The organism is Verrucomicrobiia bacterium (assembly GCA_035577545.1).
GTDB lineage: Bacteria > Verrucomicrobiota > Verrucomicrobiia > Palsa-1439 > Palsa-1439 > Palsa-1439.
In genome coordinates this window covers 1-96,913 of record DATLVI010000026.1, presented here as the reverse complement: position 1 = coordinate 96,913, position 96,913 = coordinate 1, and the positions used below count along the sequence as shown (strand labels likewise).

The 96,913-nt window shown below is 57.5% G+C and carries 84 protein-coding genes, 3 tRNA genes, 2 rRNA genes and 1 riboswitch; of the genes, 38 read left to right on the top strand and 51 right to left on the bottom strand.

Annotation, left to right across the window (positions count from 1 at the left end; genetic code table 11):
• The 6 genes from VNL17_09270 to VNL17_09245 form a co-directional block, all read right to left on the bottom strand.
• Positions 1-2,651 (bottom strand): 23S ribosomal RNA (locus VNL17_09270); the annotation flags it as partial.
• Positions 2,652-2,793: 142 nt separating this feature from the next.
• Positions 2,794-2,870: transfer RNA gene (locus tag VNL17_09265), tRNA-Ile, on the bottom strand.
• A 22-nt stretch (positions 2,871-2,892) separates the two neighbouring features.
• Positions 2,893-2,968, bottom strand: a tRNA-Ala gene (locus VNL17_09260).
• A gap of 189 nt (positions 2,969-3,157) precedes the next feature.
• Positions 3,158-4,708: ribosomal RNA gene (locus tag VNL17_09255) — 16S ribosomal RNA — on the bottom strand.
• A gap of 684 nt (positions 4,709-5,392) precedes the next feature.
• Positions 5,393-5,593: a cold-shock protein gene (locus VNL17_09250; GenBank protein ID HXI84262.1), complete on the bottom strand. Its 201-nt coding sequence runs from the start codon at positions 5,591-5,593 to the stop codon at positions 5,393-5,395.
• Between the two features lie 244 nt (positions 5,594-5,837).
• Positions 5,838-5,927: transfer RNA gene (locus VNL17_09245), tRNA-Ser, on the bottom strand.
• 537 nt (positions 5,928-6,464) lie between these two features.
• On the opposite strand from VNL17_09245, the gene VNL17_09240 reads away from it, so the two are divergent.
• The 3 genes from VNL17_09240 to VNL17_09230 are packed head-to-tail and all read left to right on the top strand — an operon-like array spanning position 6,465 to position 9,492.
• The gene (locus VNL17_09240; protein HXI84261.1) at positions 6,465-7,499 is read left to right on the top strand and encodes a hypothetical protein; all 1,035 of its coding nucleotides are present in this window, start codon (positions 6,465-6,467) and stop codon (positions 7,497-7,499) included.
• Between the two features lie 16 nt (positions 7,500-7,515).
• On the top strand, positions 7,516-8,424 hold the full coding sequence (locus tag VNL17_09235; protein ID HXI84260.1) for a M28 family peptidase: 909 nt from the start codon (positions 7,516-7,518) through the stop codon (positions 8,422-8,424).
• A gap of 33 nt (positions 8,425-8,457) precedes the next feature.
• Positions 8,458-9,492 carry an aldose epimerase family protein gene (locus tag VNL17_09230; GenBank protein ID HXI84259.1) on the top strand — a complete coding sequence of 345 codons (1,035 nt, stop codon included), beginning with the start codon at positions 8,458-8,460 and terminating at the stop codon, positions 9,490-9,492.
• Here the strand turns inward: VNL17_09230 and VNL17_09225 are convergent.
• The gene (locus VNL17_09225; GenBank protein HXI84258.1) at positions 9,471-10,184 is read right to left on the bottom strand and encodes a ubiquinone/menaquinone biosynthesis methyltransferase; all 714 of its coding nucleotides are present in this window, start codon (positions 10,182-10,184) and stop codon (positions 9,471-9,473) included. The genes VNL17_09230 and VNL17_09225 overlap by 22 nt on opposite strands.
• Positions 10,185-10,213: 29 nt before the next feature.
• Here VNL17_09225 and VNL17_09220 point away from each other — a divergent pair, with 29 nt between their 5' ends.
• Entirely contained in the window at positions 10,214-10,525 is a 312-nt protein-coding gene (locus VNL17_09220; protein HXI84257.1) for a tetratricopeptide repeat protein, read from the top strand.
• Between the two features lie 32 nt (positions 10,526-10,557).
• Here VNL17_09220 and VNL17_09215 read toward each other — a convergent pair whose 3' ends face one another.
• The 9 genes from VNL17_09215 to VNL17_09175 form a co-directional block, all read right to left on the bottom strand.
• Positions 10,558-10,983: a hypothetical protein gene (locus VNL17_09215; GenBank protein HXI84256.1), complete on the bottom strand. Its 426-nt coding sequence runs from the start codon at positions 10,981-10,983 to the stop codon at positions 10,558-10,560.
• The gene (locus tag VNL17_09210) at positions 10,983-11,453 is read right to left on the bottom strand and encodes an acetolactate synthase (GenBank protein ID HXI84255.1); all 471 of its coding nucleotides are present in this window, start codon (positions 11,451-11,453) and stop codon (positions 10,983-10,985) included. Before VNL17_09210 ends, VNL17_09215 begins: the two co-directional genes overlap by 1 nt.
• Positions 11,454-11,517: 64 nt before the next feature.
• Positions 11,518-13,413 (bottom strand): adenylyl-sulfate kinase, encoded by a 1,896-nt coding sequence (gene cysC, locus VNL17_09205; protein HXI84254.1) that lies wholly within the window; start codon positions 13,411-13,413, stop codon positions 11,518-11,520.
• A gap of 3 nt (positions 13,414-13,416) precedes the next feature.
• Positions 13,417-14,217 carry a sulfate adenylyltransferase subunit CysD gene (gene cysD, locus VNL17_09200; protein ID HXI84253.1) on the bottom strand — a complete coding sequence of 267 codons (801 nt, stop codon included), beginning with the start codon at positions 14,215-14,217 and terminating at the stop codon, positions 13,417-13,419.
• Positions 14,218-14,243: 26 nt separating this feature from the next.
• Positions 14,244-14,966 carry a phosphoadenylyl-sulfate reductase gene (locus tag VNL17_09195; protein ID HXI84252.1) on the bottom strand — a complete coding sequence of 241 codons (723 nt, stop codon included), beginning with the start codon at positions 14,964-14,966 and terminating at the stop codon, positions 14,244-14,246.
• Between the two features lie 9 nt (positions 14,967-14,975).
• The gene (locus tag VNL17_09190) at positions 14,976-15,242 is read right to left on the bottom strand and encodes an NIL domain-containing protein (protein HXI84251.1); all 267 of its coding nucleotides are present in this window, start codon (positions 15,240-15,242) and stop codon (positions 14,976-14,978) included.
• 24 nt (positions 15,243-15,266) lie between these two features.
• Positions 15,267-15,542: a ubiquitin-like small modifier protein 1 gene (locus VNL17_09185; protein HXI84250.1), complete on the bottom strand. Its 276-nt coding sequence runs from the start codon at positions 15,540-15,542 to the stop codon at positions 15,267-15,269.
• Between the two features lie 21 nt (positions 15,543-15,563).
• Positions 15,564-16,811, bottom strand: coding sequence for a threonine synthase (locus VNL17_09180; GenBank protein ID HXI84249.1), 1,248 nt, complete (start codon positions 16,809-16,811; stop codon positions 15,564-15,566).
• Between the two features lie 121 nt (positions 16,812-16,932).
• Positions 16,933-17,068, bottom strand: a riboswitch (SAM riboswitch).
• Between the two features lie 70 nt (positions 17,069-17,138).
• Positions 17,139-17,558: an Rrf2 family transcriptional regulator gene (locus VNL17_09175; GenBank protein ID HXI84248.1), complete on the bottom strand. Its 420-nt coding sequence runs from the start codon at positions 17,556-17,558 to the stop codon at positions 17,139-17,141.
• 202 nt (positions 17,559-17,760) lie between these two features.
• Between VNL17_09175 and gyrB the strand changes: the two genes are divergently transcribed.
• From gyrB to VNL17_09115, 12 genes are all read left to right on the top strand, one after another.
• Positions 17,761-20,394: a DNA topoisomerase (ATP-hydrolyzing) subunit B gene (gene gyrB / locus VNL17_09170; GenBank protein ID HXI84247.1), complete on the top strand. Its 2,634-nt coding sequence runs from the start codon at positions 17,761-17,763 to the stop codon at positions 20,392-20,394.
• Between the two features lie 8 nt (positions 20,395-20,402).
• Complete coding sequence (locus VNL17_09165) at positions 20,403-20,795, top strand: HEPN domain-containing protein (protein HXI84246.1); 393 nt, start codon at positions 20,403-20,405, stop codon at positions 20,793-20,795.
• Positions 20,796-20,804: 9 nt separating this feature from the next.
• Positions 20,805-23,279 (top strand): DNA gyrase subunit A, encoded by a 2,475-nt coding sequence (gyrA, locus tag VNL17_09160; GenBank protein ID HXI84245.1) that lies wholly within the window; start codon positions 20,805-20,807, stop codon positions 23,277-23,279.
• 183 nt (positions 23,280-23,462) lie between these two features.
• Complete coding sequence (locus tag VNL17_09155) at positions 23,463-24,920, top strand: ankyrin repeat domain-containing protein (protein HXI84244.1); 1,458 nt, start codon at positions 23,463-23,465, stop codon at positions 24,918-24,920.
• 463 nt (positions 24,921-25,383) lie between these two features.
• Positions 25,384-26,538, top strand: a complete 1,155-nt coding sequence (locus tag VNL17_09150; protein ID HXI84243.1) for a glycosyltransferase family 2 protein — start codon at positions 25,384-25,386, stop codon at positions 26,536-26,538.
• Positions 26,535-27,623, top strand: coding sequence for a 23S rRNA (adenine(2503)-C(2))-methyltransferase RlmN (gene rlmN / locus VNL17_09145; GenBank protein ID HXI84242.1), 1,089 nt, complete (start codon positions 26,535-26,537; stop codon positions 27,621-27,623). Before VNL17_09150 ends, rlmN begins: the two co-directional genes overlap by 4 nt.
• A 61-nt stretch (positions 27,624-27,684) precedes the next feature.
• The gene (locus VNL17_09140) at positions 27,685-28,167 is read left to right on the top strand and encodes a Spy/CpxP family protein refolding chaperone (GenBank protein HXI84241.1); all 483 of its coding nucleotides are present in this window, start codon (positions 27,685-27,687) and stop codon (positions 28,165-28,167) included.
• Positions 28,124-28,729, top strand: a complete 606-nt coding sequence (locus VNL17_09135; GenBank protein ID HXI84240.1) for an RNA polymerase sigma factor — start codon at positions 28,124-28,126, stop codon at positions 28,727-28,729. Before VNL17_09140 ends, VNL17_09135 begins: the two co-directional genes overlap by 44 nt.
• Positions 28,719-29,015, top strand: a complete 297-nt coding sequence (locus VNL17_09130; protein ID HXI84239.1) for a hypothetical protein — start codon at positions 28,719-28,721, stop codon at positions 29,013-29,015. The genes VNL17_09135 and VNL17_09130 overlap by 11 nt, the downstream gene beginning before the upstream one ends.
• Complete coding sequence (locus tag VNL17_09125) at positions 29,012-29,392, top strand: hypothetical protein (protein HXI84238.1); 381 nt, start codon at positions 29,012-29,014, stop codon at positions 29,390-29,392. The genes VNL17_09130 and VNL17_09125 overlap by 4 nt, the downstream gene beginning before the upstream one ends.
• Entirely contained in the window at positions 29,385-29,807 is a 423-nt protein-coding gene (locus tag VNL17_09120) for an archease (protein HXI84237.1), read from the top strand. Before VNL17_09125 ends, VNL17_09120 begins: the two co-directional genes overlap by 8 nt.
• A gap of 55 nt (positions 29,808-29,862) precedes the next feature.
• Entirely contained in the window at positions 29,863-31,536 is a 1,674-nt protein-coding gene (locus VNL17_09115; GenBank protein HXI84236.1) for a SulP family inorganic anion transporter, read from the top strand.
• Between the two features lie 18 nt (positions 31,537-31,554).
• Here the strand turns inward: VNL17_09115 and VNL17_09110 are convergent, their stop codons facing one another.
• Positions 31,555-34,008: a polysaccharide biosynthesis tyrosine autokinase gene (locus VNL17_09110; protein ID HXI84235.1), complete on the bottom strand. Its 2,454-nt coding sequence runs from the start codon at positions 34,006-34,008 to the stop codon at positions 31,555-31,557.
• A gap of 19 nt (positions 34,009-34,027) precedes the next feature.
• On the bottom strand, positions 34,028-34,711 hold the full coding sequence (locus tag VNL17_09105; protein ID HXI84234.1) for a polysaccharide biosynthesis/export family protein: 684 nt from the start codon (positions 34,709-34,711) through the stop codon (positions 34,028-34,030).
• Positions 34,712-34,814: 103 nt separating this feature from the next.
• On the opposite strand from VNL17_09105, the gene VNL17_09100 reads away from it, so the two are divergent.
• On the top strand, positions 34,815-36,989 hold the full coding sequence (locus tag VNL17_09100; GenBank protein ID HXI84233.1) for a GreA/GreB family elongation factor: 2,175 nt from the start codon (positions 34,815-34,817) through the stop codon (positions 36,987-36,989).
• 21 nt (positions 36,990-37,010) lie between these two features.
• Here the strand turns inward: VNL17_09100 and VNL17_09095 are convergent, their stop codons facing one another.
• Positions 37,011-38,486, bottom strand: coding sequence for a hypothetical protein (locus VNL17_09095; GenBank protein HXI84232.1), 1,476 nt, complete (start codon positions 38,484-38,486; stop codon positions 37,011-37,013).
• Between the two features lie 36 nt (positions 38,487-38,522).
• On the opposite strand from VNL17_09095, the gene VNL17_09090 reads away from it, so the two are divergent.
• Both VNL17_09090 and VNL17_09085 read left to right on the top strand, forming a co-directional pair.
• Entirely contained in the window at positions 38,523-39,701 is a 1,179-nt protein-coding gene (locus VNL17_09090; protein ID HXI84231.1) for a glycosyltransferase family 1 protein, read from the top strand.
• A complete protein-coding gene (locus tag VNL17_09085; GenBank protein ID HXI84230.1) occupies positions 39,698-40,867 on the top strand; it encodes a glycosyltransferase in 1,170 nt (389 codons plus the stop codon). Before VNL17_09090 ends, VNL17_09085 begins: the two co-directional genes overlap by 4 nt.
• Here the strand turns inward: VNL17_09085 and VNL17_09080 are convergent.
• Positions 40,864-43,467, bottom strand: coding sequence for a glycosyltransferase (locus tag VNL17_09080; protein ID HXI84229.1), 2,604 nt, complete (start codon positions 43,465-43,467; stop codon positions 40,864-40,866). The genes VNL17_09085 and VNL17_09080 overlap by 4 nt on opposite strands.
• Before the next feature lie 262 nt (positions 43,468-43,729).
• Here VNL17_09080 and VNL17_09075 point away from each other — a divergent pair, with 262 nt between their 5' ends.
• From VNL17_09075 to VNL17_09060, 4 genes are read left to right on the top strand one after another with little or no spacing between them, the layout of a single operon-like run.
• On the top strand, positions 43,730-44,125 hold the full coding sequence (locus VNL17_09075) for a GntR family transcriptional regulator (GenBank protein ID HXI84228.1): 396 nt from the start codon (positions 43,730-43,732) through the stop codon (positions 44,123-44,125).
• Positions 44,122-45,021 (top strand): ABC transporter ATP-binding protein, encoded by a 900-nt coding sequence (locus VNL17_09070; protein ID HXI84227.1) that lies wholly within the window; start codon positions 44,122-44,124, stop codon positions 45,019-45,021. Before VNL17_09075 ends, VNL17_09070 begins: the two co-directional genes overlap by 4 nt.
• Entirely contained in the window at positions 45,011-45,850 is an 840-nt protein-coding gene (locus VNL17_09065) for a hypothetical protein (protein HXI84226.1), read from the top strand. The genes VNL17_09070 and VNL17_09065 overlap by 11 nt, the downstream gene beginning before the upstream one ends.
• A gap of 44 nt (positions 45,851-45,894) precedes the next feature.
• Entirely contained in the window at positions 45,895-47,862 is a 1,968-nt protein-coding gene (locus VNL17_09060) for a hypothetical protein (GenBank protein HXI84225.1), read from the top strand.
• A gap of 5 nt (positions 47,863-47,867) precedes the next feature.
• Here the strand turns inward: VNL17_09060 and fusA are convergent, their stop codons facing one another.
• Positions 47,868-49,898, bottom strand: coding sequence for an elongation factor G (fusA, locus tag VNL17_09055; GenBank protein HXI84224.1), 2,031 nt, complete (start codon positions 49,896-49,898; stop codon positions 47,868-47,870).
• Between the two features lie 196 nt (positions 49,899-50,094).
• Here fusA and VNL17_09050 point away from each other — a divergent pair, with 196 nt between their 5' ends.
• Positions 50,095-50,457: a DUF5666 domain-containing protein gene (locus VNL17_09050; GenBank protein ID HXI84223.1), complete on the top strand. Its 363-nt coding sequence runs from the start codon at positions 50,095-50,097 to the stop codon at positions 50,455-50,457.
• Positions 50,458-50,536: 79 nt separating this feature from the next.
• Here VNL17_09050 and VNL17_09045 read toward each other — a convergent pair whose 3' ends face one another.
• From VNL17_09045 to VNL17_09010, 8 genes are all read right to left on the bottom strand, one after another.
• Positions 50,537-51,433, bottom strand: a complete 897-nt coding sequence (locus tag VNL17_09045; GenBank protein HXI84222.1) for a complex I NDUFA9 subunit family protein — start codon at positions 51,431-51,433, stop codon at positions 50,537-50,539.
• Between the two features lie 25 nt (positions 51,434-51,458).
• The gene (gene nagA / locus VNL17_09040; GenBank protein HXI84221.1) at positions 51,459-52,640 is read right to left on the bottom strand and encodes an N-acetylglucosamine-6-phosphate deacetylase; all 1,182 of its coding nucleotides are present in this window, start codon (positions 52,638-52,640) and stop codon (positions 51,459-51,461) included.
• A 65-nt stretch (positions 52,641-52,705) separates the two neighbouring features.
• A complete protein-coding gene (locus tag VNL17_09035) occupies positions 52,706-55,129 on the bottom strand; it encodes a DNA internalization-related competence protein ComEC/Rec2 (GenBank protein HXI84220.1) in 2,424 nt (807 codons plus the stop codon).
• Positions 55,126-55,914 carry a bifunctional hydroxymethylpyrimidine kinase/phosphomethylpyrimidine kinase gene (thiD, locus tag VNL17_09030; GenBank protein HXI84219.1) on the bottom strand — a complete coding sequence of 263 codons (789 nt, stop codon included), beginning with the start codon at positions 55,912-55,914 and terminating at the stop codon, positions 55,126-55,128. Before thiD ends, VNL17_09035 begins: the two co-directional genes overlap by 4 nt.
• 58 nt (positions 55,915-55,972) lie before the next feature.
• The gene (locus tag VNL17_09025) at positions 55,973-56,527 is read right to left on the bottom strand and encodes a DJ-1 family glyoxalase III (protein ID HXI84218.1); all 555 of its coding nucleotides are present in this window, start codon (positions 56,525-56,527) and stop codon (positions 55,973-55,975) included.
• A complete protein-coding gene (locus VNL17_09020; GenBank protein HXI84217.1) occupies positions 56,524-56,973 on the bottom strand; it encodes a hypothetical protein in 450 nt (149 codons plus the stop codon). The genes VNL17_09025 and VNL17_09020 overlap by 4 nt, the downstream gene beginning before the upstream one ends.
• A 23-nt stretch (positions 56,974-56,996) precedes the next feature.
• Positions 56,997-57,443, bottom strand: coding sequence for an FHA domain-containing protein (locus VNL17_09015; GenBank protein ID HXI84216.1), 447 nt, complete (start codon positions 57,441-57,443; stop codon positions 56,997-56,999).
• Positions 57,424-58,020: a DUF1802 family protein gene (locus VNL17_09010; protein ID HXI84215.1), complete on the bottom strand. Its 597-nt coding sequence runs from the start codon at positions 58,018-58,020 to the stop codon at positions 57,424-57,426. The genes VNL17_09015 and VNL17_09010 overlap by 20 nt, the downstream gene beginning before the upstream one ends.
• A gap of 133 nt (positions 58,021-58,153) precedes the next feature.
• Between VNL17_09010 and VNL17_09005 the strand changes: the two genes are divergently transcribed.
• Both VNL17_09005 and VNL17_09000 read left to right on the top strand, forming a co-directional pair.
• Entirely contained in the window at positions 58,154-58,612 is a 459-nt protein-coding gene (locus VNL17_09005; protein ID HXI84214.1) for a hypothetical protein, read from the top strand.
• 113 nt (positions 58,613-58,725) lie between these two features.
• The gene (locus VNL17_09000) at positions 58,726-59,739 is read left to right on the top strand and encodes an aldo/keto reductase (protein HXI84213.1); all 1,014 of its coding nucleotides are present in this window, start codon (positions 58,726-58,728) and stop codon (positions 59,737-59,739) included.
• A gap of 141 nt (positions 59,740-59,880) precedes the next feature.
• Here the strand turns inward: VNL17_09000 and VNL17_08995 are convergent, their stop codons facing one another.
• The 15 genes from VNL17_08995 to VNL17_08925 form a co-directional block, all read right to left on the bottom strand.
• Positions 59,881-60,516, bottom strand: a complete 636-nt coding sequence (locus VNL17_08995; protein HXI84212.1) for a hypothetical protein — start codon at positions 60,514-60,516, stop codon at positions 59,881-59,883.
• Between the two features lie 116 nt (positions 60,517-60,632).
• Positions 60,633-60,938 (bottom strand): 2Fe-2S iron-sulfur cluster-binding protein, encoded by a 306-nt coding sequence (locus VNL17_08990; GenBank protein HXI84211.1) that lies wholly within the window; start codon positions 60,936-60,938, stop codon positions 60,633-60,635.
• Positions 60,939-61,036: 98 nt separating this feature from the next.
• Positions 61,037-61,576 carry an NUDIX domain-containing protein gene (locus tag VNL17_08985; protein ID HXI84210.1) on the bottom strand — a complete coding sequence of 180 codons (540 nt, stop codon included), beginning with the start codon at positions 61,574-61,576 and terminating at the stop codon, positions 61,037-61,039.
• Between the two features lie 97 nt (positions 61,577-61,673).
• Positions 61,674-63,059 (bottom strand): alginate export family protein, encoded by a 1,386-nt coding sequence (locus VNL17_08980; GenBank protein HXI84209.1) that lies wholly within the window; start codon positions 63,057-63,059, stop codon positions 61,674-61,676.
• A gap of 391 nt (positions 63,060-63,450) precedes the next feature.
• A complete protein-coding gene (locus VNL17_08975) occupies positions 63,451-64,164 on the bottom strand; it encodes a tetratricopeptide repeat protein (protein ID HXI84208.1) in 714 nt (237 codons plus the stop codon).
• A 71-nt stretch (positions 64,165-64,235) separates the two neighbouring features.
• Positions 64,236-64,997 (bottom strand): WecB/TagA/CpsF family glycosyltransferase, encoded by a 762-nt coding sequence (locus VNL17_08970; GenBank protein ID HXI84207.1) that lies wholly within the window; start codon positions 64,995-64,997, stop codon positions 64,236-64,238.
• Positions 64,994-66,100, bottom strand: coding sequence for a UDP-N-acetylglucosamine 2-epimerase (non-hydrolyzing) (gene wecB, locus VNL17_08965; GenBank protein HXI84206.1), 1,107 nt, complete (start codon positions 66,098-66,100; stop codon positions 64,994-64,996). Before wecB ends, VNL17_08970 begins: the two co-directional genes overlap by 4 nt.
• Positions 66,097-67,131, bottom strand: a complete 1,035-nt coding sequence (locus VNL17_08960; protein HXI84205.1) for a hypothetical protein — start codon at positions 67,129-67,131, stop codon at positions 66,097-66,099. The genes wecB and VNL17_08960 overlap by 4 nt, the downstream gene beginning before the upstream one ends.
• Before the next feature lie 24 nt (positions 67,132-67,155).
• The gene (locus tag VNL17_08955) at positions 67,156-67,320 is read right to left on the bottom strand and encodes a DUF5989 family protein (GenBank protein ID HXI84204.1); all 165 of its coding nucleotides are present in this window, start codon (positions 67,318-67,320) and stop codon (positions 67,156-67,158) included.
• 28 nt (positions 67,321-67,348) lie between these two features.
• Complete coding sequence (locus tag VNL17_08950; GenBank protein ID HXI84203.1) at positions 67,349-69,196, bottom strand: carbamoyltransferase; 1,848 nt, start codon at positions 69,194-69,196, stop codon at positions 67,349-67,351.
• Positions 69,193-69,648, bottom strand: coding sequence for a hypothetical protein (locus VNL17_08945; GenBank protein ID HXI84202.1), 456 nt, complete (start codon positions 69,646-69,648; stop codon positions 69,193-69,195). The genes VNL17_08950 and VNL17_08945 overlap by 4 nt, the downstream gene beginning before the upstream one ends.
• Positions 69,645-70,748, bottom strand: coding sequence for an SGNH/GDSL hydrolase family protein (locus tag VNL17_08940; protein ID HXI84201.1), 1,104 nt, complete (start codon positions 70,746-70,748; stop codon positions 69,645-69,647). The genes VNL17_08945 and VNL17_08940 overlap by 4 nt, the downstream gene beginning before the upstream one ends.
• A gap of 75 nt (positions 70,749-70,823) precedes the next feature.
• On the bottom strand, positions 70,824-72,890 hold the full coding sequence (locus VNL17_08935; protein ID HXI84200.1) for a bi-domain-containing oxidoreductase: 2,067 nt from the start codon (positions 72,888-72,890) through the stop codon (positions 70,824-70,826).
• Entirely contained in the window at positions 72,887-74,233 is a 1,347-nt protein-coding gene (locus VNL17_08930; GenBank protein ID HXI84199.1) for a hypothetical protein, read from the bottom strand. Before VNL17_08930 ends, VNL17_08935 begins: the two co-directional genes overlap by 4 nt.
• Positions 74,230-75,561 (bottom strand): DUF362 domain-containing protein, encoded by a 1,332-nt coding sequence (locus VNL17_08925; protein ID HXI84198.1) that lies wholly within the window; start codon positions 75,559-75,561, stop codon positions 74,230-74,232. The genes VNL17_08930 and VNL17_08925 overlap by 4 nt, the downstream gene beginning before the upstream one ends.
• Before the next feature lie 176 nt (positions 75,562-75,737).
• Here VNL17_08925 and VNL17_08920 point away from each other — a divergent pair, with 176 nt between their 5' ends.
• The 3 genes from VNL17_08920 (at position 75,738) to VNL17_08910 (ending at position 79,059) form a co-directional block, all read left to right on the top strand.
• Positions 75,738-77,138, top strand: coding sequence for an MBOAT family O-acyltransferase (locus tag VNL17_08920; GenBank protein HXI84197.1), 1,401 nt, complete (start codon positions 75,738-75,740; stop codon positions 77,136-77,138).
• 16 nt (positions 77,139-77,154) lie between these two features.
• Positions 77,155-78,123 carry a hypothetical protein gene (locus VNL17_08915; GenBank protein HXI84196.1) on the top strand — a complete coding sequence of 323 codons (969 nt, stop codon included), beginning with the start codon at positions 77,155-77,157 and terminating at the stop codon, positions 78,121-78,123.
• A gap of 132 nt (positions 78,124-78,255) precedes the next feature.
• Positions 78,256-79,059: an FkbM family methyltransferase gene (locus tag VNL17_08910; GenBank protein HXI84195.1), complete on the top strand. Its 804-nt coding sequence runs from the start codon at positions 78,256-78,258 to the stop codon at positions 79,057-79,059.
• Between the two features lie 75 nt (positions 79,060-79,134).
• Here the strand turns inward: VNL17_08910 and VNL17_08905 are convergent, their stop codons facing one another.
• The 4 genes from VNL17_08905 to VNL17_08890 all read right to left on the bottom strand — a co-directional run bounded on the left by VNL17_08905 (position 79,135) and on the right by VNL17_08890 (position 83,952).
• Positions 79,135-80,262: a glycosyltransferase family 4 protein gene (locus VNL17_08905; protein HXI84194.1), complete on the bottom strand. Its 1,128-nt coding sequence runs from the start codon at positions 80,260-80,262 to the stop codon at positions 79,135-79,137.
• A 32-nt stretch (positions 80,263-80,294) separates the two neighbouring features.
• On the bottom strand, positions 80,295-82,019 hold the full coding sequence (locus VNL17_08900; protein HXI84193.1) for a carbamoyltransferase: 1,725 nt from the start codon (positions 82,017-82,019) through the stop codon (positions 80,295-80,297).
• Positions 82,020-82,062: 43 nt separating this feature from the next.
• A complete protein-coding gene (locus VNL17_08895) occupies positions 82,063-82,851 on the bottom strand; it encodes a glycosyltransferase family 2 protein (GenBank protein HXI84192.1) in 789 nt (262 codons plus the stop codon).
• 105 nt (positions 82,852-82,956) lie between these two features.
• Entirely contained in the window at positions 82,957-83,952 is a 996-nt protein-coding gene (locus VNL17_08890; GenBank protein ID HXI84191.1) for an acyltransferase, read from the bottom strand.
• Between the two features lie 241 nt (positions 83,953-84,193).
• Between VNL17_08890 and VNL17_08885 the strand changes: the two genes are divergently transcribed.
• The 4 genes from VNL17_08885 to VNL17_08870 are packed head-to-tail and all read left to right on the top strand — an operon-like array spanning position 84,194 to position 88,658.
• Positions 84,194-85,762, top strand: a complete 1,569-nt coding sequence (locus VNL17_08885; protein HXI84190.1) for an O-antigen ligase family protein — start codon at positions 84,194-84,196, stop codon at positions 85,760-85,762.
• Entirely contained in the window at positions 85,759-86,862 is a 1,104-nt protein-coding gene (locus tag VNL17_08880; GenBank protein HXI84189.1) for a glycosyltransferase family 4 protein, read from the top strand. Before VNL17_08885 ends, VNL17_08880 begins: the two co-directional genes overlap by 4 nt.
• Before the next feature lie 32 nt (positions 86,863-86,894).
• A complete protein-coding gene (locus VNL17_08875) occupies positions 86,895-87,476 on the top strand; it encodes a class I SAM-dependent methyltransferase (protein HXI84188.1) in 582 nt (193 codons plus the stop codon).
• Between the two features lie 3 nt (positions 87,477-87,479).
• Positions 87,480-88,658, top strand: a complete 1,179-nt coding sequence (locus VNL17_08870) for a glycosyltransferase family 4 protein (protein HXI84187.1) — start codon at positions 87,480-87,482, stop codon at positions 88,656-88,658.
• A gap of 17 nt (positions 88,659-88,675) precedes the next feature.
• On the opposite strand, the gene VNL17_08865 is transcribed toward VNL17_08870, so the two are convergent.
• Positions 88,676-89,584 carry a glycosyltransferase family 2 protein gene (locus tag VNL17_08865; GenBank protein HXI84186.1) on the bottom strand — a complete coding sequence of 303 codons (909 nt, stop codon included), beginning with the start codon at positions 89,582-89,584 and terminating at the stop codon, positions 88,676-88,678.
• Between the two features lie 100 nt (positions 89,585-89,684).
• Here VNL17_08865 and VNL17_08860 point away from each other — a divergent pair, with 100 nt between their 5' ends.
• Positions 89,685-90,527, top strand: coding sequence for a class I SAM-dependent methyltransferase (locus VNL17_08860; GenBank protein ID HXI84185.1), 843 nt, complete (start codon positions 89,685-89,687; stop codon positions 90,525-90,527).
• Here the strand turns inward: VNL17_08860 and VNL17_08855 are convergent.
• Positions 90,524-91,627: a DegT/DnrJ/EryC1/StrS family aminotransferase gene (locus VNL17_08855; GenBank protein ID HXI84184.1), complete on the bottom strand. Its 1,104-nt coding sequence runs from the start codon at positions 91,625-91,627 to the stop codon at positions 90,524-90,526. The genes VNL17_08860 and VNL17_08855 overlap by 4 nt on opposite strands.
• Positions 91,628-91,852: 225 nt before the next feature.
• Here VNL17_08855 and VNL17_08850 point away from each other — a divergent pair, with 225 nt between their 5' ends.
• From VNL17_08850 to VNL17_08835, 4 genes are all read left to right on the top strand, one after another.
• Positions 91,853-92,629, top strand: coding sequence for a class I SAM-dependent methyltransferase (locus tag VNL17_08850; protein ID HXI84183.1), 777 nt, complete (start codon positions 91,853-91,855; stop codon positions 92,627-92,629).
• Positions 92,630-92,637: 8 nt separating this feature from the next.
• On the top strand, positions 92,638-93,396 hold the full coding sequence (locus tag VNL17_08845; GenBank protein HXI84182.1) for a class I SAM-dependent methyltransferase: 759 nt from the start codon (positions 92,638-92,640) through the stop codon (positions 93,394-93,396).
• A gap of 42 nt (positions 93,397-93,438) precedes the next feature.
• Complete coding sequence (locus VNL17_08840; GenBank protein HXI84181.1) at positions 93,439-94,743, top strand: hypothetical protein; 1,305 nt, start codon at positions 93,439-93,441, stop codon at positions 94,741-94,743.
• A gap of 110 nt (positions 94,744-94,853) precedes the next feature.
• The gene (locus tag VNL17_08835; GenBank protein HXI84180.1) at positions 94,854-96,119 is read left to right on the top strand and encodes an oligosaccharide flippase family protein; all 1,266 of its coding nucleotides are present in this window, start codon (positions 94,854-94,856) and stop codon (positions 96,117-96,119) included.
• On the opposite strand, the gene VNL17_08830 is transcribed toward VNL17_08835, so the two are convergent.
• The coding region (locus VNL17_08830; protein ID HXI84179.1) for a hypothetical protein at positions 96,070-96,913 on the bottom strand (844 nt) is incomplete at its 5' end. The two genes, VNL17_08835 and VNL17_08830, sit on opposite strands and share 50 nt — an antisense overlap.

Here is a 96,913-nt window from a genome sequence, read left to right as displayed (position 1 = left end):
CGCCCACAGTGGATAAGGACCGAACTGTCTCACGACGTTCTGAACCCAGCTCGCGTACCGCTTTAACCGGCGAACAGCCGGACCCTTGGGACCTTCTCCAGCCCCAGGATGCGATGAGCCGACATCGAGGTGCCAAACCGGGCCGTCGATATGAACTCTTGGGCCCGATAAGCCTGTTATCCCCGGCGTACCTTTTGTCCGATGAGCGATGGCGATTCCACATTCAACCACCGGATCACTTGGACCCGCTTTCGCGTCTGCTCGACTTGTAGGTCTCACAGTGAGCCTGGCTTATAGCCATATCCTCAACACCTGATTGCCAACCAGGTTGAGCCAAGCATCGTACTCCTCCGTTACTCTTTGGGAGGAAACCGCCCCAGTCAAACTGACCCGCTGACACGGTCCCGCGGCCGGTTAACGGCACGTGGTTAGAACCTTAATGAGCGAAAAGTGGTGTTTCATTGTTCCCTCCGCCAGACCCGAAAGCCTGGCATCAAAGGGTCCCACCTACGCTACGTATCACACACCAAAGTCCAATATCAGCTTACAGTAAAGGTGCACGGGGTCTTTCCGTCCTACTGCGGGTATGCGGCATCTTCACCGCAACTACAGTTTCGCCGAGCCTCTCTCCGAGACAGTCGCTCTTTCGTTACAAGATTCGTGCAGGTCGGAACTTACCCGACAAGGAATTTCGCTACCTTAGGACCGTTATAGTTACGGCCGACATTCACGGGGACTTAAGTTCAGAGCTTCAGGCTTACGCCTTGACCCCTCGCCTTAATCTTTCCGCATTGGTCACTTGTCACTCTGTATACCGTCTCTTGCGAGTTCGCACAGAGCTGTGTTTTTGTTAAACAGTCGCAGAGCGCCTTTCACTGCGGCCCCAATCGGCTTTGATATAATCTGACCAACCGGGGCGCCCCTTCTTCCGAAGTTACGGGGCTAATGTGCCGAGTTCCTTAGAGAGATTTCACTCGCGCGCCTGAGAATACTCATCTCACCCACCTGTGTCGGATTACGGTACGGGCACCCATGGTGAACACTGCAAGGCTTTTCTCGCCAGCGTGGTATTAACGAATCCGCTTTGACCGTAGTCGCCGCGTCCAACTCCGTCTTCCGACGGTATTGACCACCACTTTCAATCGGTGGCTCGCATTCCCTTCTGGGTTCCTTACAGCTTAAACCAAGGTGGTGTTGGAATATTAACCAACTGTCCATCATCTACGCCTTACGGCCTCGACTTAGGTCCCGACTAACCCTGGGCGGACGAACCTTCCCCAGGAAACCTTAGGTTTACGGCGAGTCCGAATTTAACGGACTTTATCGCTACTCGTGTCTGCATTCTCACTTCCAAGCACTCCAGTTTCAGTCACCTTCCACCTTCGATGCGCTTGGAACGCTCCCCTACCACTCACCAAGTCCGAGGACCTGGTGAATCCATAGCTTCGGTACTACGTTTGATCGCCAATCATTTTCGGCGCAAGATCGCTCGATGAGTCAGCTATTACGCACTGTTTAAATGATGGCTGCCTCTAAGCCAACATCCTCACTGTTTTAGCAACCTCACATCCTTTCCACTAAACGTAGTTTAGGCACCTTAGCTGATAGTCTGTTTATGTTTCACTCTCGACAATGAAGCTTATCCCCCACTGTCTGACTGCCCGGGTAGTGCAACGCGGTATTCGGAGTTTGGTTGGATTCGGTAGCCCGGTAAGGCTCCTATCCCATCCAGTGCTCTACCTCCGCGCGCTAGTGGCCGGACGCTATACCTCAATATATTTCGGGGAGAACCAGCTATGACGGGGTTTGTTTAGTCTTTCGCTCCTACGCACAGTTCATCGCAGAATTTTTCAACATTCACGCGTTCGGGCCTTCATCTGGTGTTACCCAGACTTCACCCTGACCATGCGTAGATCACCTCCGCTTCGGGTCTATTGCCAGCGACTAATCGCCCTATTCAGACTCGCTTTCGCTGCGGCTGCCCCCGTCGTACCGGGGTTAGCCTGGCCACTGACAATAACTCGCAGACTCATTATGCAAAAGGCAGGCCATCACCAAGTCTTGCGACTCGGCTATGACACATTGTAAGCACAGGGTTTCAGGTTCTTTTTACTCCCCTCAAAGGGGTTCTTTTCACCTTTCCCTCACGGTACTAGTTCACTATCGGTCGACGATGAGTATTTAGCCTTGCGCCGTGGTCGGCGCGGATTCAGACAACGTTTCACGTGTGCCGTCTTACTTGGGATACCTCTAGGTCGCTTTGAGTTTTCGCTTACGTGCCTGTCACACTCTATGGGGGCAATTTCCATTGCCTTCGACTAACTCTCGGCATACCACATTAAGGTCCCGCAACCCCGAAGTACAAGTACCTCGGTTTAGGCTGTTCCCGTTTCGCTCGCCACTACTCAGGGAATCGATGTGCTCTTTCTTTTCCTCCGGTTACTGAGATGTTTCACTTCACCGGGTATGGCTCATATGGTCCTATTGAATTCAGACCACTGTACTCCGATATTAATCGGAGTGGGTTCCCCCATTCGGACATCCACGGATCACCGCGTGCTTGCCGCTCCCCGTGGCTTATCGCAACTTACTACGTCCTTCATCGCCTATCGTCGCCAAGGCATTCACCCTGCGCTCTTAGTAGCTTGATCACAAACTATCCGTCCGGTTCTCTTTATAGAGTTCCAGAACAAATATTCTCAGCATTATGTAGTTTTTTATACCCACTACACTGTATGCAATTGTCAAAGAACATCCGCCCCGCCGAGCGGGACGAAAATTGAACCGTGAAACTGGTGGGCGCGATAGGATTCGAACCTATGACCCTGCGCTTATCAAGCGCATGCTCTAACCAGCTGAGCTACGCGCCCAGACGGCGCGTGGCGCCGAAACTGGTGGAGCCGACGAGAGTCGAACTCGTGACCTCCTGCTTGCAAAGCAGGCGCTCTACCAATTGAGCTACGGCCCCCTCAGGGGTCGCCTGGGCCCACTTCGCCCCAGAAGGTTTTCTCTCCAGTACTTCACGTTTGTAAAGAACAGTCGTTCTTCGAAAACTGAAATGTGCGATACGTTTAAGCGTCCCAGCCCCGCTTGCGCAGGACGGGATTCGACCTAGGATCCGACCCGAGACCGAAGTCCCGGATCAAGGTCTCCTTAGAAAGGAGGTGATCCAGCCGCAGGTTCCCCTACGGCTACCTTGTTACGACTTCATCCCAGTCACGATCCATACCTTCGGCGCCTGTCTCCCTTGCGGGTTGACGCGGCGACTTCGGGTGCAGACCGCTTCCATGATGTGACGGGCGGTGTGTACAAGGCCCGGGAACGTATTCACGGCGCCGTAGCTGATGCGCCATTACTAGCGATTCCGGCTTCATGAAGGCGAGTTGCAGCCTTCAATCTGAACTGGGCATGGTTTTGTGGGATTTGCTCCACCTCGCGGTCTTGCGTCCCTCTGTACCATGCATTGTAGCACGTGTGCAGCCCTGGCCGTAAGGGCCATACTGATTTGACGTCATCCCCACCTTCCTCCTCGTTTAAAGCGAGGCAGTCTGTTTAGAGATCCCGCTTTCGCAGGCAACTAAACACAGGGGTTGCGCTCGTTGCGGCACTTAAGCCAACATCTCACGACACGAGCTGACGACAACCATGCAGCACCTGTGCTGGCTCTCCTCTTGCGAGGAGTCGTCACCCTTTCGGGTTTCTACTACCAGCATGTCAAGGCCAGGTAAGGTTCTTCGCGTTGCATCGAATTAAGCCACATGCTCCACCGCTTGTGCGGGCCCCCGTCAATTTCTTTGAGTTTTAACCTTGCGGTCGTACTTCCCAGGCGGTTCACTTATCGCGTTAGCTTCGGCACGCAGGGGGTCGACTCCCCGCACACCAAGTGAACACCGTTTAGGGCCAGGACTACCGGGGTATCTAATCCCGTTTGCTCCCCTGGCTTTCGTGCCTGAGCGTCAGGAACTGTCCAGAGACTCGCCTTCGCCACCGGTGTTCTAGTCGATCTCTACGCATTTCACCGCTACACCGACTATTCCAGTCTCCTCTCCAGTCCTCGAGTCCGCCAGTTTCGAATGACCTATCACAGTTAGGCTGTGAGATTTCACATCCGACTTAACGAACCGCCTGCGCACCCTTTACGCCCAATGAATCCGAACAACGCTTGCAGTCTCTGTATTACCGCGGCTGCTGGCACAGAGTTAGCCACTGCTTCCTCTTCCGGTACTATCAATAATCCACGTGTTAGGTAGATCACATTGTTCCCAGATGACAGAGGTTTACAATCCGAAGACCTTCATCCCTCACGCGGCGTCGCTCCTTCAGGGTTTCCCCCATTGAGAAAAATCCTCGACTGCTGCCACCCGTAGGTGTCTGGACCGTGTCTCAGTTCCAGTGTGGCTGGTCGTCCTCTCAGACCAGCTACCCGTCTTAGGCTTGGTGGGCCATTACCCCGCCAACAACCTGATAGGCCGCAGCCTCATCTCAAAGCGCCAGGTCTTACGATCCCCAGCTTTGACCTCACAGTCACATGCGGTATTAACTCCGATTTCTCGGAGATATCCCCCACTTCGAGGTAGATAGCTACGTGTTACGCACCCTTTCGCCACTCGAATTCACTAATATTGCTACCAGTAAACTCCCGTTCGACTTGCATGTCTTATCCACGCCGCCAGCGTTCGTTCTGAGCCAGAATCAAACTCTCCGTATAAAAATCAACCAGACCTGCCCCGAATTGCTCCGAAGCGTCAATGTCCCCTTTCGGGGCCATTGCTGATCCGACCGATTCCACGTTGAGCGACCAGTCAGGGCTAACCAACTGGTCTGTTACTACTCAATTTGTCCATCCCGACTTGCGCCGGGACAAACGTGGGCTCTCACGTATCGCACTTTCAATTTTCAAAGAACGCGACGCGCCGCCACTGGCGGCGCGGGTAATCAACTTTCAGATAATGAACTCTCAGCCGTCGGGCTGAACGCTCATGTCTAACCGCTGATCACTTCCGTTTTCAAGCGACAACAAACCCGCTCTCGGGATCAGAAGTTTGTCGCACTCCTAAAAGAACCGTCCGAAACGCCCCCTTGCAGGCACCCTCTATCTACTCGCACTCCCCAAGCCTGTCAAGCCTGTCACAGAAGAATTTTTAACACGACCTCGTGACTGGATTCCCCGTCCAAGGGCGGCCAAAGTACAGACCGCCTCGCACGGATGCAAGAACTATTTTCAACTTGCCGCAGTAGCCAGGTTTTATCAGCTTTCCAGCGCCACAGAATGTCCATTCCAGCGCGCAAAAATGCCCTCTACACGCCGCGACGCTCCTGCGTTTTGCACGCGTTGTTGCCCGCGCACTCCCGGGCCCAAAAAGCTGGCCGCATTCCTGCGGCGCCCAATAGCCTAGACCCGAGTGACGTTCTGGGCTTTCGCGCCCTTTGCGTCTTCAATGATCTCAAACTCCACGGCTTGACCCTCAGCCAGAGTTTTGAATCCGTCACCCTGGATAGCCGAGAAGTGAACGAACACGTCCGCTCCGCCTTCTTGTTGGATGAAGCCGAAGCCCTTCTTCTCATTGAACCATTTCACAGTGCCGCGTGCCATGTCTTGTTACCTCCATCGGGGATGTTGCTTGCTCGAGAATTCACTTTCGGGAGAAGTTTTTTGGGGGATAAATTTAAAAACCGCGCTCACCCGTTGGGCAAGCACGGTCGCTCATGCATTCGACTGCCTTCCTCCAGATTCCGTCACAACCAACTCACAAATGTGCATACATCCCTTTGATACTGTGGCTTCTGTACCAAACCCCCACCCGCCTTGTCAAGGCCGTTCCGGCAGGCCCATCAAATGGCGGAGAGGGAGGGATTCGAACCCCCGAGACGCTTGCGCGCCTAACGGTTTTCAAGACCGCCGCATTCGACCACTCTGCCACCTCTCCGTCGCAACAAAACAGCCTCCAACATCCGAAGAAACGCGTCTGAACCGTCTTCAGTTTAACAGCGACCGCGTAATACTCAAGGCCAACGGAACACCGCAAGGAATTCACTCTGACCAAATCGGGAAGGCTTATAGTCACCACAACCGCTCCCCGCGTCACCATCCGGTATCACCAAATCGTAACTTGGACACCTTTGAATTGTCACTGTCACCGGCGAGTATTTCCAACAACAACCTCTCGCCTTGTCCTCACGGGGTTCGAAAAGGGGCGGTCTTGGGGAAAACGGGGTTCGATTTGAGGGCAAGGCGGGAGCTGTATCTTATTGGTGTACATGGCATACTGACTGCACTGCGTGGTAGTCAGCTCCAAATAAACTCACCGTTTCGATATAGGTTCACGGCGGTCAGCCCCACCGTTCTTGTCATCCGGGCCGGTTTTTGTTATCATAGACCACGTATGAATTCGTGGGCTCGCAGGGTGCAGATCTTCCTCCCTCTTTCGATTTCGCTATTTTGTGCGATTCCTGCCAGAGCAATCTTGTTCGAAGCAACCAGCAACACAACGTTCAATACCTCCGCCCCGACCGGGGCGCTGATCAATAGCGGTTGGCAGTATGAAGGTCTTTGGCCGACAAATGGACAATGGTTGGCGACCCCGATCGCCCCAAATTTTTTCCTCGCCGCGATCCATGTCGGGGGTTCTCCGGGAGACGTCTTCCAACTGAACGGTTTTTTCTATCACACGGTTGCTTTTACGGATTGTCCCAATTCTGATCTGCGCGTTTGGCAGGTGGCCGAGACCTTCCCGACTTATGCTCCGTTGTACACGGGCACGAATGAAGTAAGCCAAACGTTTGTCGTCTTCGGCCGCGGTACCCCACGCGGAGATTCAGTCACAGTCGGGGGCCAGCTCAAGGGCTGGAAGTGGGGAATACCGGATGGCTCGGAGCGCTGGGGACAAAATACTGTCTCACAGACTTTCACGGACCCCGGCCTCGGCGACTTTCTGGTGGCCTTTTTCGACCGAACCGGTCCCACCAACGAGTGCATGTTGTCGAACGGGGATTCCAGTGGCGGACTATTCATCAAGAATGGTTCCACATGGGAACTGGCGGGAGTAAATTACGCGTCGACGGGATACTACAGTCTCGATGGGACAACGAATGCGAATACACAGTTTTTTGGCGCCATGGTGGACCAAGGTGGGCTTTATACCTCCTCCGGCCCGGGGTTCCCTTGGACGTTCACCACGAATCAAGTTTCCGACATTCCCGGCTACTTCTTCGTTTCGCGCGTTTCGGCGCACGTTGCCTGGATTAATAGCGTCATCAACTTTACGCCCGGACCTGACCTGCGAATCGCCGACATCGCGCCCGCAGGGACGAACGTCCAGATCAGCTTGTCCACGGGCTCGAATCGCCTTTATCTCATCCAAAAAACCAGCGATTTGGTTACCGGCACGTGGACGACCGTCAGCAGCAATGTCCCCGGCAACGGCGGCTTCGTCACCATCGTGGACACCAACGCCACGACGCAAACCAAACGTTTCTATCGCGTGCAACTTCTGCAGTAGGTGGAACCGACCCTAAATGCTTGTCCAACATTCGGCCAACGCGCAGGCCGCTGCCCCCGATGTTCGCATCAAGGAAGCAGCGAACGATGTTTCGGTGTCCTTCCTCCGAGGAATTGTCGAAACCATGGCGGTCCCTCGCCACTACGAATTGCAACCGGAGAACAATCGACTGACGGCCCGCTGGATTGCCCGCCAGTTGTGTTCGTATGGATACGATGCGGAGTTGCAGGGCGAGTACGCGAACGTCGTTGCTCGCTCGCGGAACGCTCCCAATACCCCTTGCGTCCTCGTTGGCGCGCACTACGATAGCGTACCGGGCACTCCCGGCGCCGACGACAACGCCAGCGCGGTCGCGGCCCTGTTGGCCTGCGCCAAGGCTTTGGCCGGGCATGCCCCCGAGTGTCCCGTCTGCTTCGCTTCCTTCAACCGGGAGGAGGACGGCTTGCTGGGTAGCGCCGACTTTGTGAGAACCATCGGAACAGAAGGAAGAATATCTATTCGTGAAGCTCATGTTCTGGAGATGGTCGGCTACTGCGATCATCGCCCCGGTTCCCAGGCGATTCCGCCGGGCCTGCCGATCCAGATACCGGACCATGGTGATTTCCTGGGCATCCTCGCGAACAAGGATTCCACCGCCATGGCGAGTACCGTCTTGCAAACAGCCAGGACCTATTGGCCAGGTTTTCCGGTGCTGAGCCTGAAAGTGTACGCCGGGGTGGAAAAACTGCTCCCGGTCCTGCAGCGAAGCGATCACGCTCCTTTCTGGAAGGCTGGCATACCCGCAATCATGTGGACCGACACTTCGGAGTTTCGCAACCACAATTACCATCAGCCCACCGACACCCCGGACACTCTCGACTACGATTTCTTGCGGAGCGTCAGTCAGATTCTTATCGCAACTGTTCTGACTTCTGTTCAAAATTAACCGTAGCTTGTGCCTTTGACAGACACTCGATAGATGAACCTGCAAACAAAACCATTCGGCAAACTGGTCAACGACTCCGAGGTGACTCTCTTCATCCTGAGCAATACCAACGGCGTAAGGGCTTCCCTGATGAACTATGGGGCGACAGTGGTTGCGCTCGAGGCGCCCGACCGGAATGGCAAGCTCACCGACGTCACTCTCGGATTTGACACGCTCGAAGGTTACGTCAAATCCAACCAACCGTACTTCGGCTGCATTGTCGGGCGCTGTGCCAACCGCATCGCGGATGGGCGCTTCCATCTCGATGGGAAGGAGTACCGGCTCGCGACCAATGCGGGCAACGCTCATCTGCATGGCGGCGTGAAAGGATTCGACAAGGCATTTTGGTCCGCGGAGGCAGAGTCCCCCTCTGTGAAGTTCACCTACCTGAGCCCGGACGGCGAAGAAGGCTATCCCGGCAACTTGAGCGTCACTGTCATCTACATACTGACCGAGAACAACGAACTGCAAATCGAATACACCGCGACGACCGACAAGCCCACGCCCGTTAACCTGACAAACCATACCTATTTCAATCTCGCGGGCGCAGGAACCATTCTAAACCACGAGTTGTTGATCGCTTCGACACAGTACCTTCCCGCCAACAATGCGCTGCTGCCGACGGGCGAGATCCACCCCGTCAAAAGCACCCCGATGGACTTCACCATGTCTACGCCTATTGGCCGGCGGATTCATCAACTCAAAGGCGATCCCATCGGCTACGATCACACCTACGTCCTTGAGAACGACGGTGCCAAAACCAAACTGGCCGCTCGCGTTTTCGAACCGCAGTCAGGGCGGGTATTGGAGGTTCACACAACCGAGCCCGGCGTCCAGCTTTACACGGGAAACTTTCTCGATGGTACAATCTCTGGAAAGGGCGGCCGCGCTTACCAACAGCACACCGGATTCTGCCTGGAGACACAGCACTACCCCAACTCGGTCAACCAGCCGACGTTTCCTTCTGTGATCTTAAAACCGGGCCAGTCCTATCGCCAAAAAACAAGCTATCGGCTTTCTGTCGCGTAATTACCCGGCTTCGAGCCGTAGTTGATCGCCATCGATCCCAGCCAGAACTCCTCGAAGCCGCAGTCGCGCCAGCCTTGCGACTCCATCGATTCCTTGATCCCACGTTGTGCCGGGTAATTCTGCAACGATGCCAGGATGTATGCGTGCGTGTCAGGATCGCCACAGAACAACCGTCCCAGAATCGGCAGCACGACCCGCAAGTAGCCAAAGTACAAGGCGCGGAACGTCCGGGATTCCGGCTTCCCAAAATCAAGCGACACAAATTTCCCGCCCGGCCGCAGCACGCGCAGAATCTCGCGCAATCCCTGCTCGATGTCCGCCAGGTTCCGTAGTCCGTAACCTACACTGACCGTATCGAACGAATTGTCGGAAAATGGCAGCCGCAAGGCGTCCGCTCGAATCCATGAAATCTCGGAATGCCCGCGCGCCGCGGCCACGCGCAGCATCTCCTCGGTGAAATCAACGCCGACCACCCGGGCCCGGAAACGCAGCGCGATATCGCCCGTTCCGCAACAGAGATCCAGCACATCACGCGGCTTGCCCGCCAGCTCGACCAACCGCCGTTTCCACCGTCGGTGCAGGCCCACGCTCATGATGTCGTTGAGCAGGTCGTAGCGCCGCGCAATGGTGGCGAACAATTCGTGCACTTTCTCCGCGCGGTGCTCGTCGGCCTGGTAGAATTTACTTCCCACGCCGCGAGAGCCTAGCGTAGAAGAACGCCATGAGTCACGACCGAATCGCCAAGGCCCTCGAACTGTGGCAGCGATTTCCCGACAACGATCTGTCCCGCTTCAACCTGGCGCAGGCGTATGTCGAAGCGAACGACTACGCCGCTGCTGTCGATCATCTCCGTGCGCTCTGCGGGAAGAAACCGGAATGGATGGTCGCACATATTCAACTCGGTAAATCGTTGATCGCCCTGGGTCAATCGGCGGAAGCCAGACCAATCCTGGAACACGCCCTGGAACTCGCCATCGCGCAACACCACGACAGCCCGCGTGAGGAGTTGGCCGAGCTGCTAAAGACGGTGTAGAGACGCCTGTCCGAACCGCCGTAACTCCGCGGCTACCTCTCCGCTGGCGGCGGACCTTGGGGGGGCTTGACGTGGGTGACGTTGAAGCGTCGCTCCAGAACCAGAGCGTCATCGCAGTAGAACTCGATGGAATACATGCCGGGCTGGGGAAAGACGAGGCCGACCAGGTTGAAGTTCAACTCGAAGACCGCGTGAACATCGGGAAACTCAATGTTGCCCTTGACCTCGGCCACGACGTGGTTGCTCTCGTCATGGATGATCCGCAAACGGGCGGCGCATTGTCCCCGTCCTTCAGTGATCGATACGAACACACAGACCTGTGGATGACGGTAGGGGAAATCTTGCGCCCCGATCTGGTTGAAGATCCCGATCAGAGACTTCTTGCTGGTGAGCTTGTCCTCAATGATTTGGTCGCAAACCACAATGGCGAGACCACTCGGTATCGGTTGGTCACTCATCAGCGGGAAATGTCTCTCTGGGTCAGGACTCGGTAGCCTGCTTTCACGAGGACATCGCGGGCAAATTCGGGATCTTCGCAATGCAGCGCGAGTAGTGCCTTGTCGTGCGGCCGGATCATCAGGGAATACGTGTACTGGATATTGACCTCCGCCGCGACAAGGCTCCGCAACACGGTGTCGAGCTTTTCCGGTCCGCGCGGCATCTCGACAACCACAAGGTTCGATTCGCTGACGGGAATGTTGGCCTTCCCCAAGGCGTCGTGACAACGCTCCGGATCGTCCACCACAATGCGTATAACGGACGAGTCAGCGGTGTCCACCACGGAGATCCCGCAAACATGGACATTCGAATCGCTCAAAGTGCGGGTGAGATTGAGCAGCGCGCCGACCTTGTTTTCGAGAAAAACGGAGAATTGCCTTACCAGTGGGTGTTGCAGTCTCTCACGAACCTTGGATTCCGATTTCGCCATATTTCCTCCTCGCCGGTTTCATCCTAACGTAGCGCTCGGCGACACGAAAGTAAATCTTCGCGGCCTAGATGCTCCAGTCCGTATCGATGTACTGCAACTTCAGGAAATCAATGATGTGGGCCACGCATTCCGCCGGGGTCTGCTTGTCTGTGCGGACTACCAGCTCGGGCCGGTCAGGCGGCTCGTACGGAGCCGATACCCCGGTGAAGTTGGCAATCTCACCGGCGCGGGCTTTCTTGTAAAGGCCCTTTGGATCGCGTTGTTCGCAAACTTCGAGCGGGGCATTCACATATACTTCCACAAACTCCCCCTCGTTGACCAACGAACGCGCCAACCGTCGGTCGTCGCGGTACGGTGAAATGAAGGCCGTGATGACCAGGACGCCCGCGTCCATGAGCAGACGGGCGACCTCTGCCACCCGCCGAATGTTCTCCGTGCGGTCTTCTGGCGAGAATCCGAGATTGGCGCTGAGACCGTGGCGGATGTTGTCACCGTCGAGGATATACGTGTGCAAACCCATCGCGAACAGCTCGCGCTCCAATTCCGTGGCCACCGTCGATTTACCGGCGCCGGACAAGCCCGTGAGCCAGAGGATGGCGCCCTTGTGTCGATTGCGCTGCTCGCGCGTCTCACGCGTGATCTTGCCAGCCGACCAAAAGATGTTCTGGCTCTTCACTCCCGACAATACCTGGCGGCGGTCGGGATACTCGCCCTTCGAAATAACACCGCCGCCACACACCTGGAAGCGATCAATGAACACGAAGCGGCCGGTGTTGACAATCCGATCCGCGTTGTCGAACGCAATGGGCGTCTTGGTGCGAATCGTAACCTCGGCCACGTCGTTGCGGGCCACGTAGGGCCGCGATTTCGTGTCGATTTCCGCCAGTGTCGAGGCATCGATCAACTTTTCAATCGACTGGATCTGGCACTCCACTTCTTCAGTGGTCAACTTCAGCTTGATCTTGCGCCCGACTTCGAGATTCTGCCGGCCCAGCCAGAAGAATTTCGCATTGAACACATCCGTTTCAATGGGCGCATCCTGCTCACCGGAACCGATTTGCCCACGCTCGACGAAAATCTGCTCCGTCAGCGTAATGCCAACGGATTCTCCCGCGCTTGCGGTCTCGCGGGAACCGTGGGGCCAGTTCTCAATCGATTTGACCGTGCTGACCTTGTTCCGCGGCGAGAAGAGGATTTTGTCCCCCACGCGAAGTGTGCCGGACTCGACCCGGCCGGCAAGGATGCGGCGCTGATCGAACCGATAGACGTCCTGAATCGGGAAGCGTAGCGGCAAATTGTGAGGTGGTTCCGCAGTTTGAAACCGATCCAGGGCCTCCAAAACGGTCGGCCCGCTGTACCACGGCATGTTCGTCGACTTGTTGGCAACATTGTCGCCTTTGGCAGCCGCAATTGGAATAAAAAGCTTCGGTTCGACGCCGAATTGCTTCAGAAATGCGCGATACTCGTCCTCGATCGACTTAAACACCTTGTCGCTGTATCCCTTCAAGTCCATCTTGTTCACCAGCACCGCGATCTGGCGAATCCCAAGCAACGAAAGGAGGAACCCATGCCGTCGCGATTGTTCCTGCACGCCTTCGTTCGCATCGATGAGCAGCAGCGCCGCCTCGGCGCTCGCGGCTCCCGTGACCATGTTCTTGAGGAACTCCTTGTGGCCGGGCGCGTCGATGATCACGTATTGGCGTTGCTTCGTGCGAAACCAAATCTGCGCGGTATCGATGGTGATATTCTGGTCGCGTTCCGCCTGCAGGCCGTCCATCAGGAAGGCCCACTCAAACGGCATCCCGCGCCGCTCGCAAGCTGTCTTGATCTTCTCGTACTTGCCCTCCGGCAGCGACCCGGTGTCGTAAAACAAGCGCCCCACCAGCGTGGACTTGCCGTGGTCCACGTGACCGACGATAACGATTTTCAACTGCTCGGATTGAAGGGTGTTGGTGCTCATCGCTTACATGTACCCGTCACGCCGCAACTTCTCGAACGCGTCTTCGCTTTCCTGGTCCTGGGCGCGGACGCTGCGTTCGCTGCGTTTGGTCGTCCGTAATTCTTCGCGAATTTTTTCGTAAGTGTCGGCGTTCGACTCGATCATGAACGTGCAGGGGACGCAACCGAGACTGCGATAGCGTTTCCCGTTCTTGCCGAAGTATAAAGCCACGTTCGGGATGTTCTCGCGCTCGGCATACTCCCAAATGTTTGTCTCCGTCCAGTGCAGGAGCGGATGGACGCGCAGATGCGTGCCGCCCGCCAGGTCAGTATTGAACTGGTCCCACAGCTCGGGCGGCTGGTCCTCGACGTTCCATTCCATGTTCTTGTCGCGCGGCGAGAAATAGCGTTCCTTCGCGCGAGTCGGATCTTCATCGCGGCGCACACCAACAATGAGTCCACCATACTTCTCACGATCAACGATCTTCTTGAGGTTCTCTTTCAACAACGCCGAACAGCAATTGACGCGACCGCGTGTGTGGTTCATCCCCTGCGCCAGCGCCTCGTCATTGCGGGCGATGACGAGGTTCAGTTTCCACTCCTTCGTCAATCGGTCGCGCAACTCGACAAGCTCCGGCATGTCGAAAGTCGTTTCCATGAACACGCATGGAAACGGGACATGCCCGAAAAATGCCTTGCGCGCCAGCCACATGATGGTCTGTGAGTCCTTGCCCACGCTCCACAGCATCGCGAGTCGTTCGATCTTGTTGAACGCCTCGCGAATGATGAAGATGCTCTGGTTCTCTAGTTTATCGAGATGGTCCATAATTTAAAAATTCCGGGGCGACATCGTCAGATGTTCGCGGCAAACGTGTGGAGTCCGCACTCCTTCTTGTCGGAACCCGCCCAGCGGCCCGCGCGCTCGCCTTCTCCGTCTTTCACGGCGCGGGTGCAGCAGTCCGGCGAGCAACCGATGCTCGGATAGCCCTGGTCGTGGAGCGGATTGTAGTGCAGTTGGTGGCTGATGATGTACCACCAGACTTCTTCCTTGCTCCAGGCGGCCAGCGGATTGATCTTAAGGTAACGGTGACCCCCGGCCGTTTCCTGCAACTGCAGTATTTTTGCGCCCTGGCGGGTCTCACCCTGCGACCGCCGCAGGCCAGCAACGAGCGCGTCGAGTTGCGGTAGCTTCTTCTGCAATGGAAGCACCTTGCGCATATAGCAGCACTGGTCGGGTTGGCGACGGTACAGTTCGGGCCCATACTTCTCGACTTGCTGCTCGGGCGTCAATTCCGGGTGCAGTCGCTCAATCACGACCCCATATTCCTGCTCGACCTGACGGATCAGTTCGACGGTTTCCTTGAAGAAGAAACCCGTGTCGATGGTAAAGATCGGAAGGTGCGGGGTGACCTTGCGCATCGCGATGTCGATCACGACCAGACCTTCGGGGCCAAACGCGGAAGAAATGGCAACGCGCGAACCGAAGTTGTCCGCGGCCCATTGCAATATGTCCTGCGGCGTTCGCCCCTCGAACTCCGCCGCCAGACGATGGATTTCTTCCGATGTGAACTTCACGTTCGTTTTCTACCCTTCAATCACATTGATCTCGACGGGCTCAACCTTGATACCAAAGCCTTCCAGCCATTTGATCGCTTTCTTGATCTCGGGGCGCGCGCCCACCAATTCGAGCGAGACGATGCCGACTTCCTCCGTCACGCTGGCCTGACGAATGTTGGTCACGACCTTGAATTTGTGGCCCAACTCGTAAATTACCGGCCGTTGGATGGCCTTTTTCGGATAGGTCAGCCAGAGGCGTTTGATTTCGTTCGCCGTCTTCGTTGTCTTTGCCATGTTGTCCTCGGTACAACGCTGTGTTTAACCGCCCGCGATTGCCGGAATCACGGAAATTTCGTCGCCGTCTTTCACCGGCGTACTTTTGCCCTGCGCAAAGCGAATGTCCTCGTCATTCAAATACACATTCACGAACCGGCGCAATTCGCCCCGCTCATCACAAATCCGCTCCTTCAAGCCCGGATACTCCTTCTCCAGGCTGTCGATAATGTCCTGGATCGTCGAGCCGGCAGCTTGTACGATGTCCTTGTCCTTCGTGAGTTTCCGCAACGGCGTCGGAATCCTTACATTTACTGGCATAATCGTCTCTCCTTCTTCATCTCAATTCTTCTTATCGAGCAGGGCCGAAAACTCGCGCAGATGCGGCCCGATGACCCGCGCCTCGCCGCATTTATTGGCCACTGCTTCCTGCGTCTTCAATCCATGACCCGTGATACACAACACAAGCGACTCGTTCGGCTTGATCCGTCCATCTTTCACAAGGCGCTGGGTGGCCGCCACCGTCACCCCACCGGCCGTCTCGGCGAAAATCCCTTCGGTCTCCGCCAGCAGCTTGATTCCGGCGACCACTTCGGTGTCGTCCGGATTCTCCGCCCAGCCGCCGGTCTGCTTCATCGCCTGTATCGAGTAAAACCCGTCCGCCGGGTTGCCGATAGCCAGTGACTTGACGATCGTCTGCGGCTTGCTCACCGGCTTGATGATGTCCGCGCCGACCTTCATGGCGTTCACAATGGGCGCGCAACCTTCGGCTTGGGCGCCGTGTATGCGGCATTCTCGCTCGTCCACCAGGCCGAGTTTCACGAATTCCTTGAACGACTTGTGGATCTTCGTGATGAGGGAACCGCCCGCCATCGGGACGACCACGTGATCCGGCAATCTCCAGCCCAGTTGCTCGATGATCTCGTAGCCCAACGATTTTGAGCCTTCCGCGTAGTAGGGCCGGATGTTCACATTCACAAAGGCCCAGCCGTACTTGCCCGCGATTTCGCTGCAGAGGCGATTTACCGCGTCGTACGTGCCTCGAATGCCGATGACGTTCGTTCCGTACACCAGCGAGCCGAGTACTTTCCCTGTTTCCAGGTCGGCCGGGATAAAGACGTAACTCTTCAGTCCGCCACTCGCCGCATTGGCCGCAACGGAATTCGCGAGATTGCCGGTCGATGCGCAGGCAACGATTTCAAAACCCAACTCCCGCGCGCGTGACAAGGCCACGCTGACCACGCGGTCCTTGAAGGACAATGTCGGGTAGTTGACTGTATCGTTCTTCACCCAGACCTCGCGCAGGCCCAGCCGCTTCGCCAGGCGATCCGCCTTGACGAGCGGGGTGAAGCCGACCTGAAAGCCGATGGTCGGCTCACCTTCGATCGGCAACAACTCCCGGTACCGCCACATATTCGTAGGGCGCGACTGAATTTTGTCCCGTGTCAGCACGGTTTTGATCAAGTCGTAGTCGTAATCAACTTCGAGCGGACCGAAGCAGAATTCGCAGACATGCAACGCCTCTTTCGGGTAATGGCGCCCGCACTCGCGACACTTTAGACTGGTGAAGAATCCATGTTTTGCCTTCATCTACCTTCTCGCTTTCTTCACCAAGTAGCGACCGTCGCTGCCTAGGGGCAAAAAAACAACCCCTTCAGCGTCCCCGAGACGTGGGTCGACGATGAAGAGGCATCAAGACAACTCGATTCTCCCCTCATCTTCCCCCGCTCCCGACTTGCGTCGGGCCTCGGAGCTGGAATTGGCACCTTGTCTTCAACCACCAACTACTTGGCTGAACGGTTGCCGCGGCTTCTACGGGCCAGTCCCTCGACCGCTCTTGATGAGTTGTTCCCGAAAACCTTTCAGGGAACGCGAGGAACTATATCAAAGAACAAAAGGCTGTCAACGGCGCAGATTCTAGATGTAATACATCTCTGGTCGGCTCTTGGCCTCCGCGCAAATCTCCTCAAAATTGACATCGTCCGCCGCCTGTTCGGCAGCCTGCTTGATCCGCCGCCAGGCGCGCTTGATCTCTTCCGGACAGCGCGACTCCAAGAGTAACGGCATCTCCAAGACGTCACCCTGTACCGCCCGCAAAACGTCGCCCACTGTGATCTCACGGGGTGCCTTGGCCAGAGCGTATCCGCCAGCCTTTCCCCGTCGGCTCTGGATGAGTCCCTTGCTCTTCAACTCGATCAGAATCTGCACGAGATAGTTCGCTGGAATCGCCTCTCGGTGCGCAATTTCCTCAATCCGCAGTGGACGCGCGTTCGGGTGATGGAGAGCCAATGCCTCCACCGCACGACACGCGTAATCACTTTTTACTGACGCCTTCATTTAATCATTAGTATCTTGCTAAAGATGCTATATTTTAGCACGATAATACCTACTGTCAATCGACTATTTTTGAACGCGACCGATTTGCTAGAACATTCACGGTCATCGCTAGTTATATACGAAAAAAAAGTAATGATTCTGATTGCAGAACAAGCCAAGTTTCGGTAGTGTTCTAAGGTTGGTTGAAGGAGGGGGAATTTAGATGCCCAGTAAGCTTCTGGAGAAAAAACGCATAGTGGAAAAGTCACTTTCAAAAGAACCAGACCGCCCGATAGAGGCCCTCGGCGCCAGTGATTATACTGCCGATAAGATACAAAAACTGGAAGGTGTGGAAGCCGTTCGCAAGCGCCCTGCGATGTATATCGGCGACACCGGCGAACGAGGCCTGCACCATCTGGTTTATGAGGTCGTCGATAACTCAATCGACGAGGCGCTCGCGGGTTTCTGCAAGCACATCGAGGCCACCATCCGCGTCGACAATTCAATCACCGTCGTTGACGATGGACGCGGCATTCCCGTGGACATGCACAAGACGGAGAAGAAGCCGGCTGTCGAGGTAGTGCTGACGGTCCTGCATGCCGGCGGCAAATTCGACAAGAAATCCTACACGGTTTCCGGTGGTTTGCACGGCGTTGGCGTGACCTGCGTCAACGCGCTCAGTGAATGGCTTGAAGTCGAGGTGAAACGCGATGGCAAGGTCCATCACATGCGCTTCAAGCGCGGCAAGACGGCATCCAAGCTCGAAGTGATCGGCAAGGCGAAGGGCACGGGCACAAAGATCACGTTCAAGGCCGACAGTGAAATCTTCCCGGTCATCGACTACAAGTACGACATCTTGGCAAACCGGTTGCGTGAACTGGCGTTCCTCAATCGCGGCATTGAAATCACGCTCAAGGACGAGCGTAATGACAAGCAGGATCTCTTCAAGTTCAATGGCGGCATTGAAGAGTTCATCAAGCACATCAACCGCGCCAAAGAACCTCTTCATCCGAAAGTCATCTACGTTTCGAAAGAGAAAGACGGCATCGCCGCCGAGGTCGCAATCCAATACAACGAAGGCTACAACGAGTCCGTCTACGCCTACGCGAACAACATCAACACCATCGAGGGCGGCACGCACCTGAGTGGTTTCCGATCGGCGCTGACCAAAGCCGTCAATCAATATGCCAAGTCCAACAGTCTATTGAAGGAAAAGGATCCGAGCCTCAGCGGTGAGGACTTGCGCGAAGGTCTGACGGCGGTCATCAGCGTGAAGGTCCCGAATCCCCAGTTCGAAGGCCAGACCAAGACCAAGCTCGGCAATGGCGAAGTCGAAGGCATCGTTTCGTCGATCGTTTACGAAGGCCTGATGACGTTCCTGGAGCAAAACCCGCCCATTGGCCGTCGCATCGTGGACAAGTCCCTTACCGCGGCCCGTGCTCGCGAAGCCGCCCGCAAAGCGCGCGAAGCCGTCCGTAAAGGCGCGTTTGCCGGTGGCGGACTGCCGGGCAAATTGGCGGATTGTTCCGAGCGCAACCCTGAATTCTGCGAGTTGTACATCGTTGAGGGCGATAGCGCTGGTGGCTCTGCCAAGCAGGGGCGCAACCGCCAGTTCCAGGCCATCCTGCCCATCCGCGGCAAGTTGCTTAACGTCGAGAAGGCGCGCCTGGATCAGATCCTCAACAACAATGAAATTCGCACGATGATCACCGCCATCGGCACGGGTTTCGGCACGGGCGAAGGCGAAGGTGCCTTCGACCTCAACCGACTGCGGTATCACAAGATTGTGATCATGACCGACGCCGACGTGGACGGCTCACACATTCGGACGTTGCTGCTGACGTTCTTCTATCGCAAGATGCCGGAACTCATCAAGGGCGGCTTCATCTACATCGCGCAGCCGCCGTTATACAAGATCAAGCGCAAGAAACGCGAAGAGTACATCGAGAATGACGATCAGATGAGCCGAATCCTGATCGAACTCGGCTCTGAGGACATTCGGCTGAATCGACTCAAAGACAGGAAGGAATTCTCGGGTCAGCCGTTGATCTCGGTCCTCGAATCATTACAGGAACTCGAGAAGCTCGTCGACACCATCGAGCGACGTGGCATCAAGTTTGAAGAATACCTTGCCGCGCGTGATGAAAAATCCGGCGAAGTCCCGTCCTACGCCGTTCGCCTCAAGCAGAATGGGGTCGTCAGCTTCGAGTTTGCCCGCACCGACAAGGAATGGGCCAAGCTCTGTGACAAATACGACATCAGCCCTGATGAAGAGGTTGTACCCGAGGCCAAGAACGGGGACAACCCGAAGGCGATCGTCGCAAAGCCCCTGCCGCTTCCCGAGGCCAATAGTATCCAGTCGATGATCGAAGCGCTCGAGAAGAAAGGTTTCAACCTCGATCACTACGCCGCGCAGGAAAAGCCGCTCTTTGAACTGATGGAAGGGAACGTCACCGTCGCTGAGCCTGTGGACGGCGAAGCTTTGCCAGACGCAGCTTTGGCCAAGGTGGGTACTGCTCCAGCGAAAGCGAGCGCCAAAGCCGAAGCGAAGAAGCCCAAGGCGAAAGTCGAGGAGCGCCGATCCGAGATTCATTCCATTCCGCAGATTCTGGAGCAGATCAAGGAAATCGGCAAACGCGGTCTCACGATCCAGCGTTACAAAGGCTTGGGTGAAATGAATCCCGAACAGCTTTGGGAAACGACGATGGATCCCGAGCGGCGCAAGATGCTCAAGGTGGAATTGATGGATGTGGCCGCCACCGACACCATGTTCGACATTCTCATGGGTGACGAGGTTGCGCCCCGTCGGCAATTCATCGAGGACAACGCTTTGAACGTCCGGAACCTCGATATCTAAATCGCGCCGTGACGCCCGAGGCCCAAGATTTGATCAATTTGCGGCTCACACAAGCCAATGAGAGCCTGAACGAGGCGCGTTTGCTCATCGACCAAAGGATGTGCCGTGGCACGATGGACCGCGTGTATTTCTCGATGTTCTATTGCGCGTGCGCACTGCTGGCGACGAAGGAGTTTGGCCCGTCCCGGGACGGCAATGTCGCCGCGAAGTTTCAGCGTGAGTTCGTGAAGACGGGCCTGATCCCGCCGGAGTTCGGCGAGCGGTTCAAACACGCCACGCAGTTGCACCAGGACGCCGACTTTGGCGCCAATCCGCCGCCAAGTTGTGACCGGCTGAAAGAATTGATGGCGGATGCCGAGAGCTTTCTAACAACAACGAAGCTGTTTTTGGGGAAACAGTAGGATTTAACTATGTACGCTCAAAACGAAAAGGTCACGCCGGTCAACATCAGCGAGCAGATGCAGCAGGCCTACATCGATTACTCGATGTCGGTCATAGTCGGGCGTGCCCTGCCGGATGCGCGCGACGGCTTGAAACCCTCCAATCGACGCGTGCTCTACGCGATGCGTCAAATCGGCTTGTTGCATAACCGCTCCTACTCCAAGTGCGCCAAGGTTGTCGGTGAAGTGCTCGGCAAGTATCACCCGCACGGCGATGCCAGCGTTTACGACACGCTCGTCCGCATGGCGCAGGATTTTGCGATGCGTTATCCGCTCATCGACGGTCAGGGTAACTTCGGCTCGATCGATGGCGATCCCGCCGCAGCCTACCGCTATACCGAATGCCGCCTCAAGGAGATCGCGGAAGAATTGCTCGCCGACCTCGACAAGGACACGGTCAATTTTCAACCCAATTTTGACGAGAAGGAAGTGGAACCGGTTGTCCTACCCGCGCGCATCCCGAATCTCTTGGTCAACGGCAGCACGGGCATTGCGGTCGGTATGGCCACGAATATTCCGCCGCACAATCTCACCGAAATCATCGACGCCTGTTGCGCACTGATCGACAACCCGGAGACCGACGTCAAGGATGTGGCAAAATTCGTCAAGGGCGCCGATTTCCCGACGGGGGGTCTTATCTGTGGCAAGCAGGGCATCAAGGACTACCTGCTCACCGGCCGCGGCAGCCTTAAAATTCGTGGTCGCATCGGCGTCGAGGAGGTCAAGGGCGGTAAAGAGCGCCTGATCATTTCCGAGATCCCGTACAACGTCAACAAGGCCTCGCTCATCGAGCGCACCGCGCAACTCGTCAACGAGAAGAAGCTCGATGGCATCAGCGACATTCGTGACGAATCCAACAAGGACGGCATCCGCGTCGTCATCGAGTTGAAGCGCGACGCCATCCCGAAGGTCGTCATCAACAACCTCTATAAGCACACGCAACTCGAGGACAGCTTCGGCGTCATCATGCTTGCGATCGACCACGGTCGGCCGCGGATCATGAATATCAAGCAGATGATCGAGTGCTATATCGCACATCGCCGTGAAGTCATTACCCGGCGCACGAAGTTCGAATTGCAGAAGGCCGAGGAGCGCGCCCACATTCTCGAAGGTTTCCGCATCGCGCTCGATAATATCGACGCCGTCGTTAAGATCATCCGTAACGCCGACGACCGTGAGGACGCGAAGAAGAAATTGATCGACAAGTTCAAGCTGTCCGAGGTCCAGTGCAATGCGATCCTCGAGATGCGCCTCTACCAGCTCACCGGACTCGAACGCGACAAGATCGAGGAAGAGTACCTCGCGATCATCAAGAGTATCGAATACTTGAAGAGCCTGTTGGCCAGCGAGAAAAAGCTTATGGCCGTCGTGAAGACCGAGCTGCTCGAAGTCAAAGAGAAATATGGTGACGCGCGGCGCACCGACATTGTGGCTGACGAAGGCGAGATCAACATCGAAGACCTCATCGTCAATGAAGCTTGTATCGTCACCATCTCGCACCAGGGTTACATCAAGCGCACCGCTGTCAGCGCCTACCGCTCGCAACGTCGCGGTGGTAAGGGCGTGATGGGCATGGAACAACGCGAAGAGGACTTCATCGAACACCTCTTCACCTGCTCCACTCACGATTACATTATGTTCTTTACAGAGGAAGGACGTGTGTACGTCGAGAAAGTGTACGAGTTGCCCGAGATGGGACGCGCCGCGAAAGGCAAGAGCCTCGCGAATTTCCTCCAACTTCGTCCTGAGGAAAAAGTCTCCGCGCTTATTCGCGTCAAGGAGTTCACCGACAAACAGTATCTCTTCATGGCGACCAAGGTCGGGATCGTGAAGAAGACCAACCTGGGCGAATACGCCAATCCGCGCAAGGGTGGCGTCATCGGCATCAAGATCGAACAGGGCGACCGCCTGATCGGCGTGAAACTCACAAGCGGCAATAATGAAATCGTACTCGTCACGAAAGACGGCATGAGCATCCGATTCCACGAAGATGAAGCTCGCGACATGGGCCGCGCTTCCGTCGGCAACTGGGGCATCCGCCCGGAGAAGGGTGACTACGTTATTGGCGTTGAAATCGTCGATACGAATGCCACGCTCCTCGTCGCCGGCGAACACGGCATCGGCAAGCGCACCCCATTTGACGAATATCGCGTTCAGTCCCGCGGTGGTAAGGGCATCATCACCATGAAGACGACTGACAAGGTCGGCAGCGTGGTCGGTGCTCTTAGCGTCACCGACACCGATGAGATCATGCTCTCCACCTCTCAGGGCCAGACCGTCCGCACCAGTTGCAAGGACATCCGGATCGCGGGTAGAAATACCCAGGGCGTCAAACTCATCGACCTCAATCAGGGCGACAAACTGGTCGCCATCGCCCGCGTCATCAGCGAACAGCAGGAACAAGAAGCGGAATCAGCGGAAGCCGATAAGAGCAACAAGAAGTAGCCGGGGTTTCGTCATTCCGAGCTCGTCGAGGAATTCCCGTCGTGTTGTCCGTGGGAAGGCGGCCATCGCGTCGGCCGTCTTCCATTCTTGCCACATCCGCGTCATCCGCTTATCATTTATCTTTGCGGATGAGTCTCGCCGCCCGAGCTTCTCGACGAGAGGCGGCGAAACCCCGGGTTTGCCATGCCATCAAGCTTTGAAATAGTCATTCTCGGCGAAGACGACTATCAGAAGGAATACGAGAAGGCGTTCGCCAAGGTCGAATACACTTCCGCGCTCACCAAGGAGATGCACGAAGCTGAATTTGATCAGTTTGATGGTTCACTTCGACAGGCACTCTCCAAGCTCTGGAAAGACGATCCCCGCGGCAAGCAGCATGACTTTGAAGTTATGGACGATTGGGGTGGGACTTGGCACCATTGCGGTGGCATATATTCCGCACGCATCTGTTGCCCAGAGTACGTCCAGACTGTCATCCAGGTCATTTCCTCTCTCCCCAGTAAAGAACTGTGGACGTATCAAACTGCCTGCGAGTCCTCGGAAACCGGCGGTATCGAATTTGGCCAGTTCTTCATCCGCGACGGCAAGATGTATGTCCCCGACGATGGTAATAATTACGCAGGGTGTTTCGACACAGGAACAACAAAGTTCATTCAGCGGGCCAGTCCACTATCGATCCACGAGGCCGCTGAACGCGGCGATCTTGCCACCGTGCGAAAACAGATTGGTAATGACCACACGTTGATCGAAGCCAGAGGTCCCGTTGGTGTGACACCTCTGCGCTGCGCAGCCGGGGAAGGTCGAAGTGATGTCGTGAAGTTTCTCCTCACACGCGGGGCAAAAGTGAATGTTCGTGATGGTCTTGGTTGGTCGCCCCTCCACCTAGCCGCTGGTCGAAATGGCTCAAAAAAAATCGCTCGATTGTTGATGGATAGAGGAGCCGAAGTCGATGCGAAGAATAACCAAAGCGAGACCGCCTTACACAAGGCAGCTCTCCACAACCAAGCAGCTGTCGCGAACCTCTTGCTGGCACGCGGAGCTGATGTGAACGCCCGAGATGATTCAGGGCGAACGCCGATCTTCCTTGCCGCGTGGACAAATGCCAAGAGGGTGGCGGCAATCCTTCTCAAGAACGGATCACAGATTAACGTCAGAGATCATCGGGGCGTCACACCGCTCCATTGGGCGGCGAAGAATGGTAGTGGTGCCACGGCGGCACTATTCTTGGCGAGTGGTGCTCAGGTTAACGCTGCGGATGAGGATGGGATAACCCCTCTTTATGAAGCAAATCGTGAAGGTCGCATCGAACTGGTTCGTCTGCTCCTAGAATATGAAGCCGATGCCAACATGGGGACAACGGCAGGCGTTACGCCACTCCATATCGCAGCCCTCCACGGTAATGGCGCCCTCGCAGAACTCCTGCTCGCGCACCGTGCCAATGTCAATGCGCGAGCACGAGAAGGCTCGACTCCGCTGCATGATGCGGCACAGTATAATCACGTGGACGTTGGTGGAATCCTGATTGCCCATGGTGCAGATACCAACGCCAGAGACGAAAACGGAAAGTCGCCCCTTCAGGTGGCTCTCGAATCTGAATCCCATCGAGTTGCGGCGTTACTTTCCAACGGACAGACCGATTGATGCAGAGTCGAAATGTATGAAGTCACACCTGACACTTGTCACGACACAGGAGTGGACATCAGGCCAACACGGTGAAGGAACGCAGAGGTCGCAATGAAGTTTGTGAACTCGAAATGATCGTGTGATTTTTATTTGCGCCTTCCGCCAAAAAATTTGTCGAAAAAATTCTCTGGCTTTCGTTTCTTTGTGCTGGTGTAATTGCGCGCGCAGGTTCATGGTAGCGTGCAGTAGCTCTTCTCGGAGCGGAATGGGGGTGAGGTGGAATGGCAGCGAAGAAAAAAGGCAAGAAGAAGGGTGGCAAGAAGAAGAAGTAATGTTGGTTCCATATTTGCGGGCTTCACTGGTGGCGTCGAAACTTGGCGTCCCCGGTGATGCCCGCAAGACCACCTCCCCCTCCGAAGAAATCATTTGGTCCTTTCGCCGCTTTCCTTCACGTCTTCTTGGATTCTGCTAATATCCATCCGTGTCAGTATTCTTATTTTGGCTCGCACTGGTAACGCTCCTCTCGGTGTTGGCGACGGCCGTCGAGTTTGCCCATGGCAACCGTTCGTTGTCGCACCTGGGGTCTATCGCGCCATTTCAAGGCAGCAAGCCGCCGAAGGTTTCGATCGTCATCGCCGCCCGCAACGAAGTGCGCAAGATCGAGAAGGCATTGCAATCCATCCTCGCGCAGGACTACCCAAACCTTGAATTCATCGTCGTCGATGATCGTTCCACGGACGAAACCGGAACGATTCTCGACCGCCTGGCGAACAAGGACTCGCGCATATATGTCGTTCGCATTATGGAATTGCCCAAAGGCTGGCTCGGCAAGAATCACGCCCAGCATTTTGGGGCGGAACGCGCGACGGGCGACTTGATTCTCTTTACGGATGCCGATGTGGTGATGGAACGTTCGGTCATCAGCCGCGCTGTCAACTACCTGCACCACGAAGAACTCGACCACCTGGCCATCACACCGCACCTGCAAATGCCTGGCCTCTTGCTGGGCATGTTCGGCGGAGCGTTCGCTCTGTTCTTCGGTCTGTACGCCAAACCGTGGAAAGCGCGTGATCCAAAAAGCCCGCGGCATATCGGCATCGGCGCATTCAACCTCGTGCGTGCTGAAGCCTACCGCGCCATCGGCGGTCATCGGGCAATCGCGATGCGGCCGGACGATGACATGAAACTCGGCAAGCTGCTCAAGAAACACGGTTTCCATCAGGACGTCGTTCTTAGCGACGGGCTCATCACAGTTGAATGGTACAGTTCGGTGGGTGAATTGATTCGTGGCCTGGAAAAGAACACCTTCGCGGGCGTCGAATACAATCTTGCTATCGTCGTGGCTTCCAGCATCGCTCAACTCGTCGTGTTTGTCTGGCCGCTTGTGGCGTTGGTGATCACTAACGGCGCGACCTGGTGGCTGAACCTCGCGATCGTCGTCGCGCTCGCAGCGCTGTACATGGACAACGCGCATTGTCACGGGGCGAAACGCTGGCATTGCGTGGGCTTCCCGGTTACGGCATTGTTGTTTCAGTACATTATCTGGCGCGCCACGCTGAAAACGCTGTGGAACAATGGGATTGACTGGCGTGGTACGCATTATTCGTTGCCGGAACTTAAGGCCAACAAAATATGAGCATCAAAGCAGACTTCAAATCGCTGGGACGCGAGGAACTGGGCCAGCGCCTCCGCGACCTTGGCGAACCGGCGTATCGCGCCGACCAGATTCTGCAATGGGTCTATGAGAAACGGGCCGAGTCGTTCGCGGGGATGAGCAACCTGTCCGCCCCTTTGCGGCAAAAGCTGGCCGACAGCTTTACCTTGGACGCCGTGCACGCGCTCAAGACGCGAAATGCCACCGACACGACGGAAAAATTCCTCTTTCAACTCCGCGACCACTCGCTCATCGAAACCGTACTGATTCCCGCCACCCCCGGGTTGACCAGCAGCAGCGACCGCCACACCGTCTGCGTTTCCACACAGGTCGGCTGCGCGTACGGCTGTAAGTTCTGCGCGAGCGGCCTTGACGGCATCAAGCGCAACCTCACAGCCGCCGAGATCGTAGATCAGGTCTTGCAGGTCCAAAAGCTCAGCGGCGAAAAGGTCAACAACATCGTCGTCATGGGCATGGGCGAACCGCTGGCCAATTACGACAACCTGATGCGTGCGTTACGGATCATCAACGCGCCGTGGGGCCTCGGCGTCGGCGCGCGAAAGATCACGGTGTCCACCGTCGGTCTCGTGCCGCAGATCAAAAAGCTCGCCGACGAACCGATGCAGCTTCGCCTCGCTGTCTCGCTGCATGGTGCGACTGATGAAGTCCGCGAGAAGATCATGCCCGTGAACAAGAAATATCCACTGAAAGAACTCCTCGACGCCTGCGACTACTACGTGAATACGAAGAAGCGCATGATGACATTCGAGTACATCCTCATCGAAGGCGTAAACGATTCCCTCGAGCAGGCGCACAAACTCGGCGCTGCCGCCCGTCGCCTGCGCGCCAAGGTCAACCTCATCCCCTGCAACCCCGTCGAGGGCCTCCTCTGGAAGCGACCCGACCGCGACCGCTGCAAGATGTTCCAGCACACGCTGCAAACGCACGGCATCACGAGCACCCTCCGCCTGGAGAAAGGCACCGACATCAACGCCGCCTGCGGCCAGTTGCGCCTGCAGCATGAGCAGGGCGTTAAGACTACTCGGCATGACGAGCACGACGGTTGACCTTTCATGTAACCTTCCCCGCCCTTGCCGCGTCTTGTACTGGTGAAAGGGGTACAAGAAAATGAAGGCACATACAAAAGCATTGATCGCCGCGGGCGCGGTCGCCGTAGCTACAGTGGGCGGCTTCTTCGCGTTCCTCGCGCACGCGGACACCACCAACGACGTGGGCCTCAGCAAGGGTCGTTTCGCACGAAGACTCGCGCAGCTTGGCGTGACGTCCGACCAGGAAGCGGAAGTGAAGACCATCCTCCACAAATACCAGCCAACTGTCGGGCCGCTGATCGAACAGGTCGTGGCCGAGCGGCGCGCATTGCGTGACGCCATCCGCGCGGAGACCATCGATGAGACCGCGATCCGCGCGCAGGCCGCGAAAGTCGCCTCGCTGGAGGCCGACCTGGCGGTGCAGCGCGCCCATGTTTCGCACGACATCCGCGCCGTGCTCACGCCGGGCCAACTGCAAAAACTCAAGGACATGCAGGTCAATGTTGACGCGCGCATTGATGGATTCCTTCATCGAGTTGCCAATCGCATCGCGGCAGATTAATAATGGTCGCGCGATGAGCGCCGCCATCGATGAACCGACGGACAAACTCCTCATTCAGTCCACCCTCGCGGGCGACGATGAGGCGTTCGCGGAGTTGGTGCGGCGGCACAAGCGCAAGGTCTTCGGCATCGCGGCCCGCTTTGCGCGCAACGACCACGAACTCGACGATATTTGCCAGGAGATCTTCGTGAAAGCGTATCAGAAGTTGAACAGCTTCCGCGGTGAGGCCCCGTTCGAGCACTGGGTCTCGCGCATCGCCGTGCACGCCTGTTACGATTTCCTGCGCAAGACCCGGCGTGACCGGGAGAACGTGTCCCTCGACGGAATCGAGATCGGAGTGCGGGACAATGTCAGCGCCCGTGACGCGGCCGAGGTCCTGCAATGGGCGATGGCCCGGCTCTCGGCGGACGAACGACTGGTGATTACGCTGCTGGAGCTAGAGGAAAGGTCCGTGCGCGATACGGCGGAGCTGACGGGTTGGAGCGAGTCGAACGTAAAGGTGCGCGCGTTTCGCGCGCGTCAGGCCCTGAAAAAGATTCTAGAGGCAAGCCATGAACGATGACCAACTGAATAAACTGTTCGCCGCCGCGCGCGGGGTCAAACCTGACACGTCGCGCGCCGAGTACGGCTTTGAGACGCGCTTGATGGCCCACTTGCGCACGGAACGGGAACAGGCCGTGCCGTGGTATGCGTTCGCTTGGAAACTGGTTCCCGCATTCGCCGCCATCGTCGTGGCGCTCGGGGTGTGGACATATGCCGGTTCTAACATCACCGACCTCCAAAGCGCGATCGCCGGCGATCACGAAGAAAATGCCCTGGCGACCTATGTGACAGGAGGATCACAATGAAGAACTGGAAAGCAATCGTCGGCGTCATTGTGGTCTTCGTGCTGGGTGGATTGGCCGGGAGCATCACCACTATCGCCGTGGTCCGCCACCGCCTTGTGCACGGGCATGGCGACCAAATGATGGCCGATATGATCGTCCGCCGGCTGAGCTGGGAACTGCGGCTGGACCGCGACCAGCGTGTCCAGTTGCGCACCATCGTCGCCGAGGGCCAGCAGGAGATGAAAGTCGTTCGCAAACAGATCCAACCCCAGGTGGAAGACATTCTCACCCGCTCCGAAGCCAAAGTGCGCGTCGTGCTTCGGCCCGACCAGCAGGAAAAATTCGACAAACTGATTGCGGAGCGCAAGGCGCGGTGGGCACAATCGAAGGATGGCTGAGCGGTTCGAGTTTTTTGAGCACACGGCGGACATCGGCGCCCACATTTATGGCGGAACGCTGGAAGAATTGTTCCGCAATGCCGCCGCGGCGCTTTTCGAGGCGTTCGGGTCGCTGCAGAAATCGGGAACTGCCGGCCAACGATCCGTGGACCTAAAAGCTGGTTCACCGGAGGACCTCCTGCACGATTGGCTCTCGGAATTGCTCTACGAAGTGGAATCCAACCACGTCCTCTACGATGATTTTGAATTCCTTCATCTCAATTCCCAGGGTTTGAAAGCCATGCTGCGTGGCGGGCCCATCGACTTCACCCGCTCGCAGACCACCGAAGAAATCAAAGCCGTCACCTACCACCAATTGCGCGTCGAGCAACTGCCCAACACCTCTTGGCGCGCCACCGTGATCTTCGACGTCTGAGTGTGCTTGTTTTTCCCTTGCGCAGCGTCTCGTGTCTGTTACTACTCTCAACTAGATGTTGGTTTTTCGTCCCAAATTATTTGACGCGCTACACGGCTACAATCGCGCCACCTTTTTGTCCGACCTCGCGGCGGGCGTGACTGTCGGCGTGGTGGCGCTGCCGCTGGCTATCGGATTTGCCATCGCTTCCGGCGTCGAGCCATCGCGTGGATTGTGGACGGCGATCATCGCCGGTTTTGTTATTTCCGCGCTCGGCGGCAGCCTTGTGCAGGTGGGCGGGCCGACGGGCGCGTTTGTGCCGATCCTCTTTGCGATCGTGGCCAGGTACGGTTACGACGGGCTGGTGGTGGCAACGATCATGGCGGGCGTCATGCTGGTGGCGATGGGCGCGCTCAAGCTCGGCAACCTGATCAAATTTATCCCCTACCCCGTCACGTCCGGCTTCACCAGCGGGATCGCCGTGATCGTCTTCGTCGGCCAACTCAAGGAGTTCCTCGGATTGACGGTGAAGATGCCCGCGCACACACCCGAGCAAGTCTCGGCCATCGCCCAAAACCTCGCACAGACGCAGTGGCCCGCGGTGGGGCTCGGCGTGCTGGCGCTGGCGATCCTGATGCTCTGGCCGAAGGCGTGGCGCCGCGTGCCCGCCTCGATTGTGGCGGTCGTTGTGACGACCGTACTGGTCGCGGTTTTTCAAATCGATGTTCCGACCATCGGTTCGAAATTCGGCGGCATCCCGCGCGGCCTCCCGAACATTTCCTTCCCGAAACTCAACTTTCTGGAGGTGCAGGAACTAATGATTCCGGCGTTGACGATCACGATGCTGGGCGCGATCGAGTCGCTCCTGTCAGCGATTGTGGCCGACGGCATGATCGAATCGCGCCACGATTCCAACCAGGAATTGATGGGACAAGGGGTCGCCAATGTGCTCTGCCCGTTTTTTGGCGGCATCTCGGCGACCGGCGCGATCGCGCGCACCGCCACGAACATCCGCAGCGGCGCGAAAACGCCCGTGGCCGGCATGATCCATTCCATTACCTTGCTGCTCATCGTCCTGATCGCCGCGCCACTGGCGAAATCCATTCCGCTGACCGCCCTGAGCGCGGTGCTGTTGGTGGTCGCCTATCGCATGGGCGAATGGGAAAACTTCCCCGAATTATGGCGCGGGCCGAAGAGCGATTTCATGGTGCTGGTGGTGACGTTCGGGTTGACGGTGGTTTTCGATCTCACGATTGCTGTCGGCGTGGGGCTGACGATGGCGGGTGCCCTGTTCGTCAAGCGCATGGAGGAGATCACGCAGATCCGGCTCGTTACCGCCGACAGCGAACTGGACGTCGGCGGTGGCTCCATTCGGGACAAAGAAATTCCCAAAGGCGTGCTCGTCTATCGGATCGAGGGCCCGTTCTTCTTTGGCGCCGCAGAGAAACTCGAGGCCGCCCTGGAACGATACTCGACCGTGCCGCGCGTCGTAATCTTCCGCATGCGCACCGTGCCGGCGGTCGACGCGACGGGTTTGCACGCCCTCGAGGTCATGCTCGACAAGTTCCATCGCAAGCGCACGCAACTGATCCTGAGTGGCGTCCAACCGCAGCCGATGAAAGTGCTCTTCAATGCCGGGTTCATCGACAAGATCGGCCTGGACAACGTCTGCGCCAACATCGACGCGGCGTTGGCCCGGGCGGGCCGGCTTGTGGAAGGTACTTCTCAGGAAGGGAAAGCCGCGCCGTAGAACGCGGTTCAGTGGTCGTCAATACACGTCGTCGATCTGGTCCTTGCCGTCTTGCTGGGTCGGGATCTCAATGCCCTTGATGTCGCCACCTTTTCCCTCGTCTTCCTTGTGGGCGTAGTAGTATCCGCGGGAGTAGTAGCTGTAGTAGTAGGGATAATAGTGATAGTAGCCAACGCGACCGGGTTCGAGGTTGTTCAGGACAAAGCCGAATACCTTGGCGCCACGGCTGACCGCCGTCATCTTCGCCACCCGGACGTAGCGCCGTGACGTGCGGCCCGCCCAAATGATGAAGAGCACTCCGTCCACAGCCGATCCGAGGATGGCGCTGTCGGCGATGCCCATGACGGGCGGACAATCCACGACCACGCGGTCGTAGTGCTTGTACGCCCAGTCCAGGAACTCCTTCAAGCGCCAGCCAAGGAGCAGTTCCGCCGGGTTGGCAGGATAGGCGCCACAGGTGATGACGTCGAGCTTGGCGACGTCGCCGCGTTTGATCACCTGCTCCGCTGTCGCCTCGCCCAGCAGGATGTCGGCGAGACCCTTGTCCTTCTCGAAGCCGAAATACTTGTGGATTTCGCCGCGGCGCAGGTCGGCATCGATAAGCAACACGCGGTCCTCCACCTGGGAAAAGCCGATGGCGAGATTCACGCACGTGGTCGTCTTGCCCTCGCGCGGGACAGCGCTGGTCACGAGCATCGAGCGCAGCTTCTCGCGCGGTGTGGAAAAGATGATGGCGGAACGCACCACCCGATAGGATTCCGCCACGCCGCCCTGTTGCTTCAGCTTGTCGAGGCGATGTACGCTGAGGTCATCGGGGTTCCACTGTGCTGCCGGGATCATCCCGAGGAATGGCAGTTGCAGGTCCCGCTCCACCTCCTCCGCCAGCTTGATCGAATCGTCGATGTACTCAAAGAAAAACGCGATGGCCAAACCGAAACCCAATCCCAAAAATGCCGCAATCAACAACCCCCTGACCTTCTTGGGATAGACAGGCTCGCCTTCAAGGATGGCGGGCTCCGAGACGGAAATGGTGCGGGCGTTAAAGCCTTGTGACGCATCGATCTTCATCAATTGGTTCAGCAGGGCGTTATAGAGGGACCGGGTTCTTTCGACGTCGTCATGGATGGTTTGGCCCAGCAGCACGGATTTGCTCCGCTCCATGCCCTCCTTCTTGGCGTCCTCCAGGCCCTTCTCCGCGTATTGAACCTGGGCCTCCAGGGAACTGATTCTCGCATTCTGGATGTCACGCGCGAGCTTCATCTGAAACCGGATATTCTGGTTTACATCGTCCAACTCCTGTTGCGCAGTGACTACGGCGGGGTGCCGACCCTTGAGGGTCCTCGACAAATCCTGGATTTTCACCTCGAGACCGGCTCGCCGCTGCTCGAGATCTACCAAGGTGTGCACCAGGACCTGATCCGAGGTAGCCGCGGCAACCGAGGCAATGGACTGCGCCAGGCTCGCGTCGCCGGAGTTTCTCCTGGCATCAAGCGTGAGATTGCCCACGGAGGCCAGGAGGGAATCCGCGTTGGTGGTCGCATCTGATGGAAATTTCGCGGCCGGCTCGACGCCGTCTCCAGTGCCTGTCAACATCCCGAGTGAGTTGGTGCCGTCCGCTTCCGCAAGCAACCCCCCCGGTGGCAGCGCCACGCTGCCGGCCAGATTGGTCTCGGCGGATATTCCGTGGGCTGCCGAATATTGCTGGGACTGCTGGGATTGGTCCAGGAGCGCTATCGCGGCCGCCGCATTATCCTTATCGAGGGCATTGGCCACCGCCTTTGCCCGGGCCAGTTGTTCCTTGAGCGACGCAAAATCCGCGAGGTTCATGTAGAACGAGCGCCACCAGACACCTTCGGTCCCTTGCATCTGCGGCAAGTCGTGCTCCTTCGCGTACTCAACATATCGCTCCTGGGTTCCCTTCAATTCCTGCCCCAGCCGGTTGATCTCACGCGTCAACATTAGTAGCGCCGACTCTGAACTCTGGGAGCGCTGCTCGTCACGGTATCGGAGGTATTCCTCGCAAAGCGCGTTAGCGAAGTCCTTCGCGAAATCCGTGGATGGACTGTCGACCGTGACCTGTAGAATGGAGGAACCGCGGACGACCTGGACCTTCAGATCGAACAGATTCTCATGGATTTCCTCGGTCGTCTTCCGCAACCGTTGCTGGACGCGCCGCAACATGGTCTGGCCCGTGAGGATGTCGATCTCGGTTGCGTAGAAACGGCTCTCGTCCTCGCGGAGCACTTCGGAAACTGGCAGCGACCCGCCGGCGTTGGTGACGCGCATTTTCGCGTTGGCCTGGTAAATCGGCTGGCGCGTGAACAGAAAGGCGGTGGTGCCGGCCATGCTGAGCAAAAAACAAATCAGGACGAGCCATTTCCGCTTGAGCAGGACAACGATGTACTCCTTGATGTCGACGCTCTCGGACCGGTGCTCCCCGCTGTTCTGGCTTCCGCCGCTCTGGTTGATCATAGACAATTCCGCGCCCCGACTAAAAGTTGATCAGTTTTTCGGGTACGATGATCCAGTCCCCGTTTTGCACTGAAATGTCCTTTTCAAATTCGCCCCGCTTCATGATTCGATCCACGTCGACATACGTGATGGACTTCCTGCCCGCTTCATTATAACGGATCAATTGCACCTTTCCGCCGTTCGCGAAAGTTGCAAAATTCCCCGCAGCGATGATCGCCTTGGTCACGGTAAACCTTTCGTCCTTTGGCAGCAGTAGCGGCCCGGGCCGGTTCACGTTGCCGATCACGTAAATCACCCCGCCCCCGGCGCCAAGGGGTACCGCCTCGACCGCGACGGTCACCGTCGCCTTTTGAAAATAGTCCTTCTCCAAACTCTCACGGATTTTCTGCGCCACTTCATCTGGCGTGAGGCCTTCCACTACGATCCGTCCGAGCGGCGGATAGTCGATCGCCCCGCTGGTCGGAACCAAATACGCGCGATTCAGGCTGCGATCCTCGTCCACAGTCACGCTGATGGTCACCCCGGGCACAATCACTCTGGGTTTGGAATTTGTCGCAGTCGTTGCATTCGTTCCCGCGCTACTGTAGGCTGTGTCCTTGGTGGCAGAGGCGAATTTCTCAGGAGACAAGTCCTGTATGGATTGGATAGACTGGCACCCGGCGAACAAAAGACAAAAAGCGGCAACCGTGAAAACCCATTTCATCAGCCTACAATCATATCGGCGGCCTCCGGCTCCGTCAAGCGGACGCCCCGCAGCTTTTTCATTGGCAACCATAGTCACAAAACCAGAAACTCCTTGACTACAAATGATTTCGACACAAAACCACCATCAACAACTCAAAGCCCTTCTCTCCCAAAGCGACTGGGACAACGCACAAGCCTTGTGGCTCGAATTAGCAGAGCAATTCCCTGACCAACCCGAGTTTTTGCTCCTGCTTGTGAAAGAATTTGCCGACGCCGGCCAGCCCGCACTGGCCGCAGAGCTGGCTTCGCTCATAGCTGGGAATATCAAGGCTGCTGGCAAGCATCATGAATGGTTGTATGCCCTTAAGCTGCAGACAGAAGCGCATCCAACCGATAAGCACCTTCGCGCCGAGATCACCGAGGCGCTCACCGAGATCCATGAAAAGGATGCGCGTCTCAAGACGATCCTCACGGTTACCGAGCTTGATCAAAATCGTACACCTCTTCCGGCAGCACTGGCCAGAATCGACACACTGTTGGCTCTCCAACCAGATGCCTTTTGCCAGCATAAGAGTTGGGGATTTGGCCGCGTCAAATCCTTCGATACCACGTTGGGTCAGATCGTCGTCGGTTTTGCGCACAATCCCTCCCATTCAATGCAGCTTGCGTATGCCGCTACGAGCCTCACACCTGTAAGCCAGGAGCATGTTGAAGTCCGCAAGATAATTGACCCGGAGGGTCTCAAGCGACTCAGCACCGAAGACCCCGTCGCTTTGCTTCGCCTCGCGCTCCTCAGTCTCAATCGCTCCGCCATTGCCGACCGCATCGAATCCATGCTCTCGGGCTCGGTTGTCCCCGCGGATCAGTGGAAGAAGTGGTGGGACAATGTCCGCAAGCTGGCAAAGAAGGATCCGCATTTCGAGCTTCCCCTGAAAAAGACTGACCCGATCGTGCTGCGGACAGCGCCGGTTTCGCAACAGGATGAAATCCTAGAAGCGTTCCGAGATGCCAAAGGCCTCATCCAAAGGACCGCTGTCGCGCGTGAATTTCTCAAGCGTATCGATGAAATGGACAACGCCGATCTCCTGATCCAAGAGTTCCAGGACGCGCTGCTGGATGCGCTCAATAAAACGCCGGTGAGTCGCCAGCCCGAGCGCATCGAAGCCGCCGTCGTCCTCGAACAACTCGGTCGCCGCCGGCAAACTGCCGTGGAAGATGCCGGCGCTTTTCTCACCAACCTGCTCGCGGGGATCCACAATCTGTCGGCGCTGCTCGACGACTTGAGCACGTCCGCGCAGAAACGTGTGCTCGCGGTCCTCAAGACCTCCGCGCCCGACCGCCTGTTCCGCGAGCTTAATCGGTTCTCCACAAAAGTCCTCGACGAAATTCCCGATCTGTTGGGCCAAAATGCCGGCGCAATTAAACAATGGGTGCATAATCAAACTGCGGGCGCGGAGCTGTTGTGCTGGATTTGCCGTAATGTCTCAACACCGGCTTCCCGCAAGGCCTGGCCCTGGCTCGATGATTTTCAGACTCCCGAGCTTTTGCTGGCCGTTGTGGAAGCCATTGAGTCGGCACCAACCAAGTCCGCCAATAAGAAGCTTCGTGATGTGCTCTTCGAGGAGGGCGAATTGGTGGCCGATCTCCTCGCCGCAGCTGACACCGAAACGGTGCGCAACCTGACGCGCCTGATCTTGTCCAGCGGCGCAATCGAGGAACTCGACCGTCGTTCGCTCATGGCGCGCATCGTCAAGGAACACCCATTCGTGCAGGAATTCCTCATCTCGAAGACCGTCAAGGAGCAACCGATTGTCGTCTCGTGGGCCAGTTACCACAAACGCATGGCCGAACTCGAGGATATCGTGCAGAAGAGGATTCCGGCGAACAGCAAGGAAATCGGTCTCGCCCGCAGCTATGGGGACCTGCGCGAGAATTTTGAGTTCAAGGCTGCCAAGGACACGCAAAAACTCCTGATGCGCCGCCGCGCCGAACTCGAAAGTCTCCTCTCGCGTGCGCAGGCCACCGACTTCGCCGACGTCAAGACCGATCTCGTCAGCATCGGAACCAGCGTCACCGTTACCGACCTCGGTGCCAAGCAATCGCTCACCTATCACATCCTCGGCGCGTGGGACAGCGACCCCGCCCGCGGCATCATCAGTTACCCCGCCGCTCTCGCCCAGGCCCTGCTCAACAAACACGCCGGCGACACCATCGAATGGAAAGGCGACGCCGGCCCGCAGACATTCCGCGTCGACCGGATCGAGAAAGCGCCCGCGGAGATTTTGAACGCACTATAACAACAGACTGACTGTATCTTTTCACGGCAACCAGCGAGCCGCAAGGTGGGGGTCGAGCGCGTCGGATGATTTTGGCGGAAGTTTCGTGACAGCTTCACGCAGTCTTGGTGCGAATTCACTGCGGGCGAGTAGTACCGACGTGTCATCGGCCCGGATTACTTCGTACCCATGCGCGCGCAGGTCCGCGGGCGAAAGCTGTGTCGTACGTAACTCCAGGATGATGAAATCCACACGGTATTCTCGCAGAAGCCGGTCCCAGTCCGTGCCGGTCCTGTGGAAAAATCTTTGGTTCATCTCAAAGGTCGCGTCCGGGTATGTTTCCTCGTACCGCCCATCCATCGAGACTTTGATCCGGGGTGCCAGCCGCCATGAAGCATAGCTGCCCCAGCGAAACGGCACCGCAAGATTTCCTTTCACCGCGGCTTGGTCGAGCGCCGCGACCGCGCCGACCGGATAGAAACTCAGTGGCACAATGGGTTGCAACGAAGCCTGTGGCAGGAATTCTATCGCCACGAAGATCGCCAGGACGACATGGATCGCCAGAACCGTGACGAGTGGCACCCGCCGACACCAACGCTCGGCATATGGTCCGAGATACACAAGGACCGTCAATCCAAAAAACGGCGCGTGGCGTCGATGCAGCCATGCCGCAATGGCCGTCAGCGCCAGCATTGTCAATCCCAACGCGGTGCGTTGTTTCCATTCCCCGACAATCGCCACGAGCGCGATAACGAACAGAATGCGGAATCCGAAATAGGGATCACCGCCCCAGAAGGGCATCGGGCCCCACTCGGTGATGTCCATTCGCGGATGTAGCCAGGCGGGCACGAGATACGTCCAGTAATGGACTCCATACGGATTGATGCACGTGACGGTAGCGGCGGCCAACAATGTGAGGAGCATCGTGCGCGTCCGCACCGACGCCGCGTAGACGCCCATCGCAATGAGCCCGACCACGAATCCGCCGTGCACATTCGCCCACACGAGCACCAGGGGCGGTATGACGAATGCCAGCCACTGTCGCCCAGTGCGCATTTCTTCGAGGCACAACAACGTCAGCGCAAAGAACAGATACGTCAGCGCGTGGCTACGTATCACGGTCACATAGCCGGGTAACACGGTCACCGCGCAGGGAATCGCCAGCAGCAACAGCGTGGACCAACCGGTTCCGCTGCGTCGCGCAGCAAACAGGCACAAAAGAATTGCCGCGCACGCCGTAGTGATCTTCAGCAGCATAAGGGACACGGGACCAAACGTATTGAGCAGCCAGGAGAAAATAACGCCTGCGCCCCATTCGTGATCGATCCATTCGGGCAGGGTCGGCGTGAACGCGAACACATCGTGGCGCATCAGGCTGCCGGTTCGCCACACACGCGCGCCCACGGCCAGCCGCGCCCACAAATCTCCGTCGACGATGCGGTGATACGCTAGCACGACCGCGAACGCGAACCCGCCCACGATCAGCGTGGCCAGCGCCCGCTGTTTGTCGCTGCGCATGCGGCGTACTCTGAAATGCGCCCGTGATTGTGTCGAGTGCAAAAGCAGTTTATAAATGCCGCGATGCGCATCGTGGTCACGGGTCTGGTCGGGCAATACGCTTTCGGCGGCGTAGCGTGGGATTATTTGCAGTATGTCGAGGGTTTCCGCCAGTTGGGGCACGACGTCTATTATCTCGAAGACACGGAAATGTGGCCGTACGACCCGATCAAGGACACAATCTCCGCCGATGCCAGCTACAACGTTAACTATCTTCGTGGTGTCATGGAGAAACTCGGGCTAGCCGACCGCTGGATTTACCGCAGCGCGCCCGACGCGAGCTATCACGGCCAGACCGAAGCGGCCGCCAAGGAGATTTGCGCGACGGCGGATCTCTATTTGAACGTCTCCGGCTGCGGCTGGCTGCGACCCGAGTATTTGTCGATTCCGTGCAAAGTTTTTCTCGACTCCGACCCGATGTTCACCCAGGTCGCGCTTGTGCTAGGCAAGCAGGATGTGATCGATCGAATCCGCGCCCATAACAAACATTTCACGTTTGCCGAGAATATTGGCGCCACGGACTGCCGCATCCCCACGACTGGTTTCGATTGGATTCCCACACGCCAACCTATCGTGCTCGGCTGGTGGGAGCTTCCTGCGGAGCCGCCACGGGATGTGTTCACGACGGTGATGAACTGGGTCTCCTACAAAAGCTGCGAGTATAGCGGCGAAACATGGGGACAAAAGGACGTCGAATTCCTAAAGTTCGCCGATCTGCCGGGGCGAACTCCCCAGAAGTTTGAGATCGCGATGGGCATGGGTCCGGGCATGAAACGCCCAACCGCGATGCTGCAACAGAAGGGCTGGCAGATCATCGAACCCGCCGAGCATTTGCCAGATCCCTGGACGTATCGGGAGTACCTGCGCCGCTCGAAGGGCGAATGGAGCGTCGCGAAGGAGGGCTACGTCAAATCCCGTAGCGGCTGGTTCAGTTGCCGCAGTGCGTGTTACCTTGCGCTGGGCCGCCCCTGCGTATTGCAAGACACTGGTTGGAGCAACATTTATCCGACCGGCCATGGACTTTTCGCCTACCAAACCATCGACGAAGCGCTCGCGGGTGTCGAGGCGGTCAGCGCCGACTACGCTGCGCATTCTCGCGCCGCGCGTGAGTTGGCTGGACAGATGTTCGACGCACGGAACGTTCTGGCCGACCTCATCACCAGGGCGGGCGCGTGAGCCGCCCCCTCGCCATCGTTGCCGGCTATCTGGTGCGCTATCCGCTGGGTGGTCATATTCTTTCACAACTCCATTTCCTGGCAGGACTGCAGCGGCTCGGCTATGAAGTTGTGTTCGTCGAACATTATGGTTGGTCGCACTCCTGTTACGATCCGCGCACCAACGCAATGACTGACGACCCAGCGTACGGCCTCGCGCAAACGCAACGTGTTCTCGACACGCTGGGGTTGCGCCATTGGAGTTTTGTGGATGCACATGGCATTTGGCACGGTCAACCGCGCGAACAAATCCTGCAATGGTGTCGCGAGGCCGAAGTGCTGGTAAGCCTCGCGTCGGTCACCTGGTTGGAAGAGTTTCGTGAGACCCGCAACCGCATCTTCATCGATACCGACCCTGGATTTACCCAATTCGGCATGTCCCGGACGCCGACGCCATCCTGCGGCGGATTTGCCTCGCCATACGATTTCCATTGGCATTTCACGTTTGGCGAGCGCATCGGCAAACCGGATTGCCCGATTCCCAGCCACGGCCTCACGTGGCGACCGACGCGGCAACCGATCGCGCTGGAATTGCTCCCGACACGGTTCACGCCCGACGCCAAGTGGTTCACGACCGTCATGAGCTGGAGCGCACGGAAGCCAATGATATACCAGGGCGTCGAGTACGGGCAAAAGAACGTCGAGTTCCTCCGCTTCATTGACCTGCCGAAACGTCTTGGTCCGATTTTTGAGGTTGCGCTGGCTGGTCCCAACGCGCCGCGAACGGAAATCGCCTCCGCCGGTTGGCGAATCGCCGACCCGTTGCAAGTCACAGCCACGCCCCGCAGTTACTGCGAGTATATCGCCGGGTCGCGCGGCGAATTCAGCGTGGCGGTCAACCTTGAGGTGAAGTCAAAAAGCGGCTGGTTCAGCGACCGTACTGCGGCTTATCTTGCTTCGGGCAAACCCGTAATCGTACAGGACACCGGTTTCAGCGAATTCCTGCCGTGTGGCGAGGGACTCTTCGCTTTCCGAACGGCGGATGACGTCGTGGCTGCCGTCGAGGAAATCGAAAAGGATTACGAGCGCAACTGCCGGGCGGCGCGGCGGATTGCCGAAGAGTATTTCGATTCGGACAAAGTGCTGCGGGCGATGTTGCAGGCGTGCGACCTGCCGGTGCCACGCTAATCGGGTTTAACGAACTTCTTTGGTGCGTTGAGTTTGATTAATTTCAGGTCCTGGGCGCAAAGATCCAGCACGGCGGTTGCCAGCCGCACCGTGCGGCGCGTGCGCAGATGAAGGTAGCTCACCCAGAGACCGATCAGCACCAGCGGCAGGGCCGTCAACCCCCACAGCATCAACAGCGGGACTTGCGACGATGGCAAGGCCAGTGACCACCACAATCGTGAGGAGAGACACATCCCGACCACCACACCAAAGAACGACATTTTCCCGAGCAATGTCCAGCCGCCTTCGAGACGCGCTCGCAACAGACGCTTCTCGCCGCCATGGTTCTCTGACACAGTCTTCACGAGCACCTTGCTGAAACGGTCCCCGTAGATGGTCACATCAAATTCATCCCAACCGCAATCGGCGCGCGACTGCCATTGGTCGCGGTCGAGCACTTCCAGCAGCGCTTCGAGGAATGTGAAGCGCTCGATGCTCTTTTCGTTCCAATAATTGAGCGTATGCATGGAACCCAGTCCTTCCTGTTGCGCCGCCAGGGCGCGCACAGTTTCGCGCGCTGCAACCGGCGTCTCGGAGCGGCGCAACCGCCGCCCGTATCTCTGCCACCCACGCACAATCGGCTGCGAGAGATACAAGATCGCCACCAGCGGACGCGACCACCAGCGCATCTGCCACGGTGGCAACTCGACGCGCACCGCCGCGGCCGTTGCCATGGCCAGGCTCGCGAGCACCGTCAACACAGGCAACGGCCACAAGGCCGGCCAGACTGTTGCGAGCAGAAACGCGCCCACTGTAAATAAGACATGCCACTCCAGGCTTGTTAAAAGCGTCAGCAGGCCGCTGGGTTCGGGCGTGTACAACGTCTGAAAAAGCGCACTCCCAAAGGTGCCGTGATAGATCACGAATTTGCCGAAGAACCCGGCGATCTTCGACGGACTGTAAATGCGCCCGCGCCAGCGCATCCCGCCGAGGCTGTTGAAGTACTCCGGGTGCTTGCGCCGCAACAGCGACTCCGCGATACCGTAACCGCGCTGCTGCTTCAGGTAGGCCTGGATGGTGTTGCGACGGTAGTGCCAGACAAAACCCGCGTGGGAAAAGGCGATCTTGCGGCCGCGCTGGAGCAGGCGCCAGCAAATGTCCACGTCGTCGCCCGCCGCGCGAAACTGGGCATCGAACCCGTGTGTCTCCTCGAGAGCCCACCTCCAAAAGGCCATGTTACAGCCCGGGATGTGCTCCGCGTTGCGGTCGTCGAGCATCACATGCGCCGGGCCGCCCGGCGAAACCGCGACACAGCCGGCGATGGGACTGTCTTCAGGCGGCGGAAAATTGTGGCCACCGATCGCGCTGGCGTCGGTCTTGAGCAAATCCCCGACAAGATAGTACAGCCAGTCTTCATCGGCGCGACAATCACTATCGGTGAACGCGACAATTTCACCCGTGGCGGCGTGGATGCCGGCGTTGCGCGCGGCGCTCAACCCCATGTTCGGCTGGTGGATTGCGCGCACGGTCGGGTAGTGGGCCACGACGCGCGCCGTGTCGTCCGTCGAACCATCGTCCACAAGGACGATCTCGTAATTCGGGTAATTAAGGTGGGTGAGCGAATCGAGGCACGACGGCAGGGTGCGCGCACCGTTGTAGCTCGCCACCACGATACTCACCTTCGGGTATTGCGGCAGCGGGAAATGCGGGGCGCGTTTGTACCGTTCAGCCACGACGTGAAACGCTCCGCGCGGTTTTCGATCCCGCGTCGTCAGCCCGAAAAACCAATTCTCAATTTGATGGCCGCCGGTGTGCCAGTCGTCCGTGAACGCGAAGAGAAACATGCCCGCCAGGCCGGCCCGAAAGGCGATCTCGATATGGCCGCCAAGAATCTGCGCCTTGGTCTCTTCGCCTTCCCGCTGGGAGTCGACGCCAAACTCGGCCAGCAGCAGCGGTTTGTCACCCGCGATGTTCTGCAAGCGGTCAAGGTAGTTCGCAAAGGGGCGCGGTTCATGGAGATAGACGTTGAAGCTGACGAAATCGAGGCTGGCCGGTTGTAAAAACTCCGTCGTGGGAAAATTAACGAAGGTGACGAGCCGTTGCGGATCCACCTCCTTGACGATGGCGGCGAGTCCATCGATGAAGTGCGCAATGCGCTTCGCGCCGTACCAGCGGGCGATGTCCGGCGGGATTTCGTTGGCCAGTGTGAGTGCGAACACGGCGGGATGGCCCTTCAGCGCCTCCGCCGCCCGGCGCGTCGCGTCCCGCGCGAACTGGATCGTCTCGCGATCCTCCAGGAAGCAGGTATGTTTGGGCCAATAGTAATCCACAAGCACTTTCAATCCGTGCTGCTGGGCGAGGTCGAGGAACCAGTGCGGAGGCACGTGATAGACACGCAGGCAATTCGCGTTCAGTTCCTTCATCAACGCAAAATCACGTTCCGCCTGTTCGGGCTTCGGGAAGGTGCTACCGGCCTGGTCCGGCTGGAAGGGGCCGTAGGTCACGCCACGAGGATGAAACTTCTGGGAGCCGATGCGGAAGAACTTGCCCTCCGTCACCACTCGCTCCGTCGGCGCAACCACGCCAGGTGATTTCGTCCGCGCCACATCCGTCCTCGTCACCCTTTCGGGGTGCTTTACCGGCGGAGTGTCAATAAGTTGGGGAGTTGGCACTAATTCCTCGTGGTCGAGGATGCTTCCTCGACTTGGACCTTGCACCAAGCTTGTACCAAATAGCTGTCGCATCGTCAATCCGTGTCAGTCCCGTGTCTTTCAGAGACCCAATTGCCTGAAATAGACGTGTGTGCGAACAATTTATTCAGTCGTGCTCGCAGAGGGAACTTGACAATGGAACGCTAACTGTTATACTCATATATAACAGTGTATGTTTATCCGCTTGGAAAGCACTTCAGCTGTTCCAATCTATCGGCAGATTGTCGATCAGATTGGCTACCAGATTGCCAACGGCACGCTGCGAGCAGGTGATCGCCTGCCGAGCGTGCGCGAGTTGGCCAGACGGCTGCCCGTCAATCAGAACACCGTTCTCAAAGCCTACGTCCTGCTCGAAGAGGACGGCTTGATTAATCGAAAACAAGGCGATGGGACCTTCGTCGCCGACGCGCCACCAGCGGCAAAAAAAGCGGATCGACACAAGCAGGTTTCCGGGATTCTCGGCCAGGCGGCCGCGCAGGCGGTTCACTTTGAAATCTCGCGTCCCGAATTGCACCAACTCTTGGATGAAGAAATTGAGAAACTCACGAACGGAGGCCGGTCGCCATGAGCAACTCCAATGCTGACATTCGAATCGAAGGCCTGCGCAAATCCTTCGGTGGCCGTGACGTTCTGCGCGACGTGAATCTTGAAGTTCCCGCAGGTTCCATCTTCGGGTTCCTCGGCTTGAACGGCGCCGGCAAGACCACACTGATTCGTATTTTGCTGGGGCTGCTTCAACCCGATGCGGGTCGGTGCCTGATGGCGGGAATCGATCCCCTGACCCAACCCATCGAAGCGCGTCGGCGCATCGGTTACATGGCGGAAAACCAGGTGATGTATGGTTGGATGCGGGTTAACGAGTTGATCGAATGGGTCGCGCTCTTTTACCCGGCTTGGGATGCAACTCTCGCAGAAGACCTGCTCCAGCGAATGCGCCTCGATCCGAGCCAGAAAGTTGGCGCGCTTTCCAAGGGCCAAACCAGCCGCCTGGCCCTCCTGCTAGCTCTGTCGCACCGCCCGAAACTGGTCATCCTCGATGACCCGACATTGGGTTTGGATCCCATCGCCCGACGCGACCTGCTGCGTGACATGATCGGGCATCTTCAAGATCAAGGCATCACCGTCTTCTTCTCCTCACATCTCCTCTACGAAATCGAGCCCATTTGCGACCGCGTCGCGATTCTGCACGAAGGACGTATTCTCAGGTGCGCGCCAGTGGATGAACTGCGAGAGAACATCAAACGCCTTGTCTTCCAATCCTCTCAATACATTGATACGTCAAAACTCCCGGGCTTGCTCGACATACAATCCTACGACGGCCAGTTAGCGGTCACGGTTGAAGACGTTGATGCGACACGTCGCGCGCTGGGCCCAATCCATCCGCTGCGCGAAGTAGATCTGAACCTCGACGAAATCTTCGAAGCGTACGTCACTGGACGAAGAGAGGCACCCCATGCCGGCTAACGGACAAAAAATCTTTCGCGCACTGCTGCGTAAGGAATGGCAGGAGCAACGCTGGCGGTTTTTCCTTGGCGCTACCGTCTTGAGCGGCTTGCTGGCGGGTCTGTTGCGCGCGCAAATCATCCCTAACGGTGAAGCGGCCCTGTTGATTTACGGCCCCGTCGGTTTGGTTATGACCATTTTTCTGGCCATGGGCTCTGTCGCGAGTGAGCGGGCGGATCACACTTGGGAATTTCTGACGGTGCAGCCAGTTTCACGTGCCCGATTGTTGGGCACGAAATGGGCAATGGGCCTCGCCCTGCTCGCCGGGATAATAGCCATTGCGACAACAGCAGGTATGGTCGCCATGGCCAGCCGCGGTTTTCGCCGGTTGCCAGAATTCGAGTATGAAGAGATCCGCTACCGCAGTAACTTTTTTCACCTTCTGACGGGAGCGCATCCAATACAAACAATCGGCGTCTTCGCATTGGTCGCGACCATCTCGCTGGCCTGTTGGTACACCCCCTTGTTCTTTCTGCTGACGCGGGCGAAACATGAGTTCACCGCGGCGCTCGGTGGGATTTTCCTGACGATTGCGCTCCTCGTGTGGCTGATCCAGCTCTCCGCCGGAGCATCAACGGATTTCGCAGGAACCGTCTCGTTCTATCACGCGGCGCTCTCCTGCTCGGGGTTGCTCAACCCGCTCTCACCGGCGGTTCTCGGTTTCTCCGAGAATTTTGCGCCTTTCTTGCCGGTACTGCTTCTGGCGCAAGTCGGGTTGTGGATCGTTCTCCCTGTATGGCTGGTTGGCCGGAATTCCGGCCGCCTGATTCAAAAATGGATGCAAACATGAATGCCTCTTTCGCCGCAACCCAACCGCTTCCGTCGAGGTCCGCAATGAATAATCTCTCGCGGAAGGAGTATCGCGATGCGCGCGAAGTCTTGATCGGCGGGATTGCAATCTTCTGGGTTGTGCCAATCGTTCTCGAGTTGCTTTTCATCGCAATCGGCCGAGAGCGTGAAACATTTCCGTTCGTGTGGGCGTTCCTGGCCCTCGTTGGCTGGCTCTACGCCGTGGTCAGTGGCGCGCACACTGTTTGTCGCGATTGGGGCAAACCCGAAGAGCATTTCTTACTGGCGATGCCGGTTTCCGCGCGACACGTGGTTTGGGCCAAACTGAAGGCTGGGGCTGTGATCCTTTTCGTTGTGCTGCTTCTCGCGGCAGCTTGGGATTTCACTATGGATCGTTCGGACATGTTCCGGGGGACTCTCTGGCACGCAACTGATATGTTGGCAATGGTTCGGTGGGCAATTCTCTGGGGATGGATCTTTGCAGTCGGATACGTAATTGGGTTCACCACGGCGATAGTCACACGCCAAATGCTGGCCAGCACGCTCGTCGGTTGCCTCACGCTGTTGGTCTGGCTCGTCGCCCCGCTGATCTCTTCCCGGCTCCAATTCCTGCATCCAAAGTGGTGGAGTACAGTGGAGTCCGTCAAGTCTTCCACCGACAGTTCGTGGCTCGGCTTTGGCTGGCCGTTTGTCGTGCTGACGGTGCTAGGGCTGGTCACCTGCGTCGGGACGACGTTGATCGGTTGCACGCGGGAGCGCGTCATTCGGCTTGGCCACAAACAACTGGCGTGGGCGGCGGCCCTCATCGTGTTGATGTTGCTTGGCCTCGCGTTGGGAGAAGTCGGAAACTCGCTCGTCGTGCGCGACCAAAAAGAGATCTTTCACAATGAGAACTTCTGGTATCCGAGGGTATTGGTGGCTAACCAGGGCGATCAGTTTTACGCGGTGTCGGCAAGGCCCATTTCCACGCCGTCAGTATCTCCCCGGCACGGGCGCGTGCCCACAATTTGGCGCCTGCAACTTGCATCCTTTCGCCTGGATGACCGCGGCCGGATCCAAGATCTACGGCAAGCTGATCTACCCAACAAGTTGAACGAGTACGGGCGCATCGTCGGCCTTGCTATTGACGAGAATGCAGAACTGGTCCTGACAATGAGCCATACCACCAAAAGAAAGGATTCGGACAACGACTGGGATACGGGCTTGCTGCGCTTGAGGCTATCGTGGCCCAGCCACGGACCGCTACAGGTCATCAGTCGTACGACAGTTGAACCGCCACCCGATCGGTTACCCGTCGCACCCGTCAACGTCTACAACGACTGGGAAGGTAAGGTCAGCCGTTACGCCTACTTACAGGAAAGGGTATCGGGAGACGTACACGATGTCCTGCCAAAAGAACGCAAGCTCTACGTCTTCGATTGGTCTGATGGGCCAACCCCCCAGCCGCGTTACGAGATTCAGTTGCCGCCGCGGACATACGCCCAAATCTATCGCGGGGAATTGCACTTCGAATTATCCAACGCGTCCTCAAACGGGTTGCGCTCATGGACACTAGGTAGGCCGCTCGACCCTGACCACCCTGAGCTTCTCCTTGATAAACGGAATTGGGCGCACGACCCGGATGCCCTGCCGCCCACAGAGTTGTTTCTGGATAATCCCGATGAGAGATCCGCAACCAGGCGGGGCGATCTTTGGTGCGTTAGCCAACCATCGGGGCTGCGCATCATTCGGCACTCGCGTCCGCACGAATGGGAGCTGGTCGGCGAATACCGTGCGTCGCCGCTGGCCCTTTGGTTTCGCCGCTACGGAGATCACCAGCCAAGATTCCTGGACGATTCGTTTGTCCTGGAAAACGGCTTGTCGCAGCTAGCCTTGTACGATACTTCAGACCCAGCTCATCCCCGCCGCGTCGGTTTCTTCCAAACGTACGACGGAGAGGTTTATCCCACACCCCACTTCCTGCTCTTGGTGGAGGGAAACCTCCTCACAGTCCTCGATCGTCCCAAGAACTGAGGCGGTCAATGCTGCGCGGCTTTTTTGGCGGCTTCGGTGACAACTTTTTGGGCGACGTGTTGGGGAACTTGTTCGTAGTGGGAGAATTCCATCTCGAACGAGGCGCGGCCCGCCGTAATGGAGCGCAACTCGCTCGCATACTTGAACAACTCTGCCTGCGGCACCTGCGCCTTGATCGCTTGCAAGCCATCGGCGGATTCGACGGTGAGAATGTGACCGCGCCGGTGGTTGAGATCGCCGGTGATGTCGCCCATGTACTGGTCGGGTACGTAGACGGTGACGTTCATAATCGGTTCGAGCAGCGCGGGGCGGGCTTTTTGCATCGCTTCCTTGAAGGCATGCAGGCCAGCGATCTTGAAGCTGATTTCATTGGAGTCGACATCGTGGTACGAGCCGTCGTACACAATCGCGTGGACATCGACGACGGGATAGCCCGCCACGACACCCGCCTGCATTCCCTCGACACAGCCTTTTTCGACAGCCGGGATGAAGTTGCGCGGGATGGAGCCGCCAACCACTTCACTACTGAACTCAAAACCCCTGCCGCGCGCGTGCGGCTCGATCTTGACATAGGCTTCGCCGTATTGGCCGTGGCCGCCCGATTGTTTCTTGTGTTTGTAATGGCCGTCGCCATGGGAGGTAATGGTTTCCTTGTAATCAACCTTCGGCGTACTGAGATCGACATTGACGCCGAGCCGTTTCTTTAGATTGTCCACCACGACCGCAAGGTGTTGATCGCCCATGCCTGAAATGATCAACTCTTTGGTGTTCGGATTGCGTTCCATGTGGAACGTCGGGTCCTCCTCGGTCAACCGATGCAACGCCATGCTGATTTTCTCTTCATCTTTCGCCGTGTGCGGATGGACGGCGTAACTCATCACGGGCCGCGGAAACTTGATCGGCGGAAACTTCACCGGCCGGGACGGATCGCACAGCGTGTTGTTGATGTGCGTGTCCTTGAGTTTGCCCAGCGCCACAATTTCGCCGGGACCGGCCTCCGCAACGGTTGTCTGCGTCTTGCCCTGCATACTCAGCAACTGCGGGACGCGTTCTTTCGCACCCCGCGTGGCATTCAGCACATCCATATCGGCCTTCAAGGTGCCCGAGACCACGCGCAGATAGGCCAGATGCCCCGCGTACGGATCAACGGTCGCCTTGAAAACGAAGGCGCTAAACGGGGCGTTCGCCAGGGGCTCGACGCTCCCTCCATCCTCCGTGGCGACGGCGCCGCGATCCGCGGGCGACGGCAGCAACGCGGTGACGCCCTCCAGTAAATTGCGCACGCCGATTTCTTTCTCCGCGCAGCCGCAATAGATCGGTACGGTCGTGCCGCGAGCGACACCGACATGCGTCCCCTTCGTGAGCTCTTCCACTGTGAGTGCCTGGCCACCGAGAAACTCTTCGAGCAACTTGTCATCCTGTTCAGCAGCGGCTTCCTCCAGGCTTTCATGGCATTTGTGGAACTGCTCGCGCAGCTCGGCGGGCACATCTGCCTCGGGTGTCGTGCGCAGGTTCAGTACCTTCGAGAAACTCCCTTCCTGCCCGACCGGCAGTTCGAACGGGATACAGTTCTTCCCAAATGCGCTACGGATCTGTTCCACGCAACGGAAAAAGTCGCTGTTCTCCTTGTCGAGTTTGTTGACGAACACGAGGCGCGGCTTCTGCATTTCGTCCAGCATCTTCCAGATGCGGCGCGCGCCGATTTCGACGCCACCCACGCCGTCGATGACGACAATGGCCGCATCGGCGGCGCGGACTGCAGCCAGCGTGTCGCCGAAAAAGTCAGCGAAGCCCGGCGTGTCCAGCAAGGTGATCGCATGGCCCTGCCACTGGCAATGGAACGACTTGGCGTGAATGGTAATCTTGCGTTCAAGTTCGTCGGGCAAACAATCGGCGGCGCTGGTCCCGCTGGCGACGCGGCCGTGGGTGTTCACGGCCTTGGAGATGAACAGCACGGCGTCGATCAAGGAGGTTTTGCCGCTGGAGGCATGTCCGACGATGGCCACCGTGCGAATCTTCGAGGTGTCGACTGGCATTGGAGAATCTCCCGAAAACTGGTTTACCTTGTAAGACTCCGTCGGCCTGGCGCGACGCGAGGCTGATAGAGACTGTACCCGAAGGCCGGGTGAATCAAGCAAAAAGCCTTGACGGGCCGGGGTTTTTGCTCTAAACAGCGACCGAGACTTCAGGGGATATTAACAACAGAACTCTCACAACAACAGGAGGAAAGAAATGAGTAAGCATATGCTGCGGGCAGCCATGGCGTTGAGTATTGCGGCGGTCGCGCTTGCGTTCACAGTGCCGGTACGGGCTGAAGACGGAGCCACGCCACCACCAAAGCCCAAGAGACAACAGTTCACAGGGACGGTCGAATCCATCGACGCGAAGGCGGGTACTGCCGTCATCAAGAAGGGCACGGAGAGCAAGACGTTCAAAATCGGTGAAAAGACCAAGTACGCCACGGCCGACAAGAAGGACGCGGCGGTTACCGACATCAAGGTGGGTGACAAGGTCAAGGTTGCCTACACCGACGAAAGCGGCGTCGCGACGGCCCACAGGATCGGTCCACCCGACGCTCCCAAGAAGACGGAATAAAGTAGAGAAGCAAGGACTGGCTACACTTCCTTAAATCTCGATATTACGACAGGGAATCCGTTTCGGATTCCCTGTTTTTTTATGCGTTGCGCTTCAGGTACCGCGCCACGCCGTTTTCAAAGTTTTCCTGCTCCAGCATGAAGTCCCGCTCCGCTGGCGTGGGATCACCAATATTGTCCTCTTGCAGCATAAGAAGTTGGTCGCGAGTAAAAGGTGGGTTCGGCAGGATCTTCTCGAGGAACGCGGCCTGAACACGGGCGATGGGCAACGGTAAATGCATTTTCGGCTTCCGCGTACCGAGGATCATTTGCAACTTGTCGTATAATTCATTCCAGGTGAAGGCCTCGGACCCGCAGAGATCGTAGTTATGGTTGATACTTTCGTCATTCCGAATCGCCCCGACAAATGACCGGGCCACATTTTCCACGGAAATCGGCTGAACCTTCGTGTTGCCACGGCCCAGGACCGGCACAAACGGCAGGCGCTGCACGAGCTTCGCCAGCACGTTGATCGACTTGTCTTGCGGACCATATATGAACGACGGCCGGAAGATCGTCCAAGCCAGGCCGCTTTTGCGCACGCAGTCTTCCGCCGCCCACTTCGTCTGATGGTAACGGCTCCGCGCATTCTCGCGCGTCCCGAGTGCGCTCATGTGCAGGAAGCGTTTCACACCCGCTTTTTTTGCGTCGTCAATCACGTGCTTCGTCGCCTGGACGTGCGCCCGTTCAAAGGTGTTTTCCCTCCATTCGCGGATGATGCCCACCAGGTGAATCACACACTTCGCGTCTTGCATCGCACCTTCGATCGACGGCGCGTACAAGACGTTGCCGTGGAAAAGTTCGGCGCCGTAGCGCTCGGCCAGCCACGACGCGCGACGTGGGTCGCGTACGATGGCGCGAACTGGATGACCGGCGGTCCGGACCTGTTTGACAACCTCCTCGCCGACAAACCCTGTCGCCCCGGTAATAACAATCATTTCGCGATCACCTGAATTATGTTGTTCACGCTGCCTGCGCTTCGTATTCCAGCCGTCCACCAATCACTGTCTTCAGCACGGCAAAGTCATTAGAGAAAATCACAATATCCGCATCTTTGCGTGGTTCCAAGCTGCCTTTCCGCCCGCTGATTCCCAGCGCGCGCGCCGGATTCAAGCTCGCCAAACGCACCGCGTCGGCCAACGGTAAGCCGGCAAGTTCGACCATATTCTGCACCATCTGGATCATCGTCGACACGCTGCCCGCCAAAGCCGAGCCGTCCACAACCATCCCGACGCCCGCGCGTACTACAGCGCGCGTTTCACCCACCAGAAACTCGACGTCCTCCGTCAGGCCCGCGCCGGCGGTCGCGTCGGTGATCAAGCACACCTTGTCGATTCCTTTCGCCCGCACCGTTAACCGCAGCAACTCCGGGTGCACGTGTTTGCCGTCGGCGATTAATTCCACCATCACCCGTTCGTCCGCCAGGAACGTCTCCAGCGCGCCGGGCAATCGAAACGGGCCGGATTTTACCGTGCTCGACATGCAATTGAACAAATGCGTTGCATGGCACAAACCGCGCTCAACCGCCACGCTTACTTGATCGTAATTCGCCGCCGTGTGCCCGCCGCTCGGCAGAATCTCCCGCTGCAAAAGTGCGTCGATAAGCTCCAGTGCGCCGGGCAGTTCCGGCGCGAGCGTCATCTGCGTCACCAATCCCTCGCGCTCAAGCCATGGTTCATACTCCGCCGGAATTGGGTCGCGAATAAATTGCGCGGACTGTGCCCCACTGCGTTTCCGTGAAATGTAAGGTCCCTCGACGTGGGCGCCAATGATCTGTGCTCCTCCGAAATCGTGTCCCATCGCATCAGCAATCGCCTGAAGCGCACTGGCGATCTTTTCCGTGGAGTGGGTGGTGGTCGTTGGCGTCATCGCGGTCGTGCCGCCCGCGGCGTGAAACTTCGCGATCTGCGCCAGCGCTTCAACGGTGCCCTCCATCGTGTCGCGACCCAACGCGCCGTGAACGTGCATATCGACGAAACCGGGGGCCACGAACCCGTCATGGGCGTCAATGACCTGCGCGTCTCCCGGCCAAAGCACCTGCGCGGTGGGAGCGATTTGCTTGATCCGGCCGTCTTCGATGACGATGCAATGATGTTCCAGCACCTTATGTGGGCTGACCACGCGACCGTTGATGATGACCACCATGACCCGCGCAGTATGGCGAGGCCCGGTTGGCCAGACAAGTCAGAATCCTCAGACGGCCAGCGGTCTCACTTGAGAAACGTATGAATCTGGTACTTGTCACGGCTGATCTGAATTGTGACCGCGCCGCTGTCATCGCTGCGAATAAGGGCGATCTTGCGTTCCGCGAGACGGTCGCGCAGATTTGGTTCGAGATAGCGGTGGCTGTCGTTCAGGTTGACTACTTGCACCACCGCGTCCGGGTGTACGGCATCAAGGAATTCGGCGGTGCACGACGATTCGGTGCCGTGCTGGCCTTTCACGATGACCTGCGCATGCAGATCCCTGAACTCTTTCAGGAGCCGTTTCTCCACGGTCTCACCGACATCGGACATCAAGAGGATGCGCGTTGGTCCGAATTCTACCGCCAGCACGAGCGCATTGTCTTCGCTGCGGCTGGCCGCAATGCCGGGCGGCGGATTCAGCACTCGAATATGCACATCGGGCGTGGCGCTCAGGTCGTCTCCCGCTTTGACCGCGCGCAAAGGGATTTTATGCGCCTTCATCTCGTCGAGCCACTCGGGGTAGTACTTTGAGCGCGAGGCGATTCCGCTGTAGATCGCCTCGCGGATGGGGACCTCACCGGCGACAGTGTCCAATCCGGCAGCATGCGCCTTGTCACCACGGGTAAGGACGGTCGCAGCAAGTTGATTCACTCCTTGGGCACGGAGAAACGGGATTACGATGTGCGCGCCGCTCCAACCACCACCCCCGTCGACCAGCATGTCGGTACGCTCGCCGGGCGCGTCAATGAAGACGGACATACCGTCGTTCAACGACAAAACTGTGAGTTCAACTTTATCGGTGTGGCCACCGCTCAGGAACAACGCCAAACCCACGGTCGGCACCGCCAGCGCCGCAGCCAGTCCCCGTCGTGGCGCTGTTATCCGTTTACTCAACAGGAGAATGGCGAGTCCGTAATACGCCCAGACTAGCCAGAGGGGCGGGGCCTGCACAAAACAGTGACCGAAGGGCAAGCGACCGAGCCATTCAACGCCGCGGATCATGATGCTGAGGAGAAAACCGTTCGCATTGTTCAATGTCACCGTCAACCACGCCGAAACGATATGCGCCAGCGCGGCCAACAAACCCAACGCGAGAATGCATCCCAGCAAAGGGATGACCAGCAAATTAGCCGCGATGCTAACCGGCGTGAACAAATGAAAGTAGGTCGCCATCAGCGGAAGCAACCCCAACCACGCCGCGATGGAACAACTCAGCAGTTGGATGATGCGGTGCAACGCACCTGACAGCTTCGTCCGCCAGTCCGAAACGAATTGCCGCGGCAAGAATGGATCCGGCGCAACCCGCGACACCAACAACGCCTCGATGCGCGGCGTCAATGTCACAATCGCCAATACTACAGAAAACGACAGGATGAATCCGCCATCCATGAGTTGTGTGGGGGCCCAAACAAGGATTACGAGCGCTGCCGCGGCCAGACTGTTCAAGGAATCCGCGGGTCTTACCAGCATCAAACCAATCAACCATACGCAGGCCATCACCAACGCGCGCAGCGCGCCAGGATGCGCGCCCGTGGCGAACACGTAGAGAATCAACAGCGGCACGGCCGCCACCGCACACCAACGCCGTGGAATCCGGGCCAAACGCAGCGCGATCAGTACCACCGCCGTCACCAATCCGACATGCAGCCCGTTGATCGCGAAGACATGGAACACTCCTGTCCTTTGGAAGTCAGCATAAGTCTCCGTCGGAATTTCCGACCGCTTTCCCAGCACCATACCGGCCAACGCACCTGTGAGCTGCGGTTCGTTTTCAAGCCCAAGCCGCAGGACGTGTTCAAGATATTCACTCAACCGCAGCGACAGGGCGATCACGGGATTGCCCTGGTTGTGGGCTTCAACGTGGATCAGATCGACCTTCCGAATCGTAGCCGTGAAATAAATTCCCTTTCGCTCCAGCCAGGTCCGCCAGTCAAACGCGCCCGGATTCCGCATGGGCGGTGGCACGCGCAGGATGGCCGAGAACGTGATGCGATCGCCGTAGCGCAGAGGTTCTGCGTCTCGCGTTTCGCTGACGAACACAAGGATGCGACCGATAGCTGGCTGCCACTGGCCATAGTGTTCCACAGCGGTCAGTTCGAGCTCGAAGCGCTCCCGCTCGGCGTCGTCTTCATTCAGGGGCACGGCGCGATAACCCGTATCGCTGACGATGATGCCTTGCAACTGGACATTCTGATCACGTTGTTCGAGCAAACGCGTGATGTCGTTGGGTGAGGAAATTGTCGCGGCCTCGCGGTAAGCGCAGGCCCCGGCCATGAGAACTGCCCCCAACAGTACCGCAAGACTGAAGCGCGTTCGCTGCAGGAACAAAAAAGCGGCGAGGAATGCCGCCGCCACAGCGAACAATATCACCGATGGCCAGGCCACCAGCGATCCGACCCATATCCCCGCGGCATACGCGACCACGAGGCCGGTAAGCGGTCGTTTCATATTCTCAACACGGAGTAAGACCTAATTTTTCGCGCGCCACGAATGGCACTCGTGATAAATCGTTTTGCCCGAGCGATGGATTCCGGCAAAGTCCAACCGAGGGCAAGATTCGCCGTGATAGCGGCTGAGAAGGCACAGCCCGTGCCGTGGCTCGTGATATTCGCCACTCTTGTCGCGCGGTATTCATGGAAGCGTTTGCCGTCGAAGAGCACATCGACCGCCTGTTTCCCGTCGTGCAGGTGCCCTCCTTTCACGAGAAACGGCACGCCAAATTTCTCCGCCAACAAACGCGCCGTCGCGCGCAGTTCGCCGACCGTGCGAATGGACTTTTTCGCCAGCACCTCGGCTTCCGCGAGATTGGGAGTTACGACCGCAGCGCGTGGGAATAGTTTCGTTACCAGCGCCGTGATCGCATCATCCTTGAGCAATCGTGCACCGCTGCCCGCCACCATCACGGGGTCGACAACAACTTTGTGGAATTTGTGGCGTGCAAAACCATGCGTGACGGCCTGGATAATCGCTGCGTCATATAACATTCCGGTCTTCGCCGCGCCGATGGGGAATGCTTCGAAGACGCGATCCATCTGCTCGGTAACAAGGCCTGGTGTGAGAGCCCGCACTGTGCTGACACGATCGGGATTCTGCGCGGTGATGCAGGTGATTGCGCTGGTGCCGAAGACGCCATGCGCCTGGAAGGTTTTCAGGTCAGCTTGAATACCGGCGCCCCCACCGCTGTCCGATCCAGCGACGGTGAGAGCGATTGCGATTATGCTTCTCCGGTTCACCCAGCCACCGGCTTGGATTCTACTGTCTGGGGTGGGAATTGCAACACAGCGGCAATCTTCAAAGTCGGGCGAGGACGCCGCGATTGACTTCGACGACCTTGTCCGGCCCACAGAGGATGTCGACAAGTTTGAATGCGAACTCCATGGCCGTGCCGGCGGCCTGGCTGGTGATGATGGGACCGTCGACAAGGACGCGTTGGTCAGAAACATCCTTCGCACCCGCCGCGACCTCGGCACGGACGGTGGGATGGCTCGTGGCGGTGCGATCTTTCAGGATGCCCTGCGTGGAAAGAACAATCGGGGCGGCGCAGATAGCGGCAAGGTAGCGGTCCCCTGCCCGTAACGTTTCGACGATTTGTCGCAGGCGGGCGTCGTTGCGGAGACTGGTGGCACCGGGCTGGCCACCGGGCAGGACGAGCATGTCGAAATCCTCCGCATGGACGTCAGCGAGCGCGCAATCGGGAATGTGTTTGGTTTTGCGGGAAGCCTCAATCGGACCGGACTGTGTACCGGCTACTGTCACTTCAACGCCGGCCCGCCGCAGGATGTCAATCACCGTGATTGCCTCGATTTCCTCGAAGCCGGGCGCCAGAGGAACCAGGACTTTCTTCATGGTGGGTTCACAGCCGGGACGTTCGTCGTTCCGGCAGGGCCGGAAGAAGGCGGCTCCATGAGCTCGGAAGGCGTACGGGCTTTGATGCGCTGTACGAGCACATTGCCATCCTTGTCCGTGTTAAAACGCAAGGCAATGACCTCGCCGATCTTCAAGTTGTCCGCGGTAATCTTTTCCTTGTCGCGAAAGATGTAAGTCCGGCTCGTATAAGTGAACGTCCTCGGGCCGTCCTCGGTTGTGAGCTTGATCTGGTGGCGCAGCAAATCGATCTCTTTGATTGCACCCTTTGCGATGGGCATCTTGGCGCGTCGCAGCCGGGCTTCTTCCCGGGCGGCTTCCGCAGACGACTTAACCTGATTCGTTACTTCCTGCGATCTGGCCCGGGTTGCTGACGTGAACAAAAGCACGGCGGCCCCGAGAATTGGGAGGATAGATTTGCGCGCCACATTCATAAGGCGCCCTGCTCGGATTACTTGGGACGGAGGGTCGGCGGTGAAGGTTTGATCAGCGGCTCCTTGACCGGGACCGTGACCTGCCGGAGGTCGGGACGCGGTGGGGTGGACCCGCCGAGAGTTGACGGAGGGGCCACCATCTGGGGAACCTGGCGCAAGATTGCGTCGCCGCTTTTGGTGTCGACCTCAAAAACAATCGTTGTGTTTCCGACCTGGATTTTGTCAGACGGAGCGAGCGCGCACTCGAAGACCCGGGCGCCGTTGCGGTAGGTGCCGTTGGTCGAACCCAGATCTTTGAGAGTAAATTGACCGTTGACGTAACTGATCCCACAGTGCACCCGGGAGATAAACGCGTCGCGGACGGAGATCTCCGACTCCGGGAGGCGACCGACAATGAGAGGTTTGCTAGCGAACTCGAGACTTTTCTCAGTGCCATCAGGCCGTTTATGGATGAGCAAGGGCATGATCCGATAACAGTTCCACAATTCCTTCCCGCTGCAGGCTATATTCAGCATCCCCGAGCACCGGCGTCAAGTCTTCTGTGGACAACCCGCGTTCGAGTTCGACCCAGCTTTTGCAGCCGCCATAGGACTCGTGCAATGCAAAACGCTCCGGCGCAGGCCGCCGGTACACGCGGGTCAACAAGGCGTGCAGTCCCGCCTGGCGCCCGAATTGAAAGCGCTCGTGGAGGACCTGCTCACTCCAGATATGCCGGCCCTGCAGACGTTTGACGCTCTCAGCATCCGTGATCGCCAAAACCAAGTCGGCTACGACGTAGTATTCGATATCCACGAAGTCCCGAGGTGCGACAGCAGCCAAATCGCGCAAAACAGGGCGCTTCGACGGGATGACGGAGCGCTCGGCCTCGTGGTACTGTGTCGGAAATAGCCAAAATTCACGGTGGTCGGGATGAAACTCACCGCGTTGCTCGCGGATCCCGCCCTTGCGAAGGATTAGAATCTGCTCTCCCCGGCCCAGCACATCCACAACGACAGCCCATTCCTTAAACGCGATGTTGGAACTCACTTGCATGCCGACCATTACTTAGCGCATCCATCCTGGTGTGTCCACCCGGAAATCCCCTCGCTTGACAGTTCCCGGGCGGCGCTGTTACAAAGAACGACATTCCGTTCGGCGTCGTCTCGCTCGCAGAGAGGGACCGGAGAATGTTGACATGAATAATCGCGCCTTTGGCCTGATCATTGTCCCGTATTCGGTCGTCGTATTGGCTCTGCTACTAACCACCTCCTGTTCCAAGCTCGACTCTATCGAGCAACAAGCCGGCAAGACCCAAGATCAGGTCAGTAAGACACAGGAACGTCTGGGCCGCATCGAGGAGAAACTTGACCAGGCGGGCGGCTCCGGTCGATTTCAAATCGTCGTCGCCAACGAATCGGATCGCGGTGCAGCGTTGTTTCTCATCGACAGCCGCAGCGGTGAATCATGGATTTACCGCACCCCGCAAGGCCCGGTCATCAACGGCTTCTGGAGCAGCATCCCGCGGGTGACGTACCCCGATGAATACTGGCAACGCGCGTTCACACAAGGACAACAAGCAACGCCCGGTGGTGCCGGCATCCAGCCCGGTGTCGCTCAGCCCACACCCGCCGCTCCGTCCCCGCCAACCCGCTAATCAAGTTCGCCGAGCCATAAAATGCCTGGTACCGGCGGGCGCGCATCCGTTTCGGCTCGCCGGGGGCTCCCTGTCCCGGTAAAATCCACATGTACCGGTCACATGGATTCATTATGAAATATCGCATGCTAAAAGGCACATCTTGCAACGTTTCCGAGGTCGGTTTTGGCGTTTGGACGGTCGGCACGAAGATGTGGGGCGTGCCCGACGAGGATTACGACACGGGCGTTCGCTTAATGCGCCAGGCGCTTGATTACGGCATCAATTTTTTCGATACGGCAGACGTGTACGGCGACGGCAAAGGTGAAGTGGTACTGGCCCGGGCTTTTGAGGGACGACGTCATGAGATCATCATCGCCACGAAGTTCGGTTACGACTTTTACAATCATCCTGGCGTGCAGCCCGGGCAACGCGAGCGTCCCCACAATTGGTCACCTGACTTTGTCCGCACGGCCTGCGATCGGAGCCTGGAACGCCTGAAGACCGACCATATTGATTTCTACCAACTCCACAACCCACGCATCGAAACGATCCGTAACGACGAATTATTCGACACCCTGCGGGGATTGCGCGACGCCGGCAAAATTCTAGCGTTTGGCGTGGCGTTAGGTCCGGCAATCGACCGCCGCCAGATAGCGGAGGGCGTTGCGGCGTTGCGGGAGCGCGGGGCGCACGTCCAGATCATTTTCAATCTGTTCGAACGGATGATCGGCGAACCACTTTTCCCCGTGGCCAGCGAGTGCGACTTGAACGTCTTTACGCGCGTGCCGCATTGCTCGGGATTGTTGGAAGGCAATTATTCCGAGAAGACCACGTTCAGCAAAGACGACCATCGAACCTTCCGCGTGGCCGACGACGAAAAACGGAAAGCCTGGTTGCTGGATGGGCTAAAGAAGGTCGAACAGATTTCGTTCCTCACCCAGGAAACGGGGCGCACGTTGAGCCAGGCAGCGATCCAGTTCATCCTCGCGGAGCCCAGCATTTGTTCGGTGCTGCCCAACATCTACAACGAGCAGCAACTCCGTGAATTCGCGGCGGCGTCCGACACGCCCCCCCTGACCCCATCGGAGTTGGGCACCCTGGCCGAACTCCACGCCCGTAACTACGGTCTTGCTCCGGTCACGTAGGCAGGACCGGTACCGATTAGTTGGCGGAGACAGCGGGGGCTGGTCGCGCAGCCTTGGGGTTGGTTTGCTTTTGCCGCACCTTCAATCGCCTGAGGTAGGCGGTGCGACGGCGGCGTTTCTCAACTTTATTATATTGTTGGCTCATACGCTTTTCTTTTTCGGTTTCTTTAGGAATTTTGCGATTTCGCTCTTTGCATTTCCCACGATTGCATTGCCGTGGGCAAACGTGATCGTTTTAAAATCGAGATCGAGCAGCCGCTGGAGCGACTTCAGGGCCTGCTTCCTGTCCTCGATATAAGTCTCCGGCAACAATGTCAGCCCCTTGTCGCCTTGATTGAGCAGAGTATCTCCGACCAGGACGATGCCGCCGCTCGCTTTGACATAATAAGCCGTCTCGCTCGCGGAAGAGCCCGGGAGATGCACTGCCTTTACCCCGCCCGGCAACCGCTCGCCGTCCATCAGCAGTACATCGATCTTGGTGTCACAGTCGGCCCTCGCCTTCTCGTGAGCATAGACCTGGACCTCATACTTCTTGCGAAACCAATCGGACTCGCGGTCGTGGTGGGCATTGGTAAGCAGGATGGCAATCGGCTCGCCGAGGGCCTCAAGCTTCTCGAGGACGGCTGGTTCCACTTTCAACGGGTCAATAAAAACGACTCCTTCGGCAGTCTTTAGCGCATAACTATTGAAATCGACCTTCCACTGCGGGTGAAAACTTGACCAACCATGGAGGTTCTTTGCGACTTCCCGTAATTCAACCGCTGGCTTCAAATCCATAACTCGCCCCTCAAAACGATTCCCGTTGCTGACTTACTGCCAGACCGCTGCCGCGGTCCGATAGAGTGGCAATTGTACCGTGGGGGGCACATGGGAGGCAAGCCATGTTCGCGCCGTCAATCCAAAGCGGGTGAAGTGATGCAGATGATGTCGCCCATGACCTGACACTGGCAACTCAGGCGACGATTTGCCGGCTGGCCCTTCAGACGAAGGTTTTCCCGCCGCGTCATGGGTGAGAGATTCTCGGCACCCTCCACAACCTCCATCACACACGTGCCACACAGGCCGTTACCCTGGCAGTTGAGCTTTTCGTCAATTCCCTTGTAAACGGGAATATCGTGAAGTAGCGCCGCCTTACGGAGGTTTGCGTACTGTCCGCAATCCACCTTTTTGCCAGCATTCAAAAACTCAACCGTCGGCATAAATCTCCTTTGTGATGGTCGAAGCCAGCCATGCCAGCCCGGACCGTGCCGCATCTGTATACGAAAAACGGCTGTTCTTTGCAACGGTTTCGGCGCGGCTAAGGATTCCGGGGAAAGAGACCGCGATGATCGAACTCGCTAAAGACACGCACAAAGCCAGGCGCAAACTGCCCCGGATTTGCCAACAGCAGTGAACGCGTGTGCTCCGGCGTCCAGAACTCGCCGGATTCGAGCTCCGCCAGATTGATCTGGGGTTGCTTGTTGGTGACCACGCTATACACCCACACGAACTCCCAGCCCGTTTGCTCGCAGGCTTCGACCTTGAAGTGACGGGAGAACTGCCCGACGGGTACCACCAGCCCGAGTTCCTCGTGCGTCTCACGGCTGGCACAGATATCGTAGTCCTCCCCGCTATTCAAGTGGCCGGAGGCGCTGGAATCATAACAGCCGGGAAAACTGTCCTTGGTAGCAGAGCGCTTCTGCACAAAAAGCTTACCTTGCGCGCTGAAGAGCAGAACGTGGACGGCCCGATGCCGCAGCTTACGCCGATGCACCTCGGAGCGCGGGGCCGAGCCGATCACACGATCCGCCTCATCGACCAGATCAAATATTTCCTCTGACACTGCCGGTTCCGTCATGAGCCGCATCAAAGCACACGCTACGGCCCAGGCCCAGAGAAAAAAGAAGACCCCCCGACGGATCGGGGGGTCTTCGGTTAGAGTTTAACCGCTACCGTTAGAACTTGACGTTGACTTCTGCGCGGACTTCCTCGGCTACAGCGCTTGTGCCCGCGTGCCGATAGGCACCTTCCGGCACGAACGCAGCGTAAACGAGTTGCGCCCGAACGTCCTTGCTGTAGTCATAGCCAAGGATCGCATCGATTTCCCAGCCGATGTCACGGCTGTTTGCGGTCGGGGCAGGAGATATCCCGCCGAAATCAACATTCGGGTTGCTTCCAGCTACGCCGTCCTTATCCGCTTTCAGGTAGTAATAAGCCTGTAATGCGAGCGTGGTGTTCTCGTAGGGCTTCACCGAAGCGCCCAGGTTGAAGATATGGATGTCCGTAAGCGCAGGAGCAAACAGATAGCCATTGTAACCATCCGCATAGTCGAACCAAGGAATGAACGTGCCATCCACATTGTTCTTGCCGCCACCCGACGCGAAGATGTAGTTGCCATTCAATACCGGTACCCACTGGACGTTCTTCAAGGTGTATTTACCACCGGCATTGAAGAGGAACGCGCTCAGGTTATTGGCGCCCGCATCGGAGTTGTCTCCGAACTCGTAGGCACCTTCGGCCCACAGCTGGAGGCCTTCGGTCGGGTTTATGTCAGTACGCGCGCCGATGATCAGCGGCGAGCTACCGTTGACGGACGGCGGAACGCGGCTCGAGGTGATCGGACCGCTGCTACCCTGGGAAACCCAGCCGAAATACGCCTCGACATCCTTGATGGCCGAGTCGCTCAGTTCATAGCGGGCATTTACGAACAACAGGTCAGAAGCACCCGGTGTGGCGGCCGTGCTATGCGGATTCGCACTGAAGGCTTGATTGTTTACCAACTGCGCGCCGACGATGTCGATCGTCAGCGGGTAATAATCGAGCACCAGCCGAGCGGCGTCATAGTTGTACTCCTGTTCGACGCTGCTGAGGATCAGTCCGCGACCGTATTGGAGGTATTGGCGACCGAGTTTTAGTGTTGCTGGCGTGTAGAACAGTTCGTTGAACTGGACATACGCTTCATCAATACCAACCCCAAAGCCCCTGTTGATCGGGCCATTAGCCCCGGCTGAGCCCGCGCCGGAAGCGCCTTGCACGCCGCCTTCGCCCGGTTCGGTATTGTCATTGCCACCCCAAGTGCCTTCGGCCTTGAGTGTAACAACCACGAGCACGTGGTCTTCTAGGTCAGCTTCGACCGAAACCCGTGTTCGTTGTGAGATGAATGAGGCATTGCCCTTGACCTGAGGATCAAGTGGGCCTGAGCCGTCATTGCCCGCGCTATCAAGGAAATACCCGCGGATACGGATATCACCGCTCAGGCGGATATTCTGGACATCGGCGAATGTCTTACTGGTCAATCCCCCCAGGGCAACCAGCGCGACTACTAGCCATAGTTTCTTCACTCTGTGTCCTCCTTCGTTTTGTTTACGTTCACTGTGCGCAAAAGCACAAGTTTTCTCTTTTTCAGTTTCTGGGGGCCACTTCTGCTTCGACGACAACCCTCCCCATCACTACGATGCAAAAAGCCGTCCCGAAGCAGACCTAGAACTTATCCCCCATCCTCCACTTACGCGCCGAGTATAGGCACGACCCAAAATGTGTCAAGTCCCAAAACTCGGCCCCAGTTCCAGCCTAAAGGCTGGTTAGCACGACGCAACCGAATCGACTATCGAGAGATCGATCCCGTGATCCCTGAACTTTTGACCTCTCCTTCCATCATCCCGTAAAGACTGGCGGAATAATAGAAATAGCCTGCCGTGTGTCAAGGCTTGAAATTATCTGTGAGCCAGCCCATCACGGCACGGTTCTCAGCGCTGGCACTTGCAGGCCGTCTTTTGCAGGTGACGAGGCTGGTAGCACCGGGGATTCGCTCGGCTTTTCTGGAGGCATATCACGGCCCATCACAACCCACTGCAAATATGCCTGGGTAAACCACGGAGAATTTTGACCCAGAGCCAGTATTTCCTCATACATTTGGCGCGCTTCTTTTTTCTGGCCACCAACCTCAAGACATCTCGCCAATCCCATTTTTGCTGCATTCACGACGTAATTGTTTGGGCCAGAATTGATTATCTGCAGATACTGTGCTTTTGCGCCTTCCACATTCCCTTGAGCTTCCAAAATGGTTCCCAGGCCGAGTTTGGCAGACTCAGCCAGCAAATGCGACGGGAATTCCTTGGTGATTCTTTCATAAGTACTTGCTGCTTCGGTATATTTGCCAGACCGATAGTAAATGTCTGCGAGTCGAGACATTGCCTCGGCAGCAGTCGAGGAGTTTGGGTAGTCGCGAATTACCTGCTCCAAAGACATCGTGTCCCTGGCATTGGCCAACATGGCTGCGGCCTGTTCTGCTTGTGTACTTGACTGATATTGCCGGTACAGCAGGAACCCGGCGATCGCAATGGCCGCCACCGCGCCGATAGTGATCTGTTTCCCGTGATCCGCCCAAAAAACCTCAAGGTCAAATTGGTCGGTGATGCGTAAATCGTTGTGAGCGTCTTGTGCCATGATCCTCCGTCAAATCGGTCGCGCTATTCTTGTGAAACGAAGCCAAAAGGCAAGCGCGAAACAGCGGATGATCAGCATGATCGCCGCTGCGCCCGCCATTCCCGAAATACCAAGCCGATAAAGGCCATATCCTCAACCAGATAGCGTCGCCACATCCTTCGTGGTTCTTGGATTAGTCTGAAAAGCCACTCCAGCCCACATTTTTGCATCCATGAAGGCGCGCGCCTGACCAATCCGGCAACAACATCAAAGGTCCCACCAACTCCCATGACAAACGGCGTCTGTAACTCAGCCTTCCACTTGGTCAGAAAGATCTCTTTCTTCGGCGAACCCATTGCGACAAATAGCATATCTGGACGCGTTTGCTTGATCCCCTGTACTACTTCAGCTTCTTCGGCGGGCTGCCAGTATCCGTTTCGGTACCCAGCAATTTTCAAGGTGGGATGACGCTGCCTCAGCACTTCAACCACCTTTTCCACCACTTCCTGCCTCGCTCCCAGCAAGTATGGTCGATACCCCTTTTCCGCACACCGCGCCACCAAGCTATCGAACAAATCTACGCCAGTAACCCTTTCTTTCAGAGGATGTTGCAGAAGCTTTGATGCCCACACTATTGGCTGGCCGTCGGCATTGATCAAGTCACAACTCAAAACCGCCTTCCGCAACTCTAGATCGCGCTGCAGTTTTACAATTTTGTCCACATTGACAACCACATGCTGATGAGTTCCACCCTCTCGAATCATCGATTCCACCCGGCCGACCGTTTCATCCAATGTCAGGTTGTCGATCGGTACACCAAACAAAATCACCTTCTTGTCGGTCCGGAGGTTCATCGCTTGGGCGGATTTTTAAGCAGGCATTCAACAATTCGTCCCGCAGCCTTGCCGTCCCAGAACTTGGGGGCGCGCCCCTGCTTGCCGTTCCCCTCCAATATTTTTTTGGCTTCGCCCACGATCCTGGATTGACTCGTACCGACGAGCGTGTTGGTGCCCTCCGTAATCGTGACCGGCCGTTCGGTATTATTGCGAATCGTCAGGCATGGTACCCCCAAGACCGTGGTCTCTTCCTGCACACCGCCCGAGTCGGTCAGGACCAGCTTCGCCTTGGCCATCAGACATAGTGAATCCAGATAGCCAACCGGATCGGTCAATTTCAGGTTTTTCCTGCCTTGGAGGCCATCCCAAAATCCGAATTGCTTCAGCCGATTGACCGTTCGCGGGTGAACGGGGAATACTAGGAGCAGGTCGTTCTGAATGCTGTCCAGAGCTGCGAGGATCTCCGCGAAGACCTCTTTGTCATCTACATTGCTGGGACGATGAAGAGTTACAAACCCGTACTGACCATTCAGGCCAAGTTTCTGAGCAATATCAGACTTCAAAGCTACATCTTTAAGCTGTAACAGTGTGTCAATCATCACGTTACCAACGAAGAAAATCTTCTCTGGCGCGACACCTTCACGGCGGAGGTTCTCATCCGCATCCTGGCTTGTGATGAAGCAGTAGTCGCTCAAAGCGTCTGTCACGAGTCGGTTAATCTCCTCAGGCATCGTTCGGTCGAAACTTCGCAGGCCGGCCTCGACGTGTGCCACGGGGATGCAAAGCTTTGCCGCCGCGATCGTCGCTGCCATCGTCGAGTTGATGTCTCCCACGACGACAACCAGATCGGGCGGTTCAGCGGACAGCAACTTCTCCATCTCCACCATCACCTTGGCTGTCTGTTCGCTGTGCGAACCGGAACCGATTCCGAGGTACACGTCGGGTTTGGGCAAATGTAGTTGTTCGAAGAAGAGCGCCGACATGTTGTCATCGTAGTGCTGGCCGGTGTGCACAAGTTTTGGATCGAACTTGTCCGGTTGCCGCCGATATTCCATCATCAGCGGGGCCATCTTCATAAAATTCGGACGGGCCCCGACGACATTGACAATTCTCAGCTTCATTCGCCTTTCACTTTTAGCAATTCGCCCAATGCGTAATACATCCACGACTGCGACCAGCGCAGGTACTGGTTGCGATTGGTGGTCAACCGACCGCGTTGATACCAGAAAAAGCCTCGTTCATCCCACATGTTTTTCAGCGCCCAGCGTGCCACCCAATCGGCCTTTGTGACATCGCCAAACGCCAGATAGGTCAAAATGCCCTGCGCACAGCAGTGAATATCGATCGGGTATGTGCGGTTGTGATAGTAGCGCGGTGACCCGTCCGCCAGCCAGAATACTTCGTCCCAGTAAGCGAATCCGCGCCGGGCCACGTTCGCGAAGCTCGTGTCGCCGGTCATTTGCTGGTACTCGTTCAAGGCGACAAGATTATATCCGGTGTGAAAATTGTCGATCCAGCGCTGGTTCTCGCCTTCGCCATACCACCACGAACCGTCTGTCCGCTGTCGCTTAACTGAGAATTCCGCACAATCCCGTCGCCCTAGTAGCGCCGAGCCCATCAGGTTGATATTGTGGACCTGCGTATCCGACTGCGGTATGTATCGAATCCACCTTTCGCCGCCGCGTTCGGTGACAAGGCTTTCGAGGAAGCTCGTATCCACTTTCCGCCCGAATTGTCGATACGCTTTGATGGCGAGTGCCGTGCAGATGAGATTGGCCGTATTCGGCGGGGCATAAAAGGCGCGTGATTGCCAGCCAAACGGATATCCCCAACCACCTTCGGGAGTCCGCAATGAATCGAGCATATCAAGGAACCGCTCGTCGCCGCTGCCCATGGCGAATAAAGCCACTGCCGTCGAGTTCAGTTGCGGCTTGATGCCGCACAAGGCGCGAAAATTGATGGAGCTGCGTTTGTGAAGCTGCGTCCACGCTTGCCGCGCCTGTTTTCCGGGTAAAATTCGCGCCAAAGGCGAATTCAACCCGTCGTACGGATCATAACCGCGCCAGTCCTGGGCCGCGCAAAAATCATGCAGCCGCTGCCAAATCTCGCGCAGTCCCATGGAGTTGTTGCCCGGTTTGGAAATGGCGGCCACGACGCTCGTGCGGGATGCAAAACGTTAAAACAGCGTATAGATAAACGGGGCAATGGCATGGCCGACGATCATGACCAGGGCCAGTACCAGCAAAACGACAACGATCGGCACAATCCACCACGCCTTATTCTGGTGGGCGAAACCGAACAAGTTCTTGAACAGCAACAGCAGGTGTCTCAAGAATTGCATGACGCCAGTGTTCTACACTCCGAACACTCTAATCAAGTACGAAATCCTTGCGCCAGTCCTGTTGGTCAGCCAGCTTTGGTTGTTCCTTCTTGTCGAGAAGGCACGAGCCCAGCACCAGGTAATCCATTTCAGTCCGCATGAAACAACGGTACGCGTCCTCAGGTGTGCAAACAATCGGCTCGCCACGAACGTTGAAGGACGTGTTGATTAGAATTCCGTAACCGGTTTTCCGTTCGAATGCCTTCAGCAGCTCGTGGAAGCGCGGGTTGCGCTCGGCATCCACAGTCTGTACGCGCGCCGACATATCGACGTGTGTCACCGAGGGAATGGTAGAACGAACAATATTGACCCGTTTGCGCAAATCGGGGTCTTTCATGACCCGTCGCTCTTCGTCTGTCAAAGGACGTCGCAATTTGGGCTGCACATCCGCTACCAGGAGCATATAGGGCGATTCCTGCTCCAACTCGAAATAATCGCCCATGCGCTCCCGCAGGCAGACCGGCGCGAAGGGACGGAACGATTCGCGGTACTTGATCTTGAGATTCATGATGGACTGCATTTTGGGTGACCGGGCGTCCCCGATGATGGAGCGGCCACCCAACGCGCGCGGGCCAAACTCCATGCGACCTTGCAGGACACCAACGACGTGCTCCGACGCCAGCACATCGGCTATTTGGTCGCCCCACGTCTCCGTCGGCAACTTGCGGTAGGGATACCCGTGCGCCTTGAGGAACGCCTCAATCTCATCGTCGCTGAATTCAGGACCGAGAAACGCCCCACTCATTTGATCGTGTACGCCGTCCGCTTTGCGCGGCTGCTTCTGGATCCAGTACCAGACCAGTAACGCCGCCCCCACCGAACCGCCGGCATCACCAGCTGCCGGCTGGATCCATAACTTTTCAAACGGTCCTTCGCGGAGGAGCCGGCCATTGGCGACGCAATTGAGGGCCACGCCGCCAGCCAGGCAAAGATTTTTTTCACCCGTCAACCGATGGGTTTCCCGGGCCATGCGCAGCACAATATCCTCCGTTACTTTCTGGATCGACGCCGCCATGTCCATCTCGCGCTGGGTGATGTCGGATTCGGGCGAGCGCGCGGGGCCGCCGAACAGTTCCGCAAAACGGTCGTTGGTCATGGTCAATCGATTCACGTACCCGAAGTAGTCCATGTTCAGGCGGAACGAACCATCCGGGCGAAGGTCAATGAGGTGATCATAAATGAGGCTGGCGTACTTGGGTTCGCCGTAAGGCGCGAGGCCCATCAATTTATACTCCCCCGAGTTCACCTTGAAACCGGTGAAATACGTGAAGGCGGAGTACAAGAGCCCCAGTGAATGGGGAAAGCGCATTTCCTTCATCAACTCAAGACGATTGTCCACCCCGCGACCGAGAACGCTGGTCGCCCACTCGCCGACCCCGTCGAGCGTGAGGATGGCCGCGCTGGGAAAGGGCGACGGGTAAAACGCGCTGGCGGCGTGCGACTCATGGTGTTCCGGGAAATAAAAATTCTTGGGCATCTCGATGCCACATTGGCGCAGCGATCGCTCGATTTGCAGCGATGTCCAAAGCTTCTCCCGCATCCACAGGGGTATTGCCATGAGAAACGACTCCAGCCCGGACGGCGCAATGCCCAGGTAGGTCTGCAGGATGCGGCCAAACTTGCTGAAGGGCTTGTCATAAAAGGCGACGGCATCGAGATCTTTGGGGCCCACTTTGCCCTCGCCAAGACAGTAACGAACCGCGTGGAACGGAAAACCTGCATCCTGTTTCTTGCGTGTGAATCGTTCCTCCTGCGCAGCGGCAATGATCTTTCCATCCCGCACCAAAGCCGCGGCCGAATCATGATAAAACGCACTGATACCGAGAATATTCATCAGTACTGCCTCTGAAAATGTTCCGCGTCGCTGACGGGCAAGCGGTCCTGCCAGTAACTGGCCTGGTTCTTATCGAATTCGAGGGCGAGCAGCGCCCGCATTTGCCGTCGCAAAAACAGGCTGAGCGGTAGGAAAAACAGGAAGAAAAACACAACCAGCAGCAGCCACGTTAACCCCAGAGCGACAAGACGACCGAACGCCTTCAACGCGCGCTCCACAGCCAAAAATGCCCGCGGCAGCAACAAGCCACTGACCAGCATCCATCCGCTCAACGCGAGGACAATCCACCCCGCCACGCGGTGATTACGGAGAAAGAACACGCCTGCCACGGCCGCCGGTACGAGAGCCTGAATGACAACATGCCCCACGCTTGGAGTTGCAGTCTCCTTGTTCTGGCTGCTGGTCGGCCATTTCCACGCCAGTTCAGGCGGTCGACGAGATGGCAACGTGCTCATGATCCTGGTTTCTTTTCTGCCAAACGTTCTATTGCTTTGGAGACTTGAATGCCAAAAAGCAGGTGTCCTTCTTCCGATAAGTGATAATGACCGTGGGGCACATGAATAGCTATTAAGCCCCGATACTCCGCCAGCGTCGGCTCGCACTCAATCAACACGTCACAATTCTGACGAAACGTATCGTGCAAGTCCGGTGGAATTGACGATTTGAAATCAGGGCTGGGGTGACTGGCATCCACCAGTTGGGGAGTGTCCAAAATGATCAGCTTGGCGCCGTGCGCTTGACAGCAGGCGTACATCCGTCGCAGCAGGGCCACTTCCAAATCTTTTTGATACTCTGCGACATAAGTCGTGGTGTTGGTGTTCTGGACTGCCATTTCCGAGGTCAACTTGCGTTCATTCCGGGACTCCAATCTCCCTCTTTCGTATTCCCACGCACCGTTGAGTCCCCTCGAGTATAGATAGGAGTTTTGGCTGAGCCAACGAAGCAGGGCGAAACCATCGATCCAGTTCAGGATCTTCACCCCGGGAATGTAGGTGGTTGTGTTCGTAACCAGAGCCCCGTTCTTCAGTCCGAAAATATTGCAGCGAGTATTATCATCCAGATCGTTCCCAAAAAAACCCAGCACCACAAAATCCGGATGGAACTTCACCCCTTCGTTCTCCAGCAAGACCAACTCCTCGGTTGTGCCAAAACCAGATACTCCGGTGTTGATCACCTCAACGCACTTCCCGCGCACGCGGAAATAACGCTCGATGATTGCCGAAAAAGTCTGCTCCTGCCGACATTCAAACCCTTCGGTCTGGGAATCGCCCAGACATAGTACGCGCTGGCAACCCAGGGGCTTTTCGTAGTCGTAGTTCTTGTCTGCCCGAAAACCTTGCGCATTGATGCGAAACTCCCACTGACCATCAATACTGGTGTGCCAAAACCGCGTTTGCGGACGCAACCGACGAATGGTGAACCCTCCGTAATGTGCGTCGGTGTGAAAACGGGGAAACAGTGGCATGCTACGTCGATACAATAAACGCGCCACCCCTTCGGCTGCCACCAAGCCGACCAGCAAGACAACCAGTGACAACAAAAATTTCTTCAACATGATTTCTTTCGGGAACAAGCGCTGTTTATGGTATCGCTTTCGCAGGTGCCCTACAAGAGCCTAGAATGCTCGTGGTTACAGTGTCACCACCTGACCCGCGCACATCGCTTGAAGAACGGCCAGTGTCGCCCGCGTGCTATTGATAATCTCTTCGAGTCCCATCGGCATCGGGCTGCCCGCTTTGACGGCGGTAATGAACTCGCGGACCTCGGCGGCCTGCCCTTTGTCGCGAAAATCGGTCACAACCAAGTGCCGGCCGCCGCCGAACGCCTCGAAATGTTCCTTCTCCAGTGCCGCGTCGGCCACCGAAAAATAATCCACCGCGCCAACCGACCCGTCGGCGAACCGCAACGACACCTGCACGTTGTCGGCGCCGAAACCCTGGGCGAAGACGGACACCGGTCGCGACCTGGCGGCAAATTGCAGGAAATCCACGAAGTGGCACACTTCGCCAAGGATGCGTCCTCCACCGATGTCGGGATTGTTGATCCAATGTTCGCGTGGCAGTGGCGTTACGCTGATACGATACCGCATCACCAGAGGGCCGCTCAGCTTTCGTACCTCCTCGGCGAACGGGGCAAAGCGGCGATTGAAACCGACCAGTAAGCGAGCGTTGCCTGCCTGGTTTATCACTTCCACAATCTCATCCAGTTGCTCACCCCGCAGGCACAGTGGTTTCTCGACGAACACCGCTTTGCCGGCGCGCAACGCCTCGCAAACAATAGGCGCGTGCAAGTCGTGACGTGTGGCGACGAGTACCGTATTGATCGCCGCATCGGCAATCACCGCGCGCCAATCCGTAACGCACGTGTCGAAGCCGAACTTCTCTTTGGCCTTTTGGGCTTTCACGCCGGTCGCCGTGCATACGGTGCGTAACGTTACGTCTGCGCTGGCTTTGAATTGCGGCAACAAAACGCCCTGCGCGTAATTGCCCGCGCCAATGACGCCGAGCACAACCGCCTTGACCGGCACCGCGCTGGCCGACTTCGTGACGGTGACGCTCGTCCGTTTCGCCGTCGGTGGATATTGGATAAGGACCCCGACAACCCGCCCGCCGGTCTTTCCCGTGATCAATTCATATGCCTTCGGCCCGTCGTCGACGGAAAACGTGTGCGTGGTCAATGCCGCCACATCGATGCGCTTCATCGCGAGCAGTTGCGTGAAGGCCTCCATATTTCGGCCTTCCGTCCAGCGCACGTAGCCGATGGGATAGTCGATGCCCTGTTCTTCGTAAAGCGGGTCGTATCGACCAGGCCCGTAGCTGCGGGAAAGGCGGAAATCCAATTCTTTCCGATAGTAAACGTCGCGCGGCACCTCCATGCCGGTCACGCCGACCATCACCACACGGCCGCGCTCGCGGCAAATCCTGCCAGCCAACTCGACCGGATCGTTCGTTGGGGCTGATGCCGTAATAATGACCGCATCCACGCCAAAGTCATGGCTCAATGTCGCGGCGACACGCTCCACGTCGTCACGCGGGCGCACAGCCACGGCATCGCAACCGCACGTCTTCGCGAGTGCACAGGCCGCTTCACTCACATCGATGCCAAACACCACGCAGCCGGCCGCCTTGAGAATCTGCACGGTCAACTGGCCCACCAACCCCAACCCGATGACCGCGACCACTTCACCCACGCGCGCGTCGGCCTGCCGCACCCCCTGCAGCGCGATCGCACCCAACGTCGAAAACGCCGCGTGTTCCAAGGCGACGCCCTCGGGTAGCCGGGTGCAGAGATTCTGGGGAACCAGGACCACTTCCGCGTGACTCGCGTAATCCTGTCCCGCACAGGCCACGCGGTCGCCAACGGCAAAACCGGTCACACCTTCGCCAACTTCGAGGACCGTGCCCGCCGAGGAGTAGCCCAGTTGTTTCCATTGATCGAGGCGCGACTGGACCTTGCGCAGCGTCGCCCCAATCCCTTCCCGCTTGAGCGTGCCAAGCACCTGCTTCGCGAGATCGGGACGCAACCGCGCCTTGCCGACGAGCGATGCCTGCGCCATCGCCACGGTGGCCTTCTCCGTTCCCGCGCTGACGAGGGAATACGCGTTGCGTACCAGGACGCAGCCCGGCGCAATCACCGGCGGCGGCACATCGACCAGTTTGATGTCGCCGGTCTTGAAGTCCTGGACGAGTTGTTTCATGGTCGGGAGAATTCTAATTGTTCACGCGGCAATTGGGAAACAATAAAGCGGAACTTGCCGCCGGCGGTGCGTTCGATGGCGTCCGTGAACTCGAAACGAACTCGCATCGAATCACCGAGCCGCAGATGCGCTTCCTTGAGAATAATCTGCTCGTCTTTCGCGGTAAAACCATCGGTACGCACGACTCGCAATACCAGTTCATCGAGGTGCGTCTGCACGATTTGTGCCTCACGAACGTGCTGCACGTCCTTGAACAGGTGATCCAGACGACCGACCAGGCGGCCATCCGGGGTACGAACGTAGTCCTCCACCCGCCCCTCAATACGTTCGATCAGCGGAAAGGCGCAACCACACGCACACGAGCCGTCGCGCCGCGTTGCGCGGTCGCCGACCCTGTAACGGACGAACGGCATGGCGCGATTATTGAGGCCCGTCGCGATCATTGCCCCGTCGCCAAGAAGTTCCAGCACACCATAGTCGGGCCGCTGATGCAGGCTCCCCTGTGCACATTCGATAATATTGTTGGTAAATTCCGTGGTTCCGTACCAGTTGAAGGCTTTCGCGCCAAATGCCCGCTCGATGACCGTCCTCTGGAAATCGAGCAGTGTCTCACTCGCTGTAAAAACCGCGCGGGGACGTAGCGCGGTGATTCCATCGTCAGCCATCTGTTTCGCCAGGAGGTATACGGACGACGGATACCCGTGGACGAAATCGGGGGCAAAGTCCGTGAGCGCGTCGATGTAACGCGGCAAATTGTCGGGCGTGAGATGGTATGAGGAACAGAGCAGGCGTTTTTCGATGCGATCCACGCGCCAGAACGGCGGCCGCTGCTGATTGGGTGGAACGACCGGGTGGCCCGAAATGTACGCCCCGCTGCTGAGGTATGGGCAACCCGCCCATGCCTTGTGCCGCCAGCGGAACGCCATCTCCATTTGATGGTATTCCTTCGTGAACCGCACGGTCAGCGGCGTGCCGGTGGTGCCGCTGGTATTGATCGTCATGAGCCGATGTGGATCGAACTCGTCCGAGAGGAATTTCTCCGGCGCCGCGGCAATAGATTGCTTATCGAGGATCGGCCATGCCTTAAAATCGTCGGGTGGCAATTTCTGCTCGCGGTAAAAAGGCACGTGCGTGATCGCATACCGCAGCAAGTCGTGCAGCGCCTGCCGCTGTTCCGCTTCAAGTTGATCGCGAGACTTCCTTTCATTGACCTCGAGTTGTGCGAGCAGGCGCTGGAAGTCCGCGCCATACTTGTCCCGGATATTCCGCGCGCTGGCGAAGTTGACCGCGACGGTCTGCGCCCAGATGGGCAACGAATCGTAGATGCCTTTCCCAGGAATCATTTCGCTTCGATATGGCCGACCCAACCGAAATGCGGACGGAAATGGAAGACTTCGCCAGGTTCGGGCGCAGCCTCGACTTCGTCCGGGCCGAAATCAACCAGTTTAAGATCCGAGATTTGAAATGCCTCGCGGATGGTCGGCACTTTTTGCCAATCGAAACCCATCAGCTGCGTGGCCACAAAATCGGCAGCCACCGGGTTGATGCCCGCGATGAGGACACCACAGGCTTTGGCATCGGCTTCCATCGGCCCGTTGCCCTCGCCGGCGATGATACCGTCGATGATGGTCAGGTACCGCAATGGTTTCACACGCCGTTTGCCGGCGCCGTCGAAATGCCACAACGCTTTATTGAGATCCAACGTCATGCGCCATGTGGTGTCGTTGCCCCACCAGTTGCCGCTGCGTACGACCTTTGTGGTGTCGCCGAACACGCGCGAGCCAACCCGCTTGGCAAGCGGCGCCCAGAGTTTGGTGGCCGCGCCGCCACGCTTCGCGGCGCTCTTGAATGCGGCGATCGCGCGACTCTGGAACTTCGTCGCCGCCTTGCTGTCGGGAAACTCGTCGCCGCCTTCGTCAGGCGTGCCGATGCAGAAGTGCGGCAGGTAGTTCTTGTCTCCGTTGATGCCGACGAGGTTCTTGAGGCTGAGGGTAACCCCGACCTTCTTGTGCGTCTTGAGCTTGGGCAGGTTGATGAACACGTCGGCATCCATCACGCTCCGGGAAATCAGGTATTCGTGTTTGCCCTGGGAATGATGCTGGGCCGTGAACGCCGTGTCGTAGTCCGCGCCGTAGAAGCGCCCTTTTTTGTTGTGGAAGCAACTGTGTTCGCCGAGGTTCACCAACGTGTAGCCACGCGGATCTTCCGGAAGTTTGCGGCGCTCCACGATCACGCCGCGTTCCGTGCGCCAGGCTTCCCTCCGCAAATCAAGCACTTCAAAACGCAGGGCGGGGAATTCACGTCGCAATTGTTCCCGCAGCTTCGGGATCTCCGCACGTTCACAGATCGTGTCAAAATCACTGTCGGTCTGCGGCGCGTCCGCGATGGTCAGGGTGCCCCGTCCGTCCATCGCGGCGGCAACCGCATGTGCGACCGCGGCGATGATAGTGCCGTGCGTGGTGATCTGTTCCCACTCGGCCGGCCGGCCGGCGTGCGACTCGCGGATAAAATTCGGCTTCAACAGCACCCGCTCGCCCGGTCGCACCAGATCGCCCCAGGACAGCCCCAACGCCTTGATTGTCTGGTGCACCGATGAGGCAACAAGGGCAGGGTCGTATCGTGGTTGCTGACGCACAACGGCGCAGCGCGCAGCAACAGGATCCTGATTCATGGGGGAATAGTCTACCACAAATGTGAAAACGTGCCAGCTTCCGGCGAACACCCGGACTTGACTTGTGGGTTCACATTGAATAATTCTTCTGCCCAAAGCTGCGGGCTGCAAGAAACTGACTTTGCGGAACACCTTCGCCTTGATGGTGAAACAGAGACAGTCACAATTGAGGGTTGATGAACTTCGCTGAGTTGCGTTTCTGGGAGTGTTTATTCGGTGCTTTGGCGGTTATTCTCGGTGTGCGCTATCTGTGCGCGCACGTGGCACGCCCGGCGCTGGCGGTATTCGATAAAATCGCTCTGTTCTCATTGGGGCTGTTCCTGTTGCTCTGTGTCAGTTGGGTGACCTTCCTCATTTTTCTGGTAGTGGCGATCACGACGTATGTGGGGCTGGCGTGGATTTTGAAATACCATGCGAAGCACGGCTCCAAGTACCTGTTTGTGTTGATTCCGCTGCAAGTCTTGCCACTCGTGTATTATAAGTACGGCGACTTTTTTGTAAACCGGGTGCTGGGGCTCAATGTGGATGCGCTCCGCAATCTCGTGATTCCCGTCGGGATTTCGTTTTATACCTTCCAAAAAGTCGCCTTCGTCATCGACACGCTCGCGCTGAAATCGCCGTTGCCGCGGTTTCTGGACTACCTGAATTTTGCCGGTTTTTTCCCTCAGATCGTGGCCGGACCGATTGAACGAAAGGCGAATCTGCTTCCGCAGATGGAAACGTTTCGTTTCCGGTGGCTGCCCGAAAAGATAGACGAGGGAGTGGGTTGGATTGTTGTCGGGTTGTTTTTCAAATGTTGTCTTGCCGACAACCTGGCCGTTTACTTCAACGGCAGTTCGAGCACGAATCCATACTTGATCTGGGAGGCCAACCTCATCTTCGGGTTGCGGATTTACTATGATTTTGCGGGCTACAGTCTTGTGGCACTGGGCGTCGCCCGGTGCTTGGGCATCAATCTGACCCTGAACTTTCGGAGTCCATACTGTTCGACCAGCGCCACAGAATTCTGGCGGCGCTGGCATGTCACACTTAGCGGGTGGTTTCGCGACTACGTGTATATCCCGATGGGAGGCGGGCGCGTGAAGTGGTGGGCATTCAACGTGGCGGTGGTGTTTATCGTGTCAGGCGCCTGGCATGGTGCGGGATGGAACTTCATTTTGTGGGGAGCGCTCCACGGTCTCTTGCTGATCACCAACCGGCTGGCCGGCAAACTCAATGTCCCGCGTCCACTGGCCTGGGGACTCACTATGCTCGGCAGCTTTTATGCCTGGTTGAGTTTTTACGAACTGCGCACCAACATACTGCTTCAGAAATCGAAAGTGTTACTGATGCCGGCAACCTACAACAGTCAAGCCCTGCACGAGGCAATAGGAGTCCTGACTTCCGGTGGTGGGGTCGCGCTGGCAGGGTTTCTCCTGCTCACTGCGCTAACGCTTTTGGCTGAATGGCTCTCGGTAACGGACAAGAATGAGGAATACTACTACCTCCGACAGCCACTCGCGCTGGGGGTGCTCGTGGTTTTGACGTTGTTACTCGCGCCTGGAAAGACCAATGCCTTTATCTACTTCGCATTCTAGCAACGGCGTGCCATGGATGGCAGCACGATTACTTGTCGTGGCAGTTGCCACGTGGGTAGTGGGTGCGTTCTACACGATGCGCATAAACCCCGAGATAGCGTTTTTCCGCCACTGTGCCGCCGTAAAAGAATTGTGGGCGGAGAAGCTCGACCTCGAGCACACAAACAAAATCGTATTCTGCGGCGGATCAAGCTGCAATACATCCGTGGACGGGGAGAGGTTGCTGAACCGGTATGGTCTGCCCGCGCTGAATATGGGACTCGGCGCGGGCATGGGTGCAGAGGTCCTCACCCATTACGCGCAAACCGCAGTGCGGACCGGTGACACATTGATCGTCGGGCTCGAGCCGGATCTGCTGTCGGGACCACTCCGGATCGAGTCGCTGGGCGCCCAGTTTGGTTTTTCAATCGGTAAACCGTCGCTGCTTCGGGACCCCTATCGAGTCGACTGGCCTTCCGTGCTGCTGGATTTGCGACCCGGCGGTTATCACACATTCACACTGATCGCCAAAGTGATTCTCCACCGAGCACTTTATCCTTATTTTGCGTCCGAGCTCCATCCAAGCGGTTGGCACGAAGTGGGCGAACGCGGCATTATAACGTCCGCCAAGGAACCCCCGACGAAGCTTTCAAAGGAAGGGCGTTTCTGGCTGGTTGGCCTGAGCAAATGGTGTGAACAACGCAATGTGCGCGTAGCTTACACCCTCCCGTGGGGATATTGCTCTCCCCGAAATTTGCCACACTTCCAAGGTTCCAACTTGCGTTTCCTGTACGAGGTGGCGGAGACGATGCCTGTCCTCAAAGACCCCTACCTCGGCGCGGACACAAATCAGGCCCACTTCGCAAATACCGCATTTCATCCCACTGGAGAAGGAGCGGCGTTGAGAACCGATGAACTCGCCAGAGAAATCAGGTCGTGGTCACTATGGACCCGGGACGAACTGAGCGACCGTCTCAAGGCTCTCCTCGTGGGGCCAGAGGAGTAAGTCCTCTGCTAAAGCACCAGCGGCAAGCGGCCCGTCCGCGAAAGCTCGTCGAATCAGGACACCACCTTATGTGCCTTTCTCTTGACCTATTCTGTTGAGCTACCTATCTTGGCGCCAGTGTCTGGGGAACAAATGTTCAGGAGCATTCTAGTAGAGGTTGGGGATTTTTTGACGCTTCTGGGGCTGATGCAGTGGCGTTACCGACACCGGCTGGTGATTTTCGTCTTTGCCCGAGCTACAAAAAAACTCCTGAATCTGCGGCTTTTGGACGGGATGGTGTTGCCCTTTCGGGCTGTGATCGCGTATGCCGCTATTGACATGCCTAGCGGGCTAAGATTCCTGATAGAAATTGCCCAAAGGCACGTCTATTCAAATTTCGTGACGTCCCAGGACGCTGGAATTGAAATCTTGTATGATGTCGGGGCAAACAGCGGCTTTCTATCCCTGACTCGATGTCTTGAGAACCGACAGTTACAAGCGGTTTGCTTTGAGCCCCACCCGAAAACTTTCAGTATCCTGAAAAGAAACATCGGACTAAACGCTCTTACCGACCGAGTGACCCCCGTCAATGTTGCCGTGGATCGGTCCTCGGGAATCCTGCACTTGAATATTGCCGAAGGTGATAGCATGGCCGGCGTGACGCGCAATTTCTTGGGACAAGGTACCCCGAGCGAGATAGCGATCCCGGCCGTTTCCCTGGACGAGTATGCCCAGCAACACGGGCTCTGGCCGGACGCGATCAAAATCGATGTGGAAGGCCACGAAGAGCAAGTCCTGCTGGGGGCGAAACAAGTCTTGGGAAGGGCAAAGCTGCTTGTCATGGAGGTTCACTCAGAAGAACTCAAGGCGCGATGCACGTCTATCCTAAAATGGGGGGGGTATCATGTTGCAGAGAATGGTTCGCTGTTGTTTTGTCAAAGGCATCATCGGGGCTGACTCTTCGCTCTTGATATGTCGGTACAATTTAGGCCGTAGCGATTGCCTGGCGTCGTCGACTACCGCCCACTGCGATTATCGATCTCGGCGGGCGGCCAGTTCTTCAAACACTCGAATCATTCGCTGGCCATAGTGCTCGTGTGTGTACAACCGATGAAATTTCTCGCGGTTGGCGGCCCCCATGCGCTGCCGCAACGCCGGGTCATTGGCCAGCCGCAGGACCTTTTCCGCCAAATCCAGCGGATCTTGCTCCGCCACCATCAGCCCGTTGACTCCTTCCTCGATGATGTCAGGGATGGAAGCGCGCGACGTGGTCACCACCGGCAACCCAGCCTGCATGGCCTCCAATAGAACCAGGCCAAGCGTCTCGTAGTAATAGAATGTCGGGAAAACAAGCATGTCCGCCGCTACGAGCAGTTGCCACTTCTGCTCCCCAACGACTCGACCGACAAACTCGACACCGTCAGCCAGGCCCTCGCGCAGCACCAATTCACGGGCAGCCTCCTCGTCAGCACCCTTAAACCAGGCCCCGGCAAAAATGAAGCGGATGTCACGCCGCTGCTTCCGGATCCTGGCGGCGCTTTCCAGCACCACCAGGACTCCTTTCTCGCGAATCAAATTACCCAGATATAACACGGAGATCCCCTGTCGATCCTTCGGGGGCTGGGGCATCGGCGAGTAAACCTGAACGCCATCTGTCGCAGGGAAAATTCTCTCTTGAGGAAGCCATCTTTTCAGATTCGGACGAAGACGGTTACCCATGACGATTCCCCCGACCGCGCGGCTACAAGTGGTCTTGATGACTCGCTTCATAAATGGGGACGAACGATCATAGAAATCCGGTAAATTGTTGCCGTGCGCATAAACAATTGTCGGCACTCGAAACGTGCGGGCAATCGCCAAAAACAACGCGTCCCTTAGAAAAGCGTTGCGGTTTACCGAAATCGGGCAGGAACAAAAATCAAATCGACGTGTCAGGAGATAATAAATCTCCAAGAGTATGATCCGCGCCATTCGGAACAGCTTACCAACCCGAAAAGTCTCCACATCGGCCACATTGCGAGCGGTCGAAATGTCGATAAACGTCACGTCAAACCGGCTCGTGAACTCCGATTTCAGCAGCGCCTGATACGTCACACTTGGCCCGAAGTAGGGCGGCGGCAGATAGCCGAACAGCAGGATCTTTGTTCGCGTGTGTGACATTCCAGAAGATCGCGAAGTGCCGCTGACCGGCTTCAACTCATACGCTGCTTGAGCACCAGGTAGTTGCCGATGGCGAGTGCATCGATGCCCGTGCCGTAGAAACACCGGATCGCTTGCGGTGGCGTACAGACGATCGGCTCGCCCATGATATTAAACGATGTGTTCAACACACACGGCACGCCGGTGATATTTTCGAATTCCTTGATCACCTGCCAGTAGAGCGGATTTGTTTTCTGGCTGACCGTCTGCGGCCGGGCCGTCCCGTCCACATGCGTGATCGCCGGCACTTTCGCCTTTTTGTCGTCCTTCACCTGCGTGATGAAGAGCATGAACGGGCTGTCGGTAATGTGCTCGAAATACTCCGGCGCTTTCTCCTCGAGCACCGACGGCGCGAACGGCCGGAAATCTTCGCGGTGCTTGACCCATTTGTTGACGACGTCGCGCATCTCGGCCCGGGTCGGGTCGGCAAGCAAACTGCGGTTGCCAAGCGCCCGCGGTCCCCATTCCATCCGGCCCTGATACCACGCCACGATTTTGCCGTCGGCGATCAGCCGGGCGACCTCCTTGGCGGGGTTGTCCATCTTGCGGTAATCCACCTTCGAATTGTCGAGCGCCGCGAGAATCTCGCTGTCGCCGTACGCCGGCCCGAGGAACGCATGGTCCATCACGTAATTGTGCGGCGCGCCGTTTAGTTGGTGGTGAATGTGCAATGCCGCGCCGACGGCGCAACCCGCATCGCCGGGATTGGGAGGGATGAAGATGTTCTCGAACAGCCCGCTTTCCAATATCTTGCCGTTGAGCACGCAATTGAGCACGACACCGCCGGACAGGCAGACGTTCTTCTTGCCGGTGCGGGCTCGCAGCGCTTTGAGGTAGGCCAGGAGCGTTTCCTCGAGGAGTTCCTGCAGGCTTGCCGCGATGTCCTCATGCTTGGACTCAATGGCTGAGTTCGGCACGCGGGCGGGGCCAAAGGTGTCGAAAAACTTACGACTCAACATGTCCGGGCCGGTGAACGTCGGGTCGAACCAGCTCAGGTCAAAGCGGAATGATCCGTCCGCCTGTGTGCGCACAATCTGGCGGAACTGCTCGAGGTACGTCGGCTTGCCGAAAGACGCAAGGCCCATGACTTTGTATTCGTCGTGGCCGGGCTTGAAGCCGAGATACTTCGTGACTTCCATGTAGAACATGCCCCACGAATGCGGGTAGGGTATCGTCTCGATGACGCGGATCTTGTTCCCCTCGCCGACAGCCGCGCAGCACGAGTCGCGCTCGCCTTTGGCGTCGATCGAGAGAATCAGGGCATCCTGGAACGGCGAACAAAAATACGCCGCCGCGTTGTGCGTAGCGTAGTGGCTGAGCCAGTGAAACTTCAGGGGCGTTTTGCGCCGGCGGTTGAATAACGGCTCGGTCTTGAGATGGTCTTTCAGCAACGTGACCGATTGCACGAGATGATAGGCAGCCCGGGCCGGGTCGCGGTGCGCCCGCGCGAGCCGGAAACCGAGGTGGGAGCGGAACTCCTGCCATGGATCATAATAGTAACCGACCGCATCGATGTCGTCCGCCTTGATGCCCGCGGTTTTAAGGCAGTAGTCAATGCTTGCGTGAGGCAGTCCCGTCTCGTAGCCGAAATAGCCGGCAAAGCCGACGTGCTTCACGCGCTTGAAACGCTCTTCCTCGACCGCCGCGACCAGCTTCCCGTCCTGCACCAACGCCGCCGCCGCGTCGTGCACTGCCCCTGAAATTCCCAAGATGTTCATCGTGTTTGAATATTACAAATTCCCGTTGGCTGTGCGAGTTATTTTAGCCGCCGCAACAACCAGCCCCACTTCGCGTCCGCAACTTCCGCTTGACCCGGTAGTAAGCGTTTGTCGCCCCAAAGAAGGGCGGCTTTTGCAAGATTGCAGGCAAACCGCCACGCTCCCAATACTCGGCAAGGATCCGCTGGCTGTTGGCCAGGCTGACATCCGCTCGCGCCACGGATTTTGCGGCGGGATGGACCCGTATTTGGGCGCAAATTTCGGGCGCGTACACCAGTTTCCCGTGTTGCGCCATCCGCAGCCACAACTCCCAGTCGAACGCGTTGTCGAACTCCACGCGAAGCGGGCCCGCCCGCTCCAGCAGCTCGCGCCGAAAGAAAACCGACTGTTGCCCGATGTAGTTAATCCCGCAGAGCAGGACGCGGAAATCGAAGGGAATGCCGCGGGACACCCGCAGGACCTTGCCGTGCTCGTCCATGATCTCCACGTCGCCATAAACCAAATCGGCGCCCGTGCGTTGCAGGGCCGCCACGGCCACGCTCACGGTATTCCGATTCATCGTGTCGTCGGAATTGAGCCACGCCAGGATCTCGCCCGTGCACATCTTGAACCCCTTGTTCAACGCGTCCACCTGTCCGTGATCGCGTTCCGAAACCCAGCGAATACGGGGTGCCCCGCGCAGAATGGCCGGCGTCCCGTCGGTCGAACCGCCGTCGATAACAATGTGCTCGATGTCCGGGTAATCCTGCTCACGGATGCATTGAAGCGTCTGCGGCAGGTATTGGGCCTGGTTGAACGATGGCGTGACGATGGAGACCTTGGGCATGACCATAATGCGAAACGCGATAGTAACAGGCGAAACGGAATTGTCGAGAACCGCCGCCGGTAGTCCAGCCTGTGGTCGCCACCTCTTTAGAATCAGGTCTTATGAAGTTGGTCAGCTGGTAATCCGGTCCAGCCTTGGGATTTTTGGAAAGACGTAGATCTTCAACAGAATAGGCACAAACACGCCGCTCGCCAGCAGGAGGGGGCCGGAGAACACAAATAATGGACCAGTCCATAGGTGGAGTTTCTCAAGTAGCCCCTTCTCAATGCCAATAACCATCGTGTTCATGAGGTAGATTACAAAGGTGTATTTACCGCAGAGCAACAGCCAGGATGACGAACGCCAACGGGGGACGCGGCACAACCCGTGCAAGGCCGGAATGGACAACAACGCAATCGGGTAGCTCGGCATGCTCCAGTATACAGATGCGACCAGGACTGCGATGAAAGTGGTAAGAGTGAAGCTGAAAAACCTGTCCACGAATGCCATCCATGCCGACGAACGGGCGGCCGCGTACCCGGCCGCCACAAACACGAAAGCATGTTCGGTGACCCGATCCAGACAAAACAGGGTAGGGCCTCCTACGAAATGGAGCACCAGCGCCACTCCCAGAAGCGGCTCCAACCTGTCCCTGCTGAGCCGCAGTGCAACCGGCGCGAGCAATTGGAATACGAGCAAGGCGTAAATGTACCAGAGGCTGGCGGCGTGGCTGGCCATTGGCCGGATCAGGATCTCCTCAAGACCCCGCCAGAAACTCTCCGGGGGCGACTGCACATGCAGGAAACGTTGTCCGATCACCTTGCCCACGATCATTAACCCGCCGAACAACAGGTACGCTGGCACAAAGCGCCAAAACTTGCGCACCGCATAACCACGATAGTCTCGCAATGTACGAATCGGGTTGTAGGCATAGAAGAAAACGAATCCACTGAGGAACATGAAAAACGACATGTGGAACCGGTAGAGGGCTTGGTCAACCACCATGTACCAGGCAAAGCCTTTCGGAAAGTTCCCCCCCTGCCAGGCCACGAGATGTCCGAACACGACGAGCACAATCGCCAATCCTTTGGCGCTATCAACGTCGTCCAACCTTGGTTTACCACTCATGTTCCTGGGGTGGCTGCGAGGCAGTAAACGAAGCTTTTACCAATACGGCACGGCCAAGGTCAATGCGGCAGTGGCCGTCCCGATGCCCAAGAAGCGCATTCGCATAAGCCAGCGTTGGCTAACTTGCAGCGTTTATACCTGTGTCCGTGGATTTCGCCGGTTTTCGTTTTCAGGGGATTGGCTGCCACCGGCAGTCCGGCTTGCGGTGGCGCGATACTAGCTGTACAATCCGCCTTCGTTCATGAAACTGCTGGGCATCTCTACCGACGACCTTCAGAACCCGCCGATGGCCAGGGCGTTTATCACACGGCTGACCACCTTGCTGGTGGGAATCGGGATCGCAGTGATTATTGGATACTGGTTGGGCAATGGACAAACATTCTACTTAACTTGCTCCGTGGGGGTATTGGTCGTCGTTCTCGTCGCCTTCGGGATGCAGCGAAAAGCCTGGATCTTGATTCCGCTGACCTATCTCATGACGGGCGTCCTCGGTAAATTGCCGCTCCGGTTGACCCCGCGGGATCTGGGTGTGCTGCTGGCGGCCACCTCATATGTGGCGTATCGGGTGCTATCACACGAGAACATGCGACCCAAGCTACATTTGTTGGATTTGTTGGTTGGGCTCAATGTCATTTACCTCGCGTTCAACCTGGTCAAGAACCCGATCGGTTTCCTCATCTTCGGATCCCAGAGCATCGGCGGCCGTCCGGTTGTGAACATCTGTATTGCGCTGCTGGCGTACTGGGTGATCATCCGCCTGCCAAACAACGTCACCTCGGTGTCGCGCATCCCCTACTACGTACTGGTATCAGCAACAGTTGTGAGCGGGTTGAATTTACTTTTGTATATCGTACCCTCCTTGACATCAGCAGTTTCGAGTTGGTACTCAGGTGTGGAAACCCATGAATATCTGGCTGTGTTGGCGGGCCAGCCTGGAATCCAGCGGCTGAAGGGATTGGCGACGTTTGGTTTCCAGTTGTCCCTCGTGTTGTGCGCGTACTACCCGCCGGCCACCCTGTTTGATCCGCGACGACCCCGGTTCTACGCAATGCTCCTCGGCACAGTCTGTATTCTGGCATCCGGGTTCCGCAATTTTATGTTGTGGGAGATGGCTGCCTTGGCAATCGGTGGTTGGCTACAGCAGCGCTGGCGGGAATTGGTGAAAGCCGGATTCTTTGGCGCGATGTTACTCGCGCTGCTGGTCTTGGGGCAGGGGCGAGTCTACCGATTGCCCGAGACGGTCCAACGGTCGCTTGCGTTCCTGCCGGGTCAATGGTCCCCAACCGTTGTTGCGGAGACGGAAGAAAGCACCACGTCGCGGTTCCAGCTTTGGAAAGAAGTGATTGAGTGGGGGCAGATCAAAGACTGGTGGCTCGGTGACGGCTTCGGCGCCAATCTCGAAGATGCCATCGCTACATATCGGGGAGGACACGGAAGCTACAAGGACTGGGTCATCCTCTCCGGCAGCTTCCATAGCGGGCCCCTTACTACGATTCGCTATGTCGGCATCTGCGGATTGGTGTTTTTGTACCTGCTTACAATCAGCGCCGCCTTCTACTCCTACCGCTGCGTCAACGAATGCCGTGGAACGCCGCTGTTTCCCGTCGCGATTTATTTTGCGATTCAATTGATCTGGGGACCGGTCCATTACACCTTCGTCTTCGGCGGCTATGACGGCTTTATGCCCGAACTGCTTTTTTACGTCGGCTGCCTGCGGTTGCTGTTCCGCATGTCGGATGAATTGAAACAAAACGCGGTTGCGGAAACGAGACCTGCTCCGGCGCAATCCCTCGTCAGCGCGCCGGCATGAACGTCCTGGTTTGGAACAGTTGGGTAGCTCCTCCGGTGGGTGGGATGGAGCGAATCGCGCTGGAGATTGCCCTCCAACTACATTCCCGCAAGCACACCGTAGTGCTCGTGGGAGCCTACGACAAGGCACCGGAACTGCGCGTAAAAATTCCCGCCGACATGCCGTACTATTTCTTCGACCTATATCGTAGCCGTATCAAACCTCACCTCGCCGCTGGCCGGTTGCTGGGACGGGTGATCCGGGATCACAAAATCGAAATCGTGTCCGCTCACGGATCCGTTTTCGCAAGCCATCAGGTCTGTCGCCGTCGCGGTATCCCCCACGTGTGGACAATCCACGGTGCGGAAGCGCGGCCTAATAGCCTCTTGGGCCGAATGAAGACCGCGGCACTGGCGCGCGTGCTTTATGACCCGCTCAGTCATGCGGTTGCCGTTTCGACTGCCACAGCCGAGATCATTCATCAGCAATTCCCCCGGCTGGACGCAGCCCATCTACATGTGATCAATAACGGCGCGCCGCACGAGGCGTCATTGCTGAAATTGCCGCTACCCCACGCGGGACCACCATGGCAACTGGGGTTCATTGGACGATTGGCAGAACGAAAACGTCCATTAGATCTGGTTGAGGTGGCCAGAAAACTTGACAAGCGGCTGGATTTCAAGCTGCATGTCTTCGGTGAGGGACCCTTGGAAAAACCACTGAAAGCTGCCATCGCTCGCCATCATCTGGAAAACCGATTCGTGATGCATGGCTACTGGGACAAGGGCAGCGCGGGCATGCTGGAACAGATTCAGGTGCTCGTGCATACCGACAGCGTCGAACCCTTCGGCGGCGCGCTGGTCGAGGCACAATTGAGTGGTCGCCCGGTCGTGGCCTACCGCGTCGGTGGCAATCCCGATATTGTCGAGAACGGCGCGACCGGATGCCTCGTGCCACTGGGCGACATCAATGCGTTTGCCGATGGTGTCCACGCCATTGCCGAGAAGAGTTTTGCCGATTTTTCGGTGGCAGCCCGTGAACGTGCCATAAAATGCTTTTCTTTGGCGCACATGGCAGACCAATATGTCGCGCTTTTCGAACGCGTATGCGCGAAAAACTAAAAAAGTTTATACCAACCCCTCTGTGGCAGGGCATGAAGCTCGTCACCACCGTCATGGGTTGGCGCCGTCCGCATGTGATGTTGACATCCCATGACATCGCGATGCTGGAGAAGTGGGGCCGCGACCGCCGCTCGCTGGTAGAAATCGGCCTTTTCGAAGGTGGTTCGGCCCTGATTCTGCGGCAGGTGATCCACCCGGAAGCGATCCTGACACTGATCGATCCGTTCGTACCGGACAGCATCTCGGGAATGCGCGGCAGTTACTGGATCAGCCGGGTCGTCGTCAATCGTTGTCGGCGAGGGCGGGTGGAGTTCATAAGAGATTTCAGCTTTAACGCGGTCAAGAACTGGAATCGGAAGTTGGATTTTGTCTTTATCGATGGTGATCACTCTGAGCAAGGCTGCCGGCAGGACTTTGAGGATTGGGAATCGCACGTGTCCCCGGGCGGCGTGATCCTGTTCCATGATTCGCGCAAGGGTCAGCCGTCCGTGCAGCCCTGGATGGGTGCCGATGGCTCGACCAAAGTCGTGAACGAATTATTCCGCCACCACCAGCATCCGCGCTGGCGGATTATCGACGAGGGCGGCTCCATTGTCGCGATTCAACGGGTGTAACGCATGCGCATCGCGTTGCTCGGGGATTTCGACACATTTCTTTTCCGCGGGGTGGAGCGTCCGCTCTCCCGCTCCTATTATCGCCTGAGTCCTGCGCTGAACCTTGCGCGTGGATTTGCCGAACTGGGAACCCGTGACATCCATTATCTCGTGGTGACGCCCGAGGTCGATCGATTGACCGTGGATGATGGCCCGTTCGGGAGATTGCATCGAATCCCCCAACCGCGCGGCTCCGGCAGCGCCACGTTCTTCCTGTGGCGCCGGCATTTGATCCTGAAAGAACTGGCGAAAATCCAGCCCGACATCGTCCACGGACAGGGCACGGAGGCGGAGTACGCGTTTACCGCCGTGACTTCCCCGTACCCGAACATCATCACCGTGCATGGCATCATGCACCGCGTGCATCGCGTCACGCCGCCGCCGTTGTTGTCGCTTAACCACGTGCCCCGCTGGATTGAAAAATTTGTGGTCCACCGGGTGAGTGACGTGATCTGCCTCAGCCACGAAGTGGAACATTTCTTCAAGGAACGCAGCAGCCGGGCACGCTGTCATTTCGTCCCCAATGCCGTGGCCCCCTGTTTCTTCGATGTCCAGCCGCAACCGCGCACGGAAGCTGGCTTCGCGCTTCTGTTTGTCGGGTCGATTTACCCGTTGAAAGGGGTCCACGACCTCATTGAGGCGTTCGCGGAAGCCCAGAAAAAGCTGGGGACCGGAATCCTGTTACGAGTTATCGGCCAGGCGGGTCGCGATGGCATCAAGTACGAAAAAGGGCTGCGCCGTCGCGCGGAAGAATTACGCGTCGCCGATCGCATCCAATGGCTCGGTGTGCTCAATGAAAGGGATGTCGCGCGTCACCTCGCTCAAAGTGACATACTCGTGTTGCCGTCCTTTCAGGAAACGTCACCGATGGCGGTGGCCGAAGCCATGGCTGCGGGAGTGCCGGTAATTGCCACGCGCGCCGGTGGCACTCCTGAGTTGGTCGAACAGAATCAAACCGGCCTGCTCGTCACCCCGGGTCGCAGCGATGAACTGACGGAGGCATTGTGCCAGCTGCTACCCAATGCGGCGCTCCGCCGTCAGTTCGGCGCGGCGGGTCGCGTCAAGGCGCTGGCTGCATATGCGCCACGGGTCGTTGCCGAAAAAACACTCGCGGTTTACGAAACGGTTCGTCAGAGGCACTGACAGTTGGGCGTTGGGGCCTACTCGTGGACGTTACGCACCAGATATTTCGGCTTGCGACCGATCTCGTAATTCATGCGCACGAGGTATTCGCCAACCATCCCCGTAATCGTCACTGAAAAACCCCAGAGTGCCAGTGACGTGGACAGCACTCCGAACGGCCAGGAATGGATAAGGATTCCGGCCAGCAAGCCTGCCCCGCCAAGTCCCACGGCCCCAATGCCAATCACTTCAACAAATTGAAACGGTTTCGTTGTCGCGCCCATGAACACCGACATAAACTGGTCTAACCGCACAAAGAAACCGTGCTTGGACCCTTCGCCACCGGGTCGTTCCTGGTGGCTGACGGGCACCTCGCCGACCTTGAAACCGAGCTTGGAAAAAAGCACCGGGAACCAGCCACGCGATGTTGAATAGTGCGATATCTCCTTGGCCGCCGCGTTGGTATAGGCCCGCAGAAAACAACCGTAGTCATGAATCGGCGTGGGCGCGTCATTGCGGATGAGATAGTTGGTAATCAGAGAAGGTAATTTGCGCGAAAGGAATGGATCCTTGCGGTCCGTCCGCCAGCCGCAGACCACGTCATAACCCTTGGCCATTTCCTCCAGCAGCTTGGGAATATCAGCCGGATCGTTTTGGAGATCGCCATCCAACGTAACGACGAAGGCGCCTTTGGCATGGTCAAACCCCGCGTACGTCGCGGCGTGCTGGCCGAAATTGCGCCGCAACTCGATGACCTTCAACCAGGGATATTGTTTACGAGCCTCAATCAGTTTGAAAACCGTCGTATCCTCACTCCCGTCGTCGACAATCATCACCTCCGCCGGTGATGGTAGCTTGGGCACAATCCGGGCGAGACGTTCCAACAGTAGTTCGATGTTGGCCTCCTCGTTGTAGACCGGGATAACAATTGTCAGGGCCGCGCTCACGAATGACGCGACTATACTAACCGAGCGCGACGATGATAAAGAGAATTATTCGCAACATGACAATTGGGATTGTTGCGACCACAAACGCACACTATCATTCATGACTAATATGCCTCTGGAGACTGGCGACGAACCAACCAAACGGGCCCAGGCGGAGAGTCGATTTTACGATCGCTACGCCGAACACCTTTCCCCGGAACGGCTCGCGCCTCAAGAAGTGTTTGCCCCGACCTGCCGGGAGAACCTTTATGTCCTCGAGCAGTTGGGCGATTTGCGTGGCAAACGCGTGTTGGACATCGGCTGCGGGCAGGGTGATACGTCGGTGTTCTTCGCCCTTGGTGGAGCCGAGGTTCACGCTTTGGATGTTTCAGAACGGATGGTGGCTATCACGAATGAATTGGCCCGACATCACGGCGTGGGCGAGCGGATAAGCGCGCAGGTTTGTCGTGTCGAAGACATGAAGTACACAGACGATTATTTCGATCTCGTCTTCGCTGATGGCGTTCTACATCATCTGGATATGCCGCAAGCGGTGCCGAGTATCGTCCGCGTGATGAAACCAGGCGGACGCGGTATCTTTCTTGAGCCACAAAGGGGGAGCATCTTCAGCGAAATCTATCGTCTCTTCGCCACCGATCTACGAACGGAGAATGAACACCCGCTCGAACAGCGTGACTTCGATTTTCTGGCCGGCCAATTCGGCCGACTGAGTCATCGGGAGTTTCATTTGGTGTCTCTGGTTCTGTTCGCAATGCGTTTTGCCTCACTGAAACTTTCGGGCCAGGCGTTTCCCTACTGGATGGATGAAGTGCGTCAGGGTCAGTATCACCCCAAACTACTGCGCCGCCTGCAGAGTGTCGATGAATGGGTGTTTCGTCATTTCCCGGCGCTACGCAAGTACACCTGGCTGACGGTGATCGTCGCGGAAAAGCCGAAAGGCTAGGTTTTTTTCGCCCGGATGATGTCGCAGACGTACTTGATCTGCGAATCGGTCAACTCTGGAAACATAGGCAACGACAGACAGCGGCCGCTGAGCCGTTCCGCGACGGGAAAATCACCGTGCTTGTACCCGAGCGACGCGTACACCTTCTGAAGATGCAGTGGCACGGGATAATGCAGCCCAGTGTCTATGCCCGCACCAGATAATCGCTCCCGCACCTCATTGCGGCGATCAGTCTCAATGACGTAGCAGTGCCAGACGCATTCGGAATCGGCGAACGTGGCTGGAGCCGTGGCACCGCTCCCGTCGAGCAATTCAGCATAGCGCCGCGCGTGGACGGCGCGTGCGGCGTTCCCGGCGTCGAGGTGCTTGAGCTTGATTCGCAACACGGCACCCTGAAAACTGTCCATCCGGTAGTTGTAGCCGATCTCGTCATGGTAATAGCGCTGGCTCTGGGCGTGGTCGCGCAGACTGCGGGCACGCCTGGTATAGGCATCGGTGTTGGTGACCAGCGCGCCACCTTCCCCGTAGGCGCCGAGGTTCTTGCCCGGATAGAAGCTGAAACAGGCGGTGCAACCGAACTGACCGACGCGCTTTCCTTGATACGTTGCTCCGTGCGCTTGCGCGGCATCTTCAATGACGGGAATGCCGTGTTTGGCAGCGATGGCGAGGATTGGTGACATCGCAGCGGGCATGCCGTAGAGATGCACGGGCACGATGGCCCTGGTGCGCGGGGTGATGGCCGCCTCCAGCTTCGTGGGATCAAGTGTGCGACGAACGGGATCGATGTCCACAAATACTGGTTTCGCCCCGACGTAATTGATCGCCCACACGGTAGCGATGAATGTAAACGGCACGGTGATGACTTCATCGCCGGGACCGAGGTTGAGACACCGCAAGGCCAGGTGTAGTGCGCTGGTGCCGCTGTTGAGGCTGACGCAATGGCGTACGCCGCAATAAGCGGCGAATTCCTGTTCGAAGTCCCTGGTGGGTGGCCCTTGGGCAAACGCCGTGGATTCGCATACCGCTTCCAACGCCGCCAACACTTCGTTACGAATCGCTTGATACTGGGCTTTGAGGTCTACGTACGGAACTTTAGTCATGGTTATCTGTCACTAAGTCGTTGCGGATAAATACGATAAATCCAAGAGCACCGGAAGCGAATTTCACCTGAAACGCCACCCTAACACATCTGGCTTAAGACACAATTTCAAATTCAGGCACTACCCGGCCACGACCCGGCTTGACGGGAGCGCATAGCTCCTCTAGGATTGCGGCTTGCGCGTTCGGAACGCCCACCTGATACAACTCGATATTTAGACCCGATCATGACCCCCACCGGCACAAAATTGCTCAACCATCTTGACGCGATGCGCTGCGTCTCTTGCTCAGAGCATTTGGAGTTGAGCGAGTCGGGTCTGCACTGTCTGGGTTGCGGCCAGCGTTTCCCGATTTCTGACGACGTGCCGTTTCTTCTCGACTCCCACGATAGCGCGAGCCAGGAACTGGCGGGGCACATGGAGGCTTTGTTTCGCTTCCCTGCGTTCTACTGGCTCAAGATCAATCTACTGCTGAAGTTGAACAAGACTGACGACCTGGACCTGCGGGATTATCTGCTTCAGAAAGCCGTCCTGGATGTCGGCTGCGGGCCGTTCTACTACGGCTACGATGCGACACTGGCCAGCAGCATTGTCGGGCTCGACCTCTCCCGCCAATTCGTCCGCGCGATGAACGAGCGCGATCCGAAGAACCTGTACCTTGTCGCCAATGCCAAGAAGATCCCCTTCACCAGGAAGTCTTTCGATGTGTCGTTCTTGCGGTACGTCATTCATCACATTCCTGGCGACACGAGCCAACTGCTGGCAGAGGTGGCCCGCGTCACACGGCAGTACCTCATCATCTTTGACCACGTCCGCTCGGATGTGCCGTGGCAACGGGCCATCCAAACGACCTACTGGAAATCGTTCGACAGTGGTCACCACTACAACACGATGGGTGAATGGAACGAATTGTTGCGCCCCTACAAGGTCGCCGCGTTCCGCCGCACCGGGCGCATGTTCGGCAACATCTGTCAGATCATTCTCGATTTGAGGGGACGTGATTGATGGGGCTGATGGACAAATCGTTCTTCGACGAGTTGTACCGTCGTGAAAAGAAACACTGGTGGTTTGATTGTCGCCGTCGGCTTGCCGGTGAGGCGTTGCGAAGATACGACGTGCGGCAGCCAGGACGCATCCTTGACATGGGCTGCGGCACCGGTGCGATGCTGGATGAACTGCAGCGATTCGGCACGGAGTTTGGCCTCGATGTCTCCGCGACGGCATTGACCTACTGTAAGAGCCGTGGTCATCAACGCCTGGCTCTCGGCGTGGGCGAGGACCTGCCGTGGCGCGAGGCGACGTTCGATGGAGTGGTATCGTTGGATGTGCTTGAGCATATCGAGAACGACACCCGCACGGCACAGAACCTTTTTCGTATTTGCCGAGACGGTGCCGTGGTGGTCATCACCGTGCCGGCAACACCCTGGCTGTGGACAACGCGCGACGACCGGCTCTTGCATAAACGGCGTTACACGAAGGCGCAACTCACGGCCGTCGCGCGCGGCGCCGGCTTTGAGGTCGTCAAGTGCAGCTATTACTGTGTGTTCTTTTTCCCAGTGGTCGCGGCGGTGGTGCTCTTGCACCGATTGCTCGGGCGTAAGCCAGATGTTAAAGATGACGTGCCGTCAGTGAATCCAATTCTGAATGAGGTGTTTCGTTGGCTTCTGCTAATGGAGCAATGGTCGTTGCGGTGGATCGATTTCCCTTTCGGCGTGAGCTTGTTTTGCGTGCTGCGGAAGCCCTCACCCGCCGGCAGCCGCAAGGAGGCTTGACCGCCTCCCGCTTTTTCCCTAGGGTACGCGGCGATGCGCCCGATGGAATCGCTTCAACGTCGCCCGGCCTGGCCGGCGCTTGTATTGTTCGTGGCAGCTTTCTTCCTGCGGTTGTTTCTGGCGCCTGACCTTGGCCCCTTTCCCAAAGATGTCGAGGTCGGCGTCGCGTATGGCGCCTACGGGGCGGAACATGGTGTCACGAAGCTGCCGGATTTGTTTACCGAAAAGAACTGGCCGGTCATGTATCCACCGCTGTTTATCTACCAGGCGGCGGCCATTGGAAGAATTGGCGCCCACCGACTGGCGGCGCTGGAGAAGACCTACCCGGATGTCGCTGCCGCGTGGCTGCGCGTCCGCTACAAGCTGTTGCCGATCATTTACGACATACTGACCGGGGTTTTGATTCTGTTGGTGTTGGCAAAGTTCGCCCCACCACCGTGGCCACTGCTGGGCGCAGCTTTCTATCTGTTCAACCCATGCGTGGTCATCGATTCGGCCGCCTGGGGACACCTGGATTCAATCCATTCGTTTTTCATTGCCTTGACGGTTGTGTGCCTGGGAATGGCGTGCGGGCCACGACAGGACCGTTGGCTGGTCGGAGCGTGGCTGATGTTCGCCCTCGCGGTGTGTACCAAGCTGCAAAGTATCGTCATGATCCCCTTGCTGGCGGTGATAACCCTCCGGCGACGGAATGTTGCGGTCGCGATGGCAGGAGTTGTGATCTTCGCGCTGGCAGTATTTGCCCTCTACAGCCCGTTTTTGATGGCCCGGAGTTGGGACTACTTTAATTTTGTGTTCGTTAAGTCCTTCACCGAAGGCCGGTTTACACAGCTCAACGCGTTTAATTTTTGGGGATTGGGTTACGTCGCGCCTTCGACGAATAGAATCCTGGGAATTATCTCTTACGGGCGTCTGGGACAACTGGCCGCTGCGATTTGCACCCTTTGGCTCTGTTATTGGATGTTGAGGGATCGCGGCGTCCAAACGAAAACAGATGAGGCTCTGCGCTCGCTGGTTGTCGCGGGGGCTTTTGCCTGCGTGATGCCGTTCATGTTGCTGACGCAAATGCGTGAGCGATATATCGCGCCGGCCATTCCGCTGCTGGTCTTGGCCGCTTGCCTGGATCGTCGACTCCTGTGGGTCTGCGTGGGCTTCTCTCTGACGTACACGTTAAATCTTCTTCACGTCCAGCGCCACATATTCGCCGGGCCGGACGAAATGGCCGTGGTAAATGCGAGCAATTTTGCCCTGCGCATGTTTGGATGCTTGGTCAACATCGGCCTGTTCGTGTGGTTCACGTATCGGCTGCCCGTGCTTGTGCGCCCGCGTCAGGCGTCCACAGCCTGAGACCGGTTTCCTGCGTGTTTGCCACGACATTGACGGGCTATCTCCTGAAATTCGTCACTAGGAAAGTTTTCCTCGTACTCGATGGTAGCGTTTCGTAATCTCTGCCGCCAATGAGAACGGTGAGTCACGTGTTTGGAACGAAGGTGGTCGATTATCTGTTGAAGTTCATCACCGGCATTCTCATCACCCGCACTCTGGGGCCTTCGGACAAAGGCATCCTGACCTTTGCGATGCTGGTGGTGACCTGGACCGTAACATTTGGAAACCTGAGTTTCTTTGACGCGAACATCTACTTGTTGGGAAGCCGCCGCTTCTCTCTTTCCGAGGCCGCAATGACGTCGTTTGTCTTATCGCTCGCGTCCGGACTGCTTTACGCATTACTGTTGTTTATCATCGTCAGGTCCCGATTGGTGCATTGGCCGGTGGGCAACCCCTGGGTATTCTTGGCCCTCCTAATGACAATCCCGTTCAATATTCTGGCAAATAATTCGACCAGTATCCTGCAGGGACTGAGCTGGTTCAAATTATACAATCTGCTCACGGTCACGGCCTCGTTCGTTTACCTGGCGGCGGTGGTTGCAGCCAGGTATCTGGCTGAGGATCGATTGGCCGGCATTGTTGCCGCCACCGTTGGTAGTAACATCCTCATCGCCGCGATAATGGTGTTCTGCCTTGGCAAGGCCGCAAATTGGAAGCTTCGATTCTCAGGTCGCTACTTGAGGGAAGGGTTGCTGTACGGCTTGCGTGGCCATGTGCGCGTGCTTTTGACGCAGGTTACAGTGCGTTTCGATCAGTTCGTCCTGGGCGCAATGTTGGAGCCGGTCTATTTGGGCTGGTATTCGGTGGCTGCTGGCTTGAGCGAAGGCCTGCTCATGCTGCCGGATTCCGTGGGCATGCTTCTGTTCCCGCGGGTGGCCGCGGAACCGAACACCGCCGCTATGCTGGCGGCGCGGGCCTGTCGTTGCACTCTACTCGTGACCCTCGGCGCGGCAGCAGCGCTCGCAATGTGTGGCAGGCTGTTGATTGGGGTGCTCTACGGCCACCGCTTCTATCCCGCGGCCAACCCGCTGTACTTGCTTTGCGGAGCCATCGTGTTTCAGTCTGCCTCGCGAGTCTTGCGCAACTATTTTTATGGTGTGGGCCGTCCACAACTTTCGCTTTGGTCAACGGGTTCAGCGGGGGTGGTGATCGCCCTGCTGATTTTCCCGCTCGTGAAAACCTATGGGATGATTGGGGCCGCCTTAACCAGCCTGATAGCCCAGGTGATCGGGGCCACTGTGGATGTGCTGCTGGCAACGCGCGTTTCGGCCATGCCCACCAGCCAGTTCATCTTCCCGCAGAGGGCGGATCTGCGTTTGGCTGTTTGGAAGCCATAGCGGCAGCAACGAGATCGAGTACCTTCTCCGGGTCCTGTTGCTGTTTAAAACGGATTATCACCGGCTCTTCGCCTAGTATGTTCGTTTTCATCTCGCGACCAAAACAGTCGGTAAACGTCATTGTTAACGGCATCGAATGACCTTCTGTGCACCAGGCAATGACGAATGGTTTGTTGTCCGCTGATTTCCATGCGTACAAAAAGGCGACATTCCCGAGTACACGCCGACCGACCGATCGTGCGCCGTTAAGCCAGTGGCATGTCATGAGAAATGCCGAGGTTTTGGGATGTGGGCCCCGCGGAGCCGTCACGCGATCCGTCGATGCATCCCATCCGTACACCTCGAGATTCGGACTCCGCGGCACCTGGTTGAACAGAGCCAGCACGTGCGGGATCAGCACCTCAACCCCCGCCGCGCGGTACATGACGGTGGTCTTGATGGCGCGGCACATGCCGCGGTACCAGTCGAGGTTGGATCGGTACGCCGGCAGGGTGGTCGTGTTGGTGATGCCCAGCGCGCTCTGGCCGTACAGGCCGAGTTCATCGACCAACAGCGGTTTCTGCGTCGCAAAGTTCCCAAAGTAATAGCGGAGACGGTCGGTCTCCAGGATCGGCACCCAATCCGGCGTGCCGTAATCCTGGTCCGGCGCATGGTAGCCGCGATTGTAGTCGTGCCAGGACCAGCCGTCGAATTGGTTAAGGCTGTTGGTCATGGCCAGTGACTCAGTTCGTACGAAGTCGGACCAAGCCGGTCCAATCACCTGGATCGATGGATTGATGGCCTTGACCGCCTGG

Coding starts and splice junctions, on each gene's coding strand:
- VNL17_09250 (HXI84262.1), bottom strand. CDS start 5,593: ATGGCACGCGGCACTGTGAAATGGTTCAATGAGAAGAAGGGCTTCGGC.
- VNL17_09235 (HXI84260.1), top strand. CDS start 7,516: ATGCTTGTCCAACATTCGGCCAACGCGCAGGCCGCTGCCCCCGATGTT.
- VNL17_09230 (HXI84259.1), top strand. CDS start 8,458: ATGAACCTGCAAACAAAACCATTCGGCAAACTGGTCAACGACTCCGAG.
- VNL17_09220 (HXI84257.1), top strand. CDS start 10,214: ATGAGTCACGACCGAATCGCCAAGGCCCTCGAACTGTGGCAGCGATTT.
- VNL17_09215 (HXI84256.1), bottom strand. CDS start 10,983: ATGAGTGACCAACCGATACCGAGTGGTCTCGCCATTGTGGTTTGCGAC.
- VNL17_09210 (HXI84255.1), bottom strand. CDS start 11,453: ATGGCGAAATCGGAATCCAAGGTTCGTGAGAGACTGCAACACCCACTG.
- cysC (HXI84254.1), bottom strand. CDS start 13,413: ATGAGCACCAACACCCTTCAATCCGAGCAGTTGAAAATCGTTATCGTC.
- cysD (HXI84253.1), bottom strand. CDS start 14,217: ATGGACCATCTCGATAAACTAGAGAACCAGAGCATCTTCATCATTCGC.
- VNL17_09190 (HXI84251.1), bottom strand. CDS start 15,242: ATGGCAAAGACAACGAAGACGGCGAACGAAATCAAACGCCTCTGGCTG.
- VNL17_09185 (HXI84250.1), bottom strand. CDS start 15,542: ATGCCAGTAAATGTAAGGATTCCGACGCCGTTGCGGAAACTCACGAAG.
- VNL17_09180 (HXI84249.1), bottom strand. CDS start 16,811: ATGAAGGCAAAACATGGATTCTTCACCAGTCTAAAGTGTCGCGAGTGC.
- VNL17_09175 (HXI84248.1), bottom strand. CDS start 17,558: ATGAAGGCGTCAGTAAAAAGTGATTACGCGTGTCGTGCGGTGGAGGCA.
- gyrB (HXI84247.1), top strand. CDS start 17,761: ATGCCCAGTAAGCTTCTGGAGAAAAAACGCATAGTGGAAAAGTCACTT.
- gyrA (HXI84245.1), top strand. CDS start 20,805: ATGTACGCTCAAAACGAAAAGGTCACGCCGGTCAACATCAGCGAGCAG.
- VNL17_09155 (HXI84244.1), top strand. CDS start 23,463: ATGCCATCAAGCTTTGAAATAGTCATTCTCGGCGAAGACGACTATCAG.
- rlmN (HXI84242.1), top strand. CDS start 26,535: ATGAGCATCAAAGCAGACTTCAAATCGCTGGGACGCGAGGAACTGGGC.
- VNL17_09140 (HXI84241.1), top strand. CDS start 27,685: ATGAAGGCACATACAAAAGCATTGATCGCCGCGGGCGCGGTCGCCGTA.
- VNL17_09135 (HXI84240.1), top strand. CDS start 28,124: ATGGATTCCTTCATCGAGTTGCCAATCGCATCGCGGCAGATTAATAAT.
- VNL17_09130 (HXI84239.1), top strand. CDS start 28,719: ATGAACGATGACCAACTGAATAAACTGTTCGCCGCCGCGCGCGGGGTC.
- VNL17_09125 (HXI84238.1), top strand. CDS start 29,012: ATGAAGAACTGGAAAGCAATCGTCGGCGTCATTGTGGTCTTCGTGCTG.
- VNL17_09120 (HXI84237.1), top strand. CDS start 29,385: ATGGCTGAGCGGTTCGAGTTTTTTGAGCACACGGCGGACATCGGCGCC.
- VNL17_09115 (HXI84236.1), top strand. CDS start 29,863: ATGTTGGTTTTTCGTCCCAAATTATTTGACGCGCTACACGGCTACAAT.
- VNL17_09110 (HXI84235.1), bottom strand. CDS start 34,008: ATGATCAACCAGAGCGGCGGAAGCCAGAACAGCGGGGAGCACCGGTCC.
- VNL17_09105 (HXI84234.1), bottom strand. CDS start 34,711: ATGAAATGGGTTTTCACGGTTGCCGCTTTTTGTCTTTTGTTCGCCGGG.
- VNL17_09100 (HXI84233.1), top strand. CDS start 34,815: ATGATTTCGACACAAAACCACCATCAACAACTCAAAGCCCTTCTCTCC.
- VNL17_09095 (HXI84232.1), bottom strand. CDS start 38,486: ATGCGCAGCGACAAACAGCGGGCGCTGGCCACGCTGATCGTGGGCGGG.
- VNL17_09075 (HXI84228.1), top strand. CDS start 43,730: ATGTTTATCCGCTTGGAAAGCACTTCAGCTGTTCCAATCTATCGGCAG.
- VNL17_09070 (HXI84227.1), top strand. CDS start 44,122: ATGAGCAACTCCAATGCTGACATTCGAATCGAAGGCCTGCGCAAATCC.
- VNL17_09065 (HXI84226.1), top strand. CDS start 45,011: ATGCCGGCTAACGGACAAAAAATCTTTCGCGCACTGCTGCGTAAGGAA.
- VNL17_09060 (HXI84225.1), top strand. CDS start 45,895: ATGAATAATCTCTCGCGGAAGGAGTATCGCGATGCGCGCGAAGTCTTG.
- fusA (HXI84224.1), bottom strand. CDS start 49,898: ATGCCAGTCGACACCTCGAAGATTCGCACGGTGGCCATCGTCGGACAT.
- VNL17_09050 (HXI84223.1), top strand. CDS start 50,095: ATGAGTAAGCATATGCTGCGGGCAGCCATGGCGTTGAGTATTGCGGCG.
- VNL17_09045 (HXI84222.1), bottom strand. CDS start 51,433: ATGATTGTTATTACCGGGGCGACAGGGTTTGTCGGCGAGGAGGTTGTC.
- nagA (HXI84221.1), bottom strand. CDS start 52,640: ATGGTGGTCATCATCAACGGTCGCGTGGTCAGCCCACATAAGGTGCTG.
- VNL17_09035 (HXI84220.1), bottom strand. CDS start 55,129: ATGAAACGACCGCTTACCGGCCTCGTGGTCGCGTATGCCGCGGGGATA.
- VNL17_09025 (HXI84218.1), bottom strand. CDS start 56,527: ATGAAGAAAGTCCTGGTTCCTCTGGCGCCCGGCTTCGAGGAAATCGAG.
- VNL17_09015 (HXI84216.1), bottom strand. CDS start 57,443: ATGCCCTTGCTCATCCATAAACGGCCTGATGGCACTGAGAAAAGTCTC.
- VNL17_09010 (HXI84215.1), bottom strand. CDS start 58,020: ATGGTCGGCATGCAAGTGAGTTCCAACATCGCGTTTAAGGAATGGGCT.
- VNL17_09005 (HXI84214.1), top strand. CDS start 58,154: ATGAATAATCGCGCCTTTGGCCTGATCATTGTCCCGTATTCGGTCGTC.
- VNL17_09000 (HXI84213.1), top strand. CDS start 58,726: ATGAAATATCGCATGCTAAAAGGCACATCTTGCAACGTTTCCGAGGTC.
- VNL17_08995 (HXI84212.1), bottom strand. CDS start 60,516: ATGGATTTGAAGCCAGCGGTTGAATTACGGGAAGTCGCAAAGAACCTC.
- VNL17_08990 (HXI84211.1), bottom strand. CDS start 60,938: ATGCCGACGGTTGAGTTTTTGAATGCTGGCAAAAAGGTGGATTGCGGA.
- VNL17_08985 (HXI84210.1), bottom strand. CDS start 61,576: ATGACGGAACCGGCAGTGTCAGAGGAAATATTTGATCTGGTCGATGAG.
- VNL17_08975 (HXI84208.1), bottom strand. CDS start 64,164: ATGGCACAAGACGCTCACAACGATTTACGCATCACCGACCAATTTGAC.
- VNL17_08970 (HXI84207.1), bottom strand. CDS start 64,997: ATGAACCTCCGGACCGACAAGAAGGTGATTTTGTTTGGTGTACCGATC.
- wecB (HXI84206.1), bottom strand. CDS start 66,100: ATGAAGCTGAGAATTGTCAATGTCGTCGGGGCCCGTCCGAATTTTATG.
- VNL17_08955 (HXI84204.1), bottom strand. CDS start 67,320: ATGCAATTCTTGAGACACCTGCTGTTGCTGTTCAAGAACTTGTTCGGT.
- VNL17_08945 (HXI84202.1), bottom strand. CDS start 69,648: ATGAGCACGTTGCCATCTCGTCGACCGCCTGAACTGGCGTGGAAATGG.
- VNL17_08940 (HXI84201.1), bottom strand. CDS start 70,748: ATGTTGAAGAAATTTTTGTTGTCACTGGTTGTCTTGCTGGTCGGCTTG.
- VNL17_08935 (HXI84200.1), bottom strand. CDS start 72,890: ATGAAACAACTCGTCCAGGACTTCAAGACCGGCGACATCAAACTGGTC.
- VNL17_08930 (HXI84199.1), bottom strand. CDS start 74,233: ATGATTCCTGGGAAAGGCATCTACGATTCGTTGCCCATCTGGGCGCAG.
- VNL17_08925 (HXI84198.1), bottom strand. CDS start 75,561: ATGAATCAGGATCCTGTTGCTGCGCGCTGCGCCGTTGTGCGTCAGCAA.
- VNL17_08920 (HXI84197.1), top strand. CDS start 75,738: ATGAACTTCGCTGAGTTGCGTTTCTGGGAGTGTTTATTCGGTGCTTTG.
- VNL17_08915 (HXI84196.1), top strand. CDS start 77,155: ATGGCAGCACGATTACTTGTCGTGGCAGTTGCCACGTGGGTAGTGGGT.
- VNL17_08910 (HXI84195.1), top strand. CDS start 78,256: ATGTTCAGGAGCATTCTAGTAGAGGTTGGGGATTTTTTGACGCTTCTG.
- VNL17_08905 (HXI84194.1), bottom strand. CDS start 80,262: ATGTCACACACGCGAACAAAGATCCTGCTGTTCGGCTATCTGCCGCCG.
- VNL17_08900 (HXI84193.1), bottom strand. CDS start 82,019: ATGAACATCTTGGGAATTTCAGGGGCAGTGCACGACGCGGCGGCGGCG.
- VNL17_08895 (HXI84192.1), bottom strand. CDS start 82,851: ATGGTCATGCCCAAGGTCTCCATCGTCACGCCATCGTTCAACCAGGCC.
- VNL17_08890 (HXI84191.1), bottom strand. CDS start 83,952: ATGAGTGGTAAACCAAGGTTGGACGACGTTGATAGCGCCAAAGGATTG.
- VNL17_08885 (HXI84190.1), top strand. CDS start 84,194: ATGAAACTGCTGGGCATCTCTACCGACGACCTTCAGAACCCGCCGATG.
- VNL17_08880 (HXI84189.1), top strand. CDS start 85,759: ATGAACGTCCTGGTTTGGAACAGTTGGGTAGCTCCTCCGGTGGGTGGG.
- VNL17_08875 (HXI84188.1), top strand. CDS start 86,895: ATGAAGCTCGTCACCACCGTCATGGGTTGGCGCCGTCCGCATGTGATG.
- VNL17_08870 (HXI84187.1), top strand. CDS start 87,480: ATGCGCATCGCGTTGCTCGGGGATTTCGACACATTTCTTTTCCGCGGG.
- VNL17_08860 (HXI84185.1), top strand. CDS start 89,685: ATGACTAATATGCCTCTGGAGACTGGCGACGAACCAACCAAACGGGCC.
- VNL17_08855 (HXI84184.1), bottom strand. CDS start 91,627: ATGACTAAAGTTCCGTACGTAGACCTCAAAGCCCAGTATCAAGCGATT.
- VNL17_08850 (HXI84183.1), top strand. CDS start 91,853: ATGACCCCCACCGGCACAAAATTGCTCAACCATCTTGACGCGATGCGC.
- VNL17_08845 (HXI84182.1), top strand. CDS start 92,638: ATGGACAAATCGTTCTTCGACGAGTTGTACCGTCGTGAAAAGAAACAC.
- VNL17_08840 (HXI84181.1), top strand. CDS start 93,439: ATGGAATCGCTTCAACGTCGCCCGGCCTGGCCGGCGCTTGTATTGTTC.
- VNL17_08835 (HXI84180.1), top strand. CDS start 94,854: ATGAGAACGGTGAGTCACGTGTTTGGAACGAAGGTGGTCGATTATCTG.